This is a genomic window from Flammeovirga aprica JL-4, assembly GCF_012844305.1.
In the GTDB taxonomy this organism is placed as follows: Bacteria; Bacteroidota; Bacteroidia; order Cytophagales; family Flammeovirgaceae; genus Flammeovirga; species Flammeovirga aprica.
Map to the genome: position 1 here is coordinate 1 of NZ_JABANE010000027.1, position 89385 is coordinate 89385.

63 protein-coding genes and 1 pseudogene are annotated in these 89385 nt (G+C 37.0%); 54 read left to right on the plus strand and 10 right to left on the minus strand.

Annotated elements, in window-relative coordinates; all coding sequences use genetic code 11:
• Positions 1-354 precede the first annotated feature (354 nt).
• The 11 genes from HHU12_RS11820 (at position 355) to HHU12_RS11870 (ending at position 24071) form a co-directional block, all read left to right on the plus strand.
• Entirely contained in the window at positions 355-1785 is a 1431-nt protein-coding gene (locus HHU12_RS11820; RefSeq protein ID WP_169656953.1) for a hypothetical protein, read from the plus strand.
• Positions 1786-2162: 377 nt separating this feature from the next.
• A complete protein-coding gene (locus HHU12_RS11825; RefSeq protein WP_169656954.1) occupies positions 2163-3308 on the plus strand; it encodes an endo-1,4-beta-xylanase in 1146 nt (381 codons plus the stop codon).
• A 163-nt stretch (positions 3309-3471) separates the two neighbouring features.
• Entirely contained in the window at positions 3472-7479 is a 4008-nt protein-coding gene (locus HHU12_RS11830) for an ATP-binding protein (RefSeq protein WP_169656955.1), read from the plus strand.
• A gap of 831 nt (positions 7480-8310) precedes the next feature.
• Positions 8311-11385, plus strand: a complete 3075-nt coding sequence (locus HHU12_RS11835; protein WP_169656956.1) for a SusC/RagA family TonB-linked outer membrane protein — start codon at positions 8311-8313, stop codon at positions 11383-11385.
• Between the two features lie 4 nt (positions 11386-11389).
• Positions 11390-12859: a RagB/SusD family nutrient uptake outer membrane protein gene (locus HHU12_RS11840; protein ID WP_169656957.1), complete on the plus strand. Its 1470-nt coding sequence runs from the start codon at positions 11390-11392 to the stop codon at positions 12857-12859.
• A 32-nt stretch (positions 12860-12891) separates the two neighbouring features.
• Positions 12892-14115 (plus strand): PKD domain-containing protein, encoded by a 1224-nt coding sequence (locus HHU12_RS11845; RefSeq protein WP_169656958.1) that lies wholly within the window; start codon positions 12892-12894, stop codon positions 14113-14115.
• A gap of 66 nt (positions 14116-14181) precedes the next feature.
• Complete coding sequence (locus HHU12_RS11850; protein ID WP_169656959.1) at positions 14182-15531, plus strand: endo-1,4-beta-xylanase; 1350 nt, start codon at positions 14182-14184, stop codon at positions 15529-15531.
• A gap of 527 nt (positions 15532-16058) precedes the next feature.
• A complete protein-coding gene (locus HHU12_RS11855) occupies positions 16059-17576 on the plus strand; it encodes an MFS transporter (protein ID WP_205959863.1) in 1518 nt (505 codons plus the stop codon).
• Between the two features lie 16 nt (positions 17577-17592).
• Positions 17593-18573 carry a glycoside hydrolase family 43 protein gene (locus tag HHU12_RS11860; protein WP_169656961.1) on the plus strand — a complete coding sequence of 327 codons (981 nt, stop codon included), beginning with the start codon at positions 17593-17595 and terminating at the stop codon, positions 18571-18573.
• A gap of 728 nt (positions 18574-19301) precedes the next feature.
• Positions 19302-22448 (plus strand): glycosyl hydrolase family 8, encoded by a 3147-nt coding sequence (locus HHU12_RS11865; RefSeq protein ID WP_169656962.1) that lies wholly within the window; start codon positions 19302-19304, stop codon positions 22446-22448.
• 315 nt (positions 22449-22763) lie between these two features.
• A complete protein-coding gene (locus HHU12_RS11870) occupies positions 22764-24071 on the plus strand; it encodes a glycoside hydrolase family 11 protein (protein ID WP_169656963.1) in 1308 nt (435 codons plus the stop codon).
• 209 nt (positions 24072-24280) lie between these two features.
• Here HHU12_RS11870 and HHU12_RS11875 read toward each other — a convergent pair whose 3' ends face one another.
• On the minus strand, positions 24281-24835 hold the full coding sequence (locus tag HHU12_RS11875) for an acetate uptake transporter (RefSeq protein ID WP_157491370.1): 555 nt from the start codon (positions 24833-24835) through the stop codon (positions 24281-24283).
• A 346-nt stretch (positions 24836-25181) separates the two neighbouring features.
• On the opposite strand from HHU12_RS11875, the gene HHU12_RS11880 reads away from it, so the two are divergent.
• From HHU12_RS11880 to HHU12_RS11945, 15 genes and pseudogenes are all read left to right on the plus strand, one after another.
• Positions 25182-26870: a DUF5107 domain-containing protein gene (locus HHU12_RS11880; RefSeq protein WP_169656964.1), complete on the plus strand. Its 1689-nt coding sequence runs from the start codon at positions 25182-25184 to the stop codon at positions 26868-26870.
• Positions 26871-26889: 19 nt separating this feature from the next.
• A complete protein-coding gene (locus tag HHU12_RS11885; protein ID WP_062617633.1) occupies positions 26890-27690 on the plus strand; it encodes an SDR family NAD(P)-dependent oxidoreductase in 801 nt (266 codons plus the stop codon).
• Entirely contained in the window at positions 27674-28564 is an 891-nt protein-coding gene (locus HHU12_RS11890; RefSeq protein ID WP_169656965.1) for an SMP-30/gluconolactonase/LRE family protein, read from the plus strand. The genes HHU12_RS11885 and HHU12_RS11890 overlap by 17 nt, the downstream gene beginning before the upstream one ends.
• A gap of 16 nt (positions 28565-28580) precedes the next feature.
• Complete coding sequence (locus HHU12_RS11895) at positions 28581-29753, plus strand: fumarylacetoacetate hydrolase family protein (protein WP_169656966.1); 1173 nt, start codon at positions 28581-28583, stop codon at positions 29751-29753.
• Positions 29754-29939: 186 nt separating this feature from the next.
• The gene (locus tag HHU12_RS11900) at positions 29940-30890 is read left to right on the plus strand and encodes a C-terminal binding protein (RefSeq protein ID WP_169656967.1); all 951 of its coding nucleotides are present in this window, start codon (positions 29940-29942) and stop codon (positions 30888-30890) included.
• An 88-nt stretch (positions 30891-30978) separates the two neighbouring features.
• Positions 30979-32595, plus strand: coding sequence for a glycoside hydrolase family 43 protein (locus HHU12_RS11905; RefSeq protein WP_205959864.1), 1617 nt, complete (start codon positions 30979-30981; stop codon positions 32593-32595).
• Entirely contained in the window at positions 32588-34171 is a 1584-nt protein-coding gene (locus tag HHU12_RS11910) for an aldehyde dehydrogenase (NADP(+)) (protein ID WP_169656968.1), read from the plus strand. Before HHU12_RS11905 ends, HHU12_RS11910 begins: the two co-directional genes overlap by 8 nt.
• Positions 34172-34709: 538 nt before the next feature.
• Complete coding sequence (locus HHU12_RS11915; RefSeq protein ID WP_169656969.1) at positions 34710-38696, plus strand: starch-binding protein; 3987 nt, start codon at positions 34710-34712, stop codon at positions 38694-38696.
• Positions 38697-39133: 437 nt separating this feature from the next.
• Positions 39134-39535, plus strand: coding sequence for a hypothetical protein (locus HHU12_RS11920; RefSeq protein ID WP_169656970.1), 402 nt, complete (start codon positions 39134-39136; stop codon positions 39533-39535).
• A gap of 72 nt (positions 39536-39607) precedes the next feature.
• Entirely contained in the window at positions 39608-40021 is a 414-nt protein-coding gene (locus tag HHU12_RS35920; protein WP_169656971.1) for a cyclic nucleotide-binding domain-containing protein, read from the plus strand.
• A gap of 235 nt (positions 40022-40256) precedes the next feature.
• Positions 40257-41039 carry a methyltransferase domain-containing protein gene (locus HHU12_RS11930; RefSeq protein WP_169656972.1) on the plus strand — a complete coding sequence of 261 codons (783 nt, stop codon included), beginning with the start codon at positions 40257-40259 and terminating at the stop codon, positions 41037-41039.
• A 175-nt stretch (positions 41040-41214) separates the two neighbouring features.
• Complete coding sequence (locus tag HHU12_RS11935; protein ID WP_169656973.1) at positions 41215-43050, plus strand: carbohydrate-binding protein; 1836 nt, start codon at positions 41215-41217, stop codon at positions 43048-43050.
• Positions 43051-43062: 12 nt separating this feature from the next.
• Positions 43063-43314, plus strand: a pseudogene (locus tag HHU12_RS35925) (carbohydrate-binding protein); the annotation flags it as partial.
• A 66-nt stretch (positions 43315-43380) separates the two neighbouring features.
• The gene (locus tag HHU12_RS35930; protein ID WP_394353197.1) at positions 43381-43875 is read left to right on the plus strand and encodes a T9SS type A sorting domain-containing protein; all 495 of its coding nucleotides are present in this window, start codon (positions 43381-43383) and stop codon (positions 43873-43875) included.
• A 215-nt stretch (positions 43876-44090) separates the two neighbouring features.
• Positions 44091-45077, plus strand: a complete 987-nt coding sequence (locus tag HHU12_RS11945; RefSeq protein ID WP_169656975.1) for an NAD(P)H-dependent flavin oxidoreductase — start codon at positions 44091-44093, stop codon at positions 45075-45077.
• 122 nt (positions 45078-45199) lie between these two features.
• Here the strand turns inward: HHU12_RS11945 and HHU12_RS11950 are convergent, their stop codons facing one another.
• Positions 45200-45457 carry a hypothetical protein gene (locus tag HHU12_RS11950; RefSeq protein ID WP_169656976.1) on the minus strand — a complete coding sequence of 86 codons (258 nt, stop codon included), beginning with the start codon at positions 45455-45457 and terminating at the stop codon, positions 45200-45202.
• Between the two features lie 99 nt (positions 45458-45556).
• Between HHU12_RS11950 and HHU12_RS11955 the strand changes: the two genes are divergently transcribed.
• The gene (locus HHU12_RS11955) at positions 45557-45940 is read left to right on the plus strand and encodes an AAA family ATPase (RefSeq protein WP_169656977.1); all 384 of its coding nucleotides are present in this window, start codon (positions 45557-45559) and stop codon (positions 45938-45940) included.
• A 378-nt stretch (positions 45941-46318) separates the two neighbouring features.
• On the opposite strand, the gene HHU12_RS11960 is transcribed toward HHU12_RS11955, so the two are convergent.
• The 4 genes from HHU12_RS11960 to HHU12_RS11975 form a co-directional block, all read right to left on the minus strand.
• The gene (locus HHU12_RS11960) at positions 46319-47848 is read right to left on the minus strand and encodes an arylsulfatase (protein WP_169656978.1); all 1530 of its coding nucleotides are present in this window, start codon (positions 47846-47848) and stop codon (positions 46319-46321) included.
• Positions 47849-48422: 574 nt separating this feature from the next.
• Positions 48423-48569 (minus strand): hypothetical protein, encoded by a 147-nt coding sequence (locus HHU12_RS11965; protein ID WP_169656979.1) that lies wholly within the window; start codon positions 48567-48569, stop codon positions 48423-48425.
• A 127-nt stretch (positions 48570-48696) separates the two neighbouring features.
• Positions 48697-49353: a response regulator gene (locus HHU12_RS11970; protein WP_169656980.1), complete on the minus strand. Its 657-nt coding sequence runs from the start codon at positions 49351-49353 to the stop codon at positions 48697-48699.
• A gap of 1 nt (position 49354) precedes the next feature.
• Positions 49355-51037 (minus strand): PAS domain-containing sensor histidine kinase, encoded by a 1683-nt coding sequence (locus tag HHU12_RS11975; RefSeq protein WP_169656981.1) that lies wholly within the window; start codon positions 51035-51037, stop codon positions 49355-49357.
• 326 nt (positions 51038-51363) lie between these two features.
• Between HHU12_RS11975 and HHU12_RS35645 the strand changes: the two genes are divergently transcribed.
• From HHU12_RS35645 to HHU12_RS11985, 3 genes are all read left to right on the plus strand, one after another.
• Positions 51364-51561, plus strand: coding sequence for an isochorismatase family protein (locus HHU12_RS35645; protein WP_205959865.1), 198 nt, complete (start codon positions 51364-51366; stop codon positions 51559-51561).
• Positions 51533-52003: a cysteine hydrolase gene (locus tag HHU12_RS11980; protein ID WP_205959866.1), complete on the plus strand. Its 471-nt coding sequence runs from the start codon at positions 51533-51535 to the stop codon at positions 52001-52003. The genes HHU12_RS35645 and HHU12_RS11980 overlap by 29 nt, the downstream gene beginning before the upstream one ends.
• Positions 52004-52467: 464 nt before the next feature.
• Positions 52468-55113 carry a glycoside hydrolase family 19 protein gene (locus tag HHU12_RS11985; protein WP_169656982.1) on the plus strand — a complete coding sequence of 882 codons (2646 nt, stop codon included), beginning with the start codon at positions 52468-52470 and terminating at the stop codon, positions 55111-55113.
• Between the two features lie 80 nt (positions 55114-55193).
• Here HHU12_RS11985 and HHU12_RS11990 read toward each other — a convergent pair whose 3' ends face one another.
• Positions 55194-56351 (minus strand): BamA/TamA family outer membrane protein, encoded by a 1158-nt coding sequence (locus tag HHU12_RS11990; protein ID WP_169656983.1) that lies wholly within the window; start codon positions 56349-56351, stop codon positions 55194-55196.
• Positions 56352-56817: 466 nt separating this feature from the next.
• Here HHU12_RS11990 and HHU12_RS11995 point away from each other — a divergent pair, with 466 nt between their 5' ends.
• Positions 56818-57321 carry a GNAT family N-acetyltransferase gene (locus HHU12_RS11995; protein ID WP_169656984.1) on the plus strand — a complete coding sequence of 168 codons (504 nt, stop codon included), beginning with the start codon at positions 56818-56820 and terminating at the stop codon, positions 57319-57321.
• 68 nt (positions 57322-57389) lie between these two features.
• Here the strand turns inward: HHU12_RS11995 and HHU12_RS35815 are convergent, their stop codons facing one another.
• Entirely contained in the window at positions 57390-60662 is a 3273-nt protein-coding gene (locus tag HHU12_RS35815) for an AsmA family protein (RefSeq protein ID WP_169656985.1), read from the minus strand.
• 338 nt (positions 60663-61000) lie between these two features.
• On the opposite strand from HHU12_RS35815, the gene HHU12_RS12005 reads away from it, so the two are divergent.
• The 15 genes from HHU12_RS12005 to HHU12_RS12075 all read left to right on the plus strand — a co-directional run bounded on the left by HHU12_RS12005 (position 61001) and on the right by HHU12_RS12075 (position 79854).
• On the plus strand, positions 61001-61729 hold the full coding sequence (locus tag HHU12_RS12005; RefSeq protein WP_169656986.1) for a GntR family transcriptional regulator: 729 nt from the start codon (positions 61001-61003) through the stop codon (positions 61727-61729).
• Positions 61730-61843: 114 nt separating this feature from the next.
• Positions 61844-62755 carry an ROK family protein gene (locus tag HHU12_RS12010; protein WP_169656987.1) on the plus strand — a complete coding sequence of 304 codons (912 nt, stop codon included), beginning with the start codon at positions 61844-61846 and terminating at the stop codon, positions 62753-62755.
• A gap of 290 nt (positions 62756-63045) precedes the next feature.
• Positions 63046-64815: a class I mannose-6-phosphate isomerase gene (locus HHU12_RS12015; RefSeq protein ID WP_169656988.1), complete on the plus strand. Its 1770-nt coding sequence runs from the start codon at positions 63046-63048 to the stop codon at positions 64813-64815.
• 4 nt (positions 64816-64819) lie between these two features.
• Positions 64820-66160 (plus strand): sugar porter family MFS transporter, encoded by a 1341-nt coding sequence (locus tag HHU12_RS12020; protein ID WP_169656989.1) that lies wholly within the window; start codon positions 64820-64822, stop codon positions 66158-66160.
• Between the two features lie 70 nt (positions 66161-66230).
• On the plus strand, positions 66231-67583 hold the full coding sequence (locus HHU12_RS12025) for a GH36-type glycosyl hydrolase domain-containing protein (RefSeq protein WP_205959867.1): 1353 nt from the start codon (positions 66231-66233) through the stop codon (positions 67581-67583).
• Between the two features lie 6 nt (positions 67584-67589).
• Entirely contained in the window at positions 67590-69941 is a 2352-nt protein-coding gene (locus HHU12_RS12030; protein WP_169656990.1) for a GH92 family glycosyl hydrolase, read from the plus strand.
• A gap of 125 nt (positions 69942-70066) precedes the next feature.
• On the plus strand, positions 70067-72724 hold the full coding sequence (locus HHU12_RS12035; protein ID WP_169656991.1) for a glycoside hydrolase family 3 N-terminal domain-containing protein: 2658 nt from the start codon (positions 70067-70069) through the stop codon (positions 72722-72724).
• Positions 72725-73490: 766 nt separating this feature from the next.
• Complete coding sequence (locus HHU12_RS12040) at positions 73491-74552, plus strand: alpha/beta hydrolase family protein (RefSeq protein WP_169656992.1); 1062 nt, start codon at positions 73491-73493, stop codon at positions 74550-74552.
• Between the two features lie 725 nt (positions 74553-75277).
• Complete coding sequence (locus HHU12_RS12045) at positions 75278-75712, plus strand: hypothetical protein (RefSeq protein ID WP_205959868.1); 435 nt, start codon at positions 75278-75280, stop codon at positions 75710-75712.
• Between the two features lie 316 nt (positions 75713-76028).
• Positions 76029-76592 carry a metallophosphoesterase family protein gene (locus HHU12_RS12050; protein WP_169656993.1) on the plus strand — a complete coding sequence of 188 codons (564 nt, stop codon included), beginning with the start codon at positions 76029-76031 and terminating at the stop codon, positions 76590-76592.
• Between the two features lie 239 nt (positions 76593-76831).
• Entirely contained in the window at positions 76832-77245 is a 414-nt protein-coding gene (locus HHU12_RS12055; RefSeq protein WP_169656994.1) for a hypothetical protein, read from the plus strand.
• Positions 77238-77447, plus strand: a complete 210-nt coding sequence (locus HHU12_RS12060) for a hypothetical protein (protein WP_169656995.1) — start codon at positions 77238-77240, stop codon at positions 77445-77447. The genes HHU12_RS12055 and HHU12_RS12060 overlap by 8 nt, the downstream gene beginning before the upstream one ends.
• Positions 77448-77548: 101 nt before the next feature.
• A complete protein-coding gene (locus tag HHU12_RS12065) occupies positions 77549-78061 on the plus strand; it encodes an O-acetyl-ADP-ribose deacetylase (RefSeq protein WP_205959869.1) in 513 nt (170 codons plus the stop codon).
• A gap of 216 nt (positions 78062-78277) precedes the next feature.
• Positions 78278-78940, plus strand: a complete 663-nt coding sequence (locus HHU12_RS12070; protein ID WP_169656996.1) for a Rossmann-fold NAD(P)-binding domain-containing protein — start codon at positions 78278-78280, stop codon at positions 78938-78940.
• 5 nt (positions 78941-78945) lie between these two features.
• The gene (locus HHU12_RS12075) at positions 78946-79854 is read left to right on the plus strand and encodes a helix-turn-helix domain-containing protein (protein ID WP_169656997.1); all 909 of its coding nucleotides are present in this window, start codon (positions 78946-78948) and stop codon (positions 79852-79854) included.
• A 167-nt stretch (positions 79855-80021) separates the two neighbouring features.
• Here HHU12_RS12075 and HHU12_RS12080 read toward each other — a convergent pair whose 3' ends face one another.
• On the minus strand, positions 80022-80867 hold the full coding sequence (locus HHU12_RS12080; RefSeq protein WP_205959870.1) for an AraC family transcriptional regulator: 846 nt from the start codon (positions 80865-80867) through the stop codon (positions 80022-80024).
• Between the two features lie 159 nt (positions 80868-81026).
• Here HHU12_RS12080 and HHU12_RS12085 point away from each other — a divergent pair, with 159 nt between their 5' ends.
• Positions 81027-81206 (plus strand): hypothetical protein, encoded by a 180-nt coding sequence (locus HHU12_RS12085; protein WP_169656999.1) that lies wholly within the window; start codon positions 81027-81029, stop codon positions 81204-81206.
• A 184-nt stretch (positions 81207-81390) separates the two neighbouring features.
• Here HHU12_RS12085 and HHU12_RS12090 read toward each other — a convergent pair whose 3' ends face one another.
• A complete protein-coding gene (locus HHU12_RS12090) occupies positions 81391-81675 on the minus strand; it encodes a DUF427 domain-containing protein (protein WP_169657000.1) in 285 nt (94 codons plus the stop codon).
• A 317-nt stretch (positions 81676-81992) separates the two neighbouring features.
• On the opposite strand from HHU12_RS12090, the gene HHU12_RS12095 reads away from it, so the two are divergent.
• From HHU12_RS12095 to HHU12_RS12125, 7 genes are all read left to right on the plus strand, one after another.
• Entirely contained in the window at positions 81993-82892 is a 900-nt protein-coding gene (locus HHU12_RS12095) for an alpha/beta hydrolase family protein (protein WP_169657001.1), read from the plus strand.
• Between the two features lie 28 nt (positions 82893-82920).
• Positions 82921-83877 carry an SDR family NAD(P)-dependent oxidoreductase gene (locus HHU12_RS12100; RefSeq protein WP_205959871.1) on the plus strand — a complete coding sequence of 319 codons (957 nt, stop codon included), beginning with the start codon at positions 82921-82923 and terminating at the stop codon, positions 83875-83877.
• Between the two features lie 414 nt (positions 83878-84291).
• A complete protein-coding gene (locus HHU12_RS12105; RefSeq protein WP_169657002.1) occupies positions 84292-85020 on the plus strand; it encodes a hypothetical protein in 729 nt (242 codons plus the stop codon).
• Positions 85021-85174: 154 nt separating this feature from the next.
• Complete coding sequence (locus HHU12_RS12110) at positions 85175-85990, plus strand: hypothetical protein (RefSeq protein ID WP_169657003.1); 816 nt, start codon at positions 85175-85177, stop codon at positions 85988-85990.
• Between the two features lie 10 nt (positions 85991-86000).
• A complete protein-coding gene (locus HHU12_RS12115) occupies positions 86001-86687 on the plus strand; it encodes an ATP-binding cassette domain-containing protein (RefSeq protein WP_169657004.1) in 687 nt (228 codons plus the stop codon).
• A gap of 82 nt (positions 86688-86769) precedes the next feature.
• The gene (locus HHU12_RS12120) at positions 86770-87753 is read left to right on the plus strand and encodes a helix-turn-helix transcriptional regulator (RefSeq protein WP_169657005.1); all 984 of its coding nucleotides are present in this window, start codon (positions 86770-86772) and stop codon (positions 87751-87753) included.
• A gap of 100 nt (positions 87754-87853) precedes the next feature.
• Positions 87854-89272 (plus strand): DUF1254 domain-containing protein, encoded by a 1419-nt coding sequence (locus HHU12_RS12125; RefSeq protein ID WP_169657006.1) that lies wholly within the window; start codon positions 87854-87856, stop codon positions 89270-89272.
• Positions 89273-89385 lie beyond the last annotated feature (113 nt).

Here is an 89385-nt window from a genome sequence, read left to right on the forward strand (position 1 = left end):
GAAAAACATTACTATAAATGTGGTAATTTTAGTAACGGATGTAGCTAGATCAACCTAAAATAGCCATCACCAATACTTTCGCTCGTTTGCTTTCTGAAGAGATGTTGATGATTATTGATCAAATTTCAAAAAACTGGTCTTTTCTTACCGCAAAACAAAAATATGAGGTCTTGCAAAGTTATTTTCCTCAGATAGAATTAAGAGTAAAGTTAGGGTTGATCGCTTCTTTTTTAGGGATTTCACAAGAGACTTTGAGTAGATTGAGAGCTCAGAAATAGTTTTTGATATAGATCAAAAAATCACATTTTTTCTACCTATACCTTTGAACTATCAACATAATACACCTGACAGAACATGAAATTATTGCATAAATCACTTTTCTATTCTTTACTATTCAGTATTGGAATCCAATCTTGTAAAACCATCAATACACAAGATCAGGATGTAGAAGTTCAACTGTCTGCTGTTTCTTATAATGGAAATATCAAACAGATTATAGACAACAATTGCTTTTACTGTCATTCGGGTGAAAGCCCAAGTGCGGGAATGGACCTTACCACTTATGATAATCTAGTAGAAGCTGTAAAAAACAGAGGTCTTCTCAATAGAATCAACAATGCTTCTAACCCAATGCCTCAAAGCGGTTTGATGATGAAAGAGGACCGCTTAAAGTTGAAGGAATGGGCAGAAAAGAATTTCCCATTAGAAGCCAATACTAATTCAATTACTGTAAAAACACCAACTATGTATTATAAAGCCCCAGAATTAACCCCAATCAATATTGATAATGAAGGATTTGATTTTATGACCAAAATGCAAGGACATTGGGTAGGAGATATCTTTCTCTTAGGTCAAAAGATTCCTTGGTTTGCCTTTGACTTTAGAGCGATCAACACTTCCCAAATTCATGGTTTATTTGAAGGTGGAACCATGGGAAACCTGTTCAATACTTTCTTTGTCGCTGAATATAAAGGAGTGAAAACAATCATGCTCAGAAACGGCGGAATCTTAGCAGATATCTATCGTACAAGTTACTTTGTATTAACCGAAGCTGAAAACAACGAATACCTTTTTGTAGATGCTTATGGTGGAAAAGACATTATGTGGGTAAAGGTGAGTTTTAAAGATAATAAAATGAAAATGGTTTCATACACCAGTAGAATGGGGTCCAACAAACCTAGTAAACACATGGAGTTTAATGGCTCACTTCTACATTCTGATTTAGCCCAAAAAGCATCTGAAAAATATAATTTCCCTACGAAAGAAGTAGTAAAACGTTTTCCAAATGGAATGCCTTTGGCAGATTGGGGAGAGCAATACCCTGTAGTGACGTCAGCAAGTTATATGATGCAGGCAGGGAACAAGAGTTATGCTGAATTAGGAGAGTTAGCACAAGACCCAATTCAAATTAATGATATTGAAAATATTGCAACAGTAGATTTATCCTTCAAAAGATCAGATTTGAGTAAAGACAATAAGATCAGTGTTTACTTATCAAGAGAACCGTTGACGGATAATAATGGGAACTTCAAAACAGAGTACGGCTATATCTCAGAAAAAATGATGAATGAAGTACTTCTTTTCCCTGAAATCTCAAAAAGCCAAAATAACTTTCAATTGACTTATCTTCATGAAGGAAAATGTTATCTGACTTTCGTGATTGACAATAACCAAGACATGACACCAGGAAAAGGAGATTATTACAGTGAAAGTCTAGCATTGGATTTGAAAGCTGGAAAACCTTTAAAAATTGAAGTGGATAATATTTTGAAGACGATCCAATAATTTATCTTACTACTGTAGAAGTTTTGTAGTACCTCCCCATTGGCATTGAAGGGAAAAGCGTTAAGAATTTTATGAAGAGAGCCGTTAAAAATGATTTTTTTGTTTGAGCAAAGCGAGTTTAAAATCATTTAGGCGAAAGGAATAAAATTTAGCTTTTGCCTTCATAGCCTTGAATTTTTGCTTCGTTTTGTTTCAAGACAAAATGAAGAAGAAGGAAGTTTGAAAGTAGGACCTCTATGGTTTTATAAGACAATAAATACAGCTAATCCCTCCCATTAATTTGACTTTAACCAAATAAATAGCTAAATAGTAGTGTCGAAACAAAAAAAGCTATTATAACCAAATTGACTACTGTTTAATTTAAAATTTTCATTAAGATGAAAACGATTAGTCATGTGCTGTTATTAGCAGTACTTTTGGTATCCCTTAGCTGTCAGAATCAATCCACAAAAAAAGAATCTACTATACCAACTCTTAAAGAAGCATTTGAAGGAAAGTTTCTCTTAGGCACTGCTTTGCATGTAGATCACACCAATGGAGTTCGCAAACAATCCGCTGATTTAGTAGAACAACAATACAATTCTATTGTCGCCGAAAATTGTATGAAACCTGAAGAAATCCATCCTTCTAAAGGCGTTTACAATTTCAAAGAAGCCGATCAATTCGTTGAATACGGAGAGAAAAACAATATGTTTATTGTTGGGCATACGTTGGTATGGCACTCTCAAGTTCCTGATTGGTTCTTTTTGGATGATGAAGGAAATACTGTATCTAGAGAACAGCTGATTGAAAGAATGAGAGATCACATTCATACCGTAGTTGGAAGATACAAAGGAAGAGTACAGGCATGGGATGTGGTCAATGAAGCAATTGATGATAAAGAAGGACTTCGTAAAAGTAAGTGGCACCAAATTATTGGTGAAGATTTTATTGAATTAGCTTTCCAATTTGCTCATGAGGCAGACCCTGATGCTGAGTTATATTACAACGACTATTCTTTGATTTTACCCCACCGAAGAGCAGAAGCTGTCAAATTAGTTAAGAACCTGATCGATAAAGGCATCAGAGTGGACGGTATCGGTATGCAGGCACATTATGGTATTGATTATGTAAAAATTCCTGAGTTTGAAAAGAGTATTACAGATTTTGCATCACTTGGTGTAAAAGTGATGTTGACAGAATTGGATATCTCTGTTTTACCTTTCCCAACGGAAGAAATCTCAGCAGAAATCTCTCAAAAATATGCGTTGGTACCAGAGTTTGATCCTTATACTTCTACGCTTCCAGATAGTATGCAGGCCAAATTGGCTCAAAACTATGTAGACCTTTTCAAAGTGCTTTTAAAGTATCAAGAGAAAATAGGAAGAGTAACGTTTTGGGGCGTGAATGATGCTCATACTTGGAGAAACAATTGGCCGATTGAAGGGAGAACGGATCATCCATTACTTTTTGATCGAAACAACCAACCTAAGAAAGCTTATCATGCAGTATTAGAATTGGCAAATTCACCAACAAAAGGGTAAATAATTACTAGAATAAGCGGTGATCACGATGAATAATGAATCAAATCCTACTTGAAATTTTATAAATGAGTTTATTCTCTGTATAATTATAGAGTACGATATGAAATGAATTCGTGATCACTTTTTATCATTTAGATAATAACCTTCACTTCAGTACTGATTTATGAATTATTATTTACTATTACTTTTAACTTTTTTATCCCTATCGGTTCACGGCCAGCAAAACGACTTTATTCAACTGAATTTAAAAGCCGATGGAAGGCCAATAACAGATATCAATAAAGATCAGCAAGGCTTTTTATGGGTGGGGACTTTTGGAAATGGTATTTATAGGTATGATGGGTTGAATTATGAATTGTTCAACTACACCTTTTCTGATTCCTCCAAAATCAATGATAATTTTATAAGATGCTCGATTATTGACCAACACCAACAGCTTTGGGTAGGAACCAATAAGGGGATCAGTTATTTTGATGCCCAAAAAGATAAATTTACAGCAGTTTATATTCCAAGTGAAATAGATGTTGTGACCTTCGGAATGATCGAAACTCCTGATCATTCGCTACTTTTAGCCACTAACACGAAAGGAATTTATATAAAATCAAAAGAGAACAAGATTGATTTTTATCCTTTGAATCTCACTATTGATGAGTACTTTAAAATTACCTCAATTGCTACAAAAGATAATAAACATTACTATTTAGCGACCAATCAAGGACTATTTGTTTTTGATTATGTTTCTAAATCATTTTCGAAGGTAAAACACCAAAACTTACCTTCTTCTATTAGCATTCAGAAAGTATATTTTTCAGAGGATGGAACACTTTGGATTGGAACAGTGGAGTCGGGTATTTATACCATAAAAGAAGACAAAGTGACGGTTTACCCAATAACCACAACACGTATCATGGATTTTTGTGAAAGTGATTGGGGTGTTTTTGTAGCTACTGAAAACGATGGAATCTTTATTTTTGATCAGAAAAATGGAAAGCAATACACTCATTTGGAGAGTAATGCCAAAGAAAATAATTCTCTCTCTTCTAATTCAGTTTGGTCGTTATATGCTGTTGATCAATCCAAAATATTGATTGGTTATTATGAGTTTGGAATAGGATTGTTTGATCCCAATTTTTATAAATTCAAGCATTTGATCCACGATCCTTATAATAAAAACTCATTGGCTACTTCTTCTGTCAATAGTATTATTTCAAATCAAAAAAATAAACTCTGGATAGGACAAGATGGAGGAGGAATCACGGTTTACGATCAAAAAAGAAATCAATTTACCTCAATCAATACCCTTCAAAATAACCTCTTTAAAGGATTAGGGAGTGATGCCGTTCAATCTGTTTTTAAGGACAGCAAAGGACAGACTTGGGTCGCTACTTGGGGCAATGGTATTTACTTGCTTCCCAAACATCAAACCTCATTTATCAACTACACTAAAGACAACTCTGATTTGTCTTCAGACCGTGTGATTTTCTTTGATGAAGACAGTAAGGGGAGAATTTGGATTGCCACTTTTGATAGAGGAGTCAACTATTATGATCCCCAAGACAATCAAATCCATTACCCTAATTACGGAGAGTTTGTGTCCAATAGTTTGTCGACGAAAGACGTGAGAAACGTTTGTATAGATCATCAGGATAATGTGTGGGTGGGAACGACAGAAGGACTGTTTTTTATAGATACACATTATCAAGAATTTAAAGTTCAAAAGGTACTTGATCAGCAGTTGGGTGGGGATAATATATTATCGCTTTATATCAGTAGTGCACAACAATTATGGATTGGAACCGATGGGGCAGGGTTGTTTAAGTACGATTTGAAAACTCAAGAATTGTCGCCTTACTTCAGTAATAATAAGGTGGACAGGAAGGTGATTTGTGGTATTGCGGAAGATAAATCCGGTAACATTTGGTTGACTAGTAAAAACGGAATTGCGGTCATTCAGAAGTGGAACGATTCTATCCGTTACTTCTCTAAAAAAGATGGTTTGGTGTCTGAAACTTTTAATTATAATGCTATTGATTATGATGCGGTCACCAATACAATCTATACAGGATCTATTGAAGGTTTAAATTACATCAACGCTTCCATCATTCAGCCTCAAGAGTGCGATGCCGAAATTTTCTTTAATTCAATAAGCATACATCAAACTAATTTTCAGAATGATATAGAACAAATCAAAAAGAAAATCAAGGATGGGGAGGAGATAACATTGTCACAAGAGGAGAACATTTTCTCTATTAATTTTACAGGAATTGACTTTCCATATTCAGATAAAATCGACTTCGCTTATTACTTAGAAGGACCTGAAAAATCATGGAATTATGTAGGAGCTGTCAGAAATGTGACCTACACTTCTTTGCCAAGAGGAGAGTATGTTTTCCATTTAAAAGGAATGGATAATAATGGTGTTTGGACGCCAGAGAAGACGATTAAAATCAAAGTCTTGCCGTATTGGTACCAATCCAATCTAGCTATTTTACTATACATATTATTGTTCTTGTGTGGCCTTTTCATTTTGAATAGATTGATGAAGGCAAGAGTACAAATTTTGGAGGAAGCCAAAGGTGAGCGAGAAAGACGATTGCAGGAAGAGGAGTTGACAAAGGCAAAACTTCAGTTCTTTACGAACATTTCCCATGAGTTTAGAACGCCACTGACATTGATTTTGAATCCAATTTCAGATATGATTTCCGGTCAGTTTTCTACTCAACAATTAAGGGAAAAGAATGTCTCTATTTACAGAAATGCGCTTCGCTTAAAACACCTTATAGATGAGTTGATGGATTTTAGAAAGTTGAATTCTAAGAATATTAGCTTGAAAACTCAATTGCTCAATCCAGAAGAAGCCATTGAAGAAGCGATTTTATTCTTTGAAGAAGAGGCAGAAAGTAGACAGATTGAAATTTCCATTACAAGAGATTATAATAAAGAAATCAAAATCTATTTGGATGAAAGTATGATTGAGAAGATCATCTTTAACCTCTTTTCAAATGCGTTTAAATTGATGGACCAAGAAGGAGAAATCAATATTAATCTTTCGCTTGTGGAGCATTACTTAAGGATTTCAGTACGCGATACAGGGCCTGGTATCCCAAGCGAAAATTTAGATAAAGTATTCGATCGTTTTTATCAAGTTGATTCACATCAAGATGCTTATTATGGAGGTACGGGTGTTGGTTTGGAAGTAGTAAAACAGTTTGTGGAATTACATAAAGGGAGGATCTCGGTAGAGAGTAAAGTGAATGTGGGGACGACCTTCCATCTTGATTTCCCAGTGGGGAAAGAGCATCTTTCAGCAGATCAGATTTTTGATAAAGAAGCTTTGAACAGAAAGAAATATGTGCTGGCTGTAGGAAAGCATAAATCTACGGCTACTACTCCTTCTTCCTCTAGCAAAAAACAATCTGTATTACTTGTTGAAGACAACTATGAGTTACGTTCTTACTTGAGGGAAGCATTACAAGAACACTATCAAATAGTGGAAGCTTCGGATGGTGTGAATGCTTTGGAAATCTTAGAAAGCAGGAATATAGATATTATTATTTCTGATGTAATGATGCCGAATATGGACGGTTTCACATTGTGTGAGAAAGTAAAAACAAACCTCAAAATCAGCCATGTTCCTATGATCCTTCTGACTGCCAAAAATGATCAGGAAGATAAGATCAAAGGGATTCATTTGGGTGCAGATGCGTATATCCAAAAGCCTTTTGATTTGGAGTTGTTGCATGTTACCATCAATCAATTATTGAAGTCAAGACAAGTGATTTTTGATCGCTTTATTGGTAAATACCAAGAGGAAGGGTTTGAACAAACAAATACCACTAGCGTCGATCAAGAGTTCTTAAAAACCATTACTGATTATATTTATGAAAACCTTTCTGATACGAATTTGAACGTAGAACAATTGGCTGAAGTACTACATTTGAGTAGAAGTCAGTTGTACAGAAAAATCAAAGCTTTGACAGGTTTAACAGCTACTGTCTTTATTAAGAGAATTCGATTGGAACAAGCCCGCAAATTGATATTGGCAGGGAATAATAATATGAGTGAAGTCGGCTATCAAACCGGTTTTTCTTCTCCATCTTATTTCACGAAATGTTATAAGGAGCATTTCAATATCCTGCCTACTCAGGAAATGAAAGAGATGGAAGATTAGCAACAAGAAACATATTTATTGTAAAGAAGAACTCGGTATTATATCGAGTTTTTTTCGTAGACCCACAACTGAAGTTGTGGGCTTATGGGAAGCTATTCCGTTTTTTATTTTTCACCTTAAAATTTTGAGTTGCTGAGTTGGAAGGAGTGGTAATACAATTGATCTACAAAAGTAAAATGAGGTGTCTTCCCATAAGCCCATAATTTCAATTATGGGTCTAAAAAAAGGAAGCAGGTTACAAAAGAAATAAACTTGAAATGATGCACTAATGTATAGCCACAATGCATTGTGGCTCAAGAACCACCATAAAAAACACTTTACTTATCTATCGAATATTCATCAACTAAATCACAACACGTTTTTAAAATGATTTTTTTAAGTGATACCCCTAAAATAAATGAAGCGCACCTTGTGAAAAATGTTGCAGAACGGCCTCTCAGCGTCATTATTGATAAATTTAGCTTCATTTTTATTATTTGTATAAAGTACAATTATACAACTTGCAGTATGAAAAAAAAGTCAAGCGAACAAAATGTTCACTCTAGGAAATTAGTAGTACTAGAGGTCTTGGTTATAACTAGTTTGGTTGGTCTTATTATTCTTTTTGTGTCATTGACATAGAAAATAAGCCAACAGTTTCGACACAATTAACAAGCCTATTGAAGGCATATTTTTTTACTATTATAAAGTTGATGAATAAAATGAAAAGGACTTTTACTTAAAAATATTTCGACTTCTGATGTATGCTAACTCTTACTATTCACTGTATTTTGAAAGTTTCTCAGTAAACCCACAAATACAGCTTCTGATGAATTTAACATAGAACATGAAATGAACAATTACTTATGTAGGGTAGGTGTTTCGAATAAGGTACGCCTCCTGATAACTCTATTTTGCATTCTTCTATTTCCTAAACTTCTCTATGCTCAAGATGCAAAAATCATTAAAGGTGTTGTTGTTGATAGCAGTAATGACATGCCCTTACCAGGTGTAAATGTCTACATCGTAGGGACTACTATTGGAACAATAACCAATTTTGATGGTGCTTACTCAATTGAAGTACCTGTAAATAAAACAGAGTTACGTTTTAAGTATATCGGGTATATTGAGAAAACAATATCCATAGGAACTAAAGCAGAAATCAATATTTCACTTAATGAAGATGTGAAACAATTGGAAGAAATTGTAGTGGTAGGCTATGGTACCCAAGAAAGAGCTAAAGTGACGGGTGCTATTGCAACGGTAGATTCAGAACTGATTACTTCTACTCCTGTTTATACTGCAGATCAGGCTTTACAAGGTAGAGCCACGGGTGTTTCAGTAACCAATAATGGTTCACCTGGTAGTGACCCAATCGTACAGATTCGTGGTGTGATGGGTACCAGTGGAAATAATCCGCTTATCGTTGTAGATGGAATTATTGTACAAGGTTTGGGTGATTTGAACCCCTCGGATATTGAATCCATGTCGGTACTGAAAGATGCCTCCACTACGGCTATTTATGGTGCTCAGGGTGCCAATGGTGTAGTAGTGGTTACGACCAAAAAAGGTAAATCAGGTGATATCAAAATTGACGTTGATGGCTATAGAGGTGTGCAATCTGTCCAAAACCAAAATGATGTAATGTCCCGTGATGATTATATCGCTTACTCTAAAATGTGGGGCAATGCAGCTGAAGGACGATTGGATAATCCTAAATATGCTGATATCAGTAAGTATAATACGAATTGGCAAAATGAAATCTTCCAGCAAGGTATTATAGAGAATTATAATATTGGATTATCTGGAGGTGGTGAGAACACCAATTACCGTATCAGTGGTAATTATATGAACCAAGAAGGGGTGTTGAAAAATACAGGAATTGAACGTTTTATGTTCAGAGCAAACTCTAACTATACCAAAGGAAAATTAAAAGTAGCACAGACGTTCTCGGTTTCTAGTACAGAGAAAAAGCCAGAACAAACTAGTGCAGGACGTTCAGCATTAGAACATGCGATCAAAATGCCTCCTTACCTTACCGTTTACAATGCAAGTAATCTAGGTGGTTATCAAGGTACAGATATTCAATTGGATGGTCAAGATGCAGAAAACCCAGTGAGAGTATTGGAGCACACTGAAATCTCTAACCGAAGAGTGAACTTAATGGGTACGCTTTCCGCAGAATTAGAATTATTCCAAGGGTTCTCCATCAAGGGACAAGGTGGTATTGATTACTTCAATTATACCAACGAATTATTCTCTCCTTCTTATGATGATGGATCAGCATTGGCTCGCCCTAACCGATCATTGATAGAAAAAGGATATGGTTCACATGCGATGATGACATTGATCGGTCAGGCCAATTACAGCCGTCAATTCGGAAAGCACAATGTAAATGCAGTGTTAGTAGCAGAGCGTATTGAAAAGAAAAATATGAATGCGGGTACATCAAGTTTTAATGAGATCACAAACGAAATCAAGAACACAACCAATACAGATCTTACAGGTGGTTCTTTCGCGGTAGATTATGGAAAACTAGGGTATTTGGGTCGTGTGAATTATGATTATGATGGAAAATACTTATTCGCAGCGTCATACAGACGTGATGCCTCTTCAAGATTTGGTGCTAACAACAGATGGGCTGGCTTTTACTCTTTATCGTTAGGTTGGAATGTGTTGGATGAAGCATTTATCCCTGAAACCAACTGGATGTCTCAATTAAAACTAAGAGGTAGTTACGGTTCAGTAGGTAATGACAATATTGGTGATTACAGATACTCCGCTTCTATTGTTTCAGGAAATCACCGTTATGTATTTGGTGGAGCGAATGGCGTTTATCAAGCCTTTGGTACAACTGCAGGTAACTTGCCAAACCCAGATTTGAAATGGGAAACTACTTATATGACCAATGTTGGTGTGGATTTAGGATTCTTTGAAGACCGTCTGACTTTATCAGCTGAATATTATAAAAATGAGAGTGATGACCTTTTGATCAATGTAAGACAAGTGTCATCGATTGGTGGGGTAAATGCTACTCAAGCTAAAAACGCAGGTTCAGCACAAGTAAGCGGTTTTGAATTTAATTTAGGAGTAAAAAATCAGGAAAAAGAATTGCAGTGGGCTGTAAATATGAACATCAGTACCATGCAAAACAGAGTGAATGATTTAGGCGGTGAAACACTGTTTGAAGGCTATTACGAAAATAACGGATCTATTTTGAGAAGTGTTGAAGGAGAGCCATTAAGACATTTTTACGGTTATCAAACGGTAGGTATCTTTAGATCATGGGAAGAGATTTATACTTCTCCAATTCAAACCTCTAACACTGCTCCTGGAGACATAAAATTCAGAGATATTTCAGGACCTGACGGTGTACCTGATGGGGTAATTGATCATCATGACAGAACCATTATTGGTAACCCTACACCAGATGTTGTTTTTGGTTTGAATATGGATTTCAATTACAAAAACTTTGATTTGAACATCTTCTTCAATGGTACTTATGGCAATGAAATTTACAACACTACAAGATGGTACTTGGAAGGCGGTCAACGTTTCTTCAATGCCAATCCTATGATGTTGAATGCTTGGACTCCTGAGAATCCAGATTCAGATGTGCCAAGATTAAACGAGTCGGGTGACAACTTAAGAACTTCAGATCGCTTTGTAGAAGACGGTTCTTATATCCGATTGAAAAACGTGACATTGGGCTATACTTTACCGAAGAATGTATTATCAAAATACATCTCTAGATGCAGGTTCTATGTGAGTGGTCAAAACCTATTTACAATTACAAATTACTCAGGTTTAGATCCTGAAGTAGGTGCAGCGGCTGCAAGTGGCAATAACCCTGCAGAGACTGGAATTGACAGAGGTAATTACCCAACTCCTGTTACAATCATTGGCGGTTTACAATTAAACTTCTAGAATCATGAACACAAGAAACTCTATATATTTATCATTATTGATGATCGTTTTTGGAAGTAGCTGTAGTACAGATTTCCTCAACATCTCCAATCCAAATGAACTGACAGAAGACACTTATTTTAAGAATAAATCACAGTTGCAATCTTCTGTAGATGCCTCTTATGTCAACCTTCAGTCCAAAGGACTTTACATCCGTCATTTATTTTTTATGAATGATAATATGGGACATGAAGTAGACCTCAATCCTCAGCATGAAGCAGACAAACGTCAGTATTATAATTTTACGTTTGACTCCAATCACGAAGGTATTTTTACCTATTGGGACAACTGTTTCAGAGGAATTAATAAAGCGAATTTTGTGATCTCAAATAAAGATAAGTTTGAGAATGTAACACAAGGTGATATTGATAAAGCACTAGGAGAAACGCACTTTATGAGAGCCTTTTACTATCATTTATTAGTGACGCGTTTCGGTGGTGTACCGATCTACCCTGAGTTGACTTCAGTGCCAAATCCAAGAGCTACAAAAGAAGAAGTATATCAATTTATTTTAGAAGATTTAGAACTAGCCGCTTCACTTTTACCTACTCAAGGAGCTACTGATGGAGGTAGAGCAACGGCAGGCGCGGCATGGTCATTAAAAGGAAAAATGCACTTGTTCAGAAAAGAATGGCAAGAAGCAGCGAATGCTTTCCAAAATGTGACGGGCTATACATTGGTGGCTGATTATATGGATAACTTCTTGGAGGAAACAGAATATAATTCAGAGTCAGTATTTGAGGTAGGTTTCACACGTGAGTTTGGTTGGTCAGACCAAGATACTTGGTGGGTAGAAGATGCTTCAGGAATGCAGTTTGTTTCTTTGAGAGGGCAAGAATACGGTTGGAACGACTGGTTCAACTCTTATCCTGGAGACGATCTTTTGGACGAATATGAAGCGAATGATCCTCGTTATACAGCCAATTTTTATACGGACGGTGAGTTATTCAATAATGGAACTGAAGTTGTAAGTCTGCCAGACCACAGAGCGGCATGGAAGAAATACCAGAACTATTACCAACGCCCTAAGGAAGAGATTGCATCAGGAATCAATCACAGAGTCATTCGTTATTCAGATGTATTATTGATGTGGGCTGAGGCTGAAAACGAATTAGGAAATGCTTCAAAAGCCATTGAACTGATGAACCAAGTGAGAGCAAGAGTAAATATGCCTTTGTATGGTTCTAGTGAAATGAACGCTACTTATCCTGTAGGAAGTAAGTCAGAGATTTTCCAAGCGATTATTCACGAAAGAAAAGTGGAATTGGCAGGGGAGCAAGTGAGGTTCAATGATCTATTAAGATGGGATTTAGCATCAACAGTTTTAGCAGGAACAGGCTTTGTCGCTGGTAAGTCAGAATTACTTCCTATTCCTCAAAAAGAGATTGATGTGAATCCAGAAATCTCAGCAGCAGATCAAAACCCTGGCTACTAATAGTGTCTTGTCAAATTGAAATTGAATGAACTATGAAAAAGAACTTATTATACATATATCTTATAGGACTTCTTTCGATATGGGGATGTTCTAATGAGGATTCTTCTCCAGTGGAAGAAATGCCAAAAGCCGCTTTTACGGCAACTCCTTCAAGCGAAAATCCAAACTATATTGTACTGGATAATCAGTCTACCGGAACTTCAATTATGAGCTCATGGAAGTTCAAAGAAGATGGACCGTTTGTTAGAGGATCTCAAGATGTTGATACGACTTATTACCCTAATGAAGGGACTTACAAAATCACTTTATATACAGGAAATAATATGGGTGTAGATACGGTTTCAAAGGAAATTGTAATTGCTCAGAGAGATCCTGATTTACCACCAGTAGGTGGGGATGCGTTCTTGCTGTTAGGTGATTTTGAAGACGGAGAAGTTGGCGATTGGAATGCTTGGGGACAAGATGTTTCAGTGGTGAGCAACCCTTCAGGTTCTGCGGTTAACCCTTCGGATAGAGTATTAAAAATGACGCAGACAGAGCCTTGGCAAAACAGTGCAGTGAGAAATATTCCACAGGTTACGCCATTCGCTACCAAGATCGTAGTAGATGTATATATGGAAGTGGCAGGAGAATTAAAACTTCAAATTGAAGGTGATTTTGCTACAGGTTATTTCCAAGCGGTGCCAGCAGGTGAGTGGGTAACATTGGAGTATGATTTAGAAGGTCAAGTGGATGCGGCGAAAGAATACCCATGGATCCTTTTCCAAGGCAATACAGCAGGAAGTTATTACATCGATAATATCAAATACTATGCATTGGATATTGGAGGAAACAACGGAACAGTTTATGGTGATTTTGAAGACGAGCAAGTAGGGGATTGGAACGCTTGGGGACAAGATGTTTCTGTAGTGGCCAACCCAGCAACTGATGCTGTAAACGCTTCTGATTTTGTATTAATGATGACACAAGTAGATCCATTCTCAGTCAATGCCGTAAGAAACGGTCAGATTGTAGGTGTGGCGGCAGATAAAATAACGATAGATGTGTATTTCGAACAAGCAGGTTCCTTAAAATTACAGCTGGAAAGCGATTTTGAGACGGGCTATTTCCTTGATGTCGAACCGGGTAAATGGGTGACATTAGAATATGACCTCGTTGATCAGATAGATGGTAATACTGAATACCCTTGGGTGGTCATTCAGGGAAATACAGCAGGTAATTATTATGTAGACAATATTACCTATTTCGAACAATAATAGTGTAGACAAACAATCCAGGGAGCTATTCCCTGGACTGTTTCAAACTTAGAAAATAATAGAATCATGAAAAGAATTTTAGTATATCTATTGGCTGCATTAGTACTTTCATTACAGTCTTGTGTAGATAATAAAGAGCAGGAAGTAACACTTTCAGCACCTGATATTTATAAGATTTCAAACCTTAAAGCAAGTAGTTTTACGGCAGATTGGACAAGCGTTGTCAATGCTCAAAGTTATGAGCTGAACCTTGCTACGGATGAAAACTTCTCTAACCTAGTGGCTCCTTATGAAAGCGTAGTGACAAAGGATGACTTTTATACTTTTGAAGAATTAGCGAACGGACAGACTTTTTATTTGAGAGTGAAGGCTCAACTGAAGGAAAAAACTTCCACGTTCTCCAATTCCAAATCTGTAACTACTTTGGAAGCGGATGGAGTTGAGCCTGATACTCCTCTAAAAGATGTGGCTACTACCTTCAGAGTCGGGATGGCTACGATTGTGAACCGTTTGAATGGTTCGCATGACGAAATTTACAGAAGAGAGTACAATCAGATTTCTGCTGAATGGGAAATGAAAATGAACATCATGTATCCTGAGCAAGGGAGATATGATTTTACATTGGCAGATCAGTTGGTGGAATACGCTCAAAACAACGGAATGGAAGTTCACGGTCATGCTTTAATTTGGCATGCTGCCACTCCAAGTTGGGTAGAGAATTTTGAAGGAACAGATGAGGAATTCTCAAATATGGTAGAAGATTATATTAAAACTACGGTAACAAGATACAAAGGAAAAGTAGTGTCTTGGGATGTGGTTAACGAGGCTATTGATGATGCAGGAGGCAATTATAGAAACACTGTATTTTTAGAAAGAATGGGTGAAAACTACATTCAGAAGTGTTTCGAATGGGCAAGAGAGGCAGACCCTGATTGTCTCCTTTTCTACAACGATTACAACTTGTGCTGGGATAAGACAAAATTGAATGGTGTGATCAGTAAAATTGTGGATAATTTCCAAACGAATAATGTACCATTGGATGGTGTAGGTTTCCAAATGCACATCAGTTACAATGGTCCATCAAAAAGTGCGATTGCAGAGAATACAAAGATGATTACTGATAAAGGATTATTGATGCACTTCTCTGAATTGGATGTAAAAATCAACCCTGATAATGATCTTACTTCTTCAACGGAAGAAAGAGAATTTGCTCAAAAAGACAAAGTGAGAGAAGTGGTGGAAGTATACAATGCAATTCCAGAAAGCAGTAAGTTCGCCTTAACGATTTGGGGATTGAAAGATAATGAATCTTGGATACCAAGTGTTCAAGGACACGACGATTGGCCTTTATTATACGATAAAGATTTCGTCATCAAAAAAGCACATACAGGCTTCTTAGAAGGCCTTCAAGAATAGAGTTAGCAATGGGGAGAAAGCTGGGAATAGTAGTACCACTTTCTCCACCTAACAAAAACATTGAGGTAAGAGTTAAGAGGTAAGAATGAAGAGGGATATTGTGATTAACAAAGACATTATCAATAATTATTACCTCTATCACAAAAAAGATAAACCTACTCTTCTCTCATACTTCTTAAATCAAATTAATGGAGAAATGTCGTATAAATTCGTAACCTCTAGCTCATTGGTGATCTATCTTTTAGTTGTAGAACCTTCAAAGTGGCATTGAATGGAAAAGCGTTAAGAATTTTGTGGAATAAGCCGTGAAAAAATCTTCGTTTGTTTGAGCGTAGCGAGTTTTGAAGATTTTAGGCTTATGGAATAAAATTTAGCTTTTGCGTTCACAGCCTAGATTTTTTTGCTTCGTTTTTTCATCAATGGAAAAAATGAAGAAGACAGTAGCTTGGAAGAATTAAGATGGAGTTTTTCGACATTCTATTCTAGAATGGATATTACAATAACATACCCCTATTTTTTTAATGAAAATGAACGATCAAAAAGTATCTTTAAAAGAGAAAATTGGTTACAGCCTTGGTGATTGCTCCGTGAATTTTGTATTCCAGATCATGTTGGTGTTCCAATTGGGCTTTTATACGGATGTATTCGGCATAAAAGCCACCGCCGCAGGTACCATACTGCTTTTAGCAAGAGTGATTGATGCTTTTGTAGATCCCGTTGTGGGAATTATGTCTGACAGGACCAATACAAAGTGGGGGAAATACAGACCTTGGGTGCTTTGGACTGCCATTCCATTTGGCTTATTTTTCTTTCTAGCTTTTACCACTCCTGACCTTACAGAAAGGTATAAAGTCATTTACGCAGGTATCACATACACGCTCCTAATGGCTATTTATTCCCTTAACAATACACCTTATTCTGCATTGCATGGAGTGATGTCAAGTGATATTAATGAAAGAACAAACATTGGTTCTGTCCGATTTGTATTGGCTATGATCGCCTCATTGGTGGTGCAAGGTTTTACTTTACCATTGGTAGATAAGTTTGGACAAGGTGATGATCAAAAAGGATGGTCAATAACAATTGGTATATTCTCGTTAGTAGCAATTGTGTTTTTTGTGATTACATTCTTATCTACCAAAGAAAGGATCACACCACCACCATCTCAAAAGACAAGTATCAAACAAGATTTTAATGACCTGAAGAAAAACGGACCTTGGTTCTCGATGTTTATCGTGACGCTTTTCATTTTCACTACCTTATCATTATGGGGAGGAGGAATGTATTACTTCTTTAGCTATTACATGAAACCAGAAGCCATTTTTTCATTCCTCGAACAATTCAATTTAATTCAAAATACAAGTGGTGATCCTTCTCTATTACAAAAGCTGATGGGAACTTTTGGATTGCTGGCATTGCCGGATAAGAGTAATGCATTCAGCGTAGGGTTTAGCTTTTTCAATATGATCGGTCAGTTTGTGACCATCATCGGAGTACTGACATTATCAGCTCCACTAGCCAAGAGATTCGGAAAACGTAATACATTTATTGTTTGTTTATTTATGACAGCAGTTTTTACAGGATTGTTCTTTTTCGTACCAGAAGATAACGTAGGTTTAGCATTTACTTTAAATATTCTAAAATCCCTTTTCTATGCCCCAACGATTCCACTTTTATGGGCAATGATGGGTGATGTTGCAGATTATTCAGAATGGAAATACAACAGAAGAGCGACAGGTTTTGTATTCTCAGGGATTGTTTTTGCCTTGAAGGCAGGGCTTGGGTTAGGAGGAGCATTGTGTGGATGGATTGTATCAGTTTATGGTTACGAACCCAATATAGTACAGTCAAATGAAGCGATTTTTGGAATCCGATTAACAGCTTCCTTAGTACCAGCCACCACCTTTATGGTGTCTGTTATCTCTCTTATTTTTTATGTGATTACGAAAGACTTTAACATTAAAATTCAGTCTGATCTTTCAGAAAGAAGACAATTACAACAATCAGCAAGTGCATTAGAATTAGAAGATGTTTCAATAAATTAATTCAAATAGAAATACAATGGAATTAGTACAAAATAAACCAAAATATATAGCAGATCATATTTACTCCGCAGATCCTTCTGCGCATGTTTTTAATGGGAAATTATACATCTACCCTTCACATGATATAGAATCCGGAGTACCTGAAAACGACAATGGAGACCACTTTAATATGCAGGATTACCATGTATTTTCAATGGATGAAATTGATGGTGAAGTAACGGACCATGGGTGTGTTTTAAAATTGGAAGATATTCCATGGGCAGGACGACAAATGTGGGCGCCCGATGCCGCAGAGAAAAATGGAAAGTACTATTTATATTTTCCGATGAAGGATAAGAATGATATTTTCAGAATGGGTGTTGCCATCAGCGACAAACCTGAAGGCCCTTTTATTCCAGAAGCCACTCCAATGGATGGAAGCTATAGCATTGACCCTGCCGTATTACAAGACAATGATGAAGATTATTATATGTATTTCGGAGGTATTTGGGGTGGACAATTACAACGATACAGAGACAATAAAGCCATAGAAGTAGGGCAAGAACCTGCAGATCATGAAGATGCTTTATGTCCAAAAGTTGTGAAGCTGACAGCTGATATGAAAGGCTTCGCGGAGGAACCAAAAGACCTAGTGATTTTGGATGAAAACGGTGAGCCTTTGAAAGCTGGTGATCATGATAGAAGGTACTTTGAAGGGCCTTGGATGCATAAATACAACGGCAAATATTACTTCTCATACTCTACAGGAAATACACATCAAATCTGTTATGCAGTAGGTGATTCCCCTTACGGACCATTTCAGTACAAAGGAGTGATTTTAACTCCCGTAGTAGGATGGACCACACATCATTCCATCGTAGAATTTAAAGATAAGTGGTATCTGTTTTATCACGACAGCAAACCTTCAGGCGGAAAAACATGGTTACGAAGCGTCAAATTTATCGAAATAGATTATAGTAGTGACGGGACAATTTCAACAATCGACGGTCAAATGTAACGGATAGTTTAATATTTCATTTCGAAAAGCATGTCAATTTGATGTGCTTTTTTTGTTTCTAGACTTATTACTTAAATCTTGATAAGGCTTATAAACTTAGACCCATAATTGAAATTATGGGCTTTTGGGAAGCTTTCTCATTTTCATACCTACTGTTTTGAAATTGTATGACACCATTTTTTTGATTGTAACATTGATTACTAAAATAACTAACATCATAAACTAGGATAGCTTTCCAATAGTAAACAGTTTAATAATTTCCCCATTAAAAAACACAACACCCAACTTTACAATTACTGTATTTTAGCGACCGTATGCAATAACTATTACTTTAGCAATTTTAGACGTATACAAGAAATGAAGCACTGTAATGCAACATCTCTACTGCTTCATTTTTGATATTTTTTGATCACAATTTTATATTTTATAATTCTTCATTAGCATAGTTTTACTTTCAACGAGATATCTCTTAAGCTGTTGAGCATTTAAAATTGGGATAGATTGGATTAATATTTTTGAGTCTATTCAAGGCAGAGTAGAAGAGCATAGCTATAGCTACGAGATGATATTCTAACGTAGAATAGGCTCAAAAAGATAATCCAAAACTTCCTATTTTAATTGAACAATAGCTTCGATGAAATGAATTCAACTCTTCTACTTTCTATGTTGTTCCGGCTACCTCATTAGTAAAGAGAAAGAGTGCTAACTAAATCAACACACTTATTGAAATGAAATACTATTACAACAAAAGGACGAGCTTTAAAGCTTTATCCTTTGTATCACTCAACTTTATTAAATTAATTTCTTTGATAACGGTTATGCTATTCCAACTGAGGGTGGAAGGTGGTACCGTTATCAACAATGCAGAAATCAAAATCCAAGCGGAAACATTAACCTTGGGTGGGGCCTATGCAGGTACCACAACAACACCTTTTAATGGAATTATTCTTTATGCGAATGATGATAAAGGTTCAACGACCATTAATTTATCTGATGCTCCCGGGTTATTTGACATTGCAGTTAGAGGAGCTTCCACAAATAGTAGTGCGGCAGGAGTAAGCCTAGAAATTGATGGTGTTGAAGTCACTTCTTTTTCTTTCTCGGGTACTTCAGCGACCACACAAACTAAATCTGTTAAGATTGAAGGTAATCCAGGAAATAGAACCATAACATTAGTTTTAAAAACGGATGATGGCTCCAATGACACTATTTTAGATTGGATTTCTTTTGTGAGAACGGGAGATATTCCACCACCACCTGCTCCTCCTGTCTTACCCTCTCAAGGAGCATTTTATACAGGAAACTACAGAAATATGTTCAAGGAGGCAGGGTTTACGCAACAGCAGATTGATGCAAAAATTAACGAGGTCTACCAACAATTATTCTATGGTGATGATGCCACCGAAAGAGTGTATTATCCTAAAGGAACAGATGAAGCTTATATTCTTGATATAGACAATAATGATGTGCGATCAGAAGGAATGTCATATGGTATGATGATCGCCGTGCAGATGAATAAACAAGAAGAGTTTGACCGCATGTGGAAATTTGCTAAAACACACATGCAACATGGTCCGGGTAATCGAGAAGGTTATTTTCGTTGGATTGTAGATGCAAGTGGCAATGAACTAGATCCCAATACTGCATCTGACGGTGAAATCTACTTCGTAACCGCTTTGTATTTTGCATCTGTTCGTTTTGGGGATAGAGGAGGAATTTATAATTACCGTGCTGAAGCAGATTATATTTTGGAACAGATCATGAATAAAGGTTGGCCTCACAATCAAATCATAGGCTCAGTTCCAAATATGTTTAATGAGGAGAAAAAAGTGTGTTTTGTTCCTTATGCTAATGCCTCCACGTATACAGACCCTTCTTATTTCTTACCGTCCTTTTATGAAGTATGGGGAATTATGGCCAACACCAATCAGCAATATTGGAAAGATGCCGCTGATGTTGCCCGTGATTTCTTTCAGTCGGCCGCTCATCCCACTACTGGCTTAATGCCCGATTATTCCAATTATGATGGATCACCAACCGGAGGTCATAAGGAAGATTTTGTGGTGGATGCATGGCGCTGTGCAATGAATGTGGCAATGGATTATGCATGGTTTAAAAAAGACGAACGTGAAAAAGTAGTCACTGATAATATCCAAGACTTTTTCTACAGTGAGGGAATTTACAGTTACTCTAGTGGATATACTTTAAATGGCAATCCATTACCGGGCACAAATTACCAAGCGGTAGGATTAGTAGCTTGTAATGCCATGACTGCCTTAGCCTCTACTGATGCTAAAGCATGGGAATTTATCAATGCCTTATGGGATCGAGCACCTACCACAGGAAGATACCGTTATTACGATGGGCTATTACAAATGATGTGCTTGTTACATCTATCAGGAAATTTCAAAGCTTACGTAGATGGAACTTCAAATCCTGTAGACCCAATTCCAGTAACAGGAGTGACTTTAACACCATACACACTTTCCATTCAAGAAGGAAATGCATCGAACCTTAGTGTTGCAGTATTACCAACCAATGCAGATAATAAAGCCGTTTCTTATACTTCTTCAAATACCAATGTAGCAACTGTTTCTACATCAGGAAGAGTACAAGCCATTGCAGAAGGTACTTCAATCATCACAGTAACTACAGCAGACGGTGGCTTTACAGACCAAACTTCAGTGACTGTAACATCTATACCAGTATCAGAACAAACGCCTTATTTAGGAAGTCCACAAGCTATCCCGGGAACAATTAACGCGATAACTTTTGATAATGGAGGGGAAGGAGTAGCCTATCACGACACAGGAGTTGGGAATAATGGAAATGGTGATCGTCAGGATACAGATGTGGATACTGAGAGTAGAACAAACGGTGGAAATGTGGGTTGGATTGCCAATGGAGAATGGCTTGAATTTACCGTAAATGTAGCCAATGCAGGTGCTTATTCTATCTCCGCTGAGGTAGCTTCTGTTAATGCCAATGGAAGATTCCATATTGAATTCAAAGGAGTAGATCAAACAGGGGTAATAGCAGTTCCATCTACAGGAGCTTGGGGTACATTTACGAATGTCACGGCTTCAGGAGTGAATCTAACGGCAGGGCAACAAATTATGAGAATCGCCTTTGATGCAGGAGGATTTAACCTTGGAAATTTAGTCATCACAGCAGAAGGAAATAATGGCGGTGATAACGGTGGAGGCAATAACCCTAGTTGCTCATTTGGTTTACCAAGTACATCCGCATTCCCAACAACTAATACGAGTTTTACACATGCACATGTGTTAGGAAATGGCCCCGATTTATCTCAAGTCAATAATATTTCAGTGAATTGGTCAAAAGAAGGTAATCAAATATGGGATTTCTCTATGAGAACGAATAATGGAGTGCCCAATTGGTACGTGGACCTAAAAGGATCGATTACGCATACTTTAGGAAGTGCATCACCTTCTATCACTTTTACAAACAGTGGCATTAATGGATTGGATGGAGAATATTGGATAGGGAAAGAGGGCACTAACGTAGTCTTACTTTCTAAAACCGGAACACATACCATTTATTTCAGTAATTCATCAACAGCCCCTTCTTGTTCTAATGCAAGGACAGCTTCTCAAAATGTAGCTTCAAAAGAAAGTTTACATTCAGAACTGACTTTATATCCTAACCCTGCCCAAAGCTATTTCACGATAAAAGGAATGGGTGATCAATCTGCATACATCAGCATCTATACCATCAGTGGCGTAAAGGTCTTTACAACAGAACTTACTCCTGGTTTACAGAAAATAAGCACTCAAGGTTTTAAAAGAGGAACCTATGTTGTGCAGGTGCAATCTGATGGATTGAATCAAATAAGAAAACTAATTATTCAGTAATACTAAAAGGTATTAAGACAACAATCTTATCACAAATCAAGAGTCCAATTCACGCTATCTCTTTGTCTTAATATTGATTAGAAGTACTTAAAAATGCATCGTGCACCATGACTGAAGTCATGGGCAGGTGATACTGACTCCAATAACACTAAGGTGTTGTCTCCGTGATCAACTTTCAAGACTTCAGTCTTGATAAGGTTGGGGTATCACTTGCCCATAGTTTTAACTATGGTGTACGAAGCATTTGTCAATTTTATTGTACTCCAACTTCTTTTTGGGCTCTTGATCAATCTATGAAATGAAAACTTAATTACAATGAAAAAATTACTAAACTTATGCTCTATGATGAGTGTATTTCTCCTTCCACTTTTATGTATAATTACTCCCTTCTCTCAAGTAAACGCCCAAACCATTTGCAACAATCAAATCGGCAATCAAGGAGGCTACACTTACGAATATTGGAAAGACTCAGGGAATGGGTGTATTACTCTCAATAATGGAGGTAACTTCTATGTCTCTTGGAATAACATCGGCAACCTTTTAGCAAGAAAAGGGAAGCGTCCTGGAGTGAAAAATCAAACGGTGACTTATGGTGCCAATTACCAACCTTCCGGTAATTCTTATTTATGTGTTTATGGGTGGACAACAAGTCCATTAGTGGAATATTATATTGTAGAAAGCTGGGGAAGCTGGCGCCCGCCAGGAGGAACACCAAAAGGTTCTGTAACTACAGATGGAGGTACTTATGATATTTATGAAACTACTCGTATACAACAGCCATCCATTGAAGGTACCAAGACATTTCAGCAATATTGGAGCGTCCGTAGATCCAAAAGGACAAGCGGTACAGTGACATGTGCGAATCATTTCAATGCATGGGGATCATTAGGAATGAATATGGGAAACCTTTACGAAGTATCTTTTACTGTAGAAGGCTATCAAAGCAGTGGTACTTGTGATGTGTACAGCATGACCATGGGCACAAGTAATGGAAATGGTGGCGGAAGTGGAAACTCCAATACCATCAAAGTGAGAGCAAAAGGAATCAGTGGCCAAGAGAAGTTGAATGTGAGAATTGACAACCAAACAATACAAACCTTGTCACTGACCAATAACTTCAAGATTTATACTGTCAATACTAACTCTTCAGGAGGTGTCAATGTAGAATATTTCAATGATACTAACGGCAGAGATGTGCAGGTAGATTGGATAGAAATCAATGGAAGTCGTAAGCAAGCAGAACAGCAATCTTATAACACAGCAGTTTGGCAGAATAATACTTGTGGAGGCCAATACAGTGAATGGATGCATTGCAATGGCGTTATCGGTTTTGGAAATACATCAGGAGCAAGACAAAGAAATCTATCTAGCCTTGAAGAACATTCTGAAAGTATTATTTTTCCTAACCCCATTAAAGAGAATTACTTCACGGTGAAAAATATTGATTTGGGTAATATAAACGAGATTTTAATCTATACTTCCCAAGGTCAATTAGTAGAAACAATTACTACATCAGGAGGAACAACAACCGTCCAATTACCAGCTACACTGCACCAAGGAATCTATGTTTTTCATGTAGTCGGTACTGCAAATACTTTAACTCAAAGAGTGGTGATTCATTAGCACTCTTTGTAGACATGTAGCCTGCTACGTATAGATTGTATCATTTTTGATGAGATCTATAAACTCTCATGTTCTCCATTATTTCATGCAATTGCGTAGTAGGCTACGCTTCTACAGAAGAGCAATCAATAAATCCGAAATAAAAAAACCCGCTATTACTATGAAAAACCCCATAGCAATAGCGGATCATTTATATCCAAAGAAACAGACTATTTGATAATCTTATTTCCTAAAGGTAATACTACTTTACCAGCCAACTCATTGATGATAGCCGCTGCCATCATGTACCAAGCCGCACCAGCACAAATGATTAAATCAATTGCAGCGATTGGTTTGAAAGCTTCAGAAACAAAGTGCTCTAAAACTAAGAATAAGAATCCTAAAAGAAGCGTACCGAAAGTAAACGCCATAGCTGTGTGAATTCTTAAAGAAGCGATAAACATGATCAATGTATAAAGCATCCAAGCTAATAAGAAGAATCCTACATCAGAGTGTGAAGATTCATAAATACCGTAGTGGTTACAAAGCCAGATGATACAAAGACCCATCCAGAATGCACCGTATGAAACGAATGCTGAAAAACCGAAGCTGTTTCCCATTTTTTGCTCTTGGAAACCAGCAATAAACTGTGCTAATCCACCAAAGATGATACCCATAGCCATCACAGGACCTAAGCCTACCCAGCCTAAGTTATGGAATTGTAATAATAATGTCGTTAAACCAAAGCCAGCTAAACCTACAACAGCAGGATTCCCGTTTTTCATTGTTTTGTAATTAAGATTGTTAGATAATTGATAGAGATAAAATCTCCTCCATTTTTTGCAGTCGCAAATGTAGTGATATATCAGGCGATCATTCGTTAATGAGTGGTAATCTCAAGGCTTAATAATATAATAATTATCAATTGTAGTACATTTTTTATGCATACTCATTAGTGAAGTGTTTGAAGTAAAGAAATATTTTCAAAAAAGAGGATTAATATACGTCAAATGAACGGTTTAACGCCATGAACTAACTTTTTACTACTTTAATCACTACGTCATCACTACTCACCTATTGCCTTTCATGTTTGGAGTCGCTTAAATTATGATAACAAACAAAAGGAATGAAATGAAAAGACATTTACTAATACTCTTATTTTCTATACTTCATACCTATGCTTTCGCTCAGGTACAGGTGCGAGATACCACCCTTGTGTGGCAACATTATGATTATACTTTAGATGAGCATTATAGTATAGCTTCTTTTTCTACAACTGAAATTGTTGAAAGGGAATTTAAAGGAATTGTACTGGAAAATGAATTGGTGAAAATTACAGTAGTGCCTGAATTTGGGGCTAGAGTAGTCTCTTTTATCTACAAACCTACTGGTCATGAGCAACTTTATACCAATGAATTAGGAGTTCCTTATCTGATAGGGGACAATATTTTTTATCATGACTGGCTCATGCAGTACGCAGGTGTTTTTCCTACTTTTCCAGAGCCCGAACATGGGAAATATTGGTGTGTTCCATGGAACCAAAAAGCACCTGAAGTACTGAGTGATGGGGTGAGATTGTCAATGTGGTTACAAGATAATTTAGACAATCCTCAGCGTCCTTCACAATACAACAATGGAGTAACGAATGTGACCTGTTACTTTGATGTAATTCTTAGAGAAGGAGCGTCAAATTTTGAGGTCAATGTACGACTGGAAAATCTTGCAGTAGATAATAATTTGGAATATTGGACATGCGTCACTTTTGCTCCAGGTTCTACAGTTGAAAATCCTCGGACTTCATTTAATTCAGAGATGATTGTTCCTATTGATCAATATGAAGTAGGATGGAGTCCCGGAAATTGGTTAACGAGTATAGATAAACTTGTTTCGAATGGACCGAGAGTGCAAGAATATACAAATTTACCATTACTCAAAAATTGGGAAGAGCAAGGCATCGCTTATGCTTACCCTAGCTTCAAGAAAGATTTTTATGGGGTGATCAATCATGATAACGAAGAAGGGCTTTTTAGAATTTCAAACGATCAATCACTCACTCCCGGATTGAAGTTCTGGGCATGGGGAGAGCCAGGAGAGAACGTTGATGTCAGTGATTTTTATGCTTATGAAAGACCTAATGTTGAATTATGGTCAGGATTATCACAGCAGTTTTTTAAGGATTATAAAATGGCTGCTTATGAGCGATTGGAATGGACCGAGACTTACATGCCGTCAGTGGGTTTAAGTCATGTTGATTACATCGATAAACATTTTGCATGGGATCTGGAACAGCCTTCTTTGAACAGAATTAATTTCACCACTTTCCAGCCTCTTGAAAAAGAGTATAAAGTGCAATTGTTGGTAATGGATGATGAGGAGGAAATGTACCAAAAAATTTACACAGTTCAGTCGTCCACAGTACAGTCATTTAAGGAAGAGATTATTTTTTCTGAATTGAATATTCCAGTCGATAAGTATAAAGCGAGCCTTTCTGTAATAAAAGAAGATAAGGTGTTGCACTCTGAGACATTTAATGTAACGGTTGGTGATGAAAGAGATCCATCAGAAGAGGATGTCATCAGCAGTTTGGAAAAGGAGCTTGTGGTGCAATTTAAAAATCAAAATACAGGACAAATTGATATTGTTTTCTCTGATCACTCACAGCGATTGATACAGTTATATGATTTGGAAGGAAGAGTAGTTTTTCAGCAAAACACCAATCTAACTGAAGTGAAAATAACAGCATTGACCAAAGGTATTTATATCGTCAATATTCAAGATAATAATCAAAATAAGCTGACGAAGAAAGTGGGCATATTATAAATTTTTTAGAGCTACTATTATGAGAGGATTACAAGGTAAAAGAGCATTAGTCACTGGAGGAGCACAAGGAATAGGAAGGGCATGTGTAGAAGCATTTCTTTCTTATGGGTGTTCGGTGGTGATTTCAGATATAGATAATGAAACAGGTTTGGCCACAGTAGAAGAACTGAAGGCTAAAGGTGGTGACATTTATTTTATCCATGGAGATATGTTGGATGAGAAGTTTTGTGAAGAACAAGTTGCTTTTGCCATTGAAAAAATGGGCGGCATAGACTTTCTGATCAATAATGCCTTCTCGTTTATAGCTGCAGGTTTAGAGGCAACGAGAAATGAATGGCAGCGCTCTTTGGAAGTAGGGCCAATTGGTTTTGCGAAGATGACGCAGGAAGTCAGTAAACTAATGGAACAGCAAGGTAAAGGTGCTATTGTCAATATTTCAAGTATTTCAGCACATATCGCTCAGCCCGGAAGATGGACTTATAATGCCGCTAAAGGTGCGGTGAATCAATTGACAAAATGTACCGCTTTGGATCTTGCTCCGATGGGTATCCGTGTCAACTCAGTGAGTCCGGGTTGGATTTGGACTAGAGAAGTTTTAAAAGCTGCCGGATATGATCAAGAGAAATATGAACCAATTTGGGGTAAATATCACATGATGAGAAGATGTGGTCAACCTGAAGAAGTGGCAAGTGCATGCATGTTTTTATGCAGTGATGAGGCAAGCTTTATCACTGGAACAGATCTGCCAGTTGATGGCGGTTATTTAGGGTTAGGTGGTGAAGGAATAGGAGAAGACGCAGAGTATGCAGGCAGTAATTAATAGAAAAATAGAGTCGTTGGAATGCCTTTGGGTAATTCCTGCCACACTTGGAGAAGGACCGCTTTGGGTAGAACATGAACAGGCAATTTATTGGCTGGACATTGTAGAAAAGAAAGTACACCGTTACTCTACTTTCAATCAATCTAAAAAGTCATGGCAACTGAGTTTTGAGTTGACAAGTTTAGCCTTCAGAGAAAATGGTGGTTTTATCGGTACCGTTCGAGATGGTTTTGCTTTCATTGATTTTGAAAACGATGATTATAAAATGATTCAGTCGTTGGAGGAGCATCTACCGGAAAACAGATTTAATGATGGAAAAGTAGATACTTACGGCAATTTCTGGGCAGGGTCAATGGATGAAAAAGAGAAGAAAGCATCAGGAAGTTTATACAGGTTAGGCCCAGATGGGAAAGTAGCACATTTAGACAGTGATTACATCATTACTAACGGCCCTGCATTTAGTCCTGACGGAAAGACACTCTATCATAATGATACCATTAAAAGGGTGATTTATGCTTATGATATTGAGGATGAAAGCATTAAAAATAGAAGAGTTTTATACCAGCTCAACGATCCCGAAGGTTACCCTGATGGCCTCACTGTAGATGCTGATGGCAATCTATGGCAATGTTCTTTTGCGGGAGCAAGAATCACAAAATTATCACCACAAGGAGAGGTGCTGGAAGTGTATGAAATGCCAGTGCCTAATATTACAAGCTGTACGTTTGGAGGAGAGCACCTTGATACTTTATACATCACAACAGCAAGGTACCTTATGACAGATGAAGACAAACAAGAATTTCCTCTAGCAGGAAGTCTATTCGCTTTTAAGCCTGGCGTAAAAGGGCTTCCAACATCATTAGTTCAATATTAAAAAAACAAACAATACAATGAGTGATTTGAAACAATACTTACCTGCAGATCAGTTTGAAGGTACATTAATAGGAAGAGTTTGGATGGTGGGCGTTGAAACGGGACCTGCTCCTGTTATCATCAAAGAAGAAGGAGTATACAATTTGACAACATTGGCACCTACTACCTCTGATCTATTCAATCTCAATATTGATTTAAGTACAATAGATGTTTCTTTATTGGAGAAACTGGGAAATTATGAGGAATTGATGGAGAATGCTCTTGAAGGGAGTGTGGACAAAACTCATTTTATTTCCCCTTTTGATATTCAAGCGATCAAGGCATGTGGTGTGACTTTCATGGTTTCAATGCTGGAAAGAGTGATTGAAGAAAGAGCAGGAGGTGATGCTTCAAAAGCAGATGCATTGAGAGGAATGATCAATGATAAAATTGGTGGAGATGTACGTGAAATCGTGCCAGGTTCTAAAGCTTCAGAAGATCTGAAAGAAGTATTGCAGGCAGAAGGAATGTGGTCACAATATATGGAAGTAGGGATTGGGCCTTATGCAGAGGTATTCACTAAAGCACAGCCAATGTCTTCTGTGGGTGTAGGTGCAGAAATTGGAATCTTGCCGATTTCAGAATGGAATAACCCTGAACCGGAAATTGTATTGGCTGTAAATGGTAACGGAGAGGTGATCGGAGCCACATTGGGCAATGATGTAAACCTAAGAGATATAGAAGGAAGAAGTGCTTTACTATTGGGTAAAGCCAAGGACAATAATGCATCATGTGCTATCGGTCCTTTTATCCGCATTTTTGATGATTCATTTTCTCTAGAAGATGTACGTAAGGCAGAAGTGAGAGTGTTAGTACAAGGAAAAGAAGACGGATTTATTCTGGATGATAAAAGTGATATGACGCAGATCAGTAGAGATGTGTTGGATTTGGTAGGACAGACTTTCAGTGACAATCACCAATACCCTGATGGCTTCGCACTTTTCACAGGGACATTGTTTGCTCCTACTAAAGACAGAGGAGACAAAGGCAATGGTTTCACACACAAAGTAGGTGATGTAGTTTCTATTTCTTCCGCGAAGTTGGGGATGCTTACCAATACGGTAAATCATACGAACAAGGCACTAAGATGGACTTTTGGTATTTCAGAATTGATGAAAAACCTGACCAAAAGAGGAGTATTGACAACGTAATGTGTTGAAATAAAATTAAGCAATAGTTCGTACACCATAGTTAAAACTATGGGTAGGTGATAATCAAACCTAATCAAGACTGAAGTCTTGAAGGTTTAAAAACGAAGACATCACTTTAGTGTTGTCGTAGTCAGTATCCCCTGCCCATGACTTCAGTCGTGGTGCATGCTTCACAAATATAAAACGATGAAAGTAGTAATTTCAGACTGCAATTTTGCAGGAGCCTTTGAAGAAGAAAAAAAAGTATGTGATAGAGCAGGATTTAATCTTGAAATCTATCAGCATAAAGAAGAAGATAAAATAATAGAAGTAGCAAAAGACGCAGATGCCCTTTTGGTACAGTACGGTATTTATTCAGATAGAATCCTTTCTCAATTAAACAACGCTAAAGTGATAGTGAGGTATGGAATAGGGGTGGATAATATTGATTTAGAAGCGGCAAAAAAATATGGAATAGCAGTGTGTAATGTTCCAGATTATGGTATTGCAGAAGTTGCAGACCATGCAGCATCATTAGCCGTTTCACTAGGTAGACAACTTCCTTTTTGGCATGACTCTATTATAGGAAATCAATGGCCTGCCTCTACGCCTACCACACTGAAATCTTTTTCAGATATGAACTTTGTAGTATTGGGTGCAGGGCGTATAGGAAGAGAAACGATAAAAAGAATGCAGGTTTTTGGCTTCAAATGTTATGCATATGACCCTTATGTATCACAGGCTGTTTTATCAGGTATGAATGTTCAGAAAGTGGAATTAGAAGAAGCAATTAAAATGGCTGATATTCTTTCTTTGCATTTACCTCACACACCTGAGACACATCATTTGATCAATCAGCAAAGGTTGTCAAAAATGAAACCTACTGCAACTTTGATTAATACCTCAAGAGGGGCATTGATTCATACAAAAGAGCTAGCAGAAGCATTGAATCAAGGAGAAATTGCCAATGCAGGAATCGATGTTTTTGAGGCAGAACCAATGGAAGGAGATCATCCATTGAGAACTGCAAAAAATATTCTGATGACGCCTCATATTTCTTATTATAGCGAAGCAAGTGTAAGAAGATTGCAACGCTATGCTGCCGAAGAAGTGGAGCGTACATTAAATGGGGAAGCACTGCGATGCCAGGTGGTGTAGGGGTCGACCTACGTGTCGACCCGCCTCACGTAGGGGCTGACCTATATGTCAACCCGCAAAAAATATTCATATTTTAAAAAAAGAAGAAATGACAAAAATGATTCAAAATCCCATCCTTAGAGGGTTCAATCCAGATCCAAGTATTCTAAGAAGAGGGGATGATTATTATATAGCAACATCAACGTTTGAGTGGTTTCCAGGATATCAAATTCACCATTCCAAAGATTTGGTGAATTGGGAATTGATCACAAGGCCATTGGATAGAGCATCACAGTTAGACATGAGAGGTGTGCCTGATTCAGGTGGAGTTTGGGCGCCTTGTTTAAGCTACAATGAGCACAATGAAACGTACTATTTATTGTATACCAATGTTTTAAGTTTTGATGGTGCAACATGGAAAGATACGCCGAACTATGTAGTGACAGCAAAAGATATCATGGGACCATGGTCTGAGCCAGTGTATTTGAATTCAAGTGGATTTGACTCATCATTTTTCCATGATGATGACGGTAAAATATGGTTAGTCAATATGATTATGGATCACCGTAAGCGTAAGTTTTTCGGTGGAATTGTATTGCAGGAGTATTCAGAAGAAGAGCAGAAATTAATAGGTGATATTCACTATATCTTCCCAGGTACAGAACTAGGAGGAACGGAAGGACCACATATTTTTAAGAAAAATGGCTATTATTATTTATTGACTGCTGAAGGGGGAACGGAATTCAACCACGCCATGACTTTAGCAAGATCAAAAAGCTTATTTGGGCCTTACGAAGTGCATCCTCAAAACCCAATCATTACCTGTAAAGATACTCCTCAAAACTACTTACAAAGATCAGGTCATGGTCAGTTTGTAGAAACACAAAATGGAGAGTGGTACGGTGTGTTCTTAGTAGGAAGACCATTGACAGAAAGAGGCAGATGCATTACAGGTAGAGAATCAGCCATTGAAAAGTTTGAATGGAGAGAAGATGATTGGCTGTATAAAGTGGGAGATAATAATGTACCGAGAAAAGAAGTAGAAGCTCCTCAACTTCCAGAACACAAACCAAAGTCTAAGGTAGAGAAAATCACTTTTGCTCCAGATCAGCCATTGGATATCCACCTTCATGCCTTAAGAGTACCTATGACGGAAGATTGGATTACTCAAAATGATAGAGAAGGCTATTTGAGATTGTACGGAAGAGAATCATTAAGCTCAGTATTCAGACAATCATTAGTAGCGCACAGAGTTCAGGAACATCATGTAGTGGCGGAAACGTGTGTGGAATTTGATCCTGTATCATTCCAGCAAATGGCAGGATTGGTAGCGTATTATAATACATTCCATTATCACTACTTACATATAATGGGGAATGATGATGGCACCAAAAAAGAATTGTACATCATCACTTGTGATAAGTATGATCAGCAAGAACCAATTGAACCCATTGATGTTTCAGACGCAGAAAAAGTGTGGATGAAAATGGATTACAATGGAGCTCAATTACAGTTCTACTATGCCGTAAAAGAAGGAGAATGGCAGAAAGTAGGGCCTGTTTTGGATGGAAGTATTCTATCAGATGAGTATGTAAGAGATGAAAATGTACGCTACAGAGCAGCATTTACAGGAGCGTTTGTAGGTGTTTGCTGTCAAGATTTATCAGGTAGAAGACAGCACGCCGATTTTGAATATTTCAGCTATAAAGAATTAACTAATGATTAAAGAAAAAACTATTTCGGGAAGCTCTTATATAGGAGGTGTTTGGTTGAAACCTTCTGGAGAAAAATTCTCTTCTATTAACCCAGTGACCTCTGAATCAACGGGCAACTTTTATACTTCGGAAGAGAAAGAAATTGAATTAGCAATGCTAAAGGCACAAGATGCCTTTGAAGAATATAGAAATCTAAGCGGAAAAGAAATCGCATTGTTTTTAAATGCAATTGCCGATGAAATTGAAGCTTTAGGAGATACACTTTTAGAAGTAGGACACAGAGAAAGTGGATTGGGAATTCCAAGATTAACGGGTGAAAGAGGAAGAACGTGCGGACAGATCAGAGCGTTTGCCAGTATCGCTGAAGCGGGGCAATGGACTCAGCCGAGTATTGATACAGCAATTCCTGACCGTCAGCCAGTACCTAAGCCAGATATCAGACGTATGATGCGTCCCATCGGGCCAGTGGTTGTTTTTGGAGCCTCCAACTTCCCATTTGCATTTGGTTCTTTAGGTGGAGATACAGCGTCAGCATTAGCGGCAGGAAACCCTGTAGTGGTAAAAGGACATCCATCTCACCCGGAAACTTCTGAACTATTTGCACAAGCTGTTGCAGTTGCCGCATTGAAAACCAATATGCCAAATGGTGTATTCTCATTGTTGCAAGGTGTAGGCAATGATCTTGGGGCAAAGCTTGTACAACATCCAGCAACTCAGGCGGTAGGTTTTACGGGTTCATTTAAAGGAGGAAAAGCTTTAATGGACATTGCTGCTTCTCGTCCTGATCCTATTCCAGTTTATGCAGAAATGGGAAGTATCAATCCTGTTTTCATTGGCAAGAAAGCATTAGAAAATAAGAAGCAAGAATTGATTGCAGGGCTTTCAACTTCTGTTTGCTTAGGTGTTGGGCAGTTTTGTACCAACCCAGGTTTGATTGTGACATTGGCGGATGATGAACTGATCAAAGGACTTTCCTCTCAATTGAATGATAATAGTAGAGGGGTAATGCTGAATAAGGGAATTCTTTCTGCTTACTATCATGGATTAGTGAGATTGAAAAATAACCCTAATGTACAATGGATCAATGAGGTGGAATGGAACGAAAATGACAAAACACCTCCTAATGCCTTATTCAAAACGACAGTAGATCATTTTGTCAATGACAAATCACTCCATGAAGAAATTTTTGGACCAGTGACTCTAGTGGTTGAAGTAGAATGTGAGAAAGATATGCTTCGTTTGGCAAAGCATCTTGAAGGGCAACTGACAGCCACTATACATTCCGACGGTGATGATGATTTGTCTTCTAAGCTGATCAGCCTTTTGGAATTAAAAGTAGGCAGAATCATTTTCAACGGTTACCCAACAGGTGTTGATGTGAATCCTTCTATGCAACACGGAGGACCGTATCCAGCTTCATCTATTGGATGGGCAACAAGTGTAGGAGGAGAAGCGATTGTTCGTTTTGCAAGGTTTGTAGCCTATCAGAATATTCCAGATGCACTATTGCCAGACACACTGAAAAACAACAATCCTTTACAACTCTATAGAAAGCTTAACGGTAAATATTCAGATAATGTAATTTAGATAAGTACAAATTCAAAATTATCTAATACTAATTCTATTTATTGTTTTGCGATTACGTCCTTCAAAAAACTTTTAATAGAACCACTATTAATACGTTTTTTAGCGTTGTACTCACAAAAAATAAATTAGAATTGACTATGATTTATTTTTGACTTAGTACTTAATTCAGGTAGATTTGATAATTAGAAATGGAAAGACACAGCATTTTTGTTGTGTCTTTTTTTGTTGAATATACTCTTAAACCAAGCTCTTGAGAGTTATTGATACTTCTTGTAAAGTTCCCTTCCCTCCACCGACACGTGCCACTTTCTAAAAACACCCATTTATTATCCATCGGAACGCATCACAAAACCGAATGTGCTAACATTGTAAAAACAGCTTGAAGTGACTTTCCGGAAAGAATAACAACAAGTACTTTGAGTACAAAAAATTAACTGACTTGATTATTACTTAAAGTAGCAAACTGAATGTCAATAAGGGAATTAAGCACCCTGATGATAAAAAGGGCTCTACTTGGTAAATAACTAAAAGTATGAAAATGAAATTTACAAAATGGCTATTGACGCTCTCTTTATGTATGAGTGTAGGGATCAATACGCTTTTCGCACAAACTGATTTTCGCGAAGAAACTATTTACTTCTTAATGACCACTCGCTTCTTTGATGGAGATCCGAGTAATAATGTTCCCAATGAATGGAGTTCTTACAATCCAGATCCAGAAATTAATCCTTCTATTACAGATCCCAATGATGTCACTTGGAAAGGTGATTTTAAAGGTTTGATTCAAAAACTGGATTATATCAAAGACCTTGGTTTTACCGCTATTTGGATCACTCCAATTGTTCAGAACTGGAGTCCTTTGGATTACCATGGCTATCACGCTTATGATTTTACAAAAGTAGACCCTCGATTGGAATCTCCGGGTGCCACTTTTCAAGATCTGATCAATGAAGTGCATGCCAGAGATATGAAAATTGTGTTGGATGTGGTGACCAATCACGCTGGCCGTTTTGGTATTAAAGGTTTAGCTGAAATAAAATATAATACAGATACTTCAGAAGTCTGGGGACAGGATTTAAATGGTAATCCATTGCAACCTAATCCAAATTGGGAGTACGATGGATTGACACCAAACCCTGATGATGGCTTGATTTGGAGTAGAGCGAACCTACCTGAATTGCCAGCACCTTACAATGAAGATCTTTCCAACTACAACTGGCCTTCTACTGTTTCTTATGTCAATACAACAGATCCGGATTGGTACCACCAAAGCGGTAATGGTTTTGCTCAAGGCTGGGACGATACTGAAAACCTTTACAACAGAGCATTGGCAGGAGATACACCTGATTTAAACACATCAAGTCCACTAGTAAGAGAGTATTTGGTCAATGCTTATAAGACCTTTATCGAAATGGGTGTAGATGCGTTCCGTTGGGATACCATCAAGCACATGTCTAAAGAAGATGTACTGTATTTCTTAGATGCTTTTAAGGCGATCAATCCAGACCTTTTTGTTTTTGGTGAAGTAGCTCAGAAGCGTCACGAATTACACAGTATCGAGGAAATTAATCCACACTGGTACACTTGGAGAGGGGCAACGAATGCATCTGAACCATCAGGAATGGCTGTGATTGACTTTTATGCGGAAGCAAGTTTCCATGGTCCTTTTGAATATGGTGAAGGTTTTGGAGGTGTGAAAGCAGCATCACGTTATGATCACTTATATGCAGATCCGTCAACCAACTTATTATGGTTAGATAACCATGATTTTGGTCCAAATAATGACTGGAACAAGCGTTATGGTGGAACGGATGAAAACTTAGCGGCCTGTCTGAATTTTATGTTTACTTGGAGAGGTATCCCGATTGTGTATTATGGTACGGAAATGCGATTTATGGCAGGGGCCTTTGCGGATATTCATGATGCAGAAGGAATTAAAAAATCCATTAATGAAACAGGTAGAGCATACTATGGTGATGTGATGGATCAAGCACCAAGTCACAAGATTTATCAACACATCAAAAAACTGAATGCTATGCGATCAGCAGTGCCAGCACTTCAAAAAGGAGAGTGGCGCTGGAATGGTGACAATGGCGGAAACGGCGTTGGTTATGTTCGTGTACATGGAAACAGTGAAGTGGCGGTAGGTCTAGCAAAAGATGGATCAGCATCATTCAATTTTACAGGTTTGACCAATGGTGTTTACAGAGATGCAGTGACAGGAGCAGAAGCAGTGGTTTCTAATGGAACTTTAAATTGTACTGTAGAATCAGGTTCGGCGGCTGTCTATGTTTTAAATGGCCCTGGTATGATCGGTGGCAATGGCGTTGGTTTCTTCCAGCCGGGAGAAGGTGGACCAAGCTTGCCATTTGTAAGTGCATCGCCAGCACCTCAGAGATATGACAACCCTGTAGAAGTAAGTCTTTCTGCTTCATTAGGAGCAGGAGGTCCTTATACTATTTATTATACAACAGACGGTTCTCAGCCTTCGTTTTCAAGCAGTCAGTACAACAATACAAAAATCGCTGTCAATGATGATATGGACATCAAATCATTTGCAGTAGATAAAGATGGAAATTCGTCTTCAGTGACTACTTTCTCTTACAGAATCGGTGAGATTGAAGGACTGGAAGTGTATTTCAAAAAGCCATCCAATTGGAATGGTGTCAATGTACATTATTGGCAAGAAGTACCTGCTGGGGCATTACCTGCAAGCACTTGGCCTGGACCAAATATGACACAGCATGATGGTGATTGGTATAAATATGTATTTGAAAATACAGAAAGTGTCAATCTGCTTTTCAGTGACAATGGAAGTAACAAAACCATTGACCTTTCAAGAAACTCAAACGGTTGGTATGATGGAAATACATGGCACAACGAATGCCCTGATTGCTCGGTAATAACACCTCAAGTACCAACTTTAATGCTCACTCAAAATAGCAATAGAGTCAGTGCATCAGCCACTGAAAATGGAGTGATTTATTATACATTGGATGGAAGTACTCCAACTGCTTCATCTTCTCAATACAATGGGGATGTAGTGTTATCTGGAAACGCAGGTGATGTGATTACTTTCAAAGCCATTGCTATTAATAGCGTTGGTAGTTCAGCCGTTAAAACAGTGACCTACACTGTTCCAGAACCAATTGAAGGAGGAATGACCGTGTATTTCAAAACGGACTGTTCAACACCAAGAATTTATTTCTGGAGTGTAACAGGAGGAACCATGACAACAGCATGGCCGGGAGAAAATATGTTGGCTTCAACAGATTACCCTGGATTCTATGAGTACACGATTGACGGCACTTGCACTAATTTGATCTTACTTTGCGGTGATACAAAAATCACTGGCGACGAAATGAATATTTGTGGTAACGTTTGGTATGATAACGGATGGATTGATGAACCAATCACAACGCCTGATACAGAAGCTCCAACAGTTTCTATTTCACCTTCAGGCAGTACTTTTGTAGGCTCTGGAAACATTACAATTTCCGCTTCAGACAATCGTGATGCATCACCAACGCTCTATTATACTTTAGACGGATCTACACCAACCTTATCTTCAACTTCAGCAGAAGGGCAAGTCACCTTATCGATTTCCCAAACTACTACTGTCTCAGCTATCGCTGTTGATGATGCCGGCAATACTTCAACGGTAAGTACCGCATCATTCACAGTGACTGCACCAAGCGGAGGTTTCACCGTTTATGCTAAAGACTATACACATATTTACCATTGGAACGCCTCTCCGACGGGAGCATTGGCTAATGCGACTTGGCCAGGTGTAAGTATGTCACAGTCGAATGGATGGTACGCTTTCACTTTCCCAGAAGCCGTGACTTCTTCAAGTATTATTTTCAGTAATAATGGAGGAGGACAAACTTCTGATTTGACAAGAAACAAAGATGGTTGGTATGTAAATGGGCAATGGTACGATCAAAACCCTGATGGCAATACAGTAACACCAACAGGATTGACAGTTCATTTTAAATCGACTTGGAACAACCCACTCATCCACTATTGGAATACAGATAATGGAAGCTCATCCAATTGGCCAGGAGTAAGTCTAACCAATGATGGAAACGGTTGGTACAGTTATACAATCACGAATACATCTTCTGCTAGTTTACTTTTCCATGATGGAAGTGGAAATCAAACCTCTGATCTATCAAGAGCTACTGAAGGTTGGTATAAAGACGGACAGTGGTATAATTCAAATCCTGAATCAAGCAGTGCTCGCAATGCTACTTTAGGACTGAATTTGGAAGAAGATTTAAAACTGTATCCAACAATTATTGATAATCAATTCTTCCTTCAGCTGACACTTGCAGAAAGTAAGACAGTTGGTGTTCAGATTTTCAATTTGAGTGGACAAGAAGTTTATCCTCTACAATTGAAAACAGTGCAGTCAGGAAAGCAACAATTGACATTTGATCAATTAGACCTGCAAGCAGGAATGTATTTGGTCAACATTTCAATTGATAACCAGAGAACGGTGAGGAAGTTGATCAAAAAATAATGACTCTAACGTAGTTCGAAACACTATCACTACTTTTTCATCAATAAGTACTAGGAAAAAGAAAAGGGATAATTTTAGGTTGTTATTTTTTATTCTTATCGAGGCAGATTTGCAGAGCATAGCATAGTTATGTGATAAAAATCTAACGAAGAGTAGGATAAAAAAGATAAGATAAAATATTCATTTACTTTCGTCCTGGTACTAAAGTAGAACTATCATAGCCTGTAGCATTTTGTTACAGGCTATTTTCGTTAAAAACGGTCATTAACCTGTTCATTACGTGTGAATTATGTTCGTAAGTGAACAAGTGTAAATAGTAGTAAATGGGTGGCTATGTATTTAAATATCTGTAAATCAATAAGTTGTAATTTTTTGGCATAACTATGGAATTACTATTGGCATATTAACTAGTGTTCAAATTAATTACTTTTATTACCATGAAAACCTTACTTATCTCTCTAATCGGCTTGTTCTTTTCTTTGAATTTATTTGCGGCAGTACCTGAGTATCCTGAATCAAATGAAAACTCTGAATTAGTGAAAATGGTCCAAAAAGCAGAAGCAAATGATTGGGCTACTTATACAAAAGCCGCTCAATTGTCAATCAACTGGAATGCAGATTTGGAATTAGCAAAAGAATGGATAGAACATGCTATTTCCGTTGATGAAAATCACGACACATTGGAAGTGTTGGGTGATTATTACTTAAGAACTGGAGATGTACAAAATGCTTATGCAACTTATGAAAAAGCACTTTTGAAAGACATCACTTCAATAGATTATAATAGCAAAGCAAGACTTCAACGTAAATTACTTGTGTTTTCAAAACAATTAAAATAAGTATTTCATTATATACATATCCCTTTTTCGTCTATGCATGCACGAAAGAGGGATTTTTTTTACCCCAATTTCATGTTACAATTTATTTCTCATTGCGCAAAGTATATTAATATTACTATTGAAGATGTTGCGGTGATCAACAAAATTTTCCTTTCCCAAAAAACAACCAAAAACACTCATTTACTTCAAAATGAAAAGCATAATAAGTGCTTTTATTTTATTGAAAAAGGGAGTGTGAAACTGGTCTCAAAATCGTCCAATAGGAAGGAAGAATTTTTCTTTCAGAAAGGTGATTTTTTCAGCACTTATCATATTATGCAAACCAAATCACAGGTTTTTGATATTGTCTTTTTAGAAGACACTCACTATATAGAAATTCCCTTAGAAAATCTTTTCAAGCTCTTTGATCATAATATCAAGTTCAAAAAGCTTCAAGAGATTATGCTTTTTAAGAGGGAAAAAAAGTTTGAAGAGATTAATTCTTAATAACTTCCTTTATTTTCAATGCCTTAGGAATCGTATTTATAAAAGATTAAAATTTTGAATAATATTTTAAGGTATTAAATTATTGTTTAATTCGTTGGTTATGAGCTCTTTCAAATCATCTTTATTTTAAATAATACTTCTGATATTCCATTTTTTCAATAGTAAGTTTGTGAGTGTGAAATCAAAACAATAAAAATTGAGTTACAAAAATAAATGAACTTAAACTGCTATTAAAATGAACAAAACAGTTAAAAGGAATGAGGAGGCCAAAACCGTTTTTGATAGAAGGTCTTTAGAGGTTGATTTTAGACATTTGAAATCCATTTTAAAAGAGGGAATGACCGTCTTGGATATTGGTTGTGGAACGGGTGCCATTACAAAAGATATAGCGAAGTTGGTAGGCCCTTCAGGAAAGGTAATTGGTATTGATAATACATATGCTGTGATTGAGCATGGAAATGTAGTGTACAGCCACATTTCTAATTTAGAATTAAGAACAGTAGACCTTTTTAACTTTGAAACAGAAGAGAAGTTTGATTTGATAGTAGGGGCAAGAGTATTGCAGTGGATGACCACCGTAAAGGAGGCCTTGCAGAAAGTAAAGTCACTTTTAAAGGACGGCGGACAAGTGTCCTTTTTAGATTACAATCATAACCGTTTAGAATGGGTGCCACAACCGCCTTTAACCATGACGCGTTTTTATCAAGCTTTCTTAAAATGGAGAAAAGATGCAGGCATAAATAACGCTATTGGTTCTGATTTGCCACATTTATTAAAAGAAGCAGGGTTTAAAGAGATTGAAGTGATTCCTTCTAATGAATTGTATGATCATACAAGAGAAGATTTTTATGAGCGAGTCAAAATATGGTCTCAGGTAGCAGGTTTGGAGCAGATTTCAACTGAAGGATATATGTCTGAACGCGACCGTTTAAGAGCTATTAAAGACTATAATAAATGGGTAGATGAGAAAGCGGTGTCCATGACCATGATGTTGAATGAGGTAAGGGGGAAGATTTAATTATTTGAAATTTGAAGTGAGTATTTCTCCTCAAACTAAAAAAATGTAGTAACAAAAAACGGTTGTTTTCTAGCTTTGTCGTAAAAGTGTCGTAATGAAAAACAGGTGATTTGATGGATGATTTTCAATATTTGTAGTCTATCCACACGAACAATTGCGATAGACTTGTAAAGCTATGAGAACATTACTTTTATTGGTATTTTTTTTAACTCAACAATTAGCCTATGCAGACAACAACGGGAACTGTCAGACAGTAAACATTCCAGCAACAATTCAATCTGAAAATTTTTGTGCCATGTCAGGCATTCAGACCGAAACAACTCAAGACGAGAGTGGAGGGTTGAATATCGGGTACATTGATGATGATGATTGGATGAGCTATTTCATTTCTGTTCCTTCAGATGGTATTTATAAAATAGCATACAGAGTTGCTTCTCAAAATGGCGGGAACCAACTGCAAATCGATAAAGATAAAGGGGCCACAATTTTAGGTGCTATAGCTATTCCATCAACAGGTGGCTGGCAAACTTGGGAGACCATTGAACATGAAATTCAGCTTTCTGCAGGTGAGTATGAAATTGGTGTAAAAGCCATTACAGGCGGTTTTAATATCAATTGGTTTAGTATCACTCCAGTAACGATTCCACCTGCAAACACCGGATTCCTGCATACTTCAGGTAAAAATATTGTAGACGCCAATGGTAACAACATTCTTCTAAAGTCAGTAAATCTTGATGGTTGGATGGTACAGGAAGGCTACATTATGGAAGTGCCTTTTGGTCCTCAATGGGAAATCATGAATGGTATTACAGATGTAATTGGAGCACAGAACGCACAGCAATTCCATGAGGCTTGGTTGGATAATATGGTCACGGAAGCCGACTTTCAGCAAATCAAAGCATGGGGCTTCAATAGTATTCGAGTGCCGTTGCATTACAACCTTTTCACGCTCCCTATTCAAGATGAACCTGTGGCATTTCAAAATACAGTTTTACCCAGAGGATATGAATTGGTGGATCGAATTTTGGCTTGGGCTCAAAAATATGAATTGTATTTGATCTTGGATTTACACGCCGCCCCTGGAGGACAAGGTGAAGATCAGCCTATTTCTGATTACAATCCTGCTTATCCGTCTTTATGGGAAGAAGGGGAGAACCGATCAAAAACAGTGCAATTGTGGAAAGAAATTGCCTCAAGATATGCTAATGAAGAATGGATAGCAGGTTACGATTTAATCAATGAAACCAATTGGGATTTGGGAGAGAACAACCAAATGCTTTTTGAATTATATGAATCTATTCTTTGGGAATTAAGACAAGTCGATAACAATCATATTGTATTTATTGAAGGGAATTGGTGGGCCAATGATTTCAGAGGTTTAACACCCGCTTTTGATGATAATATGGTTTATGCATTTCATAAATATTGGTCAGATGTAGACCAAGCTTCTATTCAAGAGTTTGTTGATTTAAGAAACACAACCAATACGCCAATTTGGTGTGGTGAGACAGGAGAGAACTCTAATCAATGGTATGCTGAGAGTTTTGAACTATTGGAAAGCAATAACATTGGATATGCTTTTTGGCCCTTGAAAAAGGTAGAGCAGATTCAAGGGTTATTAAAGGTGGAAAAACCGGCAGGTTTGCAAAATGTAGTAGATTACTGGAACGGTGAGGGATCTAAACCTTCAGTGGCCGAGGCCAAAAGTGCTTTAATGCATTGGGCTCAAAATACAAGAATTGAAAATTGCATTTATAATTATTCTGTGATTGATGCCACAACAAGAATGGTAGGTACTAATGCAACAATACCTTACCAATCCATTTCAATTCCCTCTGATATAATTCAAGCTGTTCATTATGATTTAGGTAAACAAGGCTTTGCTTATTATGAGGTAGGTGATCTTGGAGATTATGGTAACGGTGTATGGTGGAACAACAATTGGACGTTTAGAAATGATGCCGTTGATATCTATCAAATTGGTGGCAATGGCGATTTATATATAGGTTAAACGCAGGATAATGAATGGCTGTCGTATACTGTCAATGTAGAAACGTCAGGTAGTTATCAAGTAAATGTGGAATTGGCATCAAACAGTGCAGGAAGTGCTTTTCATATTGAAATCGATGGACAAGACATTACGGGAACTACTGCTGTACCAAGCACAGGAGGTTGGGAAGCCTTCAGTACACAATCGACCAACAGTTTTATTCTTTCCAATGGTCAAAAAGAAGTGAAATTTGTGTTCGAAAAAGGAGGATTTAACATTAAAGCACTCCAATTTGAGTTATTAGAAGATACTGAAGAAGAAGAGGAAATCATTGAAGATGACTGCCCTCAAATACAGCTTGATTTCTCTTATGATGGTATTGAAGAGAAGTGCTGGGTGACCACAGAAAATATCAGCTATATTAATTCATGGGGTACAGCGTCAGTGACCATTAATGGAATGGATATTACAAATACCTGGGTCAATAGTTTCCCTCCGAAAGAGAATGGAAAATACCATATTACTTTTAAAGGAGTAGAATCATGGGCACATATAGAAATCATGGGTGCATCTTCAAATCAAAGAGTTTTAGGTGTAGAGCCATTGAATACCACATTTGAAGTTTATCCAAATCCTGTAAATAAAAAGGATGTGACAATAGAGTATTCTGAGGACAATGGAGAGGCGGTATTGAAAGTGTTTGATATGCAAGGTAGAGAAGTGTATTCTCAAAAAATCAACGCTAGATATTCTAAAATACCAGCTCACCTCTTTGAAAAAGGAATTTATATTATATCAGTAGTTGGTGGATCAAAAACTGAAAAGTTAAAATTGATTGCATTGTAGAAAAATCTGAATCCAACAGATTTTAGTGGAACTTCCTTTTTGTTTTACAGAAAGGAAGTTTTTTGTATTTGATATCATCTATTTCCCTTTTCCTTCATTAATCACTGAGAATGTAATTCACCACCTAATATTTTTATATCCACCATATTTTTTCCATATTGTAATAAAATATTTAGTATGCATGCATACTATTTTTAACCAATACAACACACACTATGGAAAAAATTTCCACACCACTAACTGAAATGTTGGGTATTGATTACCCGATGATTATGGCTCCTATGTTTTTAGTTTCTAATGCTGAAATGCTGATTGCCGCTGCACAAAGCGGTATTACAGGGACCGTTCCAGCCTTAAACTACAGAACTGACAAAGATTTTAGAGCAGCTATCCACGAGATCAGAACTGCAATTGGCGATAAACCTTTTGGGGTAAATTTAATTGCCAATAAATCCAATGTCCGCTTACAAGAACAATTAAATACCTGTGTGGAACTGGGCGTAGATTTTATCATTACTTCTTTGGGTTCTCCACGCAAAATCATAGAGAAATGTAAACCTGCAGGCATCAGAGTTTTCTGTGATGTAGTAGATACCAAGTACGCATTGAAGGTACAGGAATTAGGTGCAGATGCCGTGATTGCAGTAAATAAAGAAGCTGGGGGACATGCAGGGCCAACATCTGCCAGTGAATTAGTACCTGCTTTGGTAAAAGCTTGTGATATACCTGTGATTTCAGCCGGAGGTGTTGGCAACGGAGTGCAATGGAAAGAAAAGATAGACCTTGGTGCGGTGGGTATTTCTATGGGAAGTCCATTCATCGCTACGCATGAGGGTGGTGTCAATGACGCTTACAAACAGGCCTGTGTAGATTATGGCGCTAAAGATATTGTGATGACCACAAAGCTTTCGGGCACGCCATGTACGGTGATCAATACTCCTTACATGCAGGAAATCGGTACAAAACAAAACTGGCTGGAATCATTGCTCAACAAAAACAAAAAGCTAAAGAAATTCGCCAAAATGCTTACTTTCTATAAGGGTATGAAAATGCTTGAGAAGTCGGCTTTCGGTGCCACTTATAAAACGGTGTGGTGTGCAGGCCCATCCATCGAATACGTAAAATCCATCCGTTCTGTAAAAGAAGTGGTGGAAAGTATGGTGGAAGAGTATACTTCTACAACAAATGTGGTGGAAAGGTAAATTATAGCATGTTTGAGACCGCTCTTTTTAAAGAGGTTGATCAGGTAAATTGTTATACAGGCAAGGAAAATATAGCATAAAAAAGAAAGGCTTAAAAGTATCACACATACAGTTAAGCCTTTTTATTTCAATATTTTTTTCCAGTCGATAGAAGGGCAATACTGTGAAATTTTATCGATCTCGTAAATCGACTCTATTTCATTTTCTATATTGTTACCGTTCTTATAATTGACCTGTATGTAGGCACCATCGTAATTATAAAGTTCAAATTTTTTACCTGTCTTGTACATTGAGGTAAGGAAGTCTGAAAAGTATTGCACGATCTCTGCTTTCTGGATCAAGCTCAGTTTGTTGAAGGTAATATGTTGAAGGCGTACCATTAGTTTTTTTGGAAGTAATAATTAAAAATCTACTTTCTATAAAGTTAGTGCTTATCTTTAAAAGTTGAATATAAAACGCTTATTTATTTTTATTAACAAATGAAGAAATTGATATTACTCAGAGGTTTACCCGGTGCAGGAAAGACAACCGTTGCACAAGCAATGGGAGGCTCAATTGAAGCGGATGACTTTATGGTCAATGAAAAAGGTGAATATCAATTTGATCCTAAAAACCTACCTTTTGCCCATAAGCAGTGCGAGGAAATGGTAAAACTCTGTATGTCTAAAAATCAGGAATTGATAGTGGTTTCCAACACATTTACTACGGAAGACGAAATGAGAAATTACTTTATCCTAGCGGAAAAATACGGTTATCAAGTGTCTACCTTGGTTGTAGAAAACAGGCATGGAAGCCAGTCTATTCATAATGTACCGGATAGTAATATTAGAAGAATGATGGAGCGGTTTGAGATAATATTGTAAACTAAATTATCGTCGACTTTCAAACGACACTTCTACAAACTTTCGATGATCTACTTTCAAGCTTCCTTCTTCATTTTTCCATTATTGAAAAGCAAAGCAAAAAATCTAGGCTTAGAAGTCAAAAGCTAAATTCCATTCCTTTCGCCTAAATGATTTTAAACCTAAATACCATCAATATTCGAAAACTTAGTAAGCCAAGTATAAAATACACTCGGCTTACATCATTTACATCGGTTTTAATCCTGACTAAGTTGATGTCTGAAGTAAGACATCTTTCTTCTCTTTTAAATATTATTGTATTTTGAATGAAGTAGTTTGTGAGGACGTCGCATTGCAACGTCCCAACAGCCATAATAAAGGTTCTTCATTCTTTATTTTTTACTTAGAATTCAGCTGGTTCAAGATGGCAGCCGCTCCAATACCCGTTCCTTTTTGTCTAGAAGGGAAGGCTTTCATACTTTCAGCAAAAGCTTTTAGTGGAGGTGCAATTGTTGGCAGCACCCATGTTTTTTCTTTCATCCAAAGGAAATGACCAGGTGTGTCAATTGATCTTTCATATGGATCTAATTTCAAGTTAACGATCATACCTCCTGGTAGTTTTTCAGAATCTTTCAGCCATTCATCTTTCACTGCCAGATAGATTTTCCAGTGGTCTACACGGATGGCTTGAAGTTCATTTTCGGCATAGAAGAAAAACTCTCTCCTTTTCGATTTTCCATTTTGAAGAAGTATATCCGTTTGATTATAACCATCGATATGTACTTTATAATCATTGCCATTGACTTTCTTACCTTCTAATAATTCTTCTTTCACATCTTCCTCACCAATCATTGCCATTAAAGTAGGCAACCAGTCTTCAGCAGTAAACAGCTCACCGCTATAGGTCCCAGCAGGAATATTCTTAGGCCATTTAACCAGCATTGGCACTCTAAAACCACCATCCCAAGTAGTTCCTTTTTCACCTCTAAAAGAAGCTGTACCGCCACTTGGCCAATGGGCTAGGTTAACGCCATTGTCAGAAGTAAACATTACAATGGTATTGTCAGTCTCCCCAATTTCATCCAATGTTTTCAATAGTTCGCCTACTAAGTAATCAAGGTGTAAAAGGCCGTCGGCATAAGTACTATGTCCACTTTTTCCTTTCCATTTCTCACTTACATAAATCTCCTGATGCATTCTTGATGGATTGAAGAATAGGAAAAACTCCTCGTCTGCTTTTTTCTTTTCTTTCAACCATTTTTGAGAGTATTCCAATACCTCATCATCAAAAGTTTCTTGTCTGAGTTTACCCAATTCTCCTCTGTCTTCTATTACTTGTTTACCTACTTTTCCCCAGCGAGGATCTACCGTTGTATCATCCTTTAAAGTTACTTTACTGTAAATGACATTACGTGGTCTCCCCACAAAGTTAGGGTCATCTGGGAATTCAGGTTGTTCTGGCATATCCATCATATTTAAATGATATAAGAAACCATAAAACTCATCAAACCCGTGTACCGTTGGTAAATGTTCATTTCGGTCACCAACATGACTTTTTCCAAAGTGTGCTGTTGCATAACCTTGATCTTGTAATAATTCTGCAATAGTTACATCCTTCTCACTGAGTCCTAATTTTGCTCCAGGCTGTCCTACAGAGGTCAAACCGGTTCTAATAGGGTATTGACCTGTAAGGAAGGAAGATCTTCCGGCAGTACAACTCTGTTGCGCATAATAATCAGTAAGCATCATTCCATCGTTACCAATCTGATCAATATTAGGGGTGTTTACCGCACCCAATCCTCTATGATAAATAGACAAATCCTGTGGAGCCACATCGTCTGTCATAATCATGATAATGTTTGGTCTTTTGTCTGCATAAGTCATTTCACTTAAAGCGAAAAGAAAGACAAGAAATAGATATTTTCTCATAATTTTTTCTGATTGATTGTGATACAAAACTATAAATTGAGACGCTCAAAAATGAGAGGGAAAGCATGAGTTTAAAAAACTACGTGAATCACACAGTTTTATCCTTAGTTATAAAAAAAGCCCTCTCTACAAGGGTAGGGAGGGCTTAAAACCAATTAAAATAAATCATACGATAAGGTGCTGAGTGGTGATGGGAGAAATGAGTAATACCCACTCAGACCAAATCCTTTTATAAGTTTAGCATCTTGAAGATTTCGCTTACTAAAACCATTAAGTTACTGTTTTCAATTACTGCTTTTTCCTTATTTAATAACAACACAAAGGTAGGAGTGTGGTAGGAGAGATAGGTCTGTAATTTCGGTATAAATGATTTTTACGTGTTTCCCTTAGTTTTTATCAACTGCTAAATAAATTGAATGTAAAAACCTGGTTAACAGTGTTGTGGTGAAGAGAGACGAAAGTTGATAGCACACAAAAAAGCCTTCACTACAAAATGTAATGAAGGCTTCAGTTACTTTCTATCCCTTAAGAACCAAGACAAAATGTCCACATTTTTTGTCCTAGTACTTACAATTTACTTTGAAAATGGAGTGGGAGTAGGATCAACAATTGGATGTTCCGGTGTAATTGGTCCTAACTCTTCATCTTGACTGCTGCAAGATGTCATGGCAGTTGTACCTAGCAATGAGATCACTAAAACGAATAATTTAAATTTTTTCATGTTTGTACTATTTGTAATATTTAAAACCGATTTTTCATATTACAAAGGTAGAGTACAGTGCTGAGGCATAGGTCTGTATAAACCGGAGTTTTGATTTTTGCGTGTTTCCCTTAGAATTAAAATTGATTTATAAATCATCAAAAAGCTTTCTCTCAATGGCAAACAAAACAAGACCAGCTACGTTCTTCACACCTGTTTTCTCCAAAAGATTTCTCTTATGTGTTTCCACGGTTCTAGTTGAAATAAACAGCTCATCAGCAATTTCCTGATTAGAATATTCCTTACAGATCAAGTGCAGTATTTCTTTTTCTCTTCCTGTCAATGGAATTTCTGATGACACTCTTTTTTTAGAAGAAGGAACACTAGATAGCCCTTCCATAATGATGTTAGTGACTTCAGATGAATAAAAAGATTTCCCTTGTGCAACGGTTTTGATGGCATTTCTCAAATCATCCTGCGTACAATCTTTCAACACATAACCCTTCGCACCTGCACTCAGCATTTTCTTGATGTTGTAATTTTCGTTCATCATAGTCAGGGCAAGTATCTGCACTTCAGGATATTCTTTTGTGATAGCTTTCGATAATTCAATGCCGTCCATTTCAGGCATCATAATGTCTGTTACCACTACATTGACCTCGTTTTCTTTCAGAAGTTCCAATGCCTCCTGACCGTTGTTAGCTTCTCCTACAATTAGAAATTGGTCTTGATGTAAGAACGATTTCAACCCCTCTCTGATCATGATGTGATCATCCACCAATATTAATTTGATAGGTGTATTCATATTATATTCCAAGTTCAAAAATAATTTCTGTTCCTTTCGTTTTTTGTGAAGAAATCTGGAAATAGGCCCCCACAGCATTGGCCCTTGTTTTCATACTATTGAGCCCAAAAGAATCTACTTTTGTATTCAAATCAAACCCCACTCCATCATCTTCAATTGTCAATACAATCATATCCGGATGCTTCAACAACTGTATGGTACATTGAGAAGCTTCTGCATGTTTGATCATATTATTAATACTTTCCTGTACAATTCTATACAACGTCATCTCCACAGAAAGTTTCACTCTTTCCTCCCCTAAATTTTCATAAAAATGAATTTCCGTAGAGGTGGTGCCCTGCAAAGCAGAAATCAATGCTTGAATTGCCGATACCAAACCATTGGCACTAACTACTTTTGGCATTAAGTTGTGAGCCAACGTTCTGCTCTCTTGAATAGCTTTTTTGAGATAACTATAAGCAATATTAAAATGCTTTTTCTCCTCCTCATTTGTAATCACCGTTTCTGCTCTTACTTTTTCAAGGTTGAGAATGGCCGTTGACATGGTTTGTTGCAGATTGTCGTGAATCTCACGAGCGATACGACTCCTTTCTTTATCTTCCGTTTCGAGAATAGCATCCACTATTTTTTCATCCTGATGAAGTTGTTCAGTGATATCATTAAAAGTACCGACAATGCGTGCGAGTTCCCCTTGCTGATACACGGGAGCACCGTGACATCTGTACCATCTCAGTGTTTTATCTTTTGTATAAAAACGGGCATCAAAATAGATTTTATCCCTTGTAGCTTTATGATGTTCAATCTGTTTTTGTAAAATCTCCAGATCATCTTTGTGTATATGTTCTCTCAGAAAATCCAGCGTTGGAATGATCTCTTCATAAGGATAATCAAACAAACAACAGCCTTTAGGGAACCAATTGATGGTTTTATTTTTTGTGTCAAAATCCCATATCAAAAGACCAGTTCCTTCTACAGCCAATGTAAAACGCTCATCACTTTTTTCAAGTTCCTGTTTGACCTTTTTGAGATCCTCAACACTTTCCTTGAAACGAAAATCAATCACTTCTTGACGTTGTAATCTCTTTCGGATCAGATAAAATGAAATACATGAAAAGACGAGTATGAATAACAAAAATGTAAGGGAAGAATAAAAGTATTGGAAGCCTTCTGCTCTGTTTAATTCCCACACGCTTTGGGTTTTTTGAATCATATCACTTTCAAACTGATCCAGCTCAACATGGATTGTTTTGATGAGTTGTTCATAACTTTCCTGATAGAAATAATGAAGTGCAGCATCTTGGTTATTTTCTTGATATTGCTGTAAAATATGCTCTTCCTTTTTGACTTGCTCCTTAAGTAGTTTTAGTGTTTGATTGATTTTATTTTGTTCTTCCTGTTCAAGCTCCAAATTATCAAGATTGATATGCTGAATACTAGTTTTTAGCGTGTTATACTCATTGAGATATTTTACGTTTTCACTTGTAATATAGTGTAACAACAACTGATGCATTTCACGGCTGCCGTCTTCCATTTCATTTTTCACTATGATACTTTTGTGGCGGCTGATCTGCATTTTACCAAACGCTTTTCTATTGCTCAGTAATGCTAAAAAGAGCATGGAGAGCAATAGAAGTGAAATAATGATCACTCCAAAAAGACTGGTAAAAGTGGTTTTGATTTTCATCGTGAAATTCAGCTTAAAATATTCAGAATAGAAAGTTACTATAATTGTGGTGTAATTGATGTTACAGTCTTTGTTTTTTTCTTATTCCAAAGTATAAGAAAGGACTTTCCTCCATTTTACCTTTTTGATAATTACGTATTAAGTTAAGATACTTCAATCAACTCTCCACGTTTATAATTTGTGTATTGACTGATTTTCAATTACCTTAATTTCACAAACATGCACTTCGTAAACAGATACAATGAAGCATAGCTATTTCTATCTGAAAACTTAGCGCTGATGAAGTACTAAATCAATTTTTTACTAACTATTTAATTCTATAAATAATGGATTATAAGCAAACCGCCGTAGTGCTCATTGAGTTCCAAAATGATTTTGCAACTCCAGGAGGCATATTTCATGATGCAGTGAAAGAAGTAATGCATCAAACTGACATGCTCTCAAAAACAGAAGCGGTCATCAAAGCGGCAAGAGAAAAAGGGATAGAAATCATCTATGTTCCCATTTCATTCTCCAGCGACTAATAGAGAATTGACCCAAACACCTTACGGCATTTTGAAAGGGGTGGTGGACAACAATGCTTTCCTAAAAGACCAATGGGGTAGTGAGTTGATTGAATTTATTAAACCACAACCTGAAGACATCATTATTGAAGGAAAAAAAGGATTGGACACGTTTTGCAGTACCAACCTTGACTTTATCTTAAGAAGCAAAGGGATTCAGAATGTGGTATTAGCAGGTTTCTTAACCAACTGCTGTGTAGAATCGACAATGCGTACTGCCTATGAAAAAGGGTACAACGTGATCACACTGACCGATTGCTGTGCTGCTACTAGCGTGGAAGAACACGAAAATGCGGTGAAACATGATTTCCCAATGTTTAGTCAACCACTTGCAGCGGAAGCATTTATCCATTCTTTAGAAGAAGGAAAAGAGATTGCTTTAGTGGGCAGAGGCTATGAGTAATTTTGAATGAAGAATGAAGAATGAAGAATGATGGTTCGTGTTGTGGTCATACAAAACGACACCACACCTTCTTAATTTATTAAATTGAAAGGTTACCTCTGTTGAGACGCAATGCCTTGCTTCTCACGAACCTCCATAAAAAACACCTTAAGAACCATCATTCTTCACTCTTAATTCTTCATTAGAATGGTTTCATAACTTTACTTAAGTCAGACTTAACCCCTTTTTTGCAAACCATCTTAGCTCTTAACTTTTAAAAAAAGCAATGTACCCTCCTAACTGACCTCTATACCTCCAATTCTCAACTTTTTGTACCCATTCATCATAAAATAAATGAGATTGATGACCTCTTAAATGTACCCCTTTCTAATTTTTTTACTCTTCCAATACCCCCTAGTTTTAGCTAATCAAAGCTTCAGCAGTAAGAAGCTACTATTTCAACCAACTTATTATTACTACTACACATGAAGTTTATAACAACACTATCAATGTGTGTGTTAGTCTTTTTACTACCTTCAGTATCTAACGCACAAAATCCACTGACCGAACAAGAATACAATGAACTTTTCCCTTACCGATTTGGCACAGAGTCGGCTCCAGATGGAGGGTATGTATTCAATCCAGCCAATGATTTTTATACGTATGCAAGTTTTTTGGAAGCCATAGAGCGGATGAAAAACATAAAGGTATACATGGAAAGAAGAGAAGGAACCAATCTTTACAAGGTCACAAGAGAAGATAAAACCACGGGAGTCACTAAAGTCATCAGAACAGATGCAGGGTTTGATGATTCATGGAATTCGCAGAAAAGCATCATCATGAAAGAGGTGGATTATGCTATGTTTTTAGCGGAAGGAACACAAGAACAACGTCGTAGAGAATTGTCGGCATTTTTGGCCAATATCTCACAGGAAACAACAGGAGGATGGGCCACTGCTCCCGGTGGAAAATATGCTTGGGGATTGTATTTCAGAGAAGAGGTGAGCTATGCCGGCACAGACTTGATTGGTTATGTAGAACAGAACCACCCAGATTATCCTGCAGTACCCGGCAAATCGTATCACGGAAGAGGACCAATTCAACTTTCATGGAACTACAATTACGGGCAGGTCAGTCAGTTTTTATACGGCGACAAAAATGTATTATTAGCCAATCCTGAAAGAGTGATTGAAGATGGTGCTTTGGCATTTCAAACTGCCATTTGGTTTTGGATGACACCACAGTATCCTAAACCTTCTGCTCACGATGTAATGGTGGGAAATTGGGAGCCGACATCTTATGATTTAGAAAATAATAGATTTCCCGGTTTTGGTGTAACGGTTAATATCATCAATGGTGGACTGGAATGTGGTTCTGGCACTGAAAAGGCGAAAGTACTGAGCAGAATAGGGCATTATGAAAGACACTCTTCCATCTTGAATGTAACGACAGATTTAGACGGTCAGTCCACTTGTAATACCTGCGGTTGTGCCAATCAACGTGCCTTTGGTGGCAATGAACCAGAGCCAACTCCAAAGCAACCGAGAATCTCATTGCTTTCACCTACCTCAAATGAAGTGCGTATGGAGACTTTTTCAGCGATTTCAATTGAAGCAAGTGTATTGGATAAAGAGGATCAGGCAATAGAAAATGTGTCTATTGCTGTTGATGGAACTGTTTTATCGACTACCGGAACAACAGCTTCATTTACGCCTTCAGCCTATGGTGTTTTGACTATCACAGTTGTTGCTGAAGATCGTTTTGGAGAGCAGAGTACTTTAAATTATGCTATTGAAATCATTGACCCAAAAGTCAACTGTGGCACAGCTTGGGAAGCAAAAGTCTATGTTACGGGTGATGAAGTAGTGTATGAAGGTATTGTTTACAGTGCAGGATGGGAGACGAAGGAAACAGATATTCCTGGCTCATCCAATGTATGGAAAATCAAAGCAACTTGCCCTGGATATACTTTTGATTGTACAGGAGCGGAAGAGTGGAGTGCATCAAAAACATATCAAACTAACGGTATGAAAGTGGTTTACAACAATCAGATTTATACATTCCAAAAGTGGTGGTCTACAGGAAATCAACCAGATCAAGATCCTTCTACATGGCAACTGTTAGGAACTTGTTCAGGTGGCGGTGAAGTGGATAATCCACCAGTTGTTAATTTTATTTCGCCTGCAAATAACACGACTTATACATCATTGTCAGCAGTGAATATACAAGTGGAAGGAACGGATGATAAAGGGGCTTTGACTTGGAGCATTACAGCAAATGATCAGGAAGTAAGTACAGCTCCACAATTTACCTTTACACCAACTGCCTTCGGTCAGTATACCATCACAGCAATTGCCACTGATTCCAAAGGGCAATCTACTTCGAAAAGTATTCAGCTCCTTTTCAAAGAAGAGACAACAGAAAATCAATTGCCTACAGTAACTATTGTAGTTGACAGCAATATCGAACAGGAAACATTATCTCCAGTCAGCGTTTCTATTGTAGCCAATGATACTGATGGTCAAGTGACATCCATTGTTTCAACGGTTGATGGTGCAACTTTCAATCAGTCTACTTTTAATTTCACTCCTTCTTCCTTTGGAAATCATACGATCAGTACCACTGTGACGGACAATGAAGGGGGACAAGCTTCTGCTTCAGTAACCATCACAGTAACCCAAAAAACAACAGGTGGAGATTGTAATGGAGTAGAGGAATACACAGCTTACCCATCCATTTATCAAAGTGGTGATGTGGTGAGTTACCAAGGAAAATTGTATGAATCTGTAGTGAACAATTTATATAATGTAACGCCAGGAACAGCAGATCATTGGTGGAAACCTATTGGAGAATGTGGTGCTTCGAATGCGAGAAAAATCACAATTGGTAGTAGTCTTCAGGATGATATAAAAATCTATCCGAATCCTGTGGTCAACCGCCTTCATGTACAATTGATACAAAACACTACCTATCAAGTAGCATTGTTTAATGGAAATGGGCAAAAAATCCTTTCATTAGAGGATCAACAATCAAAGTTGGATATTGATTTCTCTACAATGGAAAAGGGGATGTATTACCTTCTTTTGGAATCTTCTGAAGGAAAGAAGACTTGGAAGAAATTGATTAAATAGAAAAGTAATTTTGAGTTAAGAATGAAGGTGGTTCTTGTACCATAACAAGAACCACCTTCATTCTTAACTCTTAACTCATATTATCTAAACCAATTACTACCTACAGTCAAGTACCAAGCCCATATCTCAGGACCTCTTGCAACATCAATACCTGCATGCAAACCATAATCAGAGGCAATAAAATAGCGGAAACCAAATCCTCCAGCCACTCTTGATTGTGTGAAATCAAACTCTTGAATTTTAGGAGCAGTGAAGCCAGTTCCTACAAAACCTACAGCGCTCCATCTGCTGAACACTTGCCACCTCCACTCAGTTTCTAGCACCAATGCATTATGATTCTGATAGCGGAGAGCAGGAATACCTCTTAGGCTTACAAATGGAAGTTCGAAGAAAGGAACATTATCACCCCATTTTGCTTGATATTGCAAGCGATAACCGGAGAAGAGTTTTTTCTTTTTGATGGGCAGGTAGAAATAGGTTCGGTGAGCGAAATTGGTGTAATCATTATCACCTCCCAGGGATTTATCAAATAGACCAAACTCCGTTGCGGTCATTATACCTTTTGTAGGAGTAAAGGTATTATCCCTATTGTCCCACATCAGTACTACATTCATTCCCCCAAGATTTGTAGCTTCTTTCAGCGGTTCAGTTTCAGGCTCATTATCGATAAACGTTACGTTATTATTAAAGAAAATATAATTAAGGCCTGTAAAAAGTGGAAGATCTTTTTTGGGCCTGAATAGGAACTCGTGAAAAGTCATCAAGCCCTGCATATTGAAACTGTATTCTCCATCATCAATTACACCAGAGCCATAAAAAGTGAGGTTGGGAGAGAGATAGGCTAAAGCACCCAAATAGCGGAAACGGTCATTTTTATAAGATCCTTGATGGAAAAGAGCTCCTAGCCAAGTACCATTTGCAGTATAAGCTCCTGCCACTCCTGTGGTAATAGGAGGAAGGTCTTTGCTCTGTGCATAACGATTTAAGGTGTCAAGGTTTTCTCTTTGTTTTTTCTGTCCATGAAAATAAATAGCAGTCAAACCTCCACCAAATCCTACTGCGGGTTCGGTGATGATGATAGGTACTGGTAAAAAACCAAAACCAGCATTCAAAAAGTTACTGACATCTACAGCATTGTCTACTGAATCAATAAAGTATTTTTGAAATGTGCTTTGAGCAGATGCATTTTGATAGATGAAAAATAAAGATAAAAAAGAGAATAGTTTGAAATATTTCATGGAAAGAGAGTCAAACGAATTTGAAGAGTTAATAAAGAAATTGAACTGTGTTATTATGCATAGAAATCTAATAAAGACCTCTAAACAAAGATATTATAAATTCTGAGTAATCAATTGCTTTAGTCATAAAAAAACACCTCAAACATTAACGTTTAAGATGTTCTCGCATTTCCTACTTTGTATTTTTATTGTTCTTCAGATTATAAACTTCTGCTGAAATAACAGCCGCTTTAATCCCTAGAACCATAATTTTTCTGCAGTTAGAAAGTATCTTTTTCATAGTGTTTCTTATTTCTATAATTAAACTATTAGAGCTATAATAAAAATGTACGGAATATATTGAACGATTGTTCAGTTTTTTTGATTTGAATTTAATATATTAACAATTTTAGGTACCTTTATGCTATCACTTAGATGAGTTGATTTCTGAATATACTTTTACCATTCACCACTTTTCACTGACAATATGCGTGCATTTCAAACAGACAGACTACAACTAGAGGTTATTCAGCCTTCTGATTTTGATGAAATATTAGAGATTTTCAATGAAGATGACATCTTCAAATATATTACTCCCCTTCAAGGATTAAGCCGTGTTGAGCATGTTTTAAAATTGCATCGCAAAGTCAACGAGGCCAAAAACAGGGAAGGATATATCTGGGCAGTGAGAGAGCATGACTCTAAAGAATTAATAGGCCTTATCAATTTAAACCAATTGCCGGATACTCATGATATTCAGATTGGGTGGATTTTAAGCCAGAAGTTTCAAGGGAAAGGCTATGCTTATGAATCTGCGAAAGTGGTTTTTGATTATGGAGTCAATGAATGGAAAGTAAACCCTATTTTTGCCGTAGTAGAAGATGGTAATATTGCATCTGAAAAGATTGCTTTGAAACTGGGATTGGAATTCAGACACTATTTCACAGAAGATGATGGTATACAGCTGAAGATGTTTAGTTATTGCAAATAAAAAAGTCCATCCTTATTACACACTTATTCGTGTACTAAGGATGGACTTTTTTAGGTGAGAGTTAAGAATTATTTCCCTTTCTTATCCTTCTTTTTGTCTTTTTTTCCTTTACCGAGTTTGATATTGTAATCATCCACAGTACCCTCAATTCTTACAGCTACATATTTACCACCTTCATCCTGTTGGATTTCATCAGGCTCATCGTCTTTTTTCTTTTTGCCACCGGTTAGTGTATTCCAAGCGACAGAGCGGACGAGTCGGAAAGGTACTTCTACCATATATGCCATCTGCATATCCAAGTGTTGTTCACCCGACATGTAAATCTGACCTATTGTGGAAGCAATACTCATACGTGGAATATAGAAAACGCCATTTTCAACTGTGAATTTATTTTGTAAAGTATCAAAACGGATGTTGTTCATATCCTTGTTTCCAAAGTAAGTAGCCATTGCTTCTAATGGAGCAAAATCAACCACACGTCCATTCAATAGCGTCATATCAATATCGGCTGAAGTCTGAGCAATATCGATCGTCAGGTCATTATTAATATGTGCTTTGGCGGTCATTGTTGAATTCAAAATACCGTCAAAGTTTTCAGAGATATTGATTTTATCCCCTTCATATTCCACCTCAAAATCTACTTGAGAAAGGTCCACATTTTTAAGCTTCGCTTTTCCATCCATGATTACTTTTTGAGGATCTTGTAAGTTGGCTAATCCCGAAAGTTCTAAACCTCCTATATCTCCCAAGCGTACTTGTACATCATTCAGAGCAATCGTCTGATCCGGTGAAGTAGTCACTTGTCCTTTGAAATTTTTGATGTTCATTTCCATCAATTTCATTTGGTCCACTTTCACGTCCAACTCCAGTTTAGGGTATTTGATAGCAAAAAGATCAACAGGTTCTTCTTCTTCAATCTGCTGTGCTCTTGATGCAGATGATGCCTCATAACTTTCAGCCGGCAAGGTCAGTTTCAATAGCTCATTGAAGTTGATCATTTTGGCATCTACTTGGAATTTGCCATGGAAATCCTTTTTAGTAGAATCAGTGATATTATACAATTGAGCATTGAAAGTCATATCACTTTGCCCCACTTTCCCTGTGAAATCATTCAGCATGATATTGTTATCATTTTTCACCAATTCAAATTTGAAGTTTCTGAATAGCAAAGGTGAAATACTCAACCTCCATTTCAGACCCTTCATCCACAAACGGAAGTTAGGGATTTTCTTACCAGAGAATAATTCTTGATTGACCACATCAACACCTCCAGCAATTTGGAAGTTGTTCATTTTTTCATTTTTGAATGTCTTCGGTACCAATAGAGAATCACCATACGTAAAGAAATCTACTACACGCATGGAGTTAGATTGTATGTTGAAACCGGATTTGATAGTAATTGTTGAATCTTTGTATACCAATCCATCATAATTTTCAAAACCGCCTTGGAATTTGAAATCACTCTCCCCGATATTTCCTTTCAGATATTTTACACCAATGTGTTTTTTGGTAATCCCCATCAAACCTGTGACGCTGTGAACAGGCTGGAAGTTTTCGAAGTGTGTTTGGAGGTCATTGATTTGAAGCGTACCGTAAGGTAAAAGCTTATAATTACTGATACCTTCAGAGGTTGTTTTTAATGTGAAATCAATGTTGATATCATGGAGGTTTTCCGCCAAACTAGAATCAATAGAATCGGAGTATTCTAATAACTCTTTTACCATCAGATGTTTTGATTCCAGTTTCACATCAGCAATAATATCAGTTTTCATCCCCAATGCATAAAACAGTAGGTTATCAATATTACCATTGAATTTAAAATCACTGCCATCCAACTGTCCTTTCAAATCTTTTACCCCAAGGTGATTGTCCCAGATGTAGAAAATACCGCCCATGCTGTGAGGTTTCATTCCGGTAGGTTTATGTTTGAAATGAAGGTTATCCACTTTCAGTGCAATCTTCTGTTCTGCTTGATTGAGGTTTAAGAATTTCTTCTTTTCAATATCAATATCATAAGTAACATCTGCTTGGAATTCTACCTTACCGCCTAAGCTGTCGATGGGCAAATCAGTCAGCAAGTCATTGAAATCATCCAAGCCCATATTAGCTTCCCATTGCAGGTCAATATGTGGTTGTTTAATACCGTTGGAAACCGCAAGCTGACCTCTTGTATCACCATTGGTAGATTCAATCACAAACTTGCTCAAGTCAAATTGTAGTTGTGAAAAGTCTGCAGAGTCACCTGTATTGAGGTAAGCCTTGAAGCTGAAATCATTGATAGCATAAGGTGTTTTTAAACTCTTTAATGTGAATTTTTTCAATTCTACATTCGCTTCTACTTTAGGAAGTGTAGAGGCCGATTTACCAGTTACCTTAGCGTCAAATTCAAGGCCGTCTAATGTACTTGAGTAATTTGATTTTAATTTTTCAACATCAATCTTTCCATTGGCTAGAAGATTAATAATATTCAGGTCTTTTTGTGAAGCATGGATATCAAGATCCAAATACATTTCGTTCGGAATGTCGACTGTTCCCGAAAGGGCAAAAGCGGCGCCTTCCAATAAAGCATCACAAGTGTCTATGGTAATGAATTTACGTTTTCTGTCAAATCTTAAATCAGATACAAACTCCAAGTTTTTATTAGGCCAGAGAATCTTTTTCTCTTTCAGAATACCTAACAGTTCCACATTAAATAATAAGTGATTGGAAATGATATCTTCATTGTATTCTAAGGAAGTTGTGATTTGATGTACCTGCATTCCCACGCCCACTTCGGTCATTCCATTATAAGCGGTGATTTTAATATTTTTCAATGTCAGTTCATCCAATGCAATATTAAAAGCAGGAGGAGCTGATTGTGTAGTATCTGCCGGTTCTTCTACTTTAGTAGTATCAGAAAGGTCGATGCCCAAGGCGTTGACAAGGTTAAACGTACTGTCTTTATAAGTACGGAGGTTTACCTCTCCATCTTCTAACTTGATAGCACCAATATGTACATCACCGTTGATCAGTTTCATTATGTTTATAGAAACATAAAAGTTACTCAAAGCGGCAATAGGCTTTGCGTCTTCTTTTCTGACTTCAGGTTTCTTTTCATGATAAACAATATCTTGAAGCTGTAAAGTAAAATTAGGGAAGTCCTCAAAAGGTGCAATACCGATCTGCCCGATTTGAAGTTCACCATTCTGTTCCTGATTGGCGGCTTCCATGACTTTTTCTTTGATTGTTTGTCTATTGGCGTAAAATAAAATAACCCCAAGGATTATTATACCCACAATACCTAAGAAGATATAACCAGACCATTTTAATATTTGCTTTCCAATTGGTGTTTGATCTTTCACTTGCAATACTATTTTTATTAAGGGAAAAAGGAATTGATTAATGTAATACTCAGAAATGTCTAATATCCGATGTATACGATCAAATGAGAGAATAGATTTTTTAGAAAGATATAAAAAAAAGCCGTAAGCCTTAATTTATCTAAAAAGAAATATTACTCTTATTAAAATAAAACCTTAAAATGTTCAGTAGTAGTCATATACCTTGAGGGGGAAGTTGGAAATTGTAATTCTCTTATTCTGTTAACAAATACGAAGTATTGCCTAATCTTAAAGTGTCCTATTGACATTAATAGAATTATTAACTTGTTTTGATATGTTCAAACATATGAACATGAATTATGAATATACTTATCAACCATACCTCATCAGTACCTTTTCACAAGCAGATTGAAGAGGAATTAAGAAAACTCATCGACACCGGTGAATACGACAATGGTAAACTTTTTCCTAAAGAAGTGGACATCAGCAACCGTGTGGGCGTTTCGAGAAACACAGTAAGGCAAGCAATTAACACTTTAGTAGGAGAAGGATTATTGGAGCGAAAGAAAGGTGTAGGGACTACTGTTGCTAAAAAGAAAATAGGCACAAAACTATCTGAATGGCATAGCTTCACGCAGGAAATGAGTGCGAAAGGGATTCCATTTAAAAATTACATGGTCAAGCACGACGTTGTAGATGCAGATCATTCCACGGCTGAAAGATTGAATGTAGAAGAAGGTAAAGAAGTGCACCGTTTAATTCGTTTAAGAGGTGATCAGAACGATCCTTTCGTCTACTTTATTTCATGGTTTCACCCTAGAGTAAGCTTCAGCGAAGACGAACAGTTTGATCAGCCTTTATATGATATTATTGAGGAGAAATTCAACATTGTCTTGACAAAATCTTCTGAAGAACTGACAGCCATGATTGCTGATAAAGAGTTAGCTGCATTATTAAAGATTGAAGTGGGAGCACCCGTTTTATTCCGATCAAGAGTAGTTTCTGATCCGGGGGGAAGAGTGGTGGAAATCAACCATGGATATTATAGAGCCGATAGATTTACGTATCAGATTGAAATTAATAAATAGATACAGAAATATCTATTGACAAGTTTTAATAACCCATAAGTCAAGTTCCGAGTAATAAGAATTGCTTGGAGCTGACTTTAAACTAGACCACTAAACAAATTCTACAAAGAAGAAATGAAAAAATTTATACTAACAGCAGATATAGGAGGAAGTCACATTACAAGTAGTGTTGTGGATTTTACGACTTTAAAAACCATAGAAAATACAACTTCCACTGTAAAAGTAGATAGTCATGCTTCGGCTGAGAAAATCATTACAGAGTGGACAAGTGCCTTAAGTGAGTCCATTGAAAAATTTGATGGAGTGATTGAAGGAATTGCACTTTCTATGCCCGGACCTTTTGATTACAAAAATGGTATTTGTGAAATCACTGGCCTAGGTAAATATGAAAATTTATTCGGATATAACATTAGGTTAGTACTGTTTGATAAATATAATTCTTTTATCACTGATCCTTCAAAAATCATCTTCTTAAATGATGCCGATGCCTTTATTTTAGGAGCTGTTCGTATGCAGAATTACCAGAATGAAAAGGTCATTGGTTTGACACTAGGTACTGGCTACGGATCTGGATTTGTAGAGAACGGTCAATTGTTGACAGAAGACAGCAGAGTACCTGAAGGTGGTTTGATGTATTGTCAGCCTTTCAAAGAAGGAATAGCTGAAGACTATATTTCTACCCGTTGGTTTGTGAAAGAATGGGAGAAAAGAGAAGGTAAAAAAGTGAAAGGCGTAAAAGAAGTTTCTGAAGCGGATAACATTACTTCCAAGCAACTTTTTGATGAGTTTGGAAACAACCTTTCTGCTACTTTAAAACCATGGAAAGAGACTTTTCAGCCTACCAAAATGGTGATTGGTGGCAATATTACTAATGTGCTTTCCAAGTTTGTGAAGCCCCTTAAAAATGAATTGAACATTGAAGAAATCATTGCATTCTCACATACTGAAAAGGCAGCAATGATTGGTGCGGCTTTGCATTACCAGAAAGAATCTAAAATACAAATGAAGAATAAAGGTACACTGTAACTTAAGTAAGTTTTTAAATATTTGTGTTGTTTAGAAATCAGGAGATTTCTGATGATCTATAGGACACGAATGACGCTAACGCTTAACATTCGCGCCAGGGGGCTTTCTACCCTATTAATTTGGTAGTGCTCTCCCGGCCTTGAAGGGAAAAACATTGAAAGTTTGCAGAAATACCGATTGAAAGTTAACCATATTTTAGAATGTGCTGAAGTTGTGTCCTTAGAACATCCTTAGCATAAATTCTTTATTCAAAAAAATCCATTAAGAAAATCCATTATCAATATAAAACAATGACTAGAAACACGAAACAATACCTGATGCCATCCTCAGTAGAAAAACCATCGAAAGGGATGTACAACATTTATCCTTCGCATACACTAAAAGAGGGGGCAATTAATATTGGGTATACCTCATTGGCTAAAGCATTTCAACAACATTCATGTATTCTATTAGATGGATATGTGGGGGTGAATTGGGAAACAGTCACTACTGAATTATTAGAAGCATTTAAAGCGGAGGGATTGACTAAAATCCGTTTCTTAAATATCAATGCGGCTTTGAAATCAGAAGAGGAAATCGATGAGATGATCGCTCCATTCTTGGGAGGTGATGATCCTATTTTCGGTAAATTATTCGAAGGTAAAATCAATGACTTTTTTGATGTATCAAAACTAGAAGCGATTAAAGCGTCAGAAGATGCATTGACTGTGATTTACGGCTGTGGAGCCTCTTTATTGAATGTTGAGAATGCCGCTTTGGCATATATTGATGTTCCTAAAAATGAGATTCAATTCCGCTCAAGAGCAGGTGGTGTTTTAAACTTAGGTGCTAAAGAAAGTATTGCTCCAAAACCACAGTACAAGAGAATGTATTTTGTGGATTGGATCGTATTGAATCATCAAAAAGCAGACATTCTTCCTAAAATCGATTACATCATTGATGAGCAGAGAAGTGATGCCATTACTTGGACTGACGGTGATACGTTTAGAAAAGGATTGGAAGATATGTCGAAAAATGCCTTCAGAGTGCGTCCTTGGTTTGAGCCAGGTGCTTGGGGCGGTCAGTGGATCAAAGAAAAAATTGGCGGACTGGCACAAGACGTACCAAACTATGCTTGGTCATTTGAGTTGATCGTGCCTGAAAATGGTATCGTATTCGAAGCCAACGGACATTTATTAGAGGTATCTTTTGACTTCTTGATGTTCCATAATAATAAAAATGTATTGGGTGAAGCAAGTGAGCGTTTTGGGTATGATTTCCCTATCCGTTTTGACTTCTTGGATACTGTTGCTGGAGGAAATCTTTCGGTACAATGCCACCCAAGACCGGAGTATATGAAAGAACACTTCGGTCATACATTTACGCAAGATGAAACGTATTATATGCTGGATGCCAAAGAAGATGCTAAAGTGTATTTAGGTTTCCAGGAAGATATTGTTCCAGAAGAATTTGAAGCGGCATTGACGGATAGTTTTGAGAATGCAAAAGAACTTCAGATTGAAAATTATGTACAGGTGCATCCTGCGAAGAAGCATGATTTATTCTTGATTCCAAATGGTACAATCCACTGTTCGGGTACTAACGGTATGGTACTTGAAATCAGTGCTACGCCATATATCTTTACTTTCAAAATGTACGATTGGTTACGCCTTGATTTGGATGGTAAACCAAGACCAATGAACATCAAAAGAGGAATGGAAAACTTGCATTTTGACCGTAAAGGAGACAAAGTAGAACAGGATTTAATTTCTCATCCTAAAGTAATTGAAGAAGGCGAAGGCCATCAAATCATCAACCTTCCAACACACAAAGATCATTTTTATGCGGTGGATCGTTTGGAGTTTGACCATGAGATTGAAGTAGCATTAAACGATCAGTGTCATGTGATGAGTTTGGTGGAAGGAGACAGCATTACGGTGATTACCAATGACAACACTTTTGAAGTGAATTATGCAGAGACTTTCGTTATTCCGGCGGCAAGTGGAAGCTATAAATTGGTGAATACTGCTGGTGAGCGAGTGAAAGTAATCAAGTCATGGGTGAAATCAGAAGAATGCTAAGCCTATGAATGCAAAAGTTATAATTGTCACTTTTATTGCGGCATTGGCAGGGCTGTTATTCGGCTTTGATACTGCTGTAATATCAGGAACTATTCCTTTTGTACAATCTCAATATGAGCTAACAGCTGCCCTTACGGGGTGGTTTGTTAGTTCAGCTTTATTGGGGTCTATATTAGGAGTAAGTGTATCGGGGTGGTGCAGTGACCGTTTTGGTAGAAAGAATATCTTGATTGCATCGGCTATTTTATTTTTATTATCGGCAATCGGTTGTGCATTATCAGACAGTTTTCAAACCCTTGTAGTGTATAGAATTTTGGGTGGAATCGCTATCGGTTTTGCTTCTATGGTGGCACCACTTTACATCAGTGAAATTGCCCCCAAAAAACACAGAGGCAGACTAGTCACCATCTATCAATTGACCATCACACTGGGTATTTTGGGTGCTTATTTTTCTAATCACCTTGTACAGGATATTGCTTTAAACACCACTTCTTTCAATGGCGCAACCCATGAACTGATTGTCAGCGAATATTGGAGAGGGATGTTTGCTGTAGAATTGTTTCCGGCACTATTGTTTTTAGTGGGAATGTTTTTTGTTCCGAAAAGCCCACGCTGGTTGCAGATCAAAGGACAGATAGAAGAGGCAAGAGCAGTTTCAAAAGAGTTAGTAATTGACCTTGAAACACCTGATAATAACAAAGAGAAAGTAGCTTTAAGTACGCTTTTCAACGGATGGCTTAAAAAGCCAATGGGCATTGCCATTTTCCTGATGATGTTCTCACAGCTTTGCGGTATCAATGCCATTATCTATTATGGCCCGTCTATCTTGGCAGAAGCTGGTTTGAGTATTTCAGATTCGTTGGGAGGACAAGTAACCATTGGTATCATCAATTGTTTGTTCACGTTTTTAGCCATCAAACAAATTGATAATTGGGGAAGAAAACCTTTATTAATGATGGGAGCAATTGGCGTTACGATTGCCTTGCTGACCACAAGTGTATTATTCTTCCTTGACCTTACGAATGGTCTTTGGGTAGTGGGAAGTATTCTTTTATTTATTGCATGTTATGCCTTTTCACTTGGACCTGTACAATTTGTTGTGGCGGCAGAAGTGTTCCCAACAAAATACAGAGCCAAAGCCATGTCCATCAGTACCCTTATCCTTTGGGGAGCCAACGCCGTAGTAGGACAAGTTTTTCCAATTCTCTTGGAAAGTGGAGGAGCAACATTAACCTTCCTAATTTTTGGATTGATATGCATACCATGTGTCTTCTTTATCTTCAAACATATTCCTGAAACCAAAGGAAAATCTCTAGAAGAAATTGAAAAATTATGGACCTCGTAGGGGTAGACCTACATGTCTACCCGAAAATACCAATGGGTAGCTCAATAAAAACATTTAACTCTAATGACGAATGAAATCGTCACCCGACCAAAACAAACAATACAGTCAACCACAACGCACATTACAACCACAAAATAGAAGAACGATGAAGAATTATTTACTAATAGGTTTAGCTTCCTTAGCCATAGGATGTTCAAGCCAGCCTAAAGAAACATTATCAGATCAAATCGCAAAAGATCAACAACTGCCGGAAATCAAAAAAATGGGATTAAACTTGATGAAGTCAGGTTTCAATGCCGGAGATGGTTATGCGGAAGTTTGGATTAGAGATTTCAATACTTTTGTAGCACAATCGGCCAAAGTTGTAGATCATCAATTGATCAGAGAAAATTTATTGAACTTTTTCTACATTCAGGAAGAAGATGGAAATATAGCGGATGGTTTTGTGACCATCAAAGGAGAATTTAACTCCAATTACTATACGCAAAGTGAACACAAACCTACTTTAGCTTATCATAAAAATACGGTAGAAACGGACCAGGAAACTTCCCTTGTACAAACCGTTTATAATTACATCAAAGCCACTGGTGATGTGGCAATTTTAGACGAAGTAGTTGTAGGCAAAACAGTAGCAAAACGTTTGGAGGAATCCATGCAGTTTTTATTAAACGAACGTTTTGATGAAGATTACCAATTGCTTTGGGGTGCTACTACTGCCGATTGGGGAGATGTACAGCCTGAACACGATTGGGGAGTAGCGTTAGATGAAAACTCACACCTTACCATTGATATTTATGACAATGCCATGTTCGTCATCGCATTAAATAATCTGATTGAAATGGGTGGAGACAAGATTGATCAAGCAAAATGGACGAAAGTAAGAGATGATATTACAGCCAATGTTGCTAAGCACCTTTGGGATGAAAAACGTCAGAAATATCATCCGCATTTATACATCACAGACTCACCATTCCCAGCAGATTTTGATGAGGAAGAAGTATTCTATCATGGTGGCACAGCTGTTGCAATCCAAGCAGGTTTCTTAACGAAAGCACAGATTAAATCACAATTGGATAAAATGATCCAAAATGTAAAAGAATCAGGAGCACCTTCTATCGGTTTGACGTTATACCCTGTTTACCCTGAAGGCACTTTTAAAAATGAAGGTATGCATCCTTACGGCTATCAAAATGGAGGTGACTGGACATGGTTTGGAGCAAGAATGATTACGGCATTAATCGATAACGGATTTGAGCAGGAAGCATGGGAACAAGCACAGCCAATGTTCGATAGAGTCATCAAAAATAAAGGCTTCTTTGAGTGGTATACGAAAGACAATAAACCGAATGGATCAGGTATGTTCAGAGGTTCTGCAGGTGTCCTTTTAGATGCTATCGATGCTTTTGAAAACATTGAAAAGTAATCAATAATGAAAGCGAATAGTCTATTAATGCTTATTACTTTCTGTGCTGTCTCTTTTAAAGGGATGGCACAGAAAACACCATTGGAGTGGGTTGATCCTAATATTGGGACAGTGCATTCTCGATGGTTTTTTTATACGCCAGCGGCTCAGCCTTTTGGTATGGCAAAACCGGCCCCATCCACCAACGGTCAAGACGGCAACGAGTGGGGATGGGAAGCAGTAGGTTATGACGGTACCCACAGTTCGATTGAGGGTTTTGTCAATTTCCATGAGTTTCAAGTGGGAGGTATTGCATTGATGCCTACCACAGGACCATTGAAAACAACTCCGGGTAAACTGGAAGATACTGAAAGTGGGTATCGTTCTCCTTTCCAAAAAGAAAATGAATTTGCACAGCCCGGTTATTACTCAGTGCTTTTAGATAAATATAATGTAAAAGCAGAATTGACATCGACTCCACGTGTAGCTTTTCATCGTTATACCTTTTTAGAAGATACAGAAGGACGCATTCTTTTTGATATCGGAAACAAACAAGGGGAAAGCGGAGAAGTGATGGATGCGGCAGTACAACGAGTGGGAGAAAGGACCATAGAAGGTTTTGTGATCACTCACCCTGGCTATGTAAAATACTATCAGCAAGGTAGCAATGTCAAGATGTATTTTGTAGCTGAACTTTCTGAAACCCCTTCTAAAGTAGATGCATTTCATAAAAATGATATTCACTTAGGAAAAGAAGCGGCCTTGGGCAAAGGTGCTGGTTTGGCTTTACAGTTTGAAGATCTGAAAGGAAAAAGTATTGAAGTAAAAATAGGACTTTCTTATACTTCTATTGAACATGCAAAATTGAATTTAGCTACTGAAGCATTAGATCTCAATTTTGATCAAGCAAAACAAGAAGCACAAAACAAGTGGTCTGAAATGCTGGGCAGAATTGATGCGAAAGGAGGCAGTGAAGCACATCAAACAAAATTCTATACAGGACTTTATCATGCCTTGTTGGGTAGAGGACTGACCAATGATGTAAACGGTGCTTATCCTGCAATTCATGGTGGCATTGGTTATATTCCTTCAGATAAAAATGGAATTCCAAACTACAATCACTACAATACAGATGCCGTTTGGGGTGCATTCTGGAACCTTACACAGCTTTGGGCATTGGCTTATCCAGACTATTACAATGAGTTTATACAATGTCAGTTGGACATCTACAAAGACGGTGGATGGCTTGCTGATGGAGTAGCGGCCAATAAATATGTATCAGGAGTAGGTACCAATTATATGGGCTTGGTGGTTGCCTCAGCTTACAATAGAGGCATTCAAAATTACGATGTTGAAACAGCTTATCAGGCCGTTTATAAAAATGAATTGGGATGGATGAACCGTCCGTTGGGAGCCGGTAAAGCAGATACCAAAATTTGGACTGAAAAAGGATACGTGCCTTTAACTTCCAATTCAGAATATTACTCAGCAAGTGATGCCAACGGATCTCAGTTCTCCGCTTCACACACTTTGGAATACAGCTTTTCAGCTTATGCGGCCGCACAAATGGCTAAAGCATTAGAGAAAGAAGAAGACTATAAAATGTTTATGGAGTACTCTAAAGGATGGGAAAAATTATTTGACCCAAGTACCGGTTTTATCCGCCCTAAATTACCGAACGGAGACTTTATTGAAGAATTTGATCCAAAGAAAGTATGGACCGGTTTTCAAGAAGGCAACGCTTGGCAATATACCTTCTATGTCCCTCATGATCCTCAAGGCCTGATGCAAAAAATCGGTCCTCAAGAATTCGTAGATCGATTGGATGGAGTCTTTGAAACAGCAGCTATTACAAAGTTTGGAGGAGGCGAAGAAGTCAATGCATTTGCCGGATTGGAAAATGTATACAACCACGGTAATCAACCCTCTTTGCAAATTTCATGGATGTATAATTTTACCTCCGAACCATGGAAATCACAATATTGGGTAAGAGAAATTTGTGATGTCTTCTATGGTACCGATGAAACCCACGGTTACGGTTATGGTCAGGATGAAGACCAAGGACAATTAGGGGCATGGTATGTATTGGCAGGTATAGGTCTATTTGATGTACAAGGTGGTACTGCTGCTGATCCAACATTACAGATGGTATTGCCTCAATTTTCCGAAATTAATATTCAGTTGCATCCTGATTTTTATAAAGGGAAGGAATTGAAAATTATCACAAAAGGAGATGTATCAAATGATCATTATATCAAATCTGCAAAATGGAATAAGAAGGATTTAAAGACCGTTTTCCTTCCATGGAATGAGGTAACTGAAGGAGGTGTACTGGAAATTAAATCTTCAGATAAACCGAATAAGGAATTGGTGCAATAATAGAAATGGTTTGTGTTGTGGTCTGTAGGGATGTTGCATTGCAACGTCCACACAGACCACAACAAGAACCCTTTTTTACCAATTAAAATAAATAATACGATTGATTAAACAACGACTCAATTGAAATGAAAAACCTAATTTTATGTCTATCCCTATTCTTTATATCAGCGGGAGTAACGGATAAAAAGCCAGACTATAAAAAGGCAAACTTACCCATAGAAACAAGGGTGAAAGATTTAGTGTCAAGAATGACATTAGAAGAAAAAATCCAGCAATTGGATATGTATTCCGGTGGAGACCTCACCAAAGAGGGGATATTGGAAGTAGAGAAAGTAAAACAAATACTAGGGGATAAAAGCGTGGGGTCCATCCATGATTATTATCCTGAAAACGCAGCTTTATCCAATAAAGTCCAAAAGTATTTTGTAGAAGAAACTCGTTTAGGTATTCCAGTGCTTTTTATTGAAGAAGCATTGCACGGTTACCAAGGTAAAAAATCAACAGCTTTTCCTGTACCAATCGGAATGGGCAGTATGTGGGATGTCGAATTAATGGAGAAAATCGGTCATGCTGTTGGTAGAGAAACAAGATCAGTAGGTGTACATATGGTCCTTTCACCGGTATTGGGTATTGGTAGAGAGCCACGTTGGGGCAGGGTGCAGGAAACCTATGGAGAAGATCCTTATTTAGCAGCAAGAAATGGAGTTGCCATTATCCAAGGTATGCAGGGCAATGATCTTACAAAAGACGATGCGATTGTAGCAGAGCCAAAACACTTTGGTGTACATAGTATTCCTGAAGGCGGAAGCAACACTTCCCCTGTTTACATTGGCGAAAGAGAAGCAAGAACGAACTTCTTATATGTTTTTGAAAAAGCATTTACGGAAGCTGAAGCATTAGGAGCCATGGCGGCTTACCATGAATGGGATGGTATTCCGGCGGCCGCTGATGAGTGGTTATTAAAAGATTTATTAAGGGAAGAATGGGGTTTTAAAGGAATGGTGATTTCAGATTTAGGTGCCATTGCTAAGCAACAAAACAGTCACTTCACTGCTGCCACTCCAAAAGATGCCATCGCCAATTCTATTAGAGCTGGTTTGGATATGCAGTTCTATGATTACTCACATGAAGTATTTGAAACTTCCATTAAAGAAGCTTTGGAAGAGAAAACACTAAGTATGGAAGATATTGATAGAGCAGTATCAAGTGTATTGTATGTGAAATTCCGATTAGGCTTATTTGAAAATCCATACATCGACCCTTCATTAAAAGAACAACGTTATCATACTCAAGAGCACCAAGAATTAGCCTTAGAGTCAGCGCACAAATCCATTGTATTATTGCAAAACAACAAGCAGATCTTACCTTTTTCAGAGAACATTAAGAAGGTTGCAGTACTTGGTAAAATGGCTGATGAAGTGAATTTAGGAGGTTATTCTCCAAAAGAAGTAGAAGGAGTATCCATTGTAGAAGCCTTTCAAAATACAAATTACGATGTGACCTACGTGAATCCAAAATTACCTGCCAATGCGTTTGAACATATTGATCCAGAAGTTTTAGTATCAATGGATAACAAGCAAGGTGGATTGACAAGACAATTCTTTAATACACCTGACCTAACAGGTGAAGCAGTAGTGACAGAAGTAACATCTGAATTGATCAGAAATTGGCATAACCTAAGTCCTGCGGCAGGTGTTAGTGCATCTAATTACTCTACGAAATACGAAGGCTATATCGTTCCGAAATACTCAGGTGATTATACTTTCGCTTTGGTCGCTGATGATTTAGGAAGAATGTACTTCGGAGATGAATTATTGATTGACTGCTGGAATGAAGAGTCATGGAATGTCACTCGAACACGTACGATCAGATTAGAAAAAGGGGAGCAATACAAAATCAGAATTGAGCATGCAGGTTTGGAAGGTTCTAATGGAATCGGGTTGCGTTGGCAAGTGAAGCCAGACCTTGAAGTCAGTAAATTCTCTATGTATGAAGAAGCTGTTGAAGTGGCTTCGGAATCAAATGTAGCGGTTATTGTAGTGGGAGAATCTTTGGAAGAATCTGGTGAAGGTCTTGATAAAGTAAGTTTGCGATTAAGCACCTACCATAAAGGATTGATTGATGCAGTGCATGAAACAGGAACGCCAATAGTGTTGGTACTTCAAAATGGCCGCCCAATGGTACTGACAGAAGAAGTGAATCAAGCCACAGCGATCTTGGAAACATGGTATGCTGGTGAATTAAGCGGGCAGGGAACTGTAGATATCCTTACAGGAAAAGTAAATCCTTCTGCAAAACTTCCAATCACTTTCCCAAGAAGTGAAGGACAGCTTCCATTGTATTACAATCACAAAAGGTCATCATCTCATCATTACGTAGATGAAGCCAGCACGCCACTATTTGCCTTTGGTCACGGACTTAACTATAGTTCATTTGAATACAAAGACCTTTCGTTAGCAAAAACTCAAATAACAAAAGACGAAAACCTTTTGGTGAGCGTAAAAGTAAAAAACACTTCAGCGGTAGACGGTACAGAAATCGCACAACTTTATATCCAAGATATAGTGAGTTCAGTAGCCACACCAATAATGCAGCTTAGAGGATTTAAAAGAATAAACCTCAAAGCAGGACAGGAAAAAACGATTGAGTTCATTCTTACGCCAGACGATCTAAGTTTGTGGAACAGACAAATGAAACGAGTGGTAGAAGAAGGTACTTTCAAAGTAATGATCGGTGCCGCTTCTGATGATATCCGATTGGAAACTTCTTTTGAAGTGAAATAAATACGAAGCAGTAATATAACGTACACAACTTTTATAGAAATCAGGAGATTTCTAGTGATCATTAGGTACGGATGACGCTGTCGCTTAACATCCGCACCAGTGGTTCTGATTCTTACCTAGCGCAAATGTTAAGCGATAGCGTCATTTGTGCTGGACAGATCATAAGAAGTCTCTGACTTCTAGTTCAAACACTACACATGTTAGCTTAAAAAAGTTAATATCGAATAAGTTTGATATATGGTGAGTAGCTTGATGCTCAAATGAAATGTGAAAATCAAACAGAACCTCAAGGTAACCTATCTTGAGGTTTTGTTTTATGATGGTTCGTGAACCATAAGGCATTGTGGCTCTACATAGCGGTATCTTTCCGATTTAAGTATCGCATTGATTGAAAGAGGTTTTGTAGGGATGTTGCATTGCAACGTCCACCGAGCCACTATAAAAACCACTTAACGACCCACAATAAGAACCATTTTCTTATTTAGATCGAAAATGAAATACGAATTTAATATCTGTGTTGTTTTGTGTTATGCATAATTTAATTAAATTCACACAACTTTTACAAAAACTAAAACAGCAAGCAAACTTATATTGAATTTTAGCTAAAGATTTGGTGGGTTAGTGTAAGAGTTATAACTAATTATGAATCAAAACTATTGTACAAAAACAACTACAATGTGACAGGTTGTACAAAATGAATATTGTGCAAAGTGGAAATGAAAGCAGGTTATTATCATAGCCTATACAAACGTAAATATTTAAGAAAATGAAACAAACTTTTCTAATTGTCATTGGACTAATGCTCTTTTCTTGTTCTAAAGAAAAAACACAAAACGAAAAACTAATTGATTTGCTTGGGGTTATGCCCGAAAAGCCTGAATTACAAATCGATACCTTAGAAACGGTAAAGCTAGAAAATGGAACCAGGTATAAAATTAGCTATCTGAGTGAACCTGCCGGAGGTGTTTTTGATGAACCTGAGGACAGAATCAAAGCTTATCTCTTTGTCCCCAATGGAGCTGAAAATAAAAAACTGCCAGCAATGATTGCCATTCATCAAGACGGTGGCAGTTCACACATCGGAAAACTTGAAACGGCAGGTCTTGCAGGACAAGAAGATATGCATTACGGTAAAGAACTCTTTGACAGAGGCTATGTTGTAATTTGTCCAGATCGATTAAACCATGCAGAAAGAAGAAGAATACATGAATCTGACACACTAGAAGTGAATGCCGACAGAGATATGAAACTATTTGAATTTTGGGGAGCACAACTTTTGCTGAAAGGACGTTCTGTTCCAGGCAAAATGGCTTACGATTTATCAAGAGCAACAGATGTTTTATACACTATGGATTGCGTTGACAAAAGTAAAATTGGAGCAATCGGTCACTCAGGCGGAGGTGTTGCCTTATTATACTTTATGGCCTACGATGAAAGAGTCAAACTAGGTGTTTCTTCATGTGGTTTAGTAGAGTTTTTAGATTACTTTGATCAAAACAGTGCCCAACGACCACCTGCAGCTATCGTTATCCCTGGACTAGCAGAAGCAGGAGGTGATGTTGCCTATTTATCAAGTATTTCACCACGACCAATGTTGTTAACAAGAGGTAAAAGTGAGTATGGTAAATGGAATGATATGCAGATTGAGTACAGTAAAAGACATGTAGCCTCAACAGAAAAAATGGTTGCACAAGCAAAGACCACCAACAGTGAGAAAGGAGTTGAAAATAACATAGAAGTAATTTACTTTGATGAAAATAATGGACAGCATTCTTTCCCTCCAAAAGTAAAAGAAGAAGTTTTTAACTGGATTGATAACAAAATATAAGCACCAAGACAAAGGTAATCGAGTGTTTCGTGCACCATAGTTAAAACTATGGGCAGGTGAAACAGTAACCTAACCAAGACTAAAGTCTTGAAGGTTGAAAACGGAGGCAATACTTCAGTATTGTCGGAGTCAATATCAACAGCCCATGACTTGAAGTCATGGGCTTATGGGAAGCTATTTCATTTTTCAACTTTCATTATAAACTTGATATGTCTCAAGGATTTACAGTTTTTATATCTATTTAGATACGAATACGTCAAATATTATAATCAAATGTTGATCAATGAGTTATCTTTCCAAAAGCCCATAATTTCAATTATGGGTCTACGAAATACCCGTTTACTTTTGTCGCAGTAATTAAAAGCAAATAACTAGGTTGATTAATAATGTAATAGTTCGTAGAGTCTACCATCAGGTGTCACTGCGAGCTTAAGGGTAAAACTTATATCAATACAGTTTTTTTAATTATCTATTCCAAAACGAAATTGCATTTACCCTCGGATTGAAAACGAATTACAAATTTCATGTTTGTTTTATTTTGTGTTGTGCATAAATTATTTAAATTCAAGCATCTCTTACAGAACAACTAAAACAGCAAGCAAACTTACTTTGACATTGAGCAAACTCTTGGTGTGTAAGCGTAAGGGATTTTTTTATTAATGGATGAACGCTATTGTGTGACAAAAAATGTGATGTGACATGATAGTATTAACTAAACAACAAATATGAAAACTAAATTACTGATCACTCTTATCTTTTTTGGCTTCTTCTCTTGTTCCACAACCAAGAACGTATCCAAGTATACTAAACAAACATTGTTAGACGATAACACTTTCGTGGTTACAGGAATTTCTTCAGACCCTTCCTATGGATTCTCTCCCCAAAAACCGATTGAGGTTGGTAGCGAAGGTAGCGGACCTAAAAATGAAAGAAGATATTTAAATGCTCTTACTGGCCCTAACGGTGAAGCGATATCATATTATAGAGCTGGAAGTTGTTGCCCAATTAAAAGTGATATGGCTCTTTTTGGTGATAAAGTTATGCTTGATAATTATAGAGTGACTTGGGAAGGCTCTAAGGACACTGTTTCAATTTACATAAACATGTATGATTCAGGTGAACTTATGGCACCTAAAGGATTTGGAATCAAGAAAAACTAATGTCTTCAATCTAAATTTCATTGAAACTCAGTATAGCTAAGCTAAATCGTAGTAATAAAGAATGACTCCTAAGTATTCATAGACAGAATTAGCTACAATATCAGATAAACGTCAAAAACGGAGTGTATCCGTTCAAGTGTTTATTGATCATGCTATCTTTAAGTACTACAATAGATACCTCTAAATTTGAAAAAATTAATCAGTATTATGAGAACTTTTAAAAACAGTAAAATGTAATCCTTAGCGTCCAAAGTTGAATTTAGAATTCAAGCAATCGAAAAGAGTGAAAGCAAATCATTTAAATTAATACAGTAAAATGAGTAAAATATTTTTTACATCAGACCACCACTTTGGACATAAAAATATAATCAAATTTTCTGAACGTCCTTTTAAAGATGTTCATGAAATGGATGAAATATTAATCCAAAGATGGAATGAGAAAGTAAATCCAGAAGATGAAGTTTATCACTTAGGTGATGTTGGACTTTCTTCTTCAGGAAAACTAAGGAAAATTCTTGACAGACTAAATGGGAAAATTTATCTGATTAATGGAAATCACGAAAAATCAGCCCAATCTTGTCACTCAAGATTTGAATGGATAAAAGATTATTATGAGCTCACCATTAAAGATGATGAATTCGAGAGAGGCGAACAATTAATAGTCCTCTTTCATTATGCTATGAGAGAGTGGAACGCTTCGCATTGGGGTACATATCACTTGTATGGCCATTCTCATGGAACATTATCTGATGATCCAACTTCACTTTCATTTGACATTGGAGTTGATTGTCATAATTTTTATCCGCTATCGTATGAGGAGGTTAAAGCAATTATGAAAACTAAAAGCTGGAAACCGCCATTTGAAAAGGAAAATAGATAAAAATGCCTCATAATATTTGGGTTTAATTTAACCTAAAACCAATCACTGTTCCTAGAGGTAAGTTAGATGTCATCTATCTCTATGAACAGTGTTTTGCATAAGTATGACCCATAGATATTAAAGTTGATTTAAAGCAAAAGGCTAGGTAATACTATTTAAAATGCATTAAAACACATTTAAATTAAATGTTATAAGCAACTATGGAAACGAGGAAAATTTATATAAACTTTTCAAGACTAATGAATAAAAGTATCCTATTTTATGGCTTGTTGCTCCTTTTATTTTCATCATGTAAAGAGGGATGTCAAGATTGTGTGGGGGATGGAAATTATCCAACAAAAGCCATTGTATTCTACATTAATGACACAGATGATTGGATCATTTCAGAATCAGTTTGTGATCGAGATATTGCGGCAGGTGACACTTTGATCATTACTTTTGATGATGTTTTAGGTGTTAAACCTAGTGTAGATGCTTTTCCTACAAGTGTTTTTTATTGTAGTAAAATGCAATATAAAGAGGGGTTGACATGTGAAGATGGTATAAATAATATTCAGTTTTATGAAGATAGAAAGGAGGTAGAGCCTTTGGTTTTTGAATTTACTTTTAGGTTTACCGAAGAGAAGAAAATGCAATCTGAAGTTTGTGATTAATACTCATCTGCTTGGAAATATTGAACTGAATAATATTTTTGATGTTGATGGGTATGCCTATCTGAAAAGTATTGAAGAAATTGAAACTTACTTTGATGAAGAAATTCACACAAGGATTGAGAAAACAAAAAATGCAGATAAATTCCCAATCTTAGGTTTTATGTCAAAAAATTTACTCTCCATTGAAGCCATCAAATTATAGCAATGACTAGTAAAGCAAGCTACTTATGTAGATATTAAATTCAGCATAGAGAGGATAGTTAGTTCTAACAAGAATTTATATTTAGAAAAGAAGAAATAATTATGGAAATAGAAATTGTAAAAGGAGATATAACTGCAATAGAAATAGATGTGATAGTCAATGCTGCGAATACATCTTTATTGGGTGGCGGTGGAGTAGATGGAGCTATTCACAGAAAAGGAGGGAAAGAGATCTTAGAAGATTGTATGAAAATAAGAAACCGCCAAGGTGGTTGTAAAGTAGGAGAAGCCGTAATAACTAATTCTGGTAAGTTGCCTTCTAAAAAAGTAATTCATACTGTAGGGCCACGTTGGAACTCAGGAAATTCAAATGAAGAATTAAAGTTGCAAATGTGTTATGAGAACAGTTTGAGGTTAGCAGAAAAGGAAGATCTAAAAAGTATTGCTTTTCCAAATATTAGCACAGGCATTTATAAATTCCCAAAGGATAAAGCTGCTCAAATCGCTTTAGAAACTGTCAATAAGTGGAATAGTGAGAAAATAGAGAAAGTAGTTTTTGTTTGTTTTGATGAAGAGAATTATAAGATCTATAAAAACTTAGAAGAAAAGCTGTAGACAGTAATACAGTTACAAATATCAACACATTGATAATTAGTTTTTTTCTTTTCTGCAGAATGTTTCTTTATCCCTTCAATATGTATATCCAATCGGGTTTTACTGTTTGTAAATTTGTTTTATCAGGTATTGTTTTTCAGGAAATGGTTTAGCGATAGAATATTTGATAAACAAATTATGAACATGGTCAAGAGCATGACTAAAAAAGTATAAATCATGAAAGTTATTATCACAGGATCTACCGGAATGGTGGGCAAAGGAACGTTACTGGAGTGTTTGGAAAGCTCGAGGGTCGATGAGGTGCTAGTCGTCAATCGTACTTCGATCAATATGACACATCCAAAACTGAAGGAAATTCTATTGAATGACCTTCATCAAATTGCAACAGTCAAAGATCAACTCATTGGATATGATGCATGTTTCTACTGCATGGGTATTTCAGCGCTAGGATTAAGTGAAGAAACTTACACTCATATCACTTATGATATTACCAAAGCATTTGTTGACACTCTATATGATGTAAATCCAAATATGGTATTCAACTATGTTTCAGGGATCAGAACCGACAGTAGTGAAAAAGGAAATACTATGTGGGCAAGAGTGAAGGGTAAAACTGAAAATGCCGTATTGAATAAAGGGTTCAAAGATGCTTATGCCGTACGGTTAGGTACAATTCTTCCAGAAAAAGGAATTCAGTCCAAAACCAAGTGGTATAACACTTTTTATATGCTGACAAAACCATTATACCCATTATTTAAAAGATCTTCCAATATTACAACAACCACTCGTTTTGGTCAGGCCATGATCAGTTCTGTATTGCATCCTAGAGAAAAGAAATATCTTTATAATAAAGATTTAAATGAACTGGCAAACGCATAGTTAATATGGAAACTCTTGAATTTAATACCATATCAGCATTGCACCAAAAGTTCGGACTGTCACAACCAGAACATCCTTTGGTGTCTGTTTTTGAGCACCATAGCTATGGGAATACAGAAATGATAGAACCAGTAAAGGTACAACTCAATTTATATCAGGTAAGTTTCAAGAATACTAAAAGTGGCTTTAAAGGGTATGGTCGAAATTCTTATGACTTTGAAGAAGGATCGTTAGTGTTTACTAAACCTGATCAGGTATTGATTGTTGGAAGTCATGAAAAAAATGTAGCCCCCGAAGGAGGGTGGACTTTATTATTTCATCCCGATCTAATCCGAAAGTCTCCCTTGGGTATGAGTATTGAAAACTATACCTTTTTCGATTATGATGTCAATGAAGGGCTTCATGTTTCCGAAAAAGAACGTCTTTCCATTCAAGAATTAGTTAGTAAAATTCAGACAGAAATAAATCAAAACCTTGACAAACACAGTCAAAAACTGATTGTGTCAAACATCGAGTTACTGTTGGATTATTGTATGCGTTATTATGATCGGCAATTTTATACCCGAACCAACCTCAATCAAGATTTTGTCACCAAGTTTGAACTCATACTCAAAGCGTATTATGAATCAGAGATGCAGCTCACATCAGGTATTCCTTCTGTAAAATATTGTGGAGCAGAAATGAATATGTCTGCCAATTATTTAAGTGACTTACTGAAAAAAGAGACTGGAAAAGGTGCTAAAGAACATATTCTTAAATATGTTCTAGACAAAGCCAAAACAAAACTGTTAGGCTCTGCAGAACCTATAGGTCGAATTGCGTACAATCTTGGATTTGAATATCCTCAACATTTCAGTAGGTTATTTAAAAAGAAAACAGGGCTGAGTCCGGCTGAATACCGCTCGATGAGTTGAATCTAAAAATAGATGAAAAAGCTTCTTATTGTAGTCTGCAAAGTGGTTTTTATGGTGGCTCTACAGAACGATATTTTTTCAAGCTACTCTTTTAGATTGAAAGTATAACACTTGTAAGGAAGAAATGCCTTACCGAACCACAATTCTTCATTCTTAACTCTTCCCTCCTAAATCACCTTATGATTCTTGTTTCTGTATTGCAAAGGCGTCACCCCAAACTTCTTTTTAAACACACGGAAAAAGTAGCTGTGATTTTCAAAGCCGGCATTGGTGTAGATCCCTTTGATGGTGGCGTTGGTCATGGCGAGTTGATGGGCGGCGAAGTTGAGGCGTTCCTCGTTGACAAGTTCTGTGAGTGTTTTTTGGAACGTTTTCTTTACCACTCTATTGATATAATCACCCGAACGCTGGGAGAGTTGGATAAAGCCGTCGATTCCCATTTTGAGATAGTGGGGTGAGCGGAATTCCTGCAAAGTATAATTCAGCCAAGGAGGAAGATGACCGTCTTGGAACGAGCGTTTTTGCAGTAAGGCAAAAAGGTGAAGGAGCAGGAGGTCCAAAGTGATCAGGGAGTTTTCGCTGATACTCATTTGTTCTAAATGTCCCAAGAGTGTTTGCAGCTGGTTTTCGCTGAAATTGCAAGAAAAGGGAAGCGGGTCCTCATTCCAGAAACATAGTTCAGGGCTGTCGAAATACCTTTGTTTGTAGTGAGGTATGCATGTGGCCTTGATGGCAAGATTAGTAATCACTAATTCCTCTTTTGATGTTTTTTTGAAAGTATGCACATCGCTTGGGCGGATAAAATAGGCACTTCCTTTTTGGATAGTAAACTCCTCCTCATTGATAATATGAATACCTTCACCTTCGGAAATTACAAAAAACTCAAAATAGTCATGATAGTGCATAATTAAGTCTTCATGATGATCTATACTTGTACGGGCAAGGTGGAAAACATCATCAGGTTGCAGTGCAAACGTCTCAAATAAGAATTTTTTGGTGATCCTCTGGCTCATTATTTTCATTTTGGTATCAAAGGATAAATTACTCTTATCTTTCAATAAATGTCAATTATCTTATAAAAATATAATATTGCATCTTTCTTCTTTGTTTCTCCGTATCTAAAAATTAAATTTCATAATGATATGATTTAGTGAAATGAACTACGATTGAAAATGAAAAATATCAAAATAATGCTTGGCACTACATTGTGGTCAATTGTAATGCTTATTTGTATTCCTATCGTCCTATTATCATTTAAAGTAGAAGAAGAGGAGGAAGTAAAAGAAGAAATTAAAGTTGAGCAACAAGTTCAGCAAGAAGATTCAGAGGAAAAAAACTCTGATCAAGACTAAAAAATAAAGGCTACTGATGAGGTAGCCTTTTTTAGTTAAGAATGAAGAGTTAAGATAGTTTTCTAAGATATGGTAATACAACGTCTCAATAAAAATGCTATCTATGTTCTAAATGATCACTTTTGCGAACCACAACACGATCCATTTTTCTTCATCCTTAACTCTTCATTCTTCATTAAAAAAACTATCCTTCAACTTTCACACCTTTCCAGAAAGCCACATAATCTTTGATTTCACTTGCCTTTTCTTTTGGCTGTTTGTAAAACCAAGCCGCATCCACATTTTTCTGACCGTCTACTTCAATGGTATAATAAGATGCTTCCCCTTTCCATGGGCAAGTACTATGCGTAGAGGTTTCAGAAAAGAATTCTTTTTTGATAGAAGAAGGAGGGAAGTATTGATTACCTTCAATAACGATCGTTTCATCGCTTTCCGCTAGAACGACATCGTTCCAAATTGCTTTTTTCATAGCTTTTAAAAATTAATTAGTTTGAGAGTTTTAAATGAATAATATAAAGACTGAGAAGAACTCAGATTGTTTTTGCCGGTTTTGAAATATACACATAATCTTCTTGCCTTTACCCTTTTTCATCTTTAAAATCCAAAAACAAAATAGCAATCTAATCTTCGGTATAAAAGCTTCTTCAATATGTTTATGTAATGCTTCAATATGTATACTTTTTCCATTTTTGGTTACTCTAACTTTGTAATATCAAGAAGGATAAAACTTTAAATTTCCAAAACCTTGTTGACCTCATTTCCTATTGTATAACACTAAAACTTACGATGATGATTGCTAAGATGATGATGAAAAGAATAGTTCCTATGATTGCAACTGTTCGACGTTCTCCGATTTTAAGAAGACCCGATGAATACGGGATGCAATTTGAAGATATATCGTTTACTTCTACTGATGGTATCGTGTTGGAAGGATGGTATATGCCTGCTAAAAATGCATCGGATAAAATAGTGATCTGTAATCATTTTTCTCCTGGAAACCGATATGGTTACGCAGGACATATTAAGCCGTGGACTAATGCAGGTGGATTTGAGGTAAATTTCTTACCGAAATATAAAGCACTAACTGATGCAGGCTATAATGTTTTGGCTTATGATTTAAGGAATCATGGATTTAGTGCTCCTGCACAAAGCAATGCTTATAACCCTAGTCTTTTTGAATACAAAGATGTGATCGGTTCATTGAATTATGTGAAGCAGCGTGAAGACACTAAGCATATGGATATTCACCTTCACAGTATGTGTCTTGGTGGGAATTCTACATTAGTAGCCATGAAAAAACATCCTGAAGCTTTTGAAGGAGTGAAATCAATGATGCTGATACAGCCAATATCAGGGGAAGCAATTGTCAAAAAGCTTTGTAAAAATATGTATTTGGGTAAAAGCGGAGAGAAAGCTTTTGAGGAGGTGTACCGTGAGCAGTTTGGGTTTAGAATAGAGGATTCATCACCTATCATCGATGCAAAGTATATTAAAGTACCCACTTTTGTGACTCAAGTTCGTGCCGATAAGGCGACTTTTCCTGATGATGTACAGGCTATTTATGATGCAATAGAGGTTACTGATAAAAAGCTATACTGGATTGAAGGGACGTCACAACGTTTTCATGGTTATACCTATTATTCTGAACATCCAGAGCAAATGCTGGATTGGTATAATAAACATTAATTCATCATTCAATTTAACGTACAAGAAAATGGCAAATAAAAATGTTTTATGGTGTGATACCGCAACACTTCAGAAAGACTTAAAAGGAAAAATATACATAGTGACAGGTGCAAATTCAGGTGTAGGACTTGAAACTTCTAAACAGCTTATAAAACAAGGAGCACATGTTATTATGGCTTGTAGAAGAGTGGATGCAGGTACTCAAGTAGCGAAGGCTTTTGATGATTTTAAAGGAAGTTATGAAGTGATGAAAGTAGATTTCGGCGATTTGCAATCTGTCAGAGATTTCACTGAAAATTATAAAAAAAAGTATGACCGTATTGATGGTTTAATGTGCAATGCCGGAGCTTTATTTTCCGGCGATGAGGCGCAATACACCAAAGATGGAATAGAAATGTCAATTGGAGTGAGCTACTTTGGCCACTTTCTTTTGACAGAACTCCTATTAGACCTTCTGAAAAAAAGTGCTCCTTCAAGAGTAGGTATTTTATCTTCAGTAGGGCACGCTGGAAATTCTAAAAACCGCTATAAGGTACATTTGGAGGATATCAACTGGAAAAATAGAAAATACAATGGCGTAGATGCTTATTGTGAAGCAAAAGTGGCTGTTAATTTATATGCCATGGAATTAGGTGAGCGATTAAAAGGAACAGGAGTAAGCACAGCATCTGTTCACCCGGGGTGGGCTAGAAGTAATTTTGGAGGAAGCGGAATGATGATTAAAGTATTGAGGGTGTTTTTATATCCTTTCAGAAATTCAATCACTAATAGCAATGAAGAGTCTGCTCAAACTTCCCTTCATGTTCTGCTTTCTGATGATGCCCCCAATCATTCAGGAGCCTATTTCAGTCAGCACAGTGTCCTGTATAGAGACAAAGAATGTAAAAAAGGAGGTTGGCCTATGATTTCGCCTAATCCAAATGTAAAAGATAAAGTAGCTGCCCAGCAATTAGTTGAACTAAGTAGAAAAATGGTGGCTTTGTAAAGCAAGAAGTAATAACACTTTTAAAATATGAAGATTCATGAGAATGCTATACTGTAACATTCTTATGAATCTTCTTTTTTATTTCTATATCGCTTAAGTATTTAAGTACAAATTCAAAATTATCTCATGCTAATTCTATTTATTGTTTTGCGATTACTTCCTTCAAAAAACTTTTAATAGAACCACTATTAATACGTTTTTTAGCGTTGTACTCACAAAAAAATAATTAGAATTAACTATGATTTATTTTTGACTTAGTACTTAGCATAAAAAAAACTGATATTTGAGCTGATACATTTCAATATGATACTAACAATGAATTAAACCAATACATTACCACTTGTTCATTTGATAGCCACCACAAGTTTTTTATCTTTGCGTTTTATTTAAAGTAAACGATCTAAAAACTACAAAATGAGCTATCAGAGCAATTCTTATTCCTCTTATCAGACGGATGTATCACCTCAAAAGAAATTTTCATGGAAAGGAGCACTGTTTAAATTTTTCTTTCTGATTGTCTTCTTCCTCTTTCTCAGTGTATTGCCTTTTACCATGATGATCAGAAGCGGTATTTATATGTATCATACCTATGCCTTGGGAGTTTGGTTTGGATTGTCGGCCGGTGTGTTGGTACTGACATTGATATTATTATTCTACCTGCTGGTGGGCTATTTATTTTTCTTCAGAAAGTATAAAGCCAGTTTTGTGGCGATTAAACGTATTGTCCTTACCGTTTTCCTCTTCGTAATATCTTATACAGTTTTTGCATTGTTCTCATTTACAGGAAAAAATGCCAAGACTGATCAAATCAAGCAGGAGTATGCGCAGTTGCATCCATATTTGAAAATCAGTTTAAGAACGTTACTCCTTTTAGATAAAGATGTATTGATCACTTCAGTAAGCAGGCAACCGGAAGATTATACCAAGATGGGATTATCTTCAAAATCAAAGTCGTTGCATTTCGTTCAAAATACCGGTTATGTGCATGCTATGGACCTTAGAACAAACGGAAGACCAGTGTGGATGATTTGGTTTAGTCAGATTTATTTTAATACTTTGGGGTTTAATATAGTAAGACATGGTGGTACTGCGGATCATCTGCACGTTTCATTGTCAACTTACGAGCGACAACAATCCTGGTAAATCTACTACCACAAATTAAATCGATGTGATCTTTCAATTAACACTATCTATACTAAATATCAGAAGAAAACAAATCAGTAGAATCCTAATGGATTTGGGCATTCTGAGACTGCTCATACTGTGTGTGTTCTATTGTTTTTTTCAGTTCTTTTTAATGCACATCAAAGAGCTTCATGCCTTTTTTGTTGATGCGGCCTTACTCTCTCTACTTTCAGCAGCTCAAGCCAACAGAAAAGACGAGAAAATATTATTGCAGTTGATGAAGTTTCCACCTTTATATTATTTGCTAGAAAACTTTATTTGGGTGGTTGTTTTTACATGGGGAATAGCCTTTTCTCCTTCCAATTATGTATATCCTTTGCTTGTCTTTTTACCTTTGATGGCTAGTTTTTTGCCGACCAACAGGTCCATCGAAAATCAAGGTTTTGTGATTCCCGTTCCTTTTTCTGCAGCCGCTTATGATTGGAAATCCGGCATGAGAAACGGTGGAGCATGGGGCATAATTATTTCAATTGTTCTGGCTGTAGTGGGGCTTTTCAGGTTTGAATTTTTGTTAGTAGGTATCGTAGTGTCAAGTATTTCCATTTTTGGGTTTTATACTCAAAACGAACCAAGGCAGATTCTTTATGCTGTGGCAGATACTTCATCTTCCTTTCTAAAAAAGAAAATTAGTCAAATGGCACTGTTGTTCCTGATGATCAACAGTTTTGCATTGATCATAGGTTTAGTTTTTTACATTCATGTATTTTATGTTATCGCCTATCTCTTTTTAGGTTCGTTTTTTGTACTTTTCCTGATGATCCTTCAGAAATATATTACATATGAGCCAAATACCAATTTTAGGGCTAATACCTTTATCATTGCGTTCTATTATATAAGCATTTTTATTCCCTTCCTCGTACCTTTGCCTTTGGTGGTGGGAATAAGATCCTGGAGAAGGGCCAACCGTCAATTGTCCTATTATTTTTAATGAGTAAAATATGTTAGAGTTAAAAAATATTTCTTTCGCTTATGGAGAAAAGCACGTGCTCCAGGATATCAATATATCCATTGAAAAAGGAAGTATTATTGGCATATTGGGTAAAAATGGCGTTGGAAAGACCACTCTTTTTGAAATCATTGCACAGTGGAAAAAGAATTTCAAAGGAGAAGCATTACTTGACAGTGAAACATTAGTAAGAGCTCAAGTGGGGTATTTAGAAGCGAAACCGACGTTTTACTCTATGATCACAGGGCGGGAGCACCTTAATGTATTTAAAGTAAGATATCCTGATTTTGATATTGAAGGCTGGAATACCATTTTCGAGCTTCCTCTGGATGAAATAGTGGATTACTATTCTACAGGAATGAAAAAAAGGTTAGCATTGATGATGTTGCTCAGTGCCGATGCTCCTGTTATTCTTTTAGATGAACCTTTCTTAGGTTTGGATGTGGAGGCTTCCATTGACTTAGAAAAAATCATCAATACATTAAAAGAAAGAGGAAAAATTATCCTTGTGGCGTCTCACACTTTGAGTGCGTTGCAGAAACTTTCTGATAAAATATACCACTTCTCGGAAGGTAAAATTGAACAAACTTTTGAGAAAGAAAACTTTGATCAATTAGACGCCTACATGAAAGACTATTTCAGTAATAACCATCAGGATATTGTGGATAAACTTCTTTAAGCTGACACTTTATCTTTCCACACAGGATGTGAATCATCCAAGCAAAACCCATTAATTAATTTTATAATAACAGCCTGAAATAATGGAGATAGATTTAAAAGAAGGAAGTGCATCTCAAATGTTAGAGCAAGTGTATAATCATTTGGGAGGTGAATTATCAGCTGAAAAATATGAAGTGAAAAAAGATGGTATTCATATTCTTTCTCATGTCTTCTCATTGGTGAAAGGGACAGATATAATGATTCATTCTATTCGTTCTAACGAAGACCTCTACTATAATATAGAAGGTGATGAAAGTGATGAACGTTATTTAAACTTCCGCTTTGAATATAAGGCTGATATTATGAAAAATACGGAAGACCATGAGGAGGGAATGGATTTGCAGGCAGTGGGTATGGCAGTGTATGATACTTCCTATTCTTTTAAGACACACAATAAAGGAGGGCAATTAAACCAATGGATTTCTATTCGTATATCCATACAACAAATGTCAGATATTTTTACTCAGTTTGGAAAATACTTGGGAGGACTGTTTCCTGAAGGCCACAACTGGGTGAGGTATGATATTGCACCTTTGGAAGTGCATTTGTTGCTGAAAGATATTTTTGATCTAGATTTGGATCAGCGTAATCCAATGACACATAGTGTCGTTTTGGCGAGAGTGATAGAATGTCTGGGTGTTTTTTATGATCGATTATTGAATAAAGGTTTCCAAGAACAGAGTAATGTTCACCCCGACGATTTACAACGTTTAATGGAGTTAAAAGACAAACTGATCAATCCATTTGAGCCACTTCCTTCACTTTCTGTGATTGCCGATGAATACGGCTATTCTTTATCCAAATTGAAAAGAGATTTTGGCAGTGTCTTCGGAAGCAGTATCAAAAGATTCCATACCGACTTACGACTAGAGAAAGCAAAAGAGTTGCTTCAACATGAGAAAAGAAGTATCACTGAAGTAGCAAGATTGGTCGGCTATAATAGTGTTTCCAAATTTTCTTTAGGCTTTAAAAAAGCGTACGGTATTACTCCGAAAGAGGCTTCATTGAAATACACAAAGAATTAAACTTTTAGGTATAAACTCTGGCCTAAAATCATAAAAACTGAAAACAACAAAGGCGTTTATAGTTACATAACGAATTTTCAAAGAGTAAAAAAATACGAAAATGAACTGTAACACACCTACTATAAAAAGCCTTTCTTCTCGAGCGTTTATGCTATTGGTTAGCATATTTATGTTGAGTCAACCTCTTCAAGCACAGGAAGATATTACTTCTACTGTAGAATATAAACTTGCTTATAATCTTGGCGTTCAAGCTACATTATACGGTTGGGCACCGGTAATGATGGACGTGGCATTGGAACATCAAACTTCGGTAGACGCTCCAATGAACAACGGTCAAGCACCGTTAAATCAATTAGGGCCAATCACAAGACTTTGGGATTATAGAGACCGCTCTTATACTACCCCAAACAATGATACTTATTATATTCAAGGTTGGGCATATTTAGAGAATAACCCTATGGTATTGTTTATTCCTGAAGTGAAAAACAGATACTTTATCGAACAAATTCTAGACATGTACACTGAGTCAGTTGTGGATTTATGTAATGCTACTATTGGTGATAAAGGCGGGTATTTTATCCTTGCCAAAAGAGGAGAGACGTTTGAAAATCCAGACAACTTACCTGTACATTATTCTAACACAAGATACATTTGGTTAGCGGGTCGTTTAGGAGTAGATGCTTCTGAAGCAGATCATAAAATTGCTCAAGAATTACAGAAGGAATTCAGATTAATGCCTTTGTCTGATTATCCAAACGGTGGTCAAAACCCAGAGCCATTAGTGGCTGTTGGAGCTCCAAAAGTCAACTTCCCGAAAGGAATGGACTGGTTTGAAAGATTTGATAGAGTGTTAGCTGAAAACTATCTTGAAGAAGATAGAAGCTTAACAGATCAATTCAAATACATTGGTATTGGTAACGGTAAAATGGACGAATTGACTGAGGTTCAAAAAGAAGCGATGGTCAAAGGTTTTGGAGATGCTTTCCAAATGATTTTACACACAGCGAAGAATACTAATACTCCTGTCAATGGATGGAACTATGAGTACAATGCTGGTAAATATGGTGCTGATTATCTTCAAAGAGCAGCAATCAATATGAACTCAATTGGTTTGAACTCACCAGAAAGAGCTATGTATCCAAAAAGATATTTTGATGATAAAGGTGAGGTGTTAAACGGTAAAAATGCTTACGAAATCACATTGCCAGCAGATATGGCAGTAAATAAAGAAGTTGGTGGTTTCTGGTCAATCACTATGTATGACGCTGAAGATCGTTTTATGGTGGATAACGAAATTGACAGATACAAAGTAGGTTCAATGACTGAGGGAATGGTTTATAACAAAGATGGATCTTTGACGATTTATATCTCTCACGAAAAGCCAAAAAATAAAAAACAACTTAAAAACTGGTTACCTGCACCAAATGCAGACTTTATGTTACAGTGTAGACTGTATGAGCCTAATGAAAAAGTCGTCATCGGTGAATTTCATTTACCTGAATTATATAAGGTAAAATAGTAAATTGTGTTTGTTGAGCTCTAGAGGGAAACCTCTAGAGCTTTTTTGTTTGCCCTGCATGCAAACTATCCCGACAGCTTGAAAGAAAGCTGTTTCGCCCCTCGGAGGGAAGA

What these genes read in the sequence shown, in the direction of transcription:
- HHU12_RS12005 (WP_169656986.1), top strand. Translation starts at nt 61,001, where the DNA reads ATGAATATACTTATCAACCATACCTCATCAGTACCTTTTCACAAGCAG.
- HHU12_RS12110 (WP_169657003.1), top strand. Translation starts at nt 85,175, where the DNA reads ATGCACATCAAAGAGCTTCATGCCTTTTTTGTTGATGCGGCCTTACTC.
- HHU12_RS12045 (WP_205959868.1), top strand. Translation starts at nt 75,278, where the DNA reads ATGAAAACTAAATTACTGATCACTCTTATCTTTTTTGGCTTCTTCTCT.
- HHU12_RS12035 (WP_169656991.1), top strand. Translation starts at nt 70,067, where the DNA reads ATGAAAAACCTAATTTTATGTCTATCCCTATTCTTTATATCAGCGGGA.
- HHU12_RS12040 (WP_169656992.1), top strand. Translation starts at nt 73,491, where the DNA reads ATGAAACAAACTTTTCTAATTGTCATTGGACTAATGCTCTTTTCTTGT.
- HHU12_RS35920 (WP_169656971.1), top strand. Translation starts at nt 39,608, where the DNA reads ATGTTACAATTTATTTCTCATTGCGCAAAGTATATTAATATTACTATT.
- HHU12_RS11905 (WP_205959864.1), top strand. Translation starts at nt 30,979, where the DNA reads ATGACAAAAATGATTCAAAATCCCATCCTTAGAGGGTTCAATCCAGAT.
- HHU12_RS11955 (WP_169656977.1), top strand. Translation starts at nt 45,557, where the DNA reads ATGAAGAAATTGATATTACTCAGAGGTTTACCCGGTGCAGGAAAGACA.
- HHU12_RS11830 (WP_169656955.1), top strand. Translation starts at nt 3,472, where the DNA reads ATGAATTATTATTTACTATTACTTTTAACTTTTTTATCCCTATCGGTT.
- HHU12_RS11945 (WP_169656975.1), top strand. Translation starts at nt 44,091, where the DNA reads ATGGAAAAAATTTCCACACCACTAACTGAAATGTTGGGTATTGATTAC.
- HHU12_RS11820 (WP_169656953.1), top strand. Translation starts at nt 355, where the DNA reads ATGAAATTATTGCATAAATCACTTTTCTATTCTTTACTATTCAGTATT.
- HHU12_RS11880 (WP_169656964.1), top strand. Translation starts at nt 25,182, where the DNA reads ATGAAAAGACATTTACTAATACTCTTATTTTCTATACTTCATACCTAT.
- HHU12_RS12025 (WP_205959867.1), top strand. Translation starts at nt 66,231, where the DNA reads ATGAAATCGTCACCCGACCAAAACAAACAATACAGTCAACCACAACGC.
- HHU12_RS11890 (WP_169656965.1), top strand. Translation starts at nt 27,674, where the DNA reads ATGCAGGCAGTAATTAATAGAAAAATAGAGTCGTTGGAATGCCTTTGG.
- HHU12_RS11875 (WP_157491370.1), bottom strand. Translation starts at nt 24,835, where the DNA reads ATGAAAAACGGGAATCCTGCTGTTGTAGGTTTAGCTGGCTTTGGTTTA.
- HHU12_RS11840 (WP_169656957.1), top strand. Translation starts at nt 11,390, where the DNA reads ATGAACACAAGAAACTCTATATATTTATCATTATTGATGATCGTTTTT.
- HHU12_RS12105 (WP_169657002.1), top strand. Translation starts at nt 84,292, where the DNA reads ATGAGCTATCAGAGCAATTCTTATTCCTCTTATCAGACGGATGTATCA.
- HHU12_RS11855 (WP_205959863.1), top strand. Translation starts at nt 16,059, where the DNA reads ATGAACGATCAAAAAGTATCTTTAAAAGAGAAAATTGGTTACAGCCTT.
- HHU12_RS11930 (WP_169656972.1), top strand. Translation starts at nt 40,257, where the DNA reads ATGAACAAAACAGTTAAAAGGAATGAGGAGGCCAAAACCGTTTTTGAT.
- HHU12_RS11895 (WP_169656966.1), top strand. Translation starts at nt 28,581, where the DNA reads ATGAGTGATTTGAAACAATACTTACCTGCAGATCAGTTTGAAGGTACA.
- HHU12_RS12010 (WP_169656987.1), top strand. Translation starts at nt 61,844, where the DNA reads ATGAAAAAATTTATACTAACAGCAGATATAGGAGGAAGTCACATTACA.
- HHU12_RS11985 (WP_169656982.1), top strand. Translation starts at nt 52,468, where the DNA reads ATGAAGTTTATAACAACACTATCAATGTGTGTGTTAGTCTTTTTACTA.
- HHU12_RS12015 (WP_169656988.1), top strand. Translation starts at nt 63,046, where the DNA reads ATGACTAGAAACACGAAACAATACCTGATGCCATCCTCAGTAGAAAAA.
- HHU12_RS11850 (WP_169656959.1), top strand. Translation starts at nt 14,182, where the DNA reads ATGAAAAGAATTTTAGTATATCTATTGGCTGCATTAGTACTTTCATTA.
- HHU12_RS11835 (WP_169656956.1), top strand. Translation starts at nt 8,311, where the DNA reads ATGAACAATTACTTATGTAGGGTAGGTGTTTCGAATAAGGTACGCCTC.
- HHU12_RS11995 (WP_169656984.1), top strand. Translation starts at nt 56,818, where the DNA reads ATGCGTGCATTTCAAACAGACAGACTACAACTAGAGGTTATTCAGCCT.
- HHU12_RS11950 (WP_169656976.1), bottom strand. Translation starts at nt 45,457, where the DNA reads ATGGTACGCCTTCAACATATTACCTTCAACAAACTGAGCTTGATCCAG.
- HHU12_RS12030 (WP_169656990.1), top strand. Translation starts at nt 67,590, where the DNA reads ATGAAAGCGAATAGTCTATTAATGCTTATTACTTTCTGTGCTGTCTCT.
- HHU12_RS11845 (WP_169656958.1), top strand. Translation starts at nt 12,892, where the DNA reads ATGAAAAAGAACTTATTATACATATATCTTATAGGACTTCTTTCGATA.
- HHU12_RS12095 (WP_169657001.1), top strand. Translation starts at nt 81,993, where the DNA reads ATGATGATTGCTAAGATGATGATGAAAAGAATAGTTCCTATGATTGCA.
- HHU12_RS11885 (WP_062617633.1), top strand. Translation starts at nt 26,890, where the DNA reads ATGAGAGGATTACAAGGTAAAAGAGCATTAGTCACTGGAGGAGCACAA.
- HHU12_RS11915 (WP_169656969.1), top strand. Translation starts at nt 34,710, where the DNA reads ATGAAATTTACAAAATGGCTATTGACGCTCTCTTTATGTATGAGTGTA.
- HHU12_RS12115 (WP_169657004.1), top strand. Translation starts at nt 86,001, where the DNA reads ATGTTAGAGTTAAAAAATATTTCTTTCGCTTATGGAGAAAAGCACGTG.
- HHU12_RS12120 (WP_169657005.1), top strand. Translation starts at nt 86,770, where the DNA reads ATGGAGATAGATTTAAAAGAAGGAAGTGCATCTCAAATGTTAGAGCAA.
- HHU12_RS11980 (WP_205959866.1), top strand. Translation starts at nt 51,533, where the DNA reads ATGTTCCCATTTCATTCTCCAGCGACTAATAGAGAATTGACCCAAACA.
- HHU12_RS11970 (WP_169656980.1), bottom strand. Translation starts at nt 49,353, where the DNA reads ATGAATACACCTATCAAATTAATATTGGTGGATGATCACATCATGATC.
- HHU12_RS12100 (WP_205959871.1), top strand. Translation starts at nt 82,921, where the DNA reads ATGGCAAATAAAAATGTTTTATGGTGTGATACCGCAACACTTCAGAAA.
- HHU12_RS12055 (WP_169656994.1), top strand. Translation starts at nt 76,832, where the DNA reads ATGAATAAAAGTATCCTATTTTATGGCTTGTTGCTCCTTTTATTTTCA.
- HHU12_RS11860 (WP_169656961.1), top strand. Translation starts at nt 17,593, where the DNA reads ATGGAATTAGTACAAAATAAACCAAAATATATAGCAGATCATATTTAC.
- HHU12_RS12090 (WP_169657000.1), bottom strand. Translation starts at nt 81,675, where the DNA reads ATGAAAAAAGCAATTTGGAACGATGTCGTTCTAGCGGAAAGCGATGAA.
- HHU12_RS12080 (WP_205959870.1), bottom strand. Translation starts at nt 80,867, where the DNA reads ATGAGCCAGAGGATCACCAAAAAATTCTTATTTGAGACGTTTGCACTG.
- HHU12_RS11990 (WP_169656983.1), bottom strand. Translation starts at nt 56,351, where the DNA reads ATGAAATATTTCAAACTATTCTCTTTTTTATCTTTATTTTTCATCTAT.
- HHU12_RS12070 (WP_169656996.1), top strand. Translation starts at nt 78,278, where the DNA reads ATGAAAGTTATTATCACAGGATCTACCGGAATGGTGGGCAAAGGAACG.
- HHU12_RS12075 (WP_169656997.1), top strand. Translation starts at nt 78,946, where the DNA reads ATGGAAACTCTTGAATTTAATACCATATCAGCATTGCACCAAAAGTTC.
- HHU12_RS11975 (WP_169656981.1), bottom strand. Translation starts at nt 51,037, where the DNA reads ATGAAAATCAAAACCACTTTTACCAGTCTTTTTGGAGTGATCATTATT.
- HHU12_RS12085 (WP_169656999.1), top strand. Translation starts at nt 81,027, where the DNA reads ATGAAAAATATCAAAATAATGCTTGGCACTACATTGTGGTCAATTGTA.
- HHU12_RS11910 (WP_169656968.1), top strand. Translation starts at nt 32,588, where the DNA reads ATGATTAAAGAAAAAACTATTTCGGGAAGCTCTTATATAGGAGGTGTT.
- HHU12_RS11825 (WP_169656954.1), top strand. Translation starts at nt 2,163, where the DNA reads ATGAAAACGATTAGTCATGTGCTGTTATTAGCAGTACTTTTGGTATCC.
- HHU12_RS11935 (WP_169656973.1), top strand. Translation starts at nt 41,215, where the DNA reads ATGAGAACATTACTTTTATTGGTATTTTTTTTAACTCAACAATTAGCC.
- HHU12_RS12125 (WP_169657006.1), top strand. Translation starts at nt 87,854, where the DNA reads ATGAACTGTAACACACCTACTATAAAAAGCCTTTCTTCTCGAGCGTTT.
- HHU12_RS11920 (WP_169656970.1), top strand. Translation starts at nt 39,134, where the DNA reads ATGAAAACCTTACTTATCTCTCTAATCGGCTTGTTCTTTTCTTTGAAT.
- HHU12_RS35645 (WP_205959865.1), top strand. Translation starts at nt 51,364, where the DNA reads ATGGATTATAAGCAAACCGCCGTAGTGCTCATTGAGTTCCAAAATGAT.
- HHU12_RS12065 (WP_205959869.1), top strand. Translation starts at nt 77,549, where the DNA reads ATGGAAATAGAAATTGTAAAAGGAGATATAACTGCAATAGAAATAGAT.
- HHU12_RS11865 (WP_169656962.1), top strand. Translation starts at nt 19,302, where the DNA reads ATGAAATACTATTACAACAAAAGGACGAGCTTTAAAGCTTTATCCTTT.
- HHU12_RS11870 (WP_169656963.1), top strand. Translation starts at nt 22,764, where the DNA reads ATGAAAAAATTACTAAACTTATGCTCTATGATGAGTGTATTTCTCCTT.
- HHU12_RS11900 (WP_169656967.1), top strand. Translation starts at nt 29,940, where the DNA reads ATGAAAGTAGTAATTTCAGACTGCAATTTTGCAGGAGCCTTTGAAGAA.
- HHU12_RS12020 (WP_169656989.1), top strand. Translation starts at nt 64,820, where the DNA reads ATGAATGCAAAAGTTATAATTGTCACTTTTATTGCGGCATTGGCAGGG.
- HHU12_RS11965 (WP_169656979.1), bottom strand. Translation starts at nt 48,569, where the DNA reads ATGAAAAAATTTAAATTATTCGTTTTAGTGATCTCATTGCTAGGTACA.
- HHU12_RS11960 (WP_169656978.1), bottom strand. Translation starts at nt 47,848, where the DNA reads ATGAGAAAATATCTATTTCTTGTCTTTCTTTTCGCTTTAAGTGAAATG.
- HHU12_RS12050 (WP_169656993.1), top strand. Translation starts at nt 76,029, where the DNA reads ATGAGTAAAATATTTTTTACATCAGACCACCACTTTGGACATAAAAAT.